This window comes from Actinokineospora alba, assembly GCF_004362515.1.
GTDB classification, from domain to species: domain Bacteria; phylum Actinomycetota; class Actinomycetes; order Mycobacteriales; family Pseudonocardiaceae; genus Actinokineospora; species Actinokineospora alba.
On the sequence record NZ_SNXU01000001.1, the window covers coordinates 5,192,032 to 5,307,374 of the forward strand.

Below are 115,343 nucleotides of genomic sequence, written 5' to 3' on the forward strand. Positions count from 1 at the left end.
GCGAGGGACACGTCGTGCGCCTCGGCCATCGCGGCGATGCGGCGGACCTCGGAGATGCCGCCCGCGTGCGACAGGTCCGGCTGGGCGACGGCGATGCCCTGGCTCAGCACCGACTTGAAGTCCCAGCGGGAGTAGAGCCGTTCCCCGGTGGCGATGGGGATGCTGGTGGAGCGCACGATCTCGCCGATGTGGTCGCTGAGTTCGGGAACGAGCGGTTCCTCGACGAACATCGGCAGCAGCGGTTCCAGCAGCGGCAACACCCGTCGGGCCATCGGGATGGTGAGCCTGCCGTGGAAGTCGACCGCGATGTCGAACTCGTCGCCCACCGCGTCGCGCACGGCGGCGAGGCGGTCGACGATGCCGTGCACCGCTTTCGGCGTGTCGAGCAGCCGCAGCTCGGGCGAGGCGTTCATCTTGATCGCGGTGAAGCCCTGTTCCTTGCGCTCCAGCGCGGCTTCGGCGACCTCGCCGGGCCGGTCGCCGCCGATCCAGCTGTACATCCGGATCCGGTCGCGGACCCGGCCGCCGAGGAGCTGCCACACCGGCACCCCGAGCGCCTTGCCCGTGATGTCCCACAGCGCCTGGTCGATGCCCGCGACCGCGCTGGAGAGGATCGGGCCGCCGCGGTAGAAGCCGCCCTTGGTGTGCACCTGCCAGTGGTCCTCGATCCGCAGCGGGTCCTGGCCGATGAGGTAGTCGGACAGCTCGTCGACGGCGGCGGCGACGGTGTGCGCCCGCCCCTCGATCACCGGTTCGCCCCAGCCGGTGATCCCCTCGTCGGTCTCGACCTTGAGGAAGCACCACCGGGGCGCCACCAGGTAGGTGGTCAGGGACGTGATCTTCACAGGGACTCCTTCTTGACGCTCCAGCCGCCGTCGACGACCAGGCTGGCTCCGGTGATGTAGGCGGCCTCGGGGGAGGCCAGGAACGCGGTCGCGGCGGCGACCTCCTCGGGCAGGCCGAGCCTGCCCAGCGCGGTCGCGCCCGCCGACAGCGCGCGCCCCGCCTCGTCGACGTCGCGCCACGATTCGGTGAGGATCGGCCCAGGCTGCACGGAGTTGACCCGCACGTGCGGCCCGTACTCGACCGCCAGCTGGCGCACCAGCGCGCTCAGTCCGCCTTTCGCCGCGGCGTACGCCGGGTAGCCGGGAAGGCCGAACGCCGCGTGCACACTGGAGGTGGCCACGACACAGCCGCGCCGAGCGCGCAGATCATCGATGAACGTCCGGACCGCGAGGTAGCCTGCCCGGAGGTTGACCGACAGCTCGTGGTCCCACGCGGCCACCGACAACTCGTGTGCGGGCCTGTTGACGTGGATGAACGCGTTGCTGTGCAAGATGTCCACCGGGCCGAACAGCTCATGGGTCCGGTCCCGCAGCGTCACCCAGTCGTCCTCAGTGGACACATCACAGTGGACGTATGCCGCCCGGTCGCCCTCGGCCCGGATCTTCTCGGCCACCTGCTCGCCTGCTTCGTCGGCGATGTCGGCGACGACCACGGCCGCGCCTTCGGCGGCGAACCGGATCGCGCTCGCCGCGCCGATGCCGGAGGCGGCGCCGGTGACCACCGCGACTTTCCCGTGGAATCGGTTCATGAGTGCGTATCCCTTCATCGGCTGACGTCCGCCGCGTCGAGCAGTCGCAGGTCGCCCCGGCGGGGCAGGCCCTCCCAGTCGCCCGCCGCGGACACCGCGAACGCCCCGCAGGCCGCCGCCAGCCGCAGGCACCGCGCCGCGTCGGACCCGTCGAGCGTGCCCGCGAGATAGCCCGCGACGAACGCGTCGCCTGCGCCGATCGGGTCGACGCAGGTGACCGGGAACGCGGACTGGACAAGGACTTCACCGCCCGCGTGGACGAGTGCGCCCTCGGCGCCGAGCTTCAGCACGGTCGTGGCCGGGCCCAGCGCGCCGAGGGCTCGCGCCATGCGTTCGGGCTCGTCCTCGGCGACGAGCAACGATGCCTCCTCGGGACCGGCGAAGACGATATCCGCCTGCGGCACCAGGGATCCGAGCACGGCCGATGCCGCCGTCCGCGCCCAGAGCAGCGCCCGGTAGTTGACGTCGATCGACACAGCAACCCCCGCGGCCTTCGCCACCCGGACCGTCTCGCGGACAGCGGCGAGCGCGGTGTCGCTGAGCGCCGGCGTGATCCCGGTCAGGTGCAGGACCCGCGCTTGCGCGATGACCTCGGCGTCGACATCAGCGGGGGACAAGCGGGAGCCCGCGAGGTCGCGGCGGTAGTAGGCGACCCGGGTGCGGTCGGCCGTGCGCCGCTCGCGCAGCATCAGCCCGGTCGGCACGTCGGGCTCGACCCGGGCGCCGGAGATGTCGACGCCCTCGCCGCGCAGTCCACTGAGGACCATCGCGCCGACCGCGTCATCGCCCACCCGGCCGACCCAGGCCGCGCGGTGCCCCAGCCTGCTGACCCCGATGGCCACCGTGGCTTCGGCGCCCGCGAAGGACAGCCGGGCCGCACCGCCGACGGCGAGCGGACCCGGTTCGGTGCTCGCCACGACTCCCATCGCCTCGCCGAACGTGACCAGCGCGGGCTCGCCTGCCCGACCACCCGTCTGCGGGTCGCCTGCCGCGGTCATCGCCGGATCCGATCGATCAGCGCGTCGGCGCGGGCGCGCAGCGCGTCGAGGTCGCCGGTCTCGCAGGCGTCGCCGATCAGTGGGGCGCCGATGCCGACCGCGCGGGCGCCCGCGTCGAGGTAGTCGGCGGCGTCGTCGAGGCCGATGCCGCCTGTCGGGACCAGTCCGATGGCGGGCAGCGGTGCCCGGATCGCCTTGAGGTGCGCGACACCGCCGGTCGCGGCTGGGAACAGCTTGACCAGGCCCGCCCCGGCCTGCCAGGCGGTGAGCACCTCGGTCGGGGTGTACGCGCCGGGCAGCACGGGCACGCCGAGCGTGCGGGCCTCGGCGATGACGTCGAGGCAGACGGCGGGGGAGATGAGGTAGCCCGCGCCCGCCTCGACCGCGCGCCGGGCTTCCTGGCGGGTGGTCACGGTGCCCGCGCCCAGCGCTATCCCGTCCGCCTTGAAGCCTGCCAGCGCCTCGTACACGCCTGGCGTGGTGAGGGTGAACTCCACCGCGCGGATTCCGGCCGCCCGCAGGGTTTCGGCGACGGCGATGAGGTGCTTCGCCGAACTCGCCCGGAGGATGGCGATCACCGGGGTGGCGTCGAGGGCGGTGTCCAGCCGCATCAGGTGCTCCTGTCGTCGAACGGTGTCGCGGGAAGGCCGGTGGCGCCGGGTTTGCAGGTGAAGAGCCGTCCGGCGTCCGGTTCGCCCGCCAGGTCGGCGGCGGAGCGGCCCTCCGTGGCGGTGGTGATCACCAGGACGTCGAGGTCGGGACCGGCGAACGTGCAGCTCGACACGTGTGCGGCCGGGACCGGCACGACCGCGTGCGCGGAGCCGTCCGGGTGGTAGGCGCGGACCTCGCCCGCGCCCCAGATGGCGACCCAGACCCGGCCCGCTGCGTCCACCGTCAGGCCGTCGGGCGCGCCGTCGGCGACCTCGGCGAACGTCCGCCTGCCGCCGAGGTCGCCGGTCTCCAGGTCGTAGTCGAAGACGTCGACCCGGTGCGTCGCGCTGTCGGCGTAATAGAGGAGCCGCCCGTCGGGGCTCCAGCCCAGGCCGTTGGAGATCGTCACCGGGTCGAGCAGGGTGCGGACCCGGCCCGCGCTGTCGAGGCTGACCAGCGCGCCCGCGTCCGGCCGGGCGTCGAAGGCCATGGTCCCGGCCAGCAGCCTGCCGCACGGGTCGCACTTGGCGTCGTTCATCCGCCGGGCGACGCCGTCGTCGGGGAGGTCGAGCCCGGCGAACTCCTGGTCGCCGGGCACGAATCGGAACCCGGTGCCCGCCGCGGCCAGCAGGCCACCGGACTCCCGGGGCACCGCGGCTCCGACGGCGCGGTCCAGGCTGACCGTGTGCAGCAGCCGCAGGTCCGGGACCTCCGGCCGGGGGACCAACTCGGCGGTGTGGATCAGCCCGGGCAGGATGTCCACCCAGGTCAGGACCTGTGCGCGGGCGTCCCAGACCGGGCCTTCGGAGAGCTTCCCGGGTGGTGGCGCACACGGCAGGACGTGCATCGCGGTTTCTCCCTCGTTCGGTTCGAGGTGAAACGCTAAGACTTCGTCTAACCGTTGTAAATAGTCGCGACCAATATTTACAACGGTTGGAAGAACCGGTAGAACTATCGGTATGATCAAGCGGTCCGCGCGCGACATCCGCAGGCGCAACCGGTTCGACGCGCTCCGCTGTGTCTACGCAGCGCCGGGTCCGGTCAGCAGGCAGGAGATCGCCACGGCGACCGGCCTGTCGTTCGCGACCGTGGCGAACCTGACCGCGGAACTGCTCGACGCGGGCGTGCTGCTGGAGGCGGGCCAGGAGAACAGCGGCGCGGGCAGGCCCCGGGCAACGCTCGCGGTCAATCCCCAGCGCGGCGCGCTGGTGGGCGTCGACATCTCGGAGACGTTCATCCACGTCGAACTCTTCGACCTGTCGATGACGACGCGGCACGAGTTGCGCCACCCGCTGCCCGAGCGGGACAGCAAGCCCGATGAGGTGATCGAGCACTTGGTGGGCTTGGTCTCCCGGCTCCTGGAGGCCGCGCGGGTGCCCGCCCACCAGGTGCTCGGGATCGGGGTCAGCGTGCCCGGGCAGGTCGAGCCCGAGGGTGGGGTGTCGGTGTTCTCCCCGTACTGGGCGTGGCACGACGTTCCCTTGCGCGCGATGCTGGCCGAGCGGCTCAACCTGCCGCTGTTCCTGGACAACCCGCTCAAGGCGGCCACGGTCGCCGAGATGTGGTTCGGCGCCGGTCGTGGGGTGGACGACCTGGCCGTGATCACCTTGCGCACCGGTGTCGGCGTGGGCATCGCGGTCGACGGTCACCTGTTGCGCGGCGCGACGAACAGCGCGGGGGAGTGGGGCCACACCTGCCTGGTGCTCGACGGCAGGCCCTGCCGGTGCGGCAGCGGCGGGTGCGTGGAGACCTATGTCGGGGCCCCGGGAATCATGCGCACCCTCGCCGAGACCGATCCGGGGAGCGCCCTGCTGCACCCCGATGACCAGGCGGCGACCATCGAGGCCATCGCCCGTGCCGCCGACGACGGCGACGAGGTGGCCCTCGCGGTGATCGCGAAGACCGGCCGCTACCTGGGCGCCGCGGTGGCCAACCTGATCAACCTGGTCAACCCGCAGGTCCTGGTGCTGAGCGACTGGGTGGCCGCCAAGCTCGGCGAGCGACTCCTGCACGTGACCCGCGAGGTGGCCGCCGACCACGCCCTGGCACAGGCCTTCCGCGCGGTCGACCTGCGCCTGTGCGCGCTGCCGCACAACCCGGTCAGCCTCGGCGCGGCCACGTTCGCCCTCGAGGGTTTCCTCAACGACCACGAGATCTTCGGCTCGGTGGCGTCCCGCAGGCCGACACCCGCCTGAACGATTTCGGCAAACGCGCTCCAGGGCGGGCCCGGCTCGGCCACACTGCGCTCGTCGAAGATCAGGGGGGTCTCATGGAAGACGACGCACGGGCCAAGTCTGCGCGAGTGCTGATGGCGATCGCGGGGGGCGTGCTCGCCGCTCTCCTCGCCGTGGCCGCGCTGAGTCCCGCCGAGAAGGTGGATACGTGGGGCCCGATCGTCGCGGTGACGGTCGGGTCGCTCGCCGCGGCCGGGTTGTTGTTCCTCGGCTCGCGCGTGTCCGGCGCGGCCGACATCGGCGGGGCGCACCGTCAGCTAGTCCGGTTCGTGCCGTTCGCCTGCGCGGGTGTGGTGCTCGCCGTGGGCGCGCTGGCCTGGCCCACGACCGCGGCGGCCCGGGTCACCGAACCCACGGAGTTCCACATCCACTTCGACGGCGACCAGCGGAGCCTGCGTCAGGCGGGGGTGCCGATCGACTGCGCGGGCGACGAGCTCACGGCGGTCGCGGTGGACGGGACCCTCTTAGAGCCGGTCGTGACCGGTGAGAAGGACGGCTGCCGGTTGCGGCTGCAGCTGATCCCAGCGGGGATCGCCATGATCAAACCTGTGGTCAAAGCCCCCTGACCTTCCTCATGCCTCAGCCTCCGGGTCGGGTCGGCCGATCCCGAGCAGGGCGGTGTGGACCTCGCGGAGCCTGCTGATGTCATGGCGCATCCCGGCGGGGGAGTCGTCGTAGATGAACGCCTCGCTGAGCCGGACGATCGCGTACGCCAGCGTCGCGATCTCGATCGGTGGCCGGAACCCGTCCTCTGCGGCGACGCGTTCGAGGTAGGCCTCGGCGACGCGAACGACGCCCGGGTGAACCAGGCCGGAACACGACACCAGGACCTGCAGGGCCGACGGTTCCATGGCCACGAAGGCGCGCAGCGGCGGATTGTCGATCAGCCGCTGGTTGACCGAGGTCAGCGCGTCCAGCACGCGGGCCGCGCCACGGCCGCGCGCCTGCTTGTCCGCCTGTTCGAACAGGTCCGCCATCTCGCCGAGGATGACCTCCGCGAGAAGGCCCTCCCGTGAGCCGAACCAGCGGTACATCGTCGCGCGCGAGGCGCCGAACTCGGCGGCGATCGCGCGCACCTCGATTCGACGCCCCTCGACGAACGCCCGACGCGCCGCCGCGAGCACTTCGTCGCGGGTCGCGGCGGCCGGTCTGCCCACTGGTCGGCGGGGCTCCCTGGCGATACTCACAGAGGAGGAATATAGTGCATCTTGACGAAGATGTCTGAAATTAGTTCCGGCGAGTCGGCGCAGGACCGCCCACCGGGGCCTGACCAGCGACAACGGGAGACTTCAGTGCCGACAGTGCCGACAGCGATGCCCAAGACCAACCGTCAGATCCGCCTCGCGGCGCGCCCGGTCGGACTGCCCGATGACAGCTCCTGGCAGCTCACCGAGGAGCCCGTGGGCACGCCCGGCGACGGCGAGGTGCTCGTGCGGACCCTGAGCCTGTCGCTGGACCCCGCGATGCGCGGGTGGATGAACGACGCCCGCTCCTACATCCCGCCGGTCGGCATCGGCGAGGTGATGCGCGCGGCGGGCGTCGGCCGCGTCGTCGCCTCCGGTGACGAGCGCTTCGCCGAGGGCGCCTATGTCTCCGGCGCCGTGGGCGTGCAGGAGTACGCCGTCCTGCGCGGCGACGACCTGCTGCCGGTCGACCTCGACGTGGCCCCGCCCGCCCGCTGGCTCGGCGCGCTGGGCATGTCCGGGATGACCGCCTACTTCGGACTCCTCGACGTCGGCGCGCCCAAGGAGGGCGACGTCGTCGTGGTCTCCGGTGCCGCGGGCGCGACCGGGTCGCTGGTCGGGCAGATCGCGAAACTCAAGGGCTGCAAGGTGATCAGCATCGCCGGCGGCGCGGAGAAGTGCCGCTGGCTGGTCGACGAACTCGGCTTCGACGCGGCCATCGACTACAAGTCCGACGATCTCAAGGCGGCACTGAAGGAGCACGCGCCCAAGGGGGTGGACGTGTACTTCGACAACGTCGGCGGCGAGATGCTCGACACCGTGCTGGCCCGCCTCGCCCGCGGCGCCCGCGTGGTCATCTGCGGCGCGATCTCCCAGTACAACGCGACCGAGGCGGTGCAGGGCCCGAAGAACTACCTGCAGCTGCTGGTCGCCCGCGCCCGGATGGAGGGGTTCGTGGTGTTCGACTACGCGAACCGCTTCCGTGAGGCCGCCAAGGAACTCGCGGGCTGGATCGCCGAGGGCAAGCTCGTCGCCCGGGAGGACATCGTCGACGGCGGTGTCGACGCGTTCCCCGCGACGCTGAACAAGCTGTTCGGCGGCGAGAACACGGGCAAACTGATCCTGCGCCTGGCCGACTGAACAACGTCCCGAGACTGTAAGGAAAACCCATGCGCCGCACCGTTTTCACCGAGGACCACGAGGCATTCCGGCAGACCGTCCGGGCCTTCATCGACGCCGAGGTCGTCCCCGGCTACGACGAGTGGCTCGCCGCGGGCCTCGTCCCGCGCGACCTGTACCGCAAGCTCGGCGCGCTGGGCGTCTTCGGCATCGAGGTGCCCGAGGAGTTCGGCGGGGCGGGGGAGGAGTCCTTCAAGTACGAGGCCGTCATCACCGAGGAACTCACCCGGGCCGGGGTGAGCTTCGGCGGCAGCAGCGTGCACGTCGCGCTGTGCCTGCCGTACCTGCTCGCCTACGGCACCGACGAGCAGAAGCGCCGCTGGCTGCCGGACTTCGTCTCCGGCGAGACGATGTTCGCCATCGCCATGACCGAGCCCGGCACCGGCTCGGACCTCGCGGGCATGCGCACCACGGCCAAGCTCTCCGCGGACGGCACGCACTACGTCCTCAACGGCGCCAAGACGTTCATCACCGGTGGCGTGCACGCCGACCGCGTCATCGTGTGCGCCCGCACCGCGCCGCCCGCGGAGCAGGACCGCCGCTTCGGCATCTCGCTGCTCGTGGTCGACACCAAGTCCGAGGGGTACGCGGTCGGCCGCAAGCTCGACAAGCTCGGCCTGCGGGTCTCCGACACCGCGGAACTGTCCTTCACCGACGTGCGCGTCCCGGTGGAAGACCTGCTGGGCGAGGAGAACCAGGGCTTCTCCTACCTGGGCCAGAACCTGCCCCGGGAGCGGCTCAGCATCGCCTTCGCCGCCTACGCCCAGGCCAAGGCCGCCGTGCGGTTCGCCCAGGACTACGTCACCCAGCGGGAGGTGTTCGGCAAGCCGGTCGCCGCCTTCCAGAACACCAAGTTCGAACTGGCCGCGTGCAAGTCCGAGGTCGACGCCCTCGAAGCGGTCGTCGACCGGGCCCTGGAAGCGCACGACGACGGCGACCTGACCGCCGCCGACGCCGCGTCGGTCAAGCTCTTCGCCACCGAGGCGGCGAGCCGGGTGATCGACCGGTGCCTGCAGCTGCACGGCGGGTACGGCTACATCAACGAGTACCCGATCACCAGGCTGTACGCCGACAACCGGGTCAACCGGATCTTCGGCGGCACCAGCGAGGTCATGAAGACGATCATCGCCAAGGACATGGGCCTTTGACGGCTGGAGGCGGTGGGGCCTGGCCTCACCGCCTCCATTTTCCGTGCGTCGCCTCAGGCGAAGGTGGCCGCGGTGATGCCGTCGGGAAGCGTCGGCGGCCATTGGACCAACTCGATCCGGTACCCGTCCGGGTCGGTGAGCCACGACGTCTTCGGCCCGTCGGGGCCGCCCGGGTGTTCGAGCGGCCCTGGCTCCAGTCCTGCCTTGGTCAGCCGCTCCAGGGTGTCCGCCAGGTTGTCCACCTGGAGGGCAAGGTGGTCGAAACCGCTGCCCACGTCGACGGGCCCGTCGTCTGGACGGTGGACCAGTTCGAATGTGGCCGCCGGTTCTTCGGGGAACTTGAGGAGCACCAGGCAGCTGTTGTCGCCCGGAACCCTCCCCAGCACGACGTAGCCCAGGGCGGTGTAGAACTCGAGCGAGCGGTCCAGGTCGGTGACGCGGAACGCTACGAGGATCGTCTTCACGCGGCATCCCCGGGACGGCGCACGCGGTAGCGCAGGTGCGTGACGTCTCGATCGTCGAGCCTGCGGACCAGTTCGAGTTCGGTGCGCTCGCCGCCGAGGTGGTCGAACAGCCTTCGGCCGTCCCCGAGAAGGACCTGGACCAGGTGGATCTCCAGCTCGTCCATCAGCCCCGCGCGGAGCAGCGCTTGCGCCGCGCCCGCACCGTGGACCATCACCGGACGGTCCCCGGCGTCCGCGCGGGCCCTGCGGGCGCACTCCTCGACGTCGGTGACGAAATGGGTGTTGTCCGACACCACGTCATCCTCGTCGAACTGGTGGGTGAGGACGTAGATCGGCACCCCGTCGTGGTGGTCGCCCTGCCAGCGCCCGGCCAGTTCGAAAGTGCGTCGGCCGGAGATCACCGCGCCGGTGGCCATCGCCTCGCGGTAGACCTGCCCGCTCGGGCCGTCGGACTCCCGGTCGTCGAGCCAGTTGAAGAGTCGCCCACCGCCGCGTCCGAGTTCCTGGCCCGGCCGGTCGTCCGGGCCGGTGATGTAGCCGTCGAGCGACATCGACATGTACAGCCGAATCGGGTTGTTCATCGTGCCCCCAGTGCTTCGCAATACCATTGGCCCGCGATTCTTCCCGATCCCGCGACACGCCGCCCATGCGAAACGCATGGATCGGACATGTATCGGTCACGGACCTTCGCCGCTTGATCGGCCGGCCGGTCTCACCCGCTGAGCTCACTGCCGGGCCGCTGTCGGACCATTCGGCCGCACTTGTCCCCGAAACGCAAACAGGGCACGCATTTCCGGCTTCCTGACGTAACAAGGGCTTCACCCACGGCGAAACCTCACCCGGTTGTGATCCATCCGAGAGGGGTCGTCTCGTGACCGCCAAGCGCCTGTCAGCAAGCCGCCGCAGCATGACGCTGTTGGTGATCTTCGCATTGCTCGTCCTGGGCATCGTGCCGGGCGGGCAGCGGCTGACCCCGCGACCCGCCACCGGCAGCACGGCGGTCGAGGCGCCGGAGCATCCGGAGGGGGCGAGCTTCAACCCCAACCAGATCAAGGACATCAAGGCCGGGGACCCGGGCGCGGGCATCAACCTCGTCAACGCGCCGAGCGCGTCGAACCTGGGTGACGCGCGGCTGGTCTACCCGCTGCAGGTGCCGCCCGGCCGCGCCGGTGTCGCGCCACAGCTGGGTCTGCAATACAGCTCCAGCGCGGGCAACGGCTGGCTCGGCACCGGCTGGGACGTCTCCGTCCCGAAGATCGCCATCGACACCCGGTGGGGCGTTCCGCGCTACCACGCGGGCCTGGAGACCGAGACCTACGTGTTCAACGGCGAACAGCTCACCCCGGTGGCGCACCGCTCCGAACTGGTCGCGCGCACGGCCGAGAAGGTGTTCCACACCAGGGTGGAGGGGCAGTTCAGCCGCATCGTCCGACACGGCGACAACCCCGCGAACTACTGGTGGGAGGTCACCGACAAGGCCGGAACCCGCATGGTCTTCGGCACCGCGGCCGACACCCGGCTGGCCGACGCGAACGGCAACATCGCCACCTGGGCGCTGCGCGAGGTGCGCGACGCGCACGACAACCTGATGCGCTACCACCACGTCACCGTCGAGGACGGCGGCGTGGCGGGCGCGTCGGTGCCCGGCCGTGACCTGTACCTGGAGAAGATCACCTACACCGGCCGCGGCGACACCGAGGGCCGCTACTCGGTCACCTTCGACCGCGACCGCGAACGCGGCGAGCCGCGCCGCGCCGACGTGGGCATCGACGCCCGCCTCGGGTTCAAGCGGGTGACCGCGGACCTGCTGCGCCGCGTCGAGGTGCGCCTCGACGACCAGCTGATCCGCGCCTACGAGCTGAACTACCGCACCGGCGCCTTCCACAAGTCGCTGCTGCAGTCGGTGTCCCAGTTCGGCGAGGACAACCGCCTCTTCCACACCCACACGTTCGACTACTTCGACGACATCCGCGACCAGGCGGGCGCCTACGACGCGTTCACCGGCGCCACCGGCTGGTCCATGCCCGACGACGGCCTCGGTGCGAACGTCCGCGATGGCGAGGCGGGTGCCCTGTCGTCGAACACGTCCAAGAGCGCGGGTGGGCACCTCTACGTCGGCTACAACCCCACCTCGCCCAGCAAGTCGAACTCGGCGGGCCTCAAAGTCGGCTACAACGCGGGCTCGTCGGAGGGCCTGCTCGCCTTGGCCGACGTCAACGGCGACAACCTGCCGGACAAGGTCTTCCGCAACGGCGGCGGCATCTTCTACCGCCCCAACCTTTCCGGCCCCACCGGGCAGGCCCGCTTCGGCGACACCCCGATCCGGCTGAGCAACCTGCCGGGCATCGGCAAGGAGAAGAACCGCTCGACCACGGTCGGCATCGAGTCCTACTTCGGGGTGGCCGCGCAGCTCGACTACGTCTCCACCACGACCACCGCCGACCGCTACTTCGCCGACGTCAACGGCGACGGCATCACCGACCTCGTCAACAACGGCGGTGTCCTCTTCGGACACCTCGACGCGAACGGCAACCCGGCCTACAGCGCGAACAGCCACGACACCCCGGTGCCGGTGGGCGCGGGCACCACGTCCGGCGCGATCGTCGGCGACCAGACCGCCGAGTTCGAGCGCCAGGTCGACGCCGCGCCGCTGCTCGACGGCGTCCGCCGCTGGATCGCGCCCTACGACGGCACGGTCCAGATCGACGGCCGAGTGCGGCTGGTCGAGGACACCAGCCCCGATCGGGCCGAATACCGCGCCGCCGACGGCGTCCGGGTGGCGATCCAGCACAAGGACACCGAGCTCTGGTCGCAGCGCATCGGTCCGCAGGACCACATCGAGTTCGAGCCGACCGGGGTCAACGCGATCCAGGTCCAGCGCGGCGACGCGATCTACTTCCGCGTGCAGTCCATTTTGGACGGCAACTACGACCAGGTCGCCTGGGACCCGGACATCTCCTACGTCGGCATGGTCGCCTCCACCGACGTCAACGGCCTGGACAACAACCGCTACCTGGCTTCGCGTGACTTCACCCTGGGCGGGCGGCCCTCGGTGGTCACCGCGCCGCTGACCGGCACCCTGCACCTGTCCGGCGACGCGGTGAAGTCCGGCCCGACGACCGACGACGTCGCCGTCGTGGTCAGCCGCAACGGCACCGATGTGCTCACCCGGACCCTGTCCGCCGCCGCGGGCGGCACCGCGGCGATCGACCTCGACATCCCGGTCACCGTCAACGACAAGCTGTCCTGGCGGCTCAAGGCCGACTCGCCGATCGACGCCGCAACCCTGACGTGGGTGCCGCGCGCGCACTACACCGGCGCGGACGGTGTCGACTCGGTCGTCGACGCCAACGGCGACCCGGCGATCGTCATCAGCGCCCCCTACGACCTCGACCTGTACCCCGCGACCACGCTGACCGCGCCGCAGGGCCACTTCACCGCCCCCGCGACCGGGCAGCTGACCGTCCAGCCCGCGCTGGGCTTCGACTTCGCGGGCCAGACGCCGGACACCAAGGTCGTCTTCACCGTCAAGAAGCGCGGTGCCCTGCTGGCCAAGCGGGTCATCGACATCGTCGACGGCCAGGTGCCCGCCCTGGCCGCGCTGTCGGTCCCGGTGACCGAGGGCGACGACCTGTTCTTCGACTACTCCAGCCTGGACACCTCATTGCTCGCGAAGCTGACCGGCCAGTCGGTCACGGTCAGCACCGACGGCACGACCTTCGCCGCCGCGCCGAGCGCGCTCCACACCTCCGCTGAGCAGGGCGCGTTCGCCCAGCCCTACCGCGGCTGGGCCGCCATCGGCTACCAGGGCAACCGAGCCCGGGCCACCAGCCCGATCGCGCAGAGCGAGCTGGTCATCGACGAGAACTACCGCGACCAGCTCCCGGACGGCCCGACCGAGGCCGACCTGCCCGGCTTCACCGCCGACCCCAAGGTGACCGCGCCGAAGATCGTCGTGTTCGCCCCGATGCCCGCGCTGGGCCGCTGGGCGGGCGCGGACGAGAACACCTGGGTCGCCGCGGCGGGCGCGTCCAGCTCCCGGCTGGGCCTCGACGTCATCGACGTCATGCGCGACGCGGACTTCGCGGGTGCCACCGCGGTTCCGCGCCGCGGCAAGACCAAGCAGATCTCGACCACCCTCGGTGTCGGCCCGCTCGGCGGCAGCCTCGCCAAGGGCCGCTCCACCGGCGAGGTCGACTTCCTCGACCTCAACGGCGACCGCTTCCCCGACGTGGTGGGGTCGGCGGGCGTGCAGTACTCCGACATGACCGGCGGCCTGGGCGGCACCCGCGGCAGCGTCGGCGGGAACGTCCGTGAGTCGGAATCCCTGGCCTACAGCGTGTCCGGCAACGCGGGCAGCCCCGCACGGACGTCGTCCTCCGGGCGCGGCCAGGACGTGCCGACCGGCGGCACCAACGCCAACACCGCCAAGTCCGGTGTGGAGATGCCCGCGCTGGGCATCGGCGGCAACCTCGGCGGCGGCGACTCCGACACCGCCTTCGACCTCATCGACATCAACGGTGACGCCCTGCCGGACCGGGTGTTCGAGAACGGCGACGCCGCGCTGAACCTCGGCTACTCCTTCGCCGGGCGCGAGCCGTGGCCGGGCGGTCCGGTGAACACGGGCGATACCCGCAACGCGGGCGTCAACCTCGGCTTCAACACCGACTACTACGGCTTCGCGGGCGGCGTCTCCGCCGCACTGGGGTCGGGCAAGACCGACGCGACCCTGATGGACATGAACGGCGACGGTCTGATGGACCGCGTGTTCGCCCACGACGGCCAGCCGGTCGGCGTGGCGATCAACACCGGCACCGGGTTCGCCGCGCCCACACCGTTCCGCGGCAGCCACGCGGGGGTGAACACCGACAAGAACGCCTCCCTGGGCGGCGGCGTGTACGTCACGTTCGGCTTCTGCTTCATCTTCGGCTGCATCGTGTTCAACCCCGGCGCCGACGTCTCCACCGGCATCGGCCGCACCGAGCTGGCGCTGCGCGACGTCAACGGCGACGGCTACGTCGACCACGTCCGGTCGACCAAGGACGACGAACTGATCGTTGCGGAGAACAAGACCGGCCGCACCAACCTGCTCAAGTCGGTGGGCCGTCCGATGGGCGCCCGCATCGACCTCGACTACGCCCGCAGCGGCAACACCTACGACTCCCCGGAGTCGCGCTGGGTGCTCACCCGCACGGCGGTCAACGACGGTCACCCCGGCGACGGCGATGACGTGCAGCTGTCGACCTTCCGCTACGAGAACGGCAAGCACGACCGGCTGGAGCGGGAGTTCCTCGGCTACGGCAAGGTGGTCACCGAGCAGCGCGACGCCGCCGCGGCCGTGTACCGCACGAAGACCGACGAGTACCGCGTCGACAGCTACTACACCCGCGGGCTCCTCGCGCGCACCGCGACCGCGGACGCCGCGGGCAAGCTGTTCGCCGAGTCGCTCAACACCTACCAGTTGCGTGACGTCTCAACCGGGGCCGCCGCCGCGCCGGACAGCACCACGGCGACAGTGTTCCCGCAGCTGGCCAAGACCGAGCGCAGGTTCTACGAAGGCCAGGCCACGCCGGGCAAGACCACGTCGACGGAGATGTCGTACGACGAGTACGGCAACCTCATCCGCTCGTTCGACGCCGCCGACGCGGGCGCGGCCGACGACCTGGAGACCAGGCTCGGGTACTCCGCCACGATCCCGGCCTGTCGCGACCGCAACATCGTCGGAGTAGCGAACTCGGTGACCGAGACAGGTGGGACGGTCCTGCGCAACCGTCAGTCCATAGTGGACTGCGCGACGGCGGACGTCCGGCAGGTCAAGGAGTTCCTCGCCGACGGCGCGGCGGCCGTGACCGATATGGAGTACTTCCCCGACGGCAACCTGAAATCGGTGACCGAGCCCGCCAATAAGAACGGTGAGCGCTACCGCACCGACTACGGCTACGACGCTGTCGTTGGTGTGCACATCGAGTCCATTGTGGACAGCTTCGGCTACCGGTCCACTTCGACGCACAACCTCAAGTACGGCTTGCCCGACAGCGTCACCGACAAGAACAACCAGCAGCTGCGCACCGCCTACGACAGTGTCGGCCGGACCGACTCGATCACCGGGCCGTACGAGCTGCCGGAGAACCGGTTCACGATCGACTTCGAGTACCACCCCGAGGCGGCCGTGCCGTACGCGGTGACCCGCCACGTCGACCGCACCGCCACCGGTGTCCGCGCCGACACCATCGACACGGTGCAGTTCGCCGACGGCCTCAAGCGACTGCTGCAGACCAAGAAGGACGCCACGGTCGCCCCGGCGCCGGGTGCCGACCCGCAGCCGGTGATGACGGTGTCCGGGCGGGCGAAGTACGACTTCGTCGGCCGCACGGTCGAGCAGTACTACCCGGTCACCGAACCCAAGGGTGACAACAACTCCACCTTCAACGGCACGTTCGACACGGTGCCACCGACCAAGACCGACTTCGACGTGCTCGACCGGGTCCGCAAGACGGTGATCCCGGACGGCACCACCTCCCTGCAGGCCTACGGATTCGGCGCCGACCGCTCCGGGGCGACCCGGTTCGAGACCATCGCCACCGACGGCAACGGCAAGCAGCGGCGGACCTACCAGGACGTGCGCACGCTGACCACGGCGGTCAAGGAGTTCAACCCGGCGGGCGGGCAGCCGGTGATCTGGACCAGCTACGGCTTCGACGCGCTCGGCCAGCTCACCGCGGTGGTCGACGACAAGAACAACACCACGTCGTCGGTCTACGACAACTTCGGCCGCCGCACCGTCATCGACAGCCCGGACTCCGGGCGCGCGGAGACGCGGTACGACCTCGCGGGCAACATGACCGCGAAGATCACCTCGAAGCTGCGCGCGGCGAACAAGGTGGTCGAGTACGACTACCGGTTCACCAGGCTCGCCGGGGTCCGCTACCCGACCTTCTCCGGCAACAACGTCACCTACACCTATGGCGCCCCCGGCGCGCCGAACAACGCCGCGGACCGGATCACCCACGTGCGTGACGGCGCCGGTGAGGTCGCCCGCGCGTACGGCCCGCTCGGCGAGCTGACCCGCGAGACCAGGACCGTGCCCGAGTCCATCCTCAACGGGCCCGCGCGCAGCTACAGCACGGGCTACACCTACGACTCGTTCAACCGGGTGCTCAAGCTGAACTACCCGGACGGCGAGCTGCTCACCTACGAGTACGACTCCGGCGGCCAAGTCAACCGCGCCACCGGCGTCAAGGGCGAGTTCGACTACACCTACCTCGCCCGGATGGACTACGACAAGTTCGCCCAGCGGGTGCTGATGGAGACCGGCACGGGCGTACGCACCACCTACGCCTACGACGCCGCCGACCGCCAGCTCGCCACGCTCAAGGCGCGGCTGCCCGACGGGCACGAGTTCCAGAACATCAGCTACACCTACGACAACATCGGCAACATCAAGCAACTGCACAACGCGGTCGCGCTGCCGCACGGCAAGCCGATCGGCGGACCGAGCACGCAGACCTACGGCTACGACGACCTCTACCGGGTGACGTCGGCGCACGGCGAGTACCGCAACAAGGACAACAAGCTCGACCGGTACGACCTGAGCCTGCGCTACGACTCCATCCACAACACCGTCAGCAAGACCCAGCGGCACGAGATCGTCGTGAACTCGATGGAGACCGAGTTCGCCACCGTGGCCTACCAGCCGACTCAGCCGACTCAGCAGTCCTCGGAACCGGTGGCCGACCCCGTCGCCCCGGTGACTGTCGAGGAGGAGACCGCGGCCAACCCGCCGCTCGGGGTGATCGAGGAGCCCGACGAGGACGCCCCGCTCACCGTCGAAGAGCAGCAGTCGCTCACGACCACCCAGCAGGGCGGCACGACGGCCCAGCCGCAGCGGCAGACCAGCTACGACTACAACTACGCCTACACCGGCGCCAAACCGCACGCGCCGAGCAAGATCGGCCCGGTCAACCAGACCTACGACGCCAACGGCAACCTCGTCGACACCGTCAACACCCTGCCGCCCGCACCGGGCAAGCGCAGGCAAATGGTGTGGGACGAGGAGAACCGGCTGGCCTGCAACCAGGACCACAACCGAAACTCCACGATCGCCCAGGACCCGAGCGTCTGCACCAGCCCGCAGCAGCCCTCAACCGTCCGCTACTACTACGACGACGACGGCACCCGGGTCGTGAAGATCGCCGGGCCGCAGCACCTCTACCCGAACCAGAACTTCAGCGAGCGCAACGGAACCGGCTTCAAGCACGTCTTCGTCGGCGACGTCCGCCTGGCGACCAAGACGGTCAAGCCGGACACCTCCTTCGAGAACCACATCTTCTACTTCCACGCCGACCACCTCGGCTCGTCGGGCTACGTCACCGACGAGTTCGCGAACCTGACCGAGCACAACGAGTACTTCGCCTTCGGCGAGACCTGGGTCAACGAGCACCCGGCCCAGCCCACCCCGGTGCCGTTCCAGTACGGCTCGAAGGAACTCGACGAGGAGACCGGGCTCTACTACTACGGCGCCAGGTACTACAACCCTCGTACCAACCTCTGGCAGAGCCCGGACCCGATCCTCGGCGACTATCTCGACGGTTCCCCCAACCGCGGCGTGTACCAGCCGTTCAACCTCGCCCTCTACACCTACGGCAACGCCAACCCGGTCCGGATGACCGACCCGGACGGGCGCAGCACCTGGAACCGGGTGATGGGCGCGGTGAAGCTTGTCGGCGGCACCCTCGAGGCGGCCGGGGGCGTCACGCTCGCCACGACCACCGGCGTGACCGGTGTCGGCGCGGTCGCCGGAGCGCTGGTCGCCGTGCACGGCGCGGACACGGCGGTCACCGGCTGGAAGCAGCTGTGGACCGGTGAGGACGAGAGTTCCGGCACCAGCAAGCTCATCCAGGCCGCCGGGGTCAGCAAGCAGACGGCCGACATGATCGACGGCGGCATCGGGTTGGTCGGCGGCGGCGGGGCGGCGATCGCGACGTCCCGGATGGCCACCGCGACCAGGACAGCGGCCACGGTGGGCAGCCACGCGATGCCCGCCTTGCCCAAGGCACTGCAAGGCGGCGCGAACTCCACCCACGTCTACTTCGGGACCGACGCCGGTAAGGTCGTCTACGCGGGAATCACCAACTCGATCGCGCGCAGGCAGGGTGAGCACGGCGCCCGGTTCGCGATCGAGGCGATCACGAAGAATCCGCTGACCCGCGGCCAGGCCAGGGCCGTGGAGGAAGCGCTGATCGTCCGCTACGGCGGGACGGTCCGTGAGGGAGGCGCGTTGCAGAACATCAAGCACAGCATCAGTCCGACGCACGCGTACTACAAGGACGCGGTCGCCTGGGGCAACGCATGGCTCAAGGCGAACGGGCTCTGATGGCCGAGACCAACCTGAGCGTGCTCAAGCCGTCGCGCAAGGCGGTCAAACCCGGCGACGTGTTCGCCTTCCGGCTGGACGGGCGGTACGGCTTCGGGCGGGTCATCCGGACCGACGCGGAGATCGGTCCGATGACCGGGTGCGTGCTGGTCTACGTCTACCGCGTGCGGTCGGACACCATGGACGTGCCCGACCGCGCGGAACTCTCGCCCGACCGGCTGCTGATCTCGCCGGTCATGACGAACAAGCTGCCGTGGTCACGTGGGTACTTCGAGGTCATCGCGAACCAGCCGACCGGGCCGGGGGAGGAGCTGGCTCAGCACTGCTTCCTCAGCGCCGCCCGCGGCACGTACTTCGACGAGTCCGGGCACCAGCTGCCCGGCCCGGTCGAGCCGGTCGGCGACTACGCCCTGCACAGCTTCCGCACCCTCGACGACCAGATCAGCGACGCGCTGGGGGTCGCCCGCGTGCCTTAGGCCATCTCGGGCACGCGCAGGTGGGCGAGGGCCAGCTCGAACTCGACGACCTCCAGGATGTCGACCCCGGCTTCCTCGGCGCTCGCCGTGCGGAGCGCGTCCGCCTGGGTGCGGGCGCGTTCCATGGCCTCGGGGCTGTCGTAGGTGACCGAGGAGACGGCGATGCCGGACTCGCGGTCCATGAGGAGGCTGGCGCTGCAGAAGCCGTCGAACTCCTCCATGGCGGGCAGTGCGGTCATCTTGTAGGTCTGGATCGCGCGGTCGGCCTGGTCGGCGTCGAACCGCATCCAGGTGGCGCGGACGCACGCGCCTGGCTGTGAAGTGTGGTCACGGTGCAGGACGGCGATTTCCCATTCGTCGACCTGCGGGCGGGCGCCGAGGACCTCAGCGGCCTGTTCCCGCAGCTGCCGGAGCTTCGGCTCGCTGGCGCGCATCGCCTCCTCGGTCTCCCAGGCGGTGGTCGCGATGCAGCGACCGGATTGTCGGTCGGCCAGCAGTGAGATGCCGACGAAGCCCTCCATGTCGCGCAGCGTGGGCATGACCTGGTCGCGGATGTTGTCGATGCCCGCGTCGATGTTCTCCGGGTGGCCCTGGACTGTGGTGGATCGTGCGAACACGGTCGTTCCTTCCGGCCGGGGCAGCGCCCCGATGGCGCCACCGGTCGGCTCCCACTGTCGTCCGCCATTCGCGATCCGGCAATTCGAAGCCCACCGCGCGGGCCTCTCCCCGATTATATCTATCCACTATCGACTATCAAGATATCCATTAGAGCTGGTAGTTGTTGGTGCTCGAGTCCGGTGGTCGCCGGCGGTCGGAGGAAAAGCGCAAGGACGGTGGGGGACCGGTCAGAGGATCGTGAACGACTCCGGTGGGACGCGGAGGCGGGTGCCGGTCACCTCGATGTCCGCGCTCGACAGCAGCACCGGGCCAGGGTGGCGGTCGAGGACGATCTCCGCCGCCGCTGTGCCCAGGTTGACCACCACCCGCCGGTCGCCGCGGTGCAGCGTCAGGCAGTCGCCGCTCGCCTCGACGTGGAAGCGGTCGAGCCGGGGGTCGGCGAGTTCCGGGTGGGCCCGGCGCAGCGCGATCAGGGCCCGGTAGGTGTCGTAGACGGACTTGTGGGCGGGGTCGTGCAGTTCGCCCCACGGCAGGGTCGAGCGGATCACGGTGCCCACGTCCATGGGGTCGGGGACGTCCTGTTCGCCCCAGCCGTGCTCGGCGAACTCCTTGCGGCGGCCGTCGCGGACGGCGGCGGCCAGGTCGGGGTCTTCGAAGGAGGCGAAGAACTGCCAGGGGGAGGTGGCGGCCCACTCCTCGCCCATGAAGATCATCGGGGTGTACGGGGAGCACAGCACGATGGCCGCGCCGCACAGCATGCGGTCGTGGGAGATGGTGGCGGTCATCCGGTCGCCCTGGGCGCGGTTGCCGATCTGGTCGTGGTTCTGCAGGTAGCAGAGGAACCGGTGGCCGGACGCGCGGCTCGGGTCGACCGGCCTGCCGTGGGTCCGGCCGCGGAACGACGACCACGTGCCCGCGTGGAAGAACGCCTCCCGCAGCGTCTTCGCGAGGGCGCCTGGTTGGCCGAAGTCGGTGTAGTAGCCGTCGGTCTCACCGGTGAGCGCGACGTGGAGGGCGTGGTGGAGGTCGTCGCACCACTGGGCTTCCAAGCCGTAGCCGCCCGCGTCGCGGGAGGTGACCAGTTTGGGGTCGTTGAGGTCGGACTCGGCGATCAGGTGCAGCGGCCTGTGCAGCCCGGCGGCGAGCGCGTCGACCTCTGCCGCGAGTTCCTCGAGGAGGTGGGTGGCGCCCTTGTCGACCAGCGCGTGCACCGCGTCCAGGCGCAGGCCGTCGAGGTGGAAGTCGCGGAGCCAGCCCATGGCGTTGTCCAGGACGTAGCGGCGCACCTCGTCGGAGTCGGGGCCGTCGAGGTTCAGCGCGGGCCCCCAGATGGTGCGCCCGGCGAAGTACGGCCCGAACCGGTCGAGGTAGGCGCCGGAGGGGCCGAGGTGGTTGTAGACGACGTCGAGCAGCACCCCGAGCCCGCGCGCGTGGCAGGCGTCGACGAACCGCTTGAACGCCGTCGGCCCGCCGTAGTGCTGGTGGACCGCGCCCCACAGGACGCCGTCGTAGCCCCAGCCCGCGGTCCCGTCGAACGCGTTGACCGGCAGCACCTCGACGAAGTCCACGCCGAGGTCGACGAGGTGGTCGAGGTGCTCCAGGGCCGCGTTGAAGGTGCCCTGCTCGGTGAAGGTGCCGATGTGCAGCTCGTAGACGACCCCACCCGCGAGCGGTCGGCCGGTCCACCGCTGGTCGGTCCAGGTGAACGCCTCATGCGAATACCGCCGCGACGGCCCGTGTACCCCCGCGGGCTGCCACAGCGACCGCGGATCGGGCAGAGGCGTGGCGTCGTCGTCGAGGAGGAAGGCGTAGTCGGTGCCGTCGCCCGTGCCGGGCACCTCGGCGTGCCACCAGCCACGGTCGTCGCGGACCATGTCGTAGGTGTTGGGGCCGAGGGCGAGCCGGACCTGGTCTCGGTGGGGTGCCCATACGGAGAAGTGTTCGTCGGAGCGGGTCACCGGAGGTCCTCTCGGTGCAGCAGGGCGACGGGGTAGGTGGACAGCAGATCTCCCAGCGGCGCAACGGAATCCGGTACTTCGCGGGCGGTCAGCAGGTCGGTCCACCGGCCGGTGCCCGCGGGCAGGGCGAGCACGGTGTCGCGCCAACCGCCTTCACGGGCCAGGGTCACGGGCAGTCGGGTGGCCACCGCGACGAGGTCGGGGCGGCGGGTGAACGCCAGTGCGTGGGTGGCGGCGGGGCCGTCGGCGTATAGCGGTCGGTAGCCGCTGAACAGCTCCGGCCTCGACCGCCGCAACCGCAGGACCGTGCGGACCACGTGCAGTTTCGCCGCCCCCGTGTCGTCGACCGGCGGCAGCCAGCCGGACTCCAGCCGGTCCAGCAGCCGGGTTCGCTCGGCGAAGTCGACCGGCCGCCGGTTGTCCGGGTCCACAAGGGACAGATCGAACAACTCGGTGCCCTGGTACACGTCCGGCACCCCCGGTCCGGCGAGTTGGACCAGCTTCTGCCCGAGCGCGTTGGACCACCCCGGCAGCCGGATCCGCTCGACGAACTCGGCCGCCTCGGAGCCCAGTTCCGCCGCCACCGCGGCGGGCCATGCCCGGACCGCCGCCTCGAACTCGTCGTCGTGCTCCACCCACGACGTGCGGACCTTCGCCTCCTTCGCCGCCTTGTCCAGGTACGCCGACAGCCGTTGCGGCGCGATCGGCCACGCGCCCACCAGCGACTGCCACGCCAACAGCTCCAGCGTCGGCTCGGGCAGCCCGCACCGCGCGGACCACCGGTGCACCACTTCGGCGAACTCGCCCGCGAGCTCCGCGAGCACGGCGAGGCGGGCGCGGACGTCCTCCGAGCGCTTGGTGTCGTGCGTGGACAGGGCCGTCATCCCGGCGGGCCACCCGGCCTCGCGGGCCGCAGCCCCCGCGTGGAACTCGGCCACCGACACACCGAAGCGGTCCGGGGCACCGCCGACCTCGTTGAGCCCGGTGAGCCTCGGGTAGCGGTAGAACGCGGTGTCCTCGTCGCCCTTGGCCACGACCATGCCGGACGTCTGCTGAATCCGCGTCGCCAGTTCCCCGTCGGGATCGGCCCGCACCGTCCGGTCCAGCACGTCGATCGCCGACGCCAGGTCCGGCCGGACCGCCCGCGCCCGCTCGACGGCCGCCGTCCAGTGGCCCGAGCCCTCCGGCAGGTAGGACCGGTACACCGGGAACGCCACCATCAGCTCCGCGACCGCCTCGGCGGGCACACCCGGGGCGAGCGCGGCGATGCGGCGCATCTCGGCCACCAGGGACCGGGAGGTGATCAGCCTGCGGCAACGCTCCTCCTCGGCGTGGAAGTCGATCCCGCCGAACTTCGCGGCGAGTTCGGTCAGCGGCTCCTCGCCCGCGGCGTCGACGAACACCCCGCACACCTCGCGCAGGGTGTCGTAGCCGGTGGTGCCGTGGACCGGCCACGACACGGGCAGCGACTCGCCCGCGGCGAGGATCTTCTCCACCACCAGCCAGCAGTCCGTCCGCTCCCGCAGCGTCCGCAGATATCCGCCTGGGTCGGCCAGGCCGTCGGGGTGGTCGATGCGCAGCCCGTCGACCTCGCCCGCGGCCACCCAGCGCAGCACCTCGGCGTGCGTCCCGTCGAACACCTCGGGCAGCTCGACCCGGACGGCGGCCAGCGACGTCACGTCGAAGAACCGCCGGTAGGTCAGTTCCGCGTTGCCGCGCCGCCAGTCCACCAGCCGGTAGTGCTGCCGCTCGTGCACCTCGGCCACGCTGCCCGCCGCCGTCCCGGGGGCGATCGGGAACTCGTGCTCGTGGTAGGCCAGCCGGCCGTCCCGAAGCTCCAACACCGGGTCGTCGCCGAGTACTGGCAGCAGGATCGGGCCCGCGGCGAAGTCGATGTCGAACCAGGTCGCGTACCGGGACTCAGGGCCGTTCTCCAGCACATCCCACCACCACGGATTCGCCGAGGGCACCTCGACGGACATGTGGTTGGGCACCAGGTCCAGCACGATGCCCAGCCCCGCGGCGCGGGCGGCGGCGACCAGCCGCAGGCGGGCGGCTTCCCCGCCCAGCTCGGGGTTGGCCATGGTCGGGTCGACCACGTCGTAGCCGTGCGTGGAGCCGGGCGCCGCGGCCAGCAGCGGCGACGTGTAGACGGCACCGACGCCGAGGCGCTCCAGGTAGGGCACCAGCTCGGCGGTGGCGTCGAGGTCGAACCCGGGCCGCACCTGCACCCGGTAGGTGGACGTGGGGATCACGACAGGACCTCCGTGCGCTGCAGCACAAGCAGCGACCGGGCTTTGACGTTGAGCCCCACCCCGGCGCTGAACGTCCGAGCGATGGCAGGCCGGTCGCCCGCGATCACGCCGAGGATGACTCCTTCGCCGGACTCCCTGAACACCTCGCCGCTCGCGGTGTCGAGCACGACGCTCCACTCGGTCCCGTAACTCGCGTCGGGCACGATCATCTCGATGTCGTCGTCGTGGGCGTTGAAGCACAGCAGGAACGAGTCGTCGTGGACCCGCTCGCCGCGCCGGTCGAGGTCGCCGATGGCGTCGCCGTTGAGGAACACCATGATCGAGCGGCCGAACCCGGACTCCCAGTCCTGTTCGGACATCTCCTCGGCCGACGGGGTGAACCACGCGATGTCGCGCAGCTCGTCGCCCTTGCGGATCGGCCTGCCCGCGAAGAACCGCCGCCGCCGGAACACCGGGTGGTTGCGCCGCAGCTCGATGACCGCCTTCGTGAAGTCGAGGAGGTCGGTGTTCTGGTCGAGCAGTGACCAGTCGACCCACGACAGCTCGTTGTCCTGGCAGTAGCCGTTGTTGTTGCCCCGCTGGGTGCGGCCGAACTCGTCGCCGTGCAGCAGCATCGGCGTGCCCTGCGACAACAGCAGTGTGGCCAACAGGTTGCGGCGCTGCCGGGCGCGCAGGTCGTTGACCTTCTCGTCCTCGGTCGGCCCCTCGGCGCCGCAGTTCCACGACCGGTTGTCGTCGGCGCCGTCGCGGTTGCCCTCGCCGTTGGCCTCGTTGTGCTTCTCGTTGTAGGACACCAGGTCGTTGAGGGTGAACCCGTCGTGCGCGGTGACGAAGTTGATCGAGGCGTAGGGCCTGCGGCCGTCGTCCTGGTACAGGTCCGACGAGCCGGTGATGCGGGAGGCGAACTCGCCGAGCGTCGCGGGCTCGCCGCGCCAGAAGTCGCGGACGGTGTCGCGGTACATGCCGTTCCACTCGGTCCACAGTGGAGGGAAGTTGCCGACCTGGTAGCCACCGGGGCCGACGTCCCACGGCTCGGCGATCAGCTTCACCTGGCTGATCACCGGGTCCTGCTGCACCAGGTCGAAGAAGGTGGCCAGCCGGTCGACGTCGTAGAACTCGCGGGCCAGGGTGGCGGCGAGGTCGAAGCGGAAGCCGTCGACGTGCATCTCGGTCACCCAGTAGCGCAGCGAGTCCATGATCAGCTGCAGGGTGTGCGACGGGCGCACGTTGAGCGAGTTGCCGGTTCCCGTGTAGTCCATGTAGTACCGGCGGTCGTCGTCGACGAGCCGGTAGTAGGTCTCGTTGTCGATGCCGCGCAGCGACAGGGTGGGCCCGAGGTGGTTGCCCTCGGCCGTGTGGTTGTAGACCACGTCGAGGATCACCTCGATCCCGGCTTCGTGCAGGGCGCGGACCATCGCCTTGAACTCCTGGACCTGGTTGCCCGCCCGGCCCATCGGTGAGGCGTACCCGTCGTGCGGGGCGAGGAAGGCGATCGTGTTGTAGCCCCAGTAGTTGCGCAGGCCCCGCTCGGTGAGCCCATGGTCGTGCAGGAACTCGTGCACCGGCATCAGTTCGACCGCGGTGACCCCGAGCCCGGTCAGGTAGTCGATCATCACCGGGTGGCCCAGGGCGGAGTAGGTGCCGCGCAGCTCCTCGGGGATCTCCGGGTGCAGCATGGTCAGTCCGCGAACGTGGGCCTCGTAGATGACCGACTCGTTGTACGGCGTGTTCGGCGCGCGGTCGTTGGCCCAGTCGAAGAACGGGTTGACCACGACACCGCGGAACGTGTGCGCCCCGGAGTCGGCGTCGTTGCGCCCCTCCGGGTCCCCGAAGGGGTAGCCGAACACCGACTCGTCCCAGTCGACGGCGCCCGCGACCGCCTTGGCGTACGGGTCGAGCAGCAGCTTGTTCGGGTTGCAGCGCAGCCCGTTGGGCGGGTCGTAGGGCCCGTGCACGCGGAAGCCGTACTCCTGGCCCGGGCCGACGCCGGGCAGGTAGCCGTGCCAGACGAAGCCGTCGACCTCCGGCAGCACGATCTTGGTCTCGGTGCCCGACCCGTCGAACAGGCAGAGCTCGACCCGGTCGGCGACCTCGGAGAACAGCGCGAAGTTGGTGCCCGCGCCGTCATACGTGGCGCCGAGCGGGTAACGGGAACCTGGCCAGACCTGCACGCGCACTCCTCGGTGGTGACAGTCGCTTCTAGCACAGTGCTACCGCCTATCGCGCGCCTCCGCAGGGCGGGCGACGCGCAGCGCGGACACCGCGCGCTTGAGCAGCGGATGTTCGAGCAGCTCATCGACCGTGACCGGGAGCGGAATCCGCCAGTTGGGATATTCGTCGACGGTGCCGGGCAGGTTGGGCTGGCGCGGCTCGCCGATCGCGTCCTGCGGCGAGATGAGCAGCAGCCTGCTGGCCGCCGTCGCCAGCAGGGCGTGCAGGGCGGCGACGAGATCTTCCTCGTCGGCGTTCGGTGGGAGCAGGCCGTGGCCGGCGAGTTCGGCGAGCAGTTCGTCCCGGTCTCCGGCGGCGCGGCGGGCCTCCGCGTCCGGGTCGTCGAGATGGCCCAGCCCGGCCCGCACCCGCACGTTCTCACCGCGCAGGAAGCCCGCCGCGGTCGGCAGATCGTGAGTGGAGATGCTGGCCATCGCCTCGGTCGACCAGCGGCTCGGCGCGAGCAGCGGCGCGCCGGGCGCATCCTCGTCACGTTGGAACCACAGCACCGCGGAACTCAAGACGCCCCGTTCGCGCAAGGTCTCGGTCACCTCGTCCGGCACGGTGCCGAGGTCTTCGCCGACCACGATGGCGTTCGCCCGGTGCGCTTCCAGCGCCAGCACGCCGAGCAGGGCGTCGGCGTCGTAGCGGACGTAGGTGCCCTCGCTCGCCGGGCGGCCCGGCGGGATCCACCACAGCCGCCACAGGCCGGCGACGTGGTCGACGCGGATGCCGTCGGCGTGGGCGAGGACGCTGCCGATGACGTCGCGGAACGGCTGGTACCCGGTGGCGGCGAGCCGGTCGGGGCGCCACGGGGGCAGGCTCCAGTCCTGGCCCTGCCTGCTGAACGCGTCCGGTGGGGCGCCGACGGTGACCTCGGAGGCCAGCACGTCCTGCAGCGCCCAGGCGTCGGCGCCCGCCGGGTCGACACCGACGGGCAGGTCGTGCACGATCCCGACGCCGAGGCCGGCGGCGCGGCCCGCCGCGCGGACGTCGGCGAGCTGGTGGCCGCACAGCCGCTGCACCCAGGCGTGGAAGCCGACCCGGTCGGCCAGGTCGCGGCGGGCGGCGGCGACGGCGGGGCCGGTCGGGTGGCGCAGGTCCGCGGGCCAGGTTCGCCAGTCGGCGCCGTGCCGTTCGGCCAGGGCGCAGAACGTGGCGAAGTCGTCGAGCGCGGGGTCGGTCGGCTGGGCCCGTCGGTCGGGTGCGTGCCGCCACAGCAGTTCCAGCGCCGCGAGCTTGGCCTTCCACACCGCGTCGTAGTCGATCAGTTCGGCGCCCGCGGGCGGGGCGAGCGCGCCGACCTCGGTGCGCACCTCGGGTGGGGCTTGGCGGAAGGCGTCGAGGTCGGTGATCGGCAGATACAGGGGATTGGCGAACCGGCGGCTCGACGGCGAGTACGGCGACCGCTGCAGCGGGGTGACCGGGGTGATCGCCTGCACCGGGTTGACCAGGACCACCCCCGCCCCCAGCCGGGCCGACCCGGTGAGCAGCGCGCGCAGGTCGGCCAGGTCGCCGATGCCCCACGAGCCCGCCGAGCGCAGCGCGTAGAGCTGCACCATCCAGCCCCACGCGGGTGGGACGGGCGGCAGCTTGGCGGGGGCGACGATCACGGTGACCTGGCGGTCTTCGATGGCCAGGGTGTGGACGCCGAGTGGCAGGTCGGGAGGGAGCCGGTCGCGGACCGGCCGCGTGGCACCGTCTTCGGTGGTGAGGACACCCGCGGCGCCGATGGTGGGGGACTCCCCGGCGCGCAGCACGAGCGTGTCCGGCACCGTGGCCCGGTCGCGCCGGGCCCGGGCGTCGGACAGCTCGGCGCGAACCGACGCGGGCGTGCCCGCGTCGACGCCCAGTTGGGCGAGCACGGCCACCACGACGTCGTCGGCGATGTCGATCCGACGCCGTTCGGTGTCCTCGTACCAGGTGGCGACACCATGGGCATCGGCCAGGTCACGCAGGTCGGCGTCGGCCAAGATGGCCCTCCTCGTCGCGGCGGGTGCTCGTGTTTCTCACCGTAAACCGCCGCGCGTCCGCGCGCCTTGCGAACGATCTTGGTCATAAATCGCCACACTTTCGCGCATCTTTTGGTTGACCGCCGCCAATAGTCTTCGTACTGTCGTTCTATGACCGTGACCCGGCACACATTCAAGGTGATCGCCACGGTGATGATCTCTATCGCCGCCCTGAACACCCCGGCGGCGGCGGTGGACGCTCCCTACGAGGTGCTGGTCTTCAGCAAGACGGCGGGCTTCCGGCACGACTCGATCGCCACAGGCGTCCAGGCCATCCGGGAGCTGGGCGCCTCGAACGGCTTCACCGTCACCGCTACGGAGGACGCCGGGGTGTTCACGGGCGCGACGATCGACCGATACGACGCGGTGGTCTTCCTCAACACCACCGGCGACATCCTCGACGACGCCCAGCAGACCGTGTTCGAGAACTACATCAGGGCGGGCGGTGGTTTCCTCGGCGTGCACGCGGCCGCGGACACCGAATACGACTGGCCCTTCTACGCGCAACTGGTCGGCGCTCAGTTCCACTCGCACCCGCAGATCCAGCAGGCGCCGAACCTCGTCGAGAACCGGGGCACGGCGGCGACCGCGCACCTGCCGAGGACCTGGACACGCACCGACGAGTGGTACAACTTCCGCACCAATCCCCGCGCCACGGCACGGGTCTTGGCGAGCCTCGACGAGACGGGCTACACCGGCGGCAACATGGGTGGGGACCACCCGATCGCCTGGTGCAAGACCTACCAGGGCGGGCGCGGCTTCTACCTCGGGGGCGGCCACACCATCGCCTCCTACGCGGAGAACCAGTTCCGCGGGCTGCTCCTCGGCGGCATCCGCTACGCCGCCTCGCGCGCGAAGATCGATTGCCGTCCGGAAACCGGTTACACCGCGCTCTACGACGGCGCCACGACGGGGTGGTCGCAAGCGGGACCCGGCGGTTTCACCAACAGCGACGCGACGCTGACCAGCTTCGGCGGCATGGGTCTGTACTGGCACAGCGCCAAACAGTTCACCTCATACTCGCTCAAGCTCGACTGGCGGATGGCGGGCGACGACAACTCCGGGGTCTTCATCGGCTTCCCACCGTCGAACGACCCGAATTCGGCGGTGCGCAACGGTTACGAGATCCAGCTCGACGCCACCGACAGCGCCGACCGCTCTACCGGCGCGATCTACGGGGTCAAGGCGCCCGACATCGCGGCCCGCGACGCGGCGCTCAACCCGGCAGGGGAGTGGAACGGCTTCGAGCTCCTGGTCGAGGGCGAGCGCGTGCGGGTGTACCTCAACGGCGTGCTGATCAACGATTTCACCAACACCGACCCCGCGCGTTCGCTGCCCGGGCACATCGGTCTGCAGAACCACGGCAGCGGCGACGACGTGTCCTTCCGCAACGTCCGGATCCGAGAACTGACCGGCGACCGGACTGTGCAGGCCGAGAAGTACACGACCGCGAGCGGCGTGCAGCCGTTCACCAAGACCGGTGCGCACGACGGCCGGACCCTGGGCTACGTCGACCCCGGCGACTGGGCGGCCTACGACAGCGTCGACCTGACCGGAGTCCACGCGTTCCGGGCACGCGTTGTCTCCGGCGGCCCGGGCGGGACGATCGAGGTCCGCACGGGTTCGCCGACCGGGCGCGTGCTGGGATCGGTCGCGGTGCCCAACACCGGCGGCTGGAACACCTTCGCGGAGGTGCGGACAGCGCTGAATGGGGTGCAGGCAGGCAACCAGGCTGTCTATCTGACGTTCACCGGGACCGGCGGCGGTCTGTTCGATGTGGACGACTTCACGCTGGTCACCGCGGCAGCCACAAGCTCCGGGGTTCCCGAGCGGGAGCGCGGTTGCCGTGGCCGACGGTGAGAGTGCACAGCGGTGGGGCTGGTCCGACACTGTGCTGACACAGTGCCGGCCGAACCCCACCGCTGCGCTTCGACTCAGCTCTGGAAGCAGGGCTTGTCGAACTTGTAGTCCTTCGCGGTGGGTCCGACGAAGAACGGTTTCACCGTGCTGACACCGGTCGGTGAGGCGTCATCCGGCTTGGCGATCATCGTCTCCCGGACCACACCCGCGTTGGCGTCGCCGGTGAAGTTGCCCGCGGACGCGGGCAGCATGCCCTCATAGTCGACCTTGTCCAGTTGCTTGACGGCCTTGAGCAGGCCCTCCCGGCTCAGGTCCTTGTTCGCGACGGCCTTCTTCAGCGCCGCCTGCAGCGGGTAGGACCAGACCCAGCCCGCGGTGTAGCCGTCGTTGCCGGTGACCCCGGTGCCGAGCGTGTCGCGCATGTTCTTGTGCCCGGGGGTGTCCGCGGTGAACGTCTCCCACGGGCCGGACTGCAGGTACAGCGCCTTGAACGCGGGGCCAGCCGGGCTCTTGAGCAAGCCTGGGTTCCACGTCGGGCTGGTGCCGATGTACTTGCCGGTGAAGCCGCGCGCCGCGGTCTGGCCGACGATCACCGCCGCGTCGGTCGGACCGGTGGTCAGGATGACCAGGTCGGGCTTCTTCGAGTTGACGGCGTTGATCGCGCCCGCCTGGTTGTCCTGGCCGGAGGCGGTCTCCACCGCCTCGAACGTGAGGCCGTTCTTCTCCGCCGCCACCTTGGCGCCCGCCGCCGCGTCCTCGCCGTAGTCGCCGGGGTAGTGCACGGCCATGACGGACTTGGGCTTGAACTGCTCGACCGCGTAGTCGATCGCGTTCATCGACTCCAGGCAGTAGTTGGTGCCCGATTCCAGGATCACGTCCTCGAACGCCCACGCGGACGTCCAGGACGCGGGCACGGACACGATGTTGTTGTCACCCAGGTCCCCGATGATCGCCGCGGTCGTCGGCGAACCGAGCGTCTGGGCCAGGCCGAGCACCTTGCTCTTGATCTCCTGGTAGACCTGGTTGTGAGTCTCGGGGTTGTACTTGTTGTCGCGGACGTACGTGGTGACGTCGACGCCGTAGCCGTCGATGCCGCCCGCCTTGTTCACCCGCTCCCAGAACTTCTTCTGCGCCTCGGTGATCGGCACGGCCAGGGCCTTGAACGGGCCGGAGGTCAGGTCGGAGATCGTGCCCAGGAAGATGCAGCCCTTGGTCAGGTTCGGCGTGTCCTTGCACGGCTCGGCGGTGACACCCACGTCGGTCTTGACGGCACCTTCGCCGCCGCCACCGCCCCCACCGGAGTCACCTCGGCCGCAGCCGGTCGCGATCAGCGCCAGGGCGGACAGGCCCGCCAGCAGCTGAGTTGTTCGACTGGTCATCGGTATTCCTTTCGTGGCAGGCGAATCGACTGTGAGTAGGAGTAGGGCTAGTAGGAGAAGGGCTCAGTAGGAGAAAGGCCACGCCTTGAAGTAGTTGCGTACGCGGATCCAGATTCCGAAGAGCCCCCTTGGCTCGAAGATCAGGAAAAGGATGATCATCAGCCCGTAGAAGATGATCGCCAGGTTGGCCGCGCCGAGCGGCGCGGTCACGTCCGAGCTGATGAACGGCAGCACTGTCGGCAGCTCCTGGGTGAGCCGCGGCAGCATCGTGATGAACAGCGCGCCCATGATCGAGCCGGAGATCGTCCCGGCCCCACCGATCAGCACCATCGCGACGAATTGGATGGACAGCAGCAGGTTGAACGAGTCGGGTTCGACCCGACCGAGGACCGCGTAGAGCAGCGCGCCCGCGCAGCCCGCGTAGAACGACGAGATGCCGAACGCGAGCACCTTGTAGCGGGTGACGCTGACCCCGATCACGTCGGCGGCGATGTCGCGGTCGCGCACCGCGGCGAACGCCCGGCCTACCTTCGACCGGACCAGGTTGCGGGCGAACACGGCGAAGATGATCAGCAGCACCAGGGTCAGCAGGTACATCTTCTGATCACCGGTGAGCAGGTCGCCACTGCGGTCGAGGCGTTGCCCGAACAGCTCCGGCACCGGACCCTGCCTGCCCACGCCCGGCCCGCCGGTGAGCGACTTCCACTCCTTGAAGATGTGCAGGCCGAGGAACACCAGGCCGAGGGTCACGATGGCCAGGTAGAGCCCGCGCAGCCGAGTGGCCAGCGGCGCGACGATCACGCCCGCGATCCCGGCCACCAGACCGGCGGCGAGCAGCCACACGGGCAGGAACGTGATGCCGAAGCCGATCGTGCGCCTGCCCGGCTCGCCGCTGAGCGCCGACGCGGTGTACGCGCCGATGGCGAGGAAGAACGCGTGGCCGAGGCTGACCTGGCCCGCGTACCCGGTCACGATGTTCAGGCCGATCGCGCCGATCGCCGCGGCCAGCCCGGTGGCGAACAGGTGCAGCCACTCGTCGGGCAGGCCGAACGGCACGTAGGTCGCCGCGAGCAGCACCATCGCCACGACGGCGAGCTGTTTGGGCCGGGTGTTGAGCATCCGCAGGTTCTGCCCGTACGAGGTGTACAGCTCGGGCCTGCCCCACAGCTGCCGGGAGGCCTTGGTGGACCGCTGGTCGGTCATACCCGTTCCACCTCCTTCGTGCCGAACAGCCCGTACGGTCTGACCAGCAGCACCAGCAGCATTACGACGTAGGCCGAGACGACGGAGAAGTTCTGGCCCAGCCACGGCGCGAAGTCGCCCTGGTAGGTGGCGACCAGCGACTCGACCAGTCCGACGGTGAACCCGCCGATCACCGCCCCGCCCAGGGAGTCCAGCCCGCCCAGGATGATCGCGGGCAGCGCCTTGAGCGCGATGATCCACAGGTTCTGGTCGATGCCCGCGCCGGTGGCCTGGAACGTCCCCGCGACCGCGGCGAGCGCGCCCGCCATCGCCCAGGACGTGGCGAACACCGTGCCGACCGAGATGCCTTGCGCCAGCGCGGTTTCCTGGTTGAACGAGGCCGCCCGCATGGCGAGGCCGAGCCGGGAGTACTTGAAGAAGGAGAACAGCACGACCACGAGGAGAACGGTGGTCACCAGCATGACGATGTGCCGCTCCTGCACCTGCACGCTGCCGATGGTGATCGAGCTCAGCCCCCACGGGTCGCCGACGGGCCGCACGTCGAGGCCGATGAAGATGTTGGCCACCAACCGGACCACGATGTCGATGCCGAGGGTGATGATCGCGATCACGAACACCGGCTTGCCGACCATCGGCCGGATCACCGTCCGCTCGATGCCGAGGCCGAGCAGGGCGACCCCGATCGCGCCGAGCACCAGGGCCAGGAAGAAGCCCCACGGACTCGGGATCCCGAGCAGCGGCTCGGCGAGGAAGCTGACCGCGAGGGCGCCCGCGAGCATGAACGCGGGCTGGGCGAAGCTGACCACCCGCATCGACTTGTAGATGATCACGAAGCCGAGCGCGAGCAGCGCGTAGACCGACCCCTGGCCGAGTCCGCCCGCCACCGCCTGCAGGAAGGTGGTCATGCGCCGCCTCCCTTGGCGTACATGGATTCGACGAGGTCGTCGAAGAGCTTGCCCAGTGCCGACCGCTTGACCTTCTGCGTGGCGGTCAGCTCGCCGTCCTCGTGGTCGAGTTCCTTCGGCAGCATGCGGAACTTCTTGATTTGCTCGACATTGGCGAACTTCGTGTTGACGTCGTCGACGATGCCCTGCACCAGCTTGATCACCTCGGGACGTTCGGACAGGTCCCGGTAGGTGGTGTACGGGATGCGCTTGCGCTGCGCCCATTCCCCGACTGTCTCCAGTTCCACACCGATCAGCGCGGTCAGGTACGGGCGCTTGTCGCCGATCACCACGGCTTCCTTGATGTACGGCGAGACTTTGAGCGCGTTCTCGATCTCCGAGGGCGCGACGTTCTTGCCGCCGGCGGTGATGATGATGTCCTTCATCCGGTCGGTGATCTTGACGTGCGTGCCGTCGACCCACACGCCCACATCGCCGGTGTGCAGCCACCCCTGCTCGTCGACCGCCTTGGCGGTGGCCTCCTCGTCGCGCCAGTAGCCGGCGAACACGCCCGCGTGCCGGGTCAGGATCTCGCCGGTCTCCTCGTCGACGCGCAGGTCGACACCGGGGTGCGGCTCGCCGACCGTGCCGAGCTTGACCCGCCCGGGCCGGTTGGCGGTGGCGATCGCACTGTTCTCGGTCATGCCGTACACCTCGTGCATCGGCACCCCGATGCCCATGAAGAACTTCAGCACGTCCGGCGCGATCGGCGCCGCGCCCGAGGCGGCGTAGCGGACCTTGCGCATGCCGATGCGGTCGCGCAGCGCGCGGTAGAGGAACAGGTAGCCCAGCGCGTAACGCAGCCGGGTGCCGGGTGTGTGCTTGCCGCCGGTGCGCACCAGGGTGTCGCCGATGCCGTCGGCCACCTTGAGCCAGAACCGCGCCAGCGCGCGCTTGGCCGGGGACGCCGAGGCGATCTTGATGTTGACCCCGGCCAGCACCTTCTCCCAGATTCGCGGCACGCCGAACAGGATCGTCGGCTGGATCTCGCGGAGGTTGGGCTGCACGGTCGCGATGGACTCGGCGAAGTTGACCTGCACGCCCGCCGAGGAGTTGAACCAGGTGGTGAAGATCCGCTCGGCCACGTGGCACAGCGGCAGGTAGGACAGCATGATGTCGTCGGTGCTCGGTGGGGGAGAGGTGAACCCGCCGCTCTCGATCAGGGTCTGGATGCTGAACTCGACATTCGCCACGGTCAGCATCGCGCCCTTGGGCGGACCTGTGGTGCCGGAGGTGTAGACCAAGGTCATGATGTCTTCGGACCGCGCCTGGCTCATGGTCTCCTCGACCGCGCCCGGGTGCGCCGCCCGGTGTTCGGCGCCCATGGCCAGGAGGTCTTCCCAGAACAGCAGCTTCGGGTTGTCGTAGCGGCGCCGGATGCCGCGGGGTTCCAAGTAGACGATCCGCTCGAGCTCGGGCAGCTCGTCGAGCACGGAGAGCACCTTGTCCGCCTGCTCCTGGTCCTCGGCGAGCAGGATCTTGCTGCCGGAGTGGGCGAGCAGGTAGGCGACCTCCGAGGCCGGGTTGGTCGGGTAGAGGCCCACCGTCATCGCCCGCACCGCCACCGCGGCGAGGTCGGTGTAGAGCCACTCCCGGCGGTTCTCCGACTGGATCGCCACCCGGTCGCCGGGCGCCACGCCGAGCGCGAGCAGGGCGTGGCCGACCAGTTCGATCTTGTCCCAGTAGTCCGACCAGGACACTTCCTGCCAGATCCCGAAGTCCTTCTCCCGCATGGCGACCGCGTCGGGCATGGCCCGCGCGCGATCACGCACCCTGGTCACGATGGTGGTCGTGGTCTTGGTGCCCGGTTCGGCGACCTGGGTCATGTCGTCACCTCCGTCGGGTGTTCCTGCCCCAGGTACGCCCGGATGACGCCGTCGTCGGCCTGGACCTGGCTGGGCGTGCCGGTGACGATCGGGGTGCCGAAGTCCATCGCCATCACCCGGTCCGCCAGGTCCATCACCAGGCCCATGTCGTGCTCGACCAGGATCATCGGGATGTCGAGCTCGTCGCGGATGTCGAGGACGAAGCGCGCCATGTCCTCGGTCTCCTCGAGGTTCATGCCCGCGACCGGCTCGTCGAGCAGCAGCAGCTTGGGCTCCATGGCCAGCGCCCGCCCCAACTCCACGCGCTTCTGCACCCCGTAGGGCAGCAGGCCCACCGGGAACGCACGCCACTGCTCCAGTTCGAGGAAGTCGACGATGTTCTCCACCACGGCGCGGTTGGCGATCTCCTCGCGGCGCGCCCGCCCGAACCAGGCGAACGCGGACGGCGCGCCGTAGCGGATGTGGTGGTGCCTGCCGAGCATCAGGTTGTCCAGCACTGTCAGGTTCGAGAACAGCTCGATGTTCTGGAACGTCCGGGCCATGCCGAGCGCGGCGATCCGGTGCGGCGGCTTGCCCACCAGGTCGACGCCGTCGAACACCACCCGGCCCCGCTGCGGCCGGTAGACCCCGGAGAGCACGTTGAAGATCGACGTCTTGCCAGCGCCGTTCGGGCCGATGATCGCGAACAGCTCGCGCGCGCCGACCTCGAAGGACACGCCGTTGACGGCCTTGACGCCGGCGAAGGACAGGTGCACGTCGTCGAAAACGAGAATGGGCTCGCGCAGTGACACTGATTCGCTCGCAGGCTCGCTCATGACAGCCACCGCTTCCGCCGCTTGTAGTGCTTGACGTCGCGGAAGGACTTGACCGCGCCCTCGGCGCCGAGTCCCAGGTAGAACTCCCGGATGTCCTCGTCGGCGAGGAGTTCCTTCGCGGGCTTGTCCATCACGATCTTGCCGTTCTCCATCACGTAGCCGTGTTCGGCGATGGACAGAGCCATGGTGGCGTTCTGCTCGACCAGCAGCACCGTCGTGCCCTGGACGTTGATCTGCACGATCAGGTCGCGGATCTGCTGGACCAGCAGGGGAGCGAGGCCGAGGCTGGGCTCGTCGAGCAGCAGGTAGCTGGGGTCCGACATGAGCGCCCGGCCCATGGCGAGCATCTGCTGCTCACCGCCGGAGAGGTAGCCCGCGGTCCGTTTGCGACGGTCGCGCAGCACGGGGAACAGCCCGTAGACCCGGGCGAGGTTCTCCTTGAGGTGCTTGATGTTCGTGTGGGCGCCGACCCGGAGGTTCTCCTCGACCGTCAGCTCGGCGAAGATCTGCCTGCCCTCCTGGACCTGCTTGATCCCCTTCCCCACGATCCGGGCCGCGTTGCTGCGGTGGATCGGCTCGTCGTCGAGGGTGATCGACCCCTTGGTCACCTCACCCTCATGCACCCCGAGCAGGCCGGAGATGGCCCGGAGCAGCGTCGTCTTGCCCGCCCCGTTAGCCCCCAGCAGGGCGACGATCTTGCCCTCCGGCACCTCGAGACTGACGCCGCGCAGCACCAGGATCACGTCGTCGTAGACGACCTCGAGGTTGCGGACCGCAAGCATCAAACCTCCCACCGGTGACCCGCGTCACACTCTGTCAGCAGAGCATTGATCACGCGACCGCTGAGACCAAGCAATGAGGTTTGATTCGTTATACGTTCACCGCGTCCGGCAGGAGGATGCTGCCGTTCACGTCACCACCCGCTACGCACCGTGTTCAAAGGCGAGCAGCGGTCAGTCGAGCAGCGTCGTCCCGTTGAACACGCCCAGCCGCTCCTGGTAGAGCTCAAGGCCGACCCCGTTCGGATCCCGGAAGTAGACGCTGTCCTCGACCCCGCGATCGGGCCCGAGGTACTCGATCCCCGCGTCGTCGAGCTTTTTCTTGGCCGCGTCGAACATCTCCGCCGACACCGAGATGGCCAGGTGCTGCACCCCGCCGATGGTCTCGGTGAACGGCGGGTGGTCGTGGCCGGGGAAGTCGAAGAAGCCGAGCAGGTTGTGGTTGCCGATGTCGAAGAAGAAGTGGCTGGACCCGGCGTAGTCACGGTTCTCCACCAGCTCGACCAACGGGAACCCGAGCAGCTCCTGGTAGAACGTGATCGTCTCCTCCACATCGCGGCAGATCAGCGCCAGGTGGTGGATACCGCGGACCGTCGTCGCCTGCCGGGGCCGCAGATACCGCTCCCGCAACGACTCCCGACGCGCTCGGATCTGTTGGAGTTCCTGACCTTCCGGCTGCGGCATTCCGCTCCCTTCGCCCGACTGGTGCGTGATCGTCAACTGTATTCCGATCGCGGTCGCGGCTCACGTCGAAGCGGTTGATCGTCTTCTCGCCGGGGTAACTTCCAGGGAGTCGCCGAGTGGCCGAGGAGCACCGAAATGAAGCTCTACGCCGACCATCCCGCCCGCCGCGCGCGCCAGGCCACCACCGACCTGGTCGCCCTGCTGATCGTCTTCGCCACCGTGTGGCTCGCCACCGAGGTCCGGGAGCGGGTGCTGGGACTGCGGGCCCCCGGCCAGGGCCTGGTCGACGCGGGCAGCCGGTTGAGCGGCACGTTCGACGCCGCCGCCGACAACGCCGACGACGTGCCCCTGGTCGGACGCCCGCTCGCGGACGCCCTGCACACCGGGTCGGCGGGCGGCGCCCGGCTCAGCGAGGCGGGCCGGTGGCAGATCGAGGCCGTGGAAAGCCTGGCGCTGTGGCTGACCGTGGCGTTGATCGTCGTCCCGGTCACCCTGCTGCTGATCGTCTGGCTGCCCCGTCGGGTGCGGTACGCCCGCGAGGCGGGCGCTGCGGTGCGGCTGCGCGATCAGGGCCCGGACGGACAAGACCTGCTCGCGCTGCGGGCCCTGGTGACCCAGCCGCTGTCCCGGCTGGCGTCGGCGGGCCCCGTCGGCGCGGGCTGGCGCACCGGCGACCCGGAGACGGTGGCGGGCCTGGCAGGCCGGGAACTGCGCAGGCTGGGCCTGCGCCCGCCCGCGAGCCGACCGGCGGCCGAGAAACGCTAGGCCAGGGCGGTCACCCAGGTCGCGGCGACGCCACTGAACAACACGAGTGCCACGGCGACGCCCGCCCCCGGCGCGCCCGCGACGAGGGCCGCCACCCCGAGAGCGGCCAGCGCCGTGGCGACGGCCGCGCCGATCAGCACGATCTTGCGCATTCCCGGGCTGACGGTGTGGGTGAGGCCGGTGGCCATCGCCCACAGGCCCAGGGCGAAGGTGAGACCGAGCAGCCCGGTCGGGCCGCTGGTCGTGCTGATCACCGCGCACGCGATCGCGGCGGCGGCGAAGGCGAGGAAACCGTAGGTGGCGACGCGGGCCGGGCGGTCGACCACGTGGCGGTCGCGGCTGAGCAGCAGGACGCAGTTCATGATCGGTTCGAGCGTCCAGCTCAGGACCACCAAGCCGATCGAGACGCCGAGCACGACGGTCGCCCAAGTCTGTCCGTTGTAGGGCCGAAGCACCCGGCTGAGGATGAAGGGCGCGATCAGGACGGCGATGCGCACGCCCTTGGGCAGCGTGCCGAGCCACAGTTGGAACCGCAGGAGTTGGCCGTAGAGCGGGTTGCGGGTCTTCAGCGCGAGGGACAGGCCTTCGCGGGCGCCCTTGTCGGTGGGGTCCAGCCGCAGTGCGGTGCGCTGGGATCGGACCGCGGACTTGCCACCGCCGCGGCGCAGGGCGAGCAGCCCCTGGATGCGGTGGGCGTCGGCGTTCTCCGGGTCCAGGCGCAGGGCGTCGGCGACCGCGAGTTCGGCCTCGGCGAACCGGCCCGCGTCATGGAGGGCGGCCGCCTGCAGGGCGGCGGCCCCGGAGTCCTCGGGGTCGAGGGCGCGCGCCTTCTTGATGCACGCCAACGCTTCTTCGGCGCGGTCGTCGGCGAGCAGGATGGAGGCCTCCTGCAGGTGCAGGCCCGCGACGTTCGGGGCCAGCGCGATGCCGCGGCGGATCGTGGTGAGCGCCTCGGGGTGTCGGCTCAACCCGGCGAGTGAGCCAGCGTGGACGGCGTGGGCGAACACATTCTCCGGCTCCGCGGCGAGAGCGCCTCGGCTGACGTCATGGGCCTCGCCGTACTTCTCCTGGCGCAGCAGGGCCTGCGCGAGCAAGACCTGGACCATGGTGTCGTCGGGTTGGCCCGCGAGCGCCGTCCGGAGCTGCTCCTCGGCCTCCCGCGCCCGGCCGAGTCCGAGCAGGGCTTGACCCCGCCGCAACGCGGCGTCGGTGACGTCGTTCATTCCACACCCCAGTGGCAGATCGCGGCTACTTCCCGGCACACGGTAGAGAAGTCGCTGGTCAACTGCGGAATCGGGTCGGGTAGCGTGCGCGGCGTGACGCATGATCCGGTGATCGAGGCCCTGCTCGGCGCGCTCGCCGGCGACGCGGGCAACCATCCCGTGCGGGTCCACCTCGCGAACCTCCTGCTCGAAGCGGGCCGAACCGCGGAGGCGCTTGAGCAGGCGACCACCGTGCTCGCCGCCCAACCGGACAACGTCGAGGCGCTGCGCGTCGCCGCCACGGCCGCCCGGGCGGTCGGCGACGAGGCCAAGGCCACCGCCTACGCCCGCCTCGCGACGGCGCTCGACCCGGCCGCGGCGGTCCCGGACACCGCGGACGAGATCCTCGACCGATGGGCCACAAGCGATCCCGTGGTCGAGCCGGACATCGGCACGATCCGGGCGGCGGGGATCACGCTCGCCGACGTCGGCGGTCTCGCCGAGGTCAAGAAGCGGCTGGAGCTGTCGTTCCTCAAGCCGCTGCGCAACCCGGAGCTGCGGCTGCGGTTCGGCAAATCGCTGCGCGGCGGGCTGCTGCTGTGGGGACCGCCCGGCTGCGGCAAGACACTCGTCGCCCGCGCGCTGGCGGGTGAGCTGGGGGCGAGCTTCTACGAGATCGGCCTCAGCGACGTGCTCGACATGTGGATCGGCAGCAGCGAACGCAACCTGCGCGCGATCTTCGACACCGCCCGCCGCAACCGGCCGTGCCTGCTGTTCTTCGACGAGATCGACGCACTCGGCCAGAAACGGTCCCAGCTGCGCGGCGGCGGGTCCGCCCTGCGCGGCGTGGTGAACCAGATCCTCGCCGAACTTGACGGCGCGAGCACCGACAACGACGGCGTGTTCGTCCTGGCCGCGAGCAACCACCCCTGGGACATCGACTCCGCGCTGCTGCGCCCCGGCCGCTTCGACCGGACCGTGCTGGTCCTCCCACCGGACACCGACGCGCGCGAGGCGATCCTGCGGTTCCACCTGCGCGGTCGCCCCACCGACCGGATCGACCTGGCGAAACTCGCCAAGCTCACCGACGGCAGGTCGGGCGCTGACCTGGCGTTGATCTGCGAACAGGCGACCGAGGTCGCCATGGACGGCTCGCTGACCGCGGGACGCCTGGAGCCGATCACCCAGCGCCACCTGGAGGACGCGGCCCGCGCCGTGCGCCCGAGCATCGGCGAGTGGATGGAGACCGCGCGCAACTACGCCCTCTACGGCAACGACACGGGCGCCTACGACGAACTCGCCGCCTACCTGAAGAAACGGCGTCGCTGACGCCCGCGTCGCTACCCCGACCCGCAGGTGTCGGTGCTCTTCAATGCCTCCGCGGCCAGCTCGGAGTGGCACCGAGCAGCGTAGCCACGGAAGTCCTTTCGGATATCGAGGACGGCACGCGGCGTCAGGCGGCTCACGCCGCAGTGCCTGAGCGAGCAGTTCCTTGGACCAGACCCGTCGATCAAGGACACGCCGCTGATCGATTCGTCGCCGTGTGCCTCCAGGCACAGCACTGGGTGATATTGGCAATCTTCATAGATGTCGCCAGGCCTGATATCAGGAACGTCCACTGCGGACACCGGTCCTCTGTCGTGCATCGCGGGAAAAGTCGAGCCGAGCCTAAGGCGTCACGGGAATGTTGGTCAGGCCGTTTCGGGCGTTGGTGACGGTGTTGGAGGCGTACACCTTGTTCGGCGCCGAGGTGCACTTCGACGTCGACGAGATGTAGACGGCGTAGTTGCCCACCCCGCCCAGGTCCGAGGTGTTGGACCGCCAGACGTTCCCGCAGCCGTACCCGGTGACCGGGTTGTGCGTCTCGTAGCCGTTGACGAACGTGCCGGGCGCGGCGAACGTGCCCCGGTTCTGCTCGATCAGGTAGTTGTTCCCCTTGGCGTCGATCCAGGAGTCGGCCGAGTTCTGGCCCGACAGGCCGCGGCCGTCGAAGGTGTTGCCCCGGATGACGCCGCCCTGGGTGCCTTCCTTGATGTCGATGTGCTCGGCCGCCACTCCCGGCCCGATCTGGTTGTCCAGCACCTGAACCCGGTCCGAGCGGTCCATGCCGCCGGAGTTGCCCAGGCAGCCCCAGTTCGAGTTGGCCGACCCGATGTAGACACCTTCGCCGTAGCCCGGCTTGACCAGGCCGATCTGCTCGATCCGCGACCGCTTCAGCACCCCATCCGCCGATGACCGGCGGAAGTGCACGCCCTCCTCCTCGGTGTGGTGCACGTACACACCGTCGATCGTGACGTGGTGCGAGTTGTCCAGCACGATGCCCTTCTTCGACTCGGCGACAGTGAAGCCGGTCAGGTTCCAGTGGGGAGCGTCGAACAGCCACAGGCCGTACCCGGAGTCCCAGCCCGCGGTCGGCACCGAGCAGGACGGCGCGGTGCCGCTGGGACCGTCGTTGATCAGGACGGCGTTCCGCGGGCCGGTCAGGGTGATCGGCGCGCTCGCCGTGCCCGCCTTCTGGGACAGGAACGTGCCTCGGTAGGTGCCCGCCGCCATCCGGATGGTGCGGCCGGGTCGGGCGTTGGTCAGCGCGGACCTGAGCTGGTCCGAAGTGGACACGTCGACGATGTCGGCCGGGCTCGCCGCGGCGGTGATCACGAGGTGGTCCAGGTTGGCCGTTCCGCCGGAGGTGCCCGCGGTGACCCGGATCTTGTTCGTCCCGGCGGACAGCGTCGCCGTGGTGGTCACGGTCCGCCATGTCGCCCAGGCGCCGGTGGAGGGGAAGGCGAGGTCGTCGGCCACCACTGCGCCGTTGACACTCACGTCGGCCGGTCGGCCCGTGCTTCCGTTGGCGTAGCGGAACGTCAGCGTGTGCGAACCCGCCGCCGCAGTGACGGTCCACTCGACAGACGCGCCGACGGCGTTGGTCGTGTTGCAGAACCCGGTTCCGGTGTAGCCGGCGTGATCGGAGTCGACAGTTCCTTGGCACACCGCGTTTTCCGCCTCATACCGGTCTGGAGCCGGCGGCGCGGTGGTGGTGGTGGTGGTCGGCGGCGTGCTCCCCACCGACTTCAGGAACAGGGACTGACCCGCGTCGGTCTTTGAAGCGTCGACGCCGTGGCCGCCGGTGTAGTCGCCGCGTTCGTTGTTCGCCCAGTCGGTGATCGGCGCGCCCGCCTTGTCCAGGTGGTGCCACCCGGTGCCGGACCAGCCGAACTGGTACACGCGGTGCCGGTCGGGGTAGTAGTCGACATACGGGTCGGTGTCGCTGGTGAGCTGCTTCTTCATGGTGTTGTTGAAGAAGACGTTGCGCGGACCGGTGGAGCCCGACCACTTCACCGCCTTCTGGCCGGCGCCCCACCAGATCGGGAACCAGTTCGAGTCGTCCGGCCCGCCGCCGCCCTCCTCGCCGCAGTTGCTCAGGCAGTTGGCCGAGCGGTGCGCGTACGGCACGGTCACCGTGTTCAGCTCGAACAGGTTGTGCCGCTCCCACCCGCCGTGCAGGTTCAGGTCGGAGTCGAAGTCGTTGCCGATCACCACGTTGCCCGACGCGGACCACTGGAAGGTGAAGTGCCGCAGGTTGCGCGAGGTGTTCCCGGCGTACAGCGAGTCCCACACCCGCGAGCCCCGGAAGTAGCCGTTGCCGCCCTTGCCCTTGTTCCACGCGCCGTCGAGGTGGTTGTCGACGATCTGGAGGTTCTTCGCCTCCTCGGTGACGATCGGGTGTGACCCGGTCATGTCCGCGCGCACGCCCCGCACCCAGGAGTTCGCCGCCCACTTGAAGACAATGCCGTGCATCTGGTCGGCGGGGGACATGTTGCCGTAGTTGTGCACCGCCTTCGCCGGGTCGAGCGTGGGCATGGCCTGGGTGAAGCTGAGGTTCTCGAAGCCGACGCCCACCACCGGGTCCACGATCGGCGACGCCTTGGAGGGGTAGACCGCGCCGTCGATCGGCGCCGAACCGTCCGAAGTGGACGAGACCGGGACGTCGTACTCCAGTGGCTTGTCCAGCGTGATCCTGCGGTTCGCGGTGTCCACCGCGGTGATGGTGAACAGCTGCTGGCGCATGTGCTGGTTCAGCATGGGATGCGTGGCCGACACCGCCTTCTGCTGCTCGTAGAACTTGACCGAGTTCGCCGCCCGGATGTTGACCAGGCCGCCCACGGTGAATCCCGTCAGCGATCCGCTGCTCGCGAGTTGGACCACCCGGTCGCCGGTGCGCGCCGAGAACGCGGTGTCGCCCGCCTTGCCGCCCAGCTGCACACCCGCCTTCCAGTGCACGTTGGCGGTGCCTTCGAAGATGTCCTTGCGGTTGGCGGGCGCGGAGGCGTAGTCACTGGCGTATGCGGTGTGGACCGCGCGCGACTGCACCCGGAACAGGCCGCGGCCCGGCCACAGCCACCCGCCTTTGCCCTGCCCGTGGGTCATCCCGTCCTCGTCCCAGTCCGAGCCGTCGGGGGTGAGGGTGTCGTAGCGGGTGTTCGCGTCGGGCCGGAACACGATCCGCGTTCCGGCCGCGGGGTCGCTGCCCGCGCCGCGGATCACCAGGTAGTCGGCGTCGACCGCGAGCTGGCGGGACACGTCGAGGACGCCCGCGGGCAAGGTGATCAGGCTCAGCTTGGCGTAACCCGCCGAGGGTGAGCAGCGGGTGCGGACGGCGTCGATCGCGGCCTGCAGCCCGGCGCTGTCGTCCACGCCGTCACCTGGTCGGACCCCGTGCTGCCCGGCGAGTTCCGCGGGGGTGAGTTGGCAGGCGGCGTCGGGGTTGATCTCGTTGGCTCCGGGCAGCGTCGCGCCACCGCGGAAGCCCGCTTTGCTCCAGTCGTACAGCCCCGGTATCGGGGCTCGGCGGTTGGCCGGCGACAGGTCGAGCCCGGCGGCGGCCTGGCCCGCGGCGGGAACCGTGGTCACCAGCACGACCGGCGTGGCGACCGCGAGGGCGGCGACGACGGCGAGGGCCAGCGGCCTTCGATGAGCAGGGGAAAGGTGCGGCACTGCGACCTCCCGGTCAAAGGGGGAGAGGAGGCCGCCGGCACAGGCGGCTGCCGAACACTTAACTGTTCGGCAGCCAGCCCGTCAATAGATGAACAGTATTTAGTTTCGCGTCCACATATGTGTCAGCTACCGGATGCCGTGGATCCGCAGGGTCGTGGCGAGCTGCTGGGTGTGCTTCATGATCGCGGTCGAGACGCGGTCGAGTTCGTCGTCGTCGACCTTGTCGGCGGGCATCGAGCAGCTGATCGCGTCCGTGGCCGGGATCCGGTAGTCCACCGCGACCGCCACGCAGGCGACACCTTCGGTGCCCTGCTCTCGCTCGTAGGCCCAGCCACGGGATCGCACCAGGTCGAGCTCGGCGAACAGTGCCTCGCGGTCGGGCAGCGAGTGCGGGGTGTGCTGCTCGAGTTCCTCCGGCACGATGGCCGCGACCTCGGCCGGGGTGAGCTGGGCGAGCAGGGCCTGCCCCAGGGCGGTGATGTACGCGGGCAGTCGTCGGCCGACTCGGGAGATGAGCCGCATCGAGTCCCGTGACTCGCGGCTGGCCAGGTAGAGCACGTGCGCCTCGTCGCGGCGGGCGTAGTGGATCGTGTAGCCGATCTCGGCGCGGAGGTCCTCCATCGCCTGATAGGCGTAGTGCAGCGCGGGATCGCGGTCCAGGTAGGCCGTTCCGGACAGCAGGGCGTGCGGCCCGACGCCGAACTTCGTGCCGGTGTCGTCGGCCTCGACCCACTTGAGCTCGCGGAGTGTGCGGATCAGCGCGTGCAGGCTCGACCGCGGATATCCCATGAGTTCCTGCAGGTCGGAGATGGTCAGCCAGGTGGGCGACGCGGCGAGCGTCTCCAGGATGCGGACGGTGCGTTCGGCCGATTTCACCGGCGAGACCTCGGAAGCCTCACGAGCCATGGCGTCCAACTTTCTGCGCAAAGTTTTCATGTCTGTTGACCGTCAGCATACCGCTCGCTATCTTTACCCGACATTAACAACACATATACAGACGCCGTACACATATGTGGACAGGAGTGTTGTGTTGAGTGACCTTCGACGAGCGACCAGGCCGGTGTCCTTGCTGGTCGCAGCCCTGATCGGGCTGGGCAGCGCCGGCTGCGGCGGCAGCGCACCGGCTGCCCCTGATCAGGACGCCAAGGCCCCGCTGCAGATCTGGATTCGCAAGCCGCCGGGTTCGCCCACCGAGAAGACCGCCAAGGCGCTCGCCGCCGACTTCACCAAGGCCACCGGCATCGAGGCCACGGTGACCGCGATCTTCGAGGACTTCGAGACGAAGCTGCAGCAGGCGGCGGCGGGCAAACAGCTCCCCGATATCGTCCTCAACGACACGGCCCAGCTGGGCTCCCTGGTCAAGCAGGGGCTGGTGCGCGAGGTGAACCGGGAGTCCGTCGCGGGCGGCGACCAGGTCGCCGACCTCGCCTGGCATGCGACCCGGGGCGCGGACGGAAAGTCCTACGCGGTGCCGTTCTCCGCGCAGTCGTTCGCGCTGTTCATCCGCAAGGACTGGCGGGAGAAGGTCGGCGCCGGGCAGCCGAGGACCTGGGCCGAACTCGACGCCCTCGCCACGGCGTTCACCACGAAGGACCCCGACGGCAACGGCCAGGCTGACACCCACGGCTACGTCATCCCCGGCTCCACCAAGCGCGGCTACATGGCCTGGTACGCCAGCGGTTTCCTCTGGGCCAACGGCGGCGACTTCTTCACCGAGAAGGACGGCAGGTTCGCCCCCGCGGTCGCCGACGCGAAGTCCGTCGCCACGGTCGACTGGCTCAAAGCCCAGTTCTGCACTGCGAAGACCGTCGCGCCGGGCGCGGTGACCATGGAGACCACGCAGGCCCACCCGGTGTTCGAAGGCGGCAAGGCGGGCATTTACCTCACCGGCCCGTACAACATGGCCCGCTTCGACAAGAACCTGGGCGCGGACAAGTACGAGGTGATCCCCGCGCCGAAGGGACCGGACGGCAAGCAGGCGTCGCTGGCCGAGGGGGAGAACGTCTACCTGATGGCGGGCTCGAAAAACCAGGCGGGGCAACAGAAGTTCGCCGAATTCGCGATCTCCGCGCCCGGGCAGACCATCGGCATGGCGGGCGACACCGACGGCAACATCGTGCGGCTGCCGGTCAACTCCGCGGTGAAGCTGTCGGAGGTGCGCAAGGACGCCCGCTGGCAGATCTTCGATGACGTCTACCGGACCGCGGGCCGCTACAGCCCGGCCGTGCCCGACTGGACGCCGTTCCGCCAGGCCGCCGCCGAGGCGATCAACGCGGTCGTCGCCGACTGCGGCTCCGACACGAAGTCCCACCTCGACAAGCTCGCCGAGACGTTCGCGGCGGAACTGCTCAGGCAGGGGGTGGCGGCGTGAGGACGGACGCAGGCTGTGCTTCCGGGACCTTCGCCGCCGAACAAGCCAGGCAGGGGGTGGCGGCGTGACGACCGCCGCCGCGCCCCCTGCCCACCAACCAAGCCAGGCGCCGCCGCGGATCGGCGCCTCGCGTCCCACCAGCCGATTCACCCGGAACCTTCGCGGCCACACGGTCGCGTGGCTGTTCCTGACTCCAGCCCTGGTGCTGTTCCTGGTCTTCAAGTTCATCCCGATGATCCGCGGCATCGAGATGAGCTTCCACGACGTGCGCCCCTACCTCGGCGACCGCTGGGTCGGCGTCGACAACTACGTGCGGGTGCTTACCGACGAGGCGTTCCTCTCCGCGATCAACCACACCGTGATCCTCGCGGTCGGGCAGACCGTCGGCTCGATCGCGCTCGGCTTTGTACTCGCCCTGCTGTTGGAGGGCACGGTCCGGCACCTGTGGTTCATCCGCACCGCCGTCTTCCTGCCCGCCATCGTCACCATGGCGGTGATCACCGAGGTCTGGCGGATCCTGTACTACCCCTCGGCGGACGGCGTGGTGAACGGGATCATCGGCTGGTTCGGCGCCGGCCCGTCGCAGTTTCTCAACTCGCCGGACACCTCCCTGATGTCGGTGATGGCCGTGGGCATCTGGCGCGGCGCGCCCTACGACATGATGATCATCATTGCCGGGCTGGCGGGTGTGGACCGCACGCTCTACGAGGCCGCCGACGTGGACGGCGCGACCACCCGGCAGCGGCTGTGGCACGTGACGCTTCCCGCGCTGCGCCCCGTGTTCGCCATCCTGCTCACCCTCGCCGCCATCCGCGGGCTGCGCGTGTTCACCGAGATCTTCCTGCTCACCAACGGCGGGCCCAACGGCTCGACCGAGGTGCTGATGACCCTGGTCTACAAACTCGGCCTGGAACGCAGCGAACTCGGTGTCGCCGCGGCGGGATCGGTCGTGCTGCTGGTGGCCACCGTGATCCTCACCGTCGCCGTGCAGGTCTGGCGCGCCCGGTCGGTCGCGAAGGGAGCGGGACGATGAACCGCGGCTACACCCGCGCCGACTCCGCGCTCGGCTTCAGCGCGCTGCCGGGGACAGCGGGCCGCGCGGTGCGGCTGGTGGTCTACACCCTGATCGTCTTCGTCTTCGCCGGACCGCTGGTCGCGGTGATGGTCGGGTCGGTCAGCCGGGTGCCCGACCCCAGCGGGCTGAGCCTGATCCCCACCGACTTCACCCTGGAGAACTTCAGCGCCGCGATCGAGCGCGACGTGCTGCTGTACCTGCTCAACTCGTTCGTCGTCGTCGGCGGCGGCCTGGCGCTGCAGATCCTGGTCAGCATCTCCGCGGCGTATGCCTTGGCGCGCAAGAAGTTCCCCGGCATGCGACTGGTGCTGCTGCTGATCCTGTCCACCATGATGCTGCCGGAGGAGATCCTCGCCATCCCGCTGTCGCTGGTGCTGTCGGACGTGCCCGTGGTGCACGTCAACCTCATCGGCAGCCTGGTCGGCATGATCGTCCCGGTCGGTGCCTGGGGCTTCTCGATCCTGGTGATGGCCGAGTTCATGAAGGAAATCCCGATGGAGCTGGAGGAGGCCGCGCGCATCGACGGCGCGGGCGACCTGCGGATCTTCTGGTCGATCGTGCTGCCGCTGTGCAAGCCCGCACTCGGCGTCATCGCGATCTTCGGCTTCACCATGATCTGGGACCAGTACATGCTGCCGCTGCTGGTGGCCCAGGACGCGAGCCAGTTCACCCTGCCGCTCGCGCTGCGCACCCTGCGCCACGACGAGCAGGTCGGCACCGGCGCGCTGCTCGCGGCCGCGCTGCTGGCGATGCTGCCGTCGGTGCTCATGTTCCTTGCCATGCAACGGCAATTCGTCAAAGGGCTCACCGCGGGCGGGGTCAAAGGCTGACCGCGCTACCTTCCAGCAGTTAGGTGAAGCAGATGCGCTTGCAGGGACTGCTCTCGTTCCCGCTGACCCCGTTCACCGAGTCCGACACCGTCGACCTCGCCGCGTTCGCCGACCACGTCGAGATCCAGATCGCGGCAGGCCCCGCGGCGCTGTTCGTCGCCTGCGGCACCGGCGAGTTCACCGCGCTGAGCCAGGACGAGCACCGCGAGGTCGTCCGCACCGCCGTGCGGGTCGCGAACGGGCGGCTGCCGGTGTACGCGGGCGCCGGGGGAGGACCGCGAGTCGCCGGTGCGTTCGCCGAGCAGGCAGCGGCCGCGGGTGCCGACGGGTTGCTGCTGCTTCCGCCGTATCTGGTGGGTTCGACCCCCGCGGGCGTCGTGCGCCATGTCGCCTACGTCGCTGCCGCGACCGACTTGCCGCTCATCGTCTACCAGCGGGCCAACGCCGTGCTCGACCCGGCGGCGGCGGTGTCCCTGCTCGACCTGCCGACCGTGGTCGGGATCAAGGACGGGCGCGGCGACGTCGACGAGATGCTGCGCCTGGTCACCGCGATCCGGACGAGCGGGCACCCGCGGGCGGAGGAGTTCGACTTCCTCAACGGCCTGCCCACCGCGGAGCTGTCGGCGGCGGCGTACCGGGCGATCGGCGTGGAGAGCTACTCCTCGGCGTCGCTCTGCTTCGTCCCGGACATCGCCAAAGCGTTCCACGCGGCCGTCTCCGCGAACGACACCGCCGCGACGCGGACCTTGCTCGCCGAGTTCTACCTCCCGTTCGTCGCGCTGCGCGACCAGGTGCCCGGCTACGCGGTGTCGCTGGTCAAGGCGGGCGCCGGACTCGGGGCGGTCCGCCCGCCCCTGGTCGACCCGTCGCCCGCGCACGCGGCGGCGTTGGCCGAGATCGTCACCCGCGGCCGGAAGGCGCTGACCGCGTTGGGTCGGGCGGCGGCGTGAGCGCCCGACGTTGGTTCTCCCTCGGTTCGTCAACGAAAAGAGGCACCAGTGAAATGGAAACGATCACATCCGGGGAAGGCGAAGAGTGCGGCGGCGTTCGGCGTCGTGCTGCTGGCGGCGTCCGGCGCCGTCGCGGCCGCTGACTCCGCCGCACCCGAGCCTGTCCCCACCACCCAAGCCACCATCACGATGGTCGCGGCGGGTGACATCTGCGGTTCCGCGTGCGACCAGACCGCCGCGCTCCTGTCCGCCATAGACCCCGACGCGATCATCACCGCGGGCGACAACACCTACGATTCCGGTTCCCTGTCGGAATACCGGTCCAAGTACGACCCGTACTGGGGCAAGTTCAAGAGCATCACCCACCCGACGCCAGGCAACCACGAGTACTACACCGACGCCGCCCGCGGCTACTTCGACTACTACAACGGCGTGGGGGCCGCCAACGGGCCCGCGGGCGAACGCGGCAAGGGCTACTACAGCCGCAATATCGGCTCCTGGCACTACGTCGCACTCAACTCCTCGGTCGCCATGGGGGCGGGCTCGGCGCAGGAGAAGTGGCTGCGCGCCGACCTCGCCGCGAACACCCAGCCGTGCACCATCGCGTCCTGGCACCACCCGCGGTTCAGCAACGGCGACCACGGCGACGACACGTCGGTGACCGCGCTGTACCAAGCGCTCTACGACCACAAGGCCGACCTGATCATCGGCGGCCACGACCACAACTACGAGCGCTTCGCCCCCGCCCGGCCCAACGGCACCCGCGACGACGTCAACGGGGTCCGGCAGATCGTCGTGGGCACCGGGGGCATCAGCCTGCGCGGGATGCCCGGCGGCTCGGACGGCCCGTCCGAGCGGCAGAACTCCAACACCCACGGCGTGCTCAAGCTCGACCTGAGCCCCACCGGGTACACCAGCACGTTCGTGCCGGTGGCGGGTCGGACGTTCACCGACACCGTGTCCGGCACCTGCAAGAAGGCCGACCAGCAGCCCGGGTTCGACGTGACCGTCAGCCCGACGTCGGTGTCGGTCGCGCCGGGCGGCACGGCGACCTCGACGGTGAAAGTGACCAGCCGCAACGGGTTCGCCGCCGCGACCACCCTGTCGGCGGCGAACCTGCCCGCGGGCGTGACCGGGACCTTCTCCCCGGCGACGGTGACCCCGGCGGCCAACGGCTCGGCCACCTCGACCCTCACCCTCGCCGCCGCGACCGGCGCGCCCCCAGGCAACGCGACGGCGAAGGTCACCGGCACCTCGGCGGGCCTGACCGACACCGCCGATCTCGGCGTCACGGTCCCCGATCCCAACACGCCGGGTGGGTTCACCGACGACTTCGAGTCCGACAAGGGCTGGACGGTCAACCCGTCGGGCGGTGACAGCGCGACCACCGGCAAGTGGGAGCGCGGTGACCCGGACCAGACGGCGAATTCGGCCGGTGTCAAGCAGTTGGGCACCGCGGCGGGCGGCGTGAGCGCGCTGAGCACCGGCCGGGCCGCCGGTTCCGGCTATGGGGCCAACGACGTGGACGGCGGGTCGACCTCGATCCGGTCGCCCGCGTTCACGGTGCCCACGGGGACCTCACGTCTCGGGTTCTCCTACAACGTCGCCCACGACGTGAACTCCGGGCCGGACGACTACCTGCGGGTGCGGGTGGTGGACGGGTCCGCGGTGACCACGGTGTTCGAGAAGCTCGGCACACCAAGCGATGTGCTCGGCGCGTGGCGCACGGCGAGCGTGGAGCTGAGCGCCTACGCGGGGCGGGCGGTCAGTCTCCAGATCGAGGCGAAGGATGGTGGCGCGCCGACGTTGTTCGAAGCCCAGGTCGACAGCGTCGCGGTCACCTCGACGGGCGGGTTCGCAGACGACTTCGAGTCGGACAAGGGCTGGACGGTCAACGCGGCGGCCACGGACACCGCCACCACCGGCAAGTGGGAGCGGGGCGACCCGGAGGCGACGGCGAAGCAGTTGGGCACCACGGTCGACGGCGCGAGCGCACTGAGCACCGGCAGGCTCGCCGGGGCGAGTCACGGCGCGAACGACGTGGACGGTGGGTCGACCTCGATCCGGTCGCCCGCGATCACTGTGCCCTCGGGCGCGCCGAGGCTGACCTTCTCCTACAACGTGGCCCACGACCTGAATTCCGGGCCGGACGACTACCTGCGGGTGCGGGTGGTGGACGGCTCCGCGGTGACCACCGTGTTCGAAAAGCTCGGCGCGCCAAGCGATGTGGCAGGTGCATGGCAGGCGGCCACCATCGACCTGAGCGCCTACGCGGGCCGCACGATCGCGCTGCTGATCGAGGCCAGGGACGGCGGCGTGGCCACGCTGTTCGAAGCCCAGGTCGACGCCTTGCGGATCGGCTGACCACCGGGTCGGCCGGGCGGGGTGCGCGCCCGCCCGGCCGACCCTCGGGAAGGAGCGAACGACGATGTACGTCTCCACCAGCAGACCCGAGGTCGTCGGCCGGGCGGGCGCCGTGCCCGCGACGGTGGTCGGGCTCGGCGTCGTCAGCCTGATCACCGACATCTCCGCCGAGATGGTGACCGCCGTGTTGCCGCTGTACCTCGTGTACGGCGTCGGTGTCGGGTTCCTCCACCTCGGTGTCGTCGAGGGGCTCTACGCCGGGTCCACCGCCCTGCTGCGGCTGCTCGGCGGCTACTGCGCGGACCGGCTCGGCCGCCCGAAAGCGGTCGCCGCGGTCGGCTACGGCCTCTCCGCCGTGACGAAACTCGGCCTGCCCGCGGCAGGCGGATCGATCGCGGGGATCGGGGCCGTGCTCGCGATCGACCGGGCGGGCAAAGGGATCCGCACCGGCCCGCGCGACGCGATGATCACCCTGGCGACACCCGCCGACCAACTGGGACGCGCGTTCGGCGTGCACCGGGCCATGGACACCGCGGGCGCGCTGCTCGGGCCGCTGGTCGCGGTCGCGCTGATTACCGCGTTCACCGGGTTCGACACGGTGTTCGTGACGAGTTTCTGCCTCGGCGTGGTGGGCCTGTTGGTCCTGGTGTTCTTCGTCGACGCGCCCGCGACCGCCGCGCCCGCGAAGGAGAGCGTGTCGCCGCGCAAAGCGCTGGCCGCGCTCGCGGGCGTGGGTCCACGCCGGGTGTGTCTGGCGGCGGGACTGCTCGGCCTGGTGACGGTCGGCGACATGGTGCTCTACGTCGTCATCCAGCAGCGGGGTGAACTGCCGACCGCGGTGCTGCCGCTGCTGCCGCTGGGCACGGCGGTCACGTTCCTGCTCGCCGCGGCCCCGGTGGGCAGGCTCGCCGACCGGGTGGGCCGGTGGCGGGTGTTCCTCGCCGGGCACGGCCTCCTGCTCGCCGCGTACCTCCTGGTCGGGTTCAGCTCGGTGGGCTGGGCCACGGCCGCGGCGGCGCTCGCGCTGCACGGGCTGTTCTACGCGGGCACCGACGGGGTCCTGATGGCGCACGTCGGGCCGCTGATCCCGGCCGAACTGCGCTCGACCGGGCTGGCCGCCGTGCAGACCGTGCAGGCACTGGCCCGCGCGGGCGGCGCGGTCGCGGTCGGCGCGGCACTGCACTTCGGCACACCGCAAGCCGCCTTCGGGGTCCTCGCCGCGCTGCTCGGCGTGGCGATCGCCGCGGGCGTCCGGCTGGGGAGGACTCGATGATCGACCGACCGAAACTGATCGGCGCCGCGCTGATCGTCGCGACGCTCGTCGGGGGAGCGGCGTACCTCGGCTGGCGCGCGAGCACCATGGACACCACCGACACCAGGGAGGGCGACCGGCTCGACCTCGCGCGGGCGGGTTCGCTCGTCTACATCGAGGACGGCACCGTTCGCCAGGTCGCCGGTGAGCGGCCCCTCGGCGTCGGGCCCGCCTGCCAGCGGGCACACACCGCGGGCGGCGTCCTGGCGTGCCTGCGTCCCGCGGCCATCCCCGGCGGGTTCGAGGTGGCGGTGTTCGACACCGACCTCGACGAGCAGAAGGTGATCCCGGTCTGGGGGACACCCAGCCGGACCCGGGTGTCGGCGTCGGGCCGGTGGGTGGCCTGGACGGTGTTCCGCTCCGGCGACTCCTACCTGGCCGACGGCGGCTTCTCCACCACCGCGGGCGCCTACGACCTGCGGACGGGGGAGCACCACGGGTCCTTGGAGGACTTCACCGCCATTGTGGACGGAAACGTGTACGAGGCCGCGGACCGCAATTTCTGGGGCATCACCTTCGCCGCGGACGACCGGACCTTCTACGCCACGATGGCGTCCGGCGGCACCACTCGGCTCATGCGCGGCGACCTGGAGACGCGGCGGATGGAAGCCGTGCGGGAGAACGTGGAGTGCCCGTCGCTGTCCGCGGACGGCCGCCGTATCGCCTACAAGTTCCGCACCGGGCAGACGTGGCGGCTGCACGTGCTCGACCTGGACACCGGAACCGACATCGCGCTCGCCGAGCCGGAACACGTCGACGACCAGCCCGCCTGGCTCGACGACACCACGATCGCCTACGTACGGCCCGCGGGCGGGCGTCCGACCCTGTTCGCGGTGCCCACCGACGGCACCGGCGGCCCACGCCCGCTGCGTCCGGGCAGCTCACCGGCGACCATCGGCGGACTGTGAGGAACCGCCACATCGCGGAACCTCCACGCGATATCTTCACGGCCGTCGATTCGAACTTTCCGGAGGACTGACCACACATGCTCAAGAACACCGCCCTCGCCGCAGTCTTCGCAGGCGTGGCCGCACTCGGCCTGACCGCGTGCGGCGACACCGCTCCGGCCGGTCCCGCGCCACAGGCTCAGGACACGCAGGGGCAGGAAAAGCCGAAGGACAAGGAGGCGAAGGACGCGGAGACCAAGGCCAAGGACGCGCCCGAGCTGAAGAAGGACGTCAAGATCGTCACCTGCGAGGCGGGCGCCCACGGCGGTGTGAAGGCGACCCTGGAGGTCACCAACTCCCTGGACAAGCCCATGGAGTACATCGGGACGATCATCTTCGTCGACGGCTCCGGCGCGGAGATCGCCGATGGCCTGTTCAACACCGGCACCCTGCAGCCGGGGGCGAAGGCGACCGAGGAGATCCCCGGGGCCAACGTGTACACAAAGGTCAGGGGGGTCACCTGCAAGGTCGCCCAGGTCAAGGTCGACGAACCGGCATAGCGCCGCGTCAGCCGGTCCGGCGTTCACCTGATCGGGGAATTTTTCGGTGCAGCACCCGGGTGATCCAGGCGGGAGCGGTGCGCTTGACCTCGTGCAGATGCAGCCTGCTGGTGCGGTCCCGCGTGCCGTTCACCCGGTAGTCGACCTCGGCGTTGAGTGCTTCGGTGGTCCACATTGCCTGTCTCCTCATCGCTGCGAACTCCAGTGAGGTGAACAGTGCCGCTGAGGCGGCCGACGCGGCATGGGGCGATCACGCAGTACTTGCCGTCGGGGCCCCTTACCCGGCGCGGCCCAGGGCCCCAGAGCGCCGGGTAAGGGCCTCGACACCGGGGCCCACGCACGATGGGTTCGGGATTTTCACCAGATCGGTCGACCTGGTTTCGGCGGGCCGGCGCAGGCGCCGTGCGGGCTGACCGTGTAGCGTTCAGGACAGCTGTCATGGTTCCGAAGTGCAGGTTGCCCGTGAGCGCGAGCCACGGGCGTTTTGTTTTTTCCGAGTCGCTGAGGGCCACGGCGATCACCTCCGGTCCCGCATCGTGCGGGTGCCGATTTTCAACTCCCATTTGGAGGAAACATGGCCACCGGAACCGTTAAGTGGTTCAACGCGGAAAAGGGCTTCGGCTTCATCGAGCAGGATGGCGGCGGACCCGACGTCTTCGCCCACTACTCGAACATCGCCGCCCAGGGCTTCCGCGAGTTGCAGGAAGGCCAGAAGGTCACGTTCGAGATCACGCAGGGCCAGAAGGGCCCGCAGGCGGAGAACATCGTCCCCTCCTAGTCCTCGCGGCTGCCGCCAGACCATCGGCGGCGCACCAGCGCAGGTGAGAGCCCGGTCGGGCGCTCACCTGCGCTGAGCTGTCCCCGCCATCGCTGTCTCTGCCGCCACTGTCCCTCCCACCACTGTCCCTTCCACCACGGACTCCAGGGCACGCAGGTATCCGAGTTGCCCGGCGCGGTTCGGGTGGTAGGAGTCGGTCAGCGGCGTGGTGACCGGATGCACCCAGGGGTCGTCCCCACAGATCCCGTGCCCGGCGAACACCTCCCGAACGTCCACGAACGTCACCGCGCCCCCGGTCGCGGCGGCGGCCGCCGCGGTCACCTCGGCGAGTGAATCGGCCCCGTTGTTCACCGCGGCCCGCTTGGCCGGTGACAACCCGCCCGGACAGCCCCTCGGCTCGAACAACCGCGGATACCCCAGGACGACGACCCTCGCCTTCGGCGCGGCGGCCGAGATCGCCTGGAACACCTGCGCGAACCTACCCGGCAACTCGGACCGGATCAGCCCCTCCGCCCGCGCGACGGACTTCTCGCAGGCGTGGTCGGAACCCAGCGTGCACGTCGTCATCACCTTGGTGAAATCGGCGTCCATCCCGCCGACGGTGAGCGTCACCAGCTCGGTCGCGCCCGACAGCGACTTCAACTGTCGATCCAGGACGTGCCGCGTGGTCGCCCCCGAACACGCGGGAAACGCGAACGCCGCAGGTGAATGCGCGTCCTTCCAGAGGTTCGGGTGCGCGAACTCGCTGCGCCCACACCCGCTCTGGGCGCCTCCGCTGCCCACCCCAGCGGCATACGAGTCCCCGAGGGCGACGTACTCCGACACCACGTACTCCGACACCACCGGTGCGGGAACCACAGCCAGACTCAAGACCAACGCGGCGACGATGCTCATGTCCGCAGTCGTAGCACTGTGGACGATCGTGCCGGGATTGGTTAACCCGTTTGTGCAGTGCACTCACCGAATCGAGGCAGGCAGCGCGATGCTCAGCCGGAGCAGCGCCCGCCCTTCGCGCGCCGCGAAGGTGTCTCCCCACGTGATGCCGCGACCGTAGGAGCGCACCGGCACGTCGGCGTCCCGGGCGATGCCGATCCTCAGTTTCCGGCCACCGCTGGTCAGGGCGTGACACGTCCACGCGGGGTCGGAGTCCGCGGTGGACGGACGCGCGTTCGGGTCGCGTTGGTAGCCGGCCCGCGCGGCCGCGGCGAGGACCGTCGCACCGAGGTCCGGTGCGTCGGCGACCACGAGATACCGGGTGAACCATGGGGTCCGGTTGTCGAACCCGATACCGGCGTCGCCGTGCCGGGCGAGGAACCTGGGCCGCAGCGGGCGCAGCTGCGCGACGACGGGCCGCATCGCGTGCCGTGCCGGGTTGCCGGGGATCGCCCGCAGCAGGCTGAGCGCGACCCAGAACAGGGCCAGCCCCGGCAGAAGCGCCAGCCTGACCCCGGTCTTCACCGCCTCGCGCACGGCACCACCGTGCGTCCGGCCAGGTCCGCTGTCAAGACCATCACCACGATGCGATGAGCGGTTCGTCGTGCTCGCTCCGCCGCCATTGCTCGGTGATCCGGCCGAGTTTGGCGGGGGCCGCCATGGCGCGCAGGGCCGCGATCTTGTCGCCGCGGATCTCCAGGATCATCACGCCCAGGACGCGGCCGTCGAGCGTGGCGATCACCGCGGGGGAGCCGTTGACCAGGTCGGCATGGAAAGCGGGGGAGCCGCCCGCCAGCTTCCGTTTCGCGGGCGTCGGCTTGAAGCCCGCGCGCACCACGGCGGCGATGCGCTCCGGAACCGAGAAGCGCAGGAGCTTCTCCGCCAGCCCGGCGCCGTCGGTGACCGCGGTCGCGTCGGCGGTCAGCAACGCCAGCAACCGTTCGGTGCGGCCGGAGGAGGCGGCGTCGAGGAACGCCTCGACGATTCGGCGCGCGGAGGCGCGGTCGACCTCGCCGACATTCCGCGCCGCGGCGACATGGCGGCGGGCGCGGTGGGCGTGCTGCTGGCTCGCGGACTCGGAGATGTCGAGGATCTCGGCCACCTCGGCGTGGCTGTGCGAGAAGGCCTCGCGCAGGACGTAGACGGCCCGCTCGATCGGCGAGAGGCGCTCCATCAGCGTCAGCACGGCCAAAGTCACCGATTCACGTTGCTCGACGGTCTCGGCGGGCCCCAGCATCGGGTCGCCGTCGAGGAGCGGTTCGGGCAGCCAGTCGCCGACCGCGCGTTCGTGGCGGGTCTTCGCCGAGCGGAGCCGGTCGAGGGACAGGTTGGTGACCACTTTGGTCAGCCACGCCTCGGGCACCTCGATGTGTGCCCGGTCAGCCGCCTGCCAGCGCAGGAACGCGTCCTGCACCGCGTCCTCGGCGTCGGCGGCCGAGCCGAGCAGGCGGTACGCGAGCGAGGCCAACCGGTCCCGGTTGGCCTCGAAACGCGCCACGGTGGCGGTGTCCATGGAGGCGACTCTAGGCGTCGACCGTCTCGGTCGACCGGTCGGACACGGTGGCCAGACGGCGTTTGCGAGCGGGCAGCCCGTACGTCGGGTGGTGCATGTTCCACGCGACGTTGGTGAGCACGAACGCCTTGACCCACGCCGCCGGTCGGCCGCGAAGTGACCCGGTCGACCGCGCGGTGCGGTCGACGACCTGGAAGATCGCGTCCTTGCCGCCGAGGCTGATGCAGTTGCCGAGGTAGGCCAGCGGGGTCTTCGAGACCTTGCGACCGGTCAGGTCCCCGATGATCGCGGCCGTCGCCTGCATCCTGGTGAATCCCGCTGTGGCGCAGGACATCGGCAGCGGTTCACCGTTGTCGCCGACGGCGTAGGCGCTGTCACCGGCGGCGTAGACCCGCGGATGCGACACCGACCGCATCATCCGGTCGACGGTGATCCGCCCGTCGCCTTCGACGGCGAGACCGCTCGCGGCGGCGATGGGGTGCACGGCGAAGCCCGCCGCCCACACGGTCGCGTCGGCGAGGAAGGTGGTGCCGTCGGCGGCGACCGCCCCAGTCGCGGTGACCTTCTCGATGGTGGCGTGCTCGTGGACCTCGATGCCGAACCGGTCGAAGGCACGCAGCAGGTGACGCCGCGCCTTCGGGCCCAGCCAGCCGCCGAGTTCGTCGGTGGTGGCCAGGGTGACTCGGAGCCCGGGCCAGGCCTCGGCGATCTCGGTGGCGACCTCGATCGCGGTCAGGTTCCCGCCGACGACCAGCACCGATCCGTTCTCGCCCAGGCCATCCAGCCGCCCGCGCAGGCGCAGCGCCGCCTGCCGCCCGGAGACGTGGAAGGCGTGCTCGTCGACCCCCGGAACGCCCTGGTCGGCGGAAGTGCTGCCGAGCGAGTACAGGAGGGTGTCGTACTCGAGTCGGTCGGTGCCTTCGCCGTCGGTCACGGTGACGGTCCGCTGCTCGGGGTCGACAGCGGTGACGTGTGCCAGCCGCAGCCCGATGCCCGTGCCCGCGAACATCTCCGCCAACCCGAAGCGGCGCAGCTGCGCGCCCGCGGCGAGCTGGTGCAGGCGCATTCGCTCGACGAAGTCGGCTTCGGCGTTGACGACGGTGATCTCGAAGTCGTCGGGGTGCAGGTGGCGGGCCAGGTATCCGGCGGCGGACGCTCCGGCGTAACCGGCTCCGAGGACGATGATTCGATGCCGCATGTTGCTGCTCCTGTCTGTTCGCACGCCCTCTGAACGAGACAGCCCGCGGATTCCTGACAGGTTCGCCTATGGCGTGGATCACCCCATCACGAACAAGGGCGCCTCGTGGCGCTCGAAACAGATGTCCGCCCACTGGCGATGCAGGCTGTGCGGACGGCTCCTGACGCGACCCCCAGGCGTTGGTCGAGCCGTTCGCCCTTACCTGGGCCCATCCGGGGCGAGGATTCGGTGGCGGCGGTTTCGGGTAGCCGTTGACGTGGGCCCGCGGCGCGGGCGCCTGCCCGGTGTGGGCGATCATGGCACCGTGGCCCGGTGCAGCCGAGGCGAGACGTGAGGGGATGCCCGTGATCGCGGATGGCCTGATCGCCGGGAGGTACCGGCTCCAAAGTCGGGTGGGCGTCGGCGGGATGGGTGAGGTGTGGCAGGCGTTCGATGAGCGCCTGAGTCGGGTCGTGGCGGTCAAACCACTGGTGTTGGCGCCGGGGCTGTCCGACGAGCAGGCAGACCAGGCTCGGCGGCGGGCGATCCGGGAAGGCCGGATCGCCGCCCGGTTGCAGCACCCGGGCGCGGTCACCGTCTACGACGTCGCCGAGGATGACGGCCGACCGGTTCTGGTCATGGAGTACGTGCCCGGGCGCAGTCTCGCCGAGATCATCGCCGAGCGCGGCACGGTGCCCGCGGCCGAGGTCGCGGCGATCGGCGCCCAGGTGGCCGCGGCGCTCGCCGCCGCGCACGCGGCGGGAATCGTGCACCGGGACGTCAAGCCCGCCAACATCTTGATCACCGATGACGGCGCCGCGAAGATCACCGACTTCGGCATCGCCCGCGCCCTGGGCGACGTGACGGTCACCGCGAACGGGATTCTGGTGGGCACACCGGCTTTCCTGGCGCCGGAGGTGGCCCGCGGCCGGGAACCGGACCCGACGGGCGACGTGTTCTCGTTGGGCGCCACCTTGTACACCGCCCTGGAAGGGCGGCCGCCCTTCGGCGACGGCGACAACGCCATCGCCGTGCTGCAAACGGTGGCCGCCGGACAGTTCGCCCCAAGTGTGAACGGAGGCGCGCTCGGCGAGGTCGTCGCGCAGCTGATGAGGGTGGACCCGGCCGAGCGGCCCACGATGGCCGACGCGGCCGAGCGGCTGCGGGCTGTCGCCGCGGGCCACAGCCCGCCCGCTCCCACCCGAGTGGACCTTCGACCGCTGCCCGACGCGCCGGTCGGGCCGCGAAGCCGCCGCGGCGGGCCCGCTGTCCTGATCGCGGTGATCGCGGTCGTCGGCCTGGCGCTGCTCACCCTGGTTGTGGCGAACCGCCCCGGTGAACCCGATCAGGCCACCACGGTCCCCTCCGCCTCCTCGCCCCCGACAACGGCCGCGGTGACCGCCGAGGACCTGCGGCGCGCCGTCGCCGAGTACTACGCGCTGCTGCCCGAGCACACCGACCAGGCCTGGACCCGGCTCGGTCCGACGCTGCGGGCCGCGGGCCAGGAGCAGTACGAGAAGGCATGGAAGGACGTCAAGGACCTCACCATCTTCTCCGCGCCGCGGGCGACCGGCGCCGACACCGTCACGGTCGGACTCGAGTACACACAGGAGAGTCGCGGCCGATTACGGGAAGTGCACCGACTCGTCCTGATCGTCCGTGACGGCGTGTTGCTGATCGACGCCGACCACGTGCAGTCCTCTGAGCGGGTCAAAGAGGGCGGTCCGAAGAGCGAGAAGAAGAAGGAAGACAAGGAAGACAAGGAAGACGACGACGACGGCGGCTGACGATGCCGACCGACGGGTGTCGGTTCAGGCGGTCTCGGCGACGATGACGCTCATCGGTCCGGCCAGCGGCCGGTGATCGAGGTAGCGCCAGCCGGTCTCGCGCAGCCAGGCGGTGCCCTCGTCGACGCTGTAGACGTCGCCGTCGTTGACGTGGATGGCGAACTCTCCGGCCATGAGCGCGGCGGGGAGCGGCCGGGTGTGGGTGGCGTCGGTCCAGAAGTCGGCGAGCAGCAGGCGCGCCCCGGGTTCGGCGACCGCCCGGATCCGCCGCAGGATCGACTGGTTCGTCTCCGGCGTGAAGTAGTGCACCAGGTTGGCGACCAGGAAGGCGTCGAACCCGCGCGGCAGGTCGTCGACCAGCACGTCACCGACGAGGACGTCGACGCGGTCGGAGTACTCGCTCGCGCGCAGCTCTTGCTGGGCGATGCGGGCCACCTCGGCGGTTTCGAACACCGTCGCGGTGAGCGCGGGGTCCGTCGCCGCCAGGGCGACCGACCAGGAACCTGTGCCGCCGCCGATGTCCAGCACCCGGCTCCCTGCGGGAAGCCCGGCGGCCTCGGGCAGGGCTCGTCCGGCGGCGGCGGTGGCGGCCGCGATGCCCGCGGACATGAGCGGCACCAACTCGTCATCGATCTCGGAGATGTCGCGGGCGGGCCTTCCGCGGCTGAGGGCTCCGGCGAGGTCCGCCCAGACGGGATAGCTCAGCCGGTCCCAGAATTTGAGCAGGGGACGGAAATCGGCCGGGGTCGCCCCGGCAAGGAAGGCGGCGGACACCTGGCTGTTGGCATAGCGGTCGCCGTGCCGCTCCAGCAGTCCGATCGCGACCATCGCGTCGGCGCTGATGCGTGCCGTGCGGCGGGGGAGTCCGGTGCGGGCGGCGAGCCCGTCGAGGTCCGCCGGGCCCTCGCCGAGGGCTTCGAACAGGCCGAGCTCGCTCGCGGCGAACAGGTGCTTGCTGGCCATGAAGCCCTGGGCGATCTCGAAGATCCGGTCGGGCGTCACGACGTCATGGGTGGCCCCAGTGGGGGCTTCGTGTGTGGTTGTCATGCGCTCAGCCTGCGGACCGGCCGACCGCGGCCGCCATCCCACGATTCTGGGGGTGCCCCCGCGCGCCGGACCCGCCGTACCCTCCAGAGGTGGCCGGAACACTGGTGCCCCGGGTCCGCGACGACATCGAACGACTGCGCGGGCACGGTCTGACGTGGGTGGACTACAGCGCCGCCGTCGCGGACGTGCTCGCGCCGCTGATCCCGTTCGACGGCTACTGCTGCCACACCGTCGACCCGGGGACGATCCTGTTCACCGGCAGCGTCAACCGCGGCGTCGGCTGCTCCGGGTCGTGGCTGGCCCACCACGAGTACGTCATCGAGGACGTCAACAAGTGGTCCTTCCTCGCCCGCAGCGGCCGGATCGCCGGGGCGACCAGCATCGACACCCACGGCGTGCTGTCCCGCTCGATCCGGCACCAATCCCAAGAGGCCTCCGGTTTCGGCGACGAGCTGCGCGTGTCCTTCGTCGTCGACGGCGTCTACTGGGGAGCGGCGGGCTTCCTGCGCGGCGCCGACGAACCGTGGTTCACCGAGGCCGACGTGCGGACTCTGGTCGCGTTGGCCCCCTCGATCGGCGCGGGCCTGCGCCGCGCGCTGCTGGCGCGACCGAGCATGCCGGGGGCCTCGGTCGACCACGGCCCGGGCGTGGTCGTCTTCGATGCGGACGGCAGGCCCGAGTCCATCTCCGGCGCCGCCGAACGCTGGATCGGCGAGTTGGTCGAGGAACCCCCGCCGAACCCGCCGAGCGAGTCGAAGACCGTGCAGGCCGTCGCGGCCCGCGCCCGCGCCATCGCACCCGGCACCGACCCGCTGGAGCTGGCGGCCCGCGCGCGGGTCCGCACCCGCTCCGGCACCTGGCTCCTGCTCTACGGCACCCGACTCAGCGGGGACGCGGGCGGCCGGACCGCGGTGATCATCCATCCCGCCACGCCCCAGGACGTCGCGCCGGTGATCGCCTTGGCCTACGGCCTGACCGAGCGGGAGTGCCACGTCGCCATGCAGTGCGTCCAAGGCCGGGTCACCAAGGAGATCGCCCGCGAACTGTCCTTGTCGCCGTACACCGTCCAGGACCACCTCAAGTCGATCTTCGACAAGACCGGGGTGCGCAGCCGGGGCGAGCTGGTCGGCCAGATCTTTCTGGACCACTACGCGACCCGATGGGAAGCTCCGGCGACCGCCGCCCCCGACCTGCTCGTCTTCGACATCTCGCCTGATCAGGCCTGAGGCGGGCGACCGGTTGGGTCAAGCCCGGCACCGGTCAGTCGGGAGCGGCCCGCCGCTCGGCCGGTGAGGACCAGCAGGATGGCGACGATGGGTCCGCGGAGCTCCGGGCCCTCGCCCGCGGACCACTCGATGTCGGTGGCGGTGAACCGGTGGCTGCGCTCGGGCAGGTCGCTGAAGACGCGTGCCTTCTGCCGGCCCATCCGAGTTGCCTGGTACGCCCAGACCCGGGTGGCCGCGGCCGCCGCCGTCTCGGGTTCGACCGCGAGGTCCCGCGACAGCGGCACGGCGATGTCCTGGCCGTGGACCACGATGTCCACCAACGTCTCCAGGTAGGTCACGCCGAAGTTGTGCCGCCGCGAGCCGACCATGCCGCGGATGTCGGCGACCAGCCGCTCGGTGGGCAGTCGGGCCTGGTATCGGCCACTTTCCCGGATCATGTGGTTGAGGCTGCCGGGGTGTCGCAGCGCGCCCCGAAGCGCTGTTCCCAAGCCTGCCTGCTGCAGGGTGAGGTGGCCCGCGACGTCGCGGACCGTCCAGCCCTCGCACAGCGACGGCTCGTCCCACTCCGCTGGGGTGAGGTTGTCGAGCAGGTCGGCGGTGCGCAGCCGCTGGGTGTCGATGGCCGCCCAGACCTGGTCCTCGTTCATGGTCGCTGCCCTTCCGTGCGGAGAACCGGCGGCGCGGTGCGGGTCCGCTTGAGTTCGAAGAAGTCGGGGCACTGTGCCAGCATGCGCGCGGCGTCGAACAGGCGCACCGCGTCGTCCCCGCGCGGGACGGCGTTGAGCACCGGCCCGAAGAACGCGACGCCGTCGAGGTGCACGATCGGGGTTCCCGCGTCGGCGCCGACCGGGGTCACGCCCTCGGTGTGGCTGCGGCGCAACGCCTCCTCGACCGCCGCGGAGTCGGCGGCGACCAGCTCGGTCGGCAGCCCGGCGACGGTGAGCGCGTGCTTCGACGCCGACACGTACTCCTGGGCGTCGGGGTAGCGCCAGTGGTCGAAGATGGCGGCGCCGAAGGCGGCGTGCCAGGCGCGCAGCGCTTCGGGTCCGTGCCGGACGAGCACGGCCGCGGCGACCCGCGACGGTCCGGAGGAGTTGTCGACGGCACGGCGGTACCGGCCGTCGACCACCCGGCTCTCGTTGAGCATCCGCAGGCTCATCACGTGGTACCGCAGGTCGAGGTCGCGCAGCCGCTCCACTTCCAGGAGCCACTGCGTGACCAACCAGGTGTAGGGGCAGACCGGGTCGATGTAGAGGTCGACCCTGGGCGTGGCCGAGGGCGGGTCCGCGAGGCGGCGCGCCTGCTCGGTGCGCTCGCCGATGCCGGGCTCCGCCGCAAGGCCCGCGGCGCGCAGGTAGGCGGTGGTCGCTCTGTCCCAGAGGGCGAGGTCGGGACCGTCCGAGGTAGGCATGCCGCCAGGATGGTGCACCTGGGCCCGGCGATCATCGTGCGAATTACTCATCCGGCTACTCATCCGGGCGCTTGGCGCTCCATGCGGCGATCTGCGCGCGGTTGGCGAAGCCCAGCTTGGTGAGGATGTGCTGGACGTGGTTCTGCGCGGTCCGCTCGGCGATGACCAGGTTCTCGGCGATCCGCCGGTTGCTGAGTCCCTGCGCGACGAGCGCCGCGATCTCGCGTTCGCGTGCGGTCAGCGGATCGGGCGTGGTTCGCAGCGCGTCGAGGCGGCGAATCCACGGGGTCATGCCGAGCGCGCTCGCCACGGGCCGCGTGCGCTCGGCCAGCGTGGCCGCGGCCTCGGGCATCGCGGCTCGCGCCAGTGCGGTCGCGAGTTCGCAGTCGGCTTCGACGCGGAAACCGGGCGCGCCGACGGTTCGGCACAGTTCGCTCGCGGTGCCGAGTTCGGTTCTGGCGGTGTCCCAGTCGCCGAGCGCGGCGGCGCATTTGCCGAGGGTCAGCTCGACGGGACCGAGGAAGTTGCCCGCCCCGGCGCCCGCCACGACGTACCGGCCGCGGTAGGGCGTCAGCCGGTCACGCAGCAGCCTGGTGTCGTCTTCGAGCCCGAGCGCGGCGGCCACCTGCGCGCCGACCCCCAGGCCCACCAGGCCCGCGCCGGGTGGGACAGACCACCCCCGCGGCGAGCCGCACCGCTGGTACAGCGTCGCCGCCTCGTCCAGCCGCCCGGCGCCGACCAGGGCGAACGCCCGGCCCAGGCGGGCGAACAGCTCCCAGCGGCTGTCCGACCCGAAGTCCCAGACGGTGGGGGAGAGGAGCTCCTCGGTGTGGCCCCGGTGGTGGCCAAGGAGCAGGCGGAAACTCACCGACGCGCCGTGGGCGGCGGGATGGTTGAGCCGCTCGAAGTGCTCGACCGCGTCGCCGATGAGCCGTTCGGCGTCGTCGAACTCGGCGCGGGCCAAGGCCAGCGCGGCCCGGGCCACCAGCAGATGCCACCGGGCGTAGGGCCCGCCCACCTCCTCGGTGGTGCGGCGCAGGCGCGGCAATTCGGCGGCGATGCCCGCCAGATCGCCCGCGTACCAACGGGTGTCGATCAGCCACAGGCGGCCCCACAACTCCGCCTCCGGGCGCCCGGTGGCGATCATCGCCGCGGCCAGGTCCACCACCTCGGCCGTGTGGTCGGGTCCGGCGCACACGAGCTGCCGTGCGGTGAGCACATCGATCGCCAGGTCGGTGCCCTCGGCCCCGCGCGCCAGCCGCAGGGCCTCGGCGCTCGCGGCGTCGGCCTCGTCGTGGTGGCCGCAGTACACCGCCGTCCGCGCGAGCCGGGCGAGCAGCCGGGCCCGGGTCGGGTCGTCCTGAGTGGACCGGGCGAGCGCCTCGGTGCACCACCGGTGCAGGTCACCGTCCCAAGTGGACTCGCCGCAGGGCTCCAGGGTCAGCGCCACCCGCGCCAGCAGCGGACCGGAGTCCAGTCGCCTGGCGATGGCCAGCGCCTCGCCGCAGGCCTGGCGGGCGTCGGCGAGCCTGCTTTGCCGGAAGGCGGCCGAAGCCAGCGCGAGCAGCAGGTCGGCGCGTTCCTCGGCGTCGAGCCCGTCCGCGTGGTCGAGGGCGAGTGCGTAGAGCCGCCGCGCCTCACCGAAGGCGAGCACGCGCATCGCCTCGTCGCCTGCCCGGCGGGCCCACGCGCGGGCTTCGGCGGACGCACCGGCCGACGCGGCCGCGGTCCAGTGGTGGGTGAGCTCGCCGAGGTGGTCGGTGAGGTTTCCCGCCGCCTCGATCGCCAGCGCGGCGCGCCGGTGCAGGCGCGCGCGCTCAGACGGTGGCAGGCAGGCCACGACCGCGGTTCGGACCACGCGGCTGTCGAACTCGACCAGGCCGTCGGGCTCAGACCCGACGAAGCCCGCCCGGACGGCGTCGTCCAGCGCCGCGAGAACGTCCCCTTGACCCAGGACTCGCGCGACGACCGACGGCCGCACCGTGTCGCCCAGGATCGCCGCGGCCTCGACGAAACCGCGCGTCGGCGGCGACAGTTCGCGCAGCCGCCAGGCCACCACGTCATCGAGGGTCCGGGGCAAGTCGTGTGGGTCGCCGCCCGCCTTCAGGTAGCGGCCCAGTTCGCGCAGGAACAACGGATTGCCGCCGGCCGTCTCGAAGATGTGGTCGGCTGTCTCGACAGTCGGGCCCAGCAGGAGCATTGACTCGTCCCGGGAAAGGCCGACAAGTCGCACCACATCGGCCTCCGGCAGCGGAAGCTGGGCACCCGCGTCGTGGGTGGCGCACAGCAGCACCCGGCTGCCGTGGAGCAACGGCAGCACGTCCATCAGGACGCCGAGGGACGAGCTGTCGGCCAGATGAAGGTCATCGACAATCAGCACCACACCCCGGCCCGCGCTGTCCCGCCGCACCCGCTCCGCGACCCGCTCGACGAGCGCCGCGGGGTCCGCCGCCGAGCCGAGGGCGTCAAGCGGGTTGGGATCGCCGAGGGCCTGCCGCCACAACCAGTACGGCGGCGCGGCCACCGACCCGGGGGAGCGGGCGGTGCGGACGCGGACTCCCCGGCTCGCGGCTTCGTCGGCGAACCGGCGGAGAAGGGTCGTCTTGCCGATCCCGGGTTCCCCAGTACAGAGCACCACCCGCAGCCGACCTGCGAGAGCGTCGTCCAGGGCCGCGTGCAGCCGCGCGAGCACGTTCCCGGTCATGCCCCTGTCATACGGCAGGCCGTCAGAGACCGCAATCGCCACGCGTCGACGCCTTCTCCCCTTGCGCTCGTTACGAGTTATTATCAACTAACGACTATCAAGATATCCAATAAAGGTCCGCCAAGCGGAGCCCTCGACTCGGAGGTGACGAAAGAAAAGACGCCAAGAGCGAGGAGAGTCGACATTTGGCACTGGGGTGCGGGTCCACGTTTAAATGATTGACCCGTCCGCTTTCGTGCGACATCATTGTTCTAACACCGACGGAGGAGACCGAGATGGCGAGCATGCGGAAGCGAGGAACGCGACGCTGTTATGGCGACGCGACCTTTGCCGTGTGCTTGTCGAGTCTTGGCGTCGTCGAGTGCATGCGGTCCGAAAGGTCGCGGCTGTGCAGGTCAGGCTCCCCGCCGCTGACGTAGACACGTCAGGTCAGGGAGCCGTCCATCGGGAAACCGATCGGGCGGCTTCTTTTATTTCCCATGCCTGAAATATAGGAACGCTTTCGTTGACGCTTCTCGCGCCATTGTGGCGTGCGTATTTTGACAACTCCACAGTGGAGCAGACATTTCGGCTTGGCCTACCTCACGTCGGGGTTGGGTCAGGTCATGGTGGAGACGGGCTGCGGAGCCCGACCCGGCTGTAACCCGGGCGCCGAGAGGCACAGGTGGTTCGACTCCACCCTCCACCACGCACACCCCTGTAGCTCAGCGGACAGAGCAGCGGCCTCCTACGCCGTCGTGCGCCGGTTCGACTCCGGCTGGGGGTACGGCGCCGCGGACAGGGGTGCCCGCGGCGTGTCGGCGGTCGTGGTGAACTCGGCGGACACGTCGGTCTTCCAAACCGAAGCAGCGGGTTCGATGCCCGCCGACCGCTCAACAGCACCCTGATGGCCGGCGGGGCTGTGGGCTAGGCCGCCGCACTTTCACTGCGGAGGACAGGGTTCGAGTCCCTGGCCGGCTACGCCATGCCCTGTAGCTCAGCTGGACAGAGCACCCCGCTACGACCGGGGAGGTCCCTGGTTCGACTCCAGGCAGGGCAACTGATGACGTGCCATCGGGCACGCATGGTCACTGCCTGTCGAGCTCGACTGGACGAGCACCCGCCTTGTAAGCGGGAGGAACCGGGTTCGAGTCCCGGGACAGGCTCCATCACCCGCCCGACGGGAGGCGCACGGGCATGCAGGTTCGACTCCTGCCGGGGGCACGCACGATCAAGGAGGGCTGGCCGAGCGGTAAGGCACCGGCTTGCTAAGCCGCGGTCCGGACATGATCCGGCGCGCGTTCGATCCGCGCGCCCTCCGCTCGCAACGAGAGAAACGTTGTCACATAAGGAGGATTGGCCGAGAGGTAAGGCAACCGTCTCGAAAACGGTAGTCGGCGCGGGAGCGCCGCGCAGGTTCGATCCCTGCATCCTCCGCGGGCGTACGCCGCGGGTCGTTAGCTCAATTGGTCAGAGCCGCCGACTCTTAATCGGCAGGTTCGGGGTTCGAGTCCCCGGCGACCCACCAGTCAGCCATGCCCCTGTGGTCCAACGGACAAGACACCGGCGTCCGAAGCCGGAGACGCAGGTTCGACTCCTGCTGGGGGCACCCATTCCCCTGAGGTGCAACAGGTAGCACGCCCGGCTGTTAACCGGGAGGACCAGGTTCGAGTCCTGGTGGGGGAGCGAGTTCGGCGAACGCGCGCGGCTCGGCAGCCGCCCGGGTCTCATAACCCCGGGCCACCTGGATCGACACCAGGGCGCGCGACCACACGTCCGGCCGTTGAGCCGGCGCTCGGCCTACGTCACGACGGTCGTGGGGCGGCCTGCAAAGCCGTCGACACCGGGTTCGACTCCCGGGTGGGCCTCAAGCCACTGTCTGCTCCGCTGTGGAGCGACGTCGGTGCGACCACGAGAACTGACCGCCCGATCACTCCAAGTGGGATTCCGCCGATTCGGTAACGGCTCTCCCGCACCAGGCGACCCACCTCGGAACCCGCTCAGCGGGCGGCGTCGCCGCACGTTGGGCCTTCCCGTCATCGGGGGTGTTCGAGGTGTCCGGTTCACTACGTCGGACCGCGCCGGAGCCCGGAAGCAGGGCCGGGCTCCGAGGCGCGCGGCTGGTCGGTGCCGTGCTCCTCGCCGCGTCCGTGGCGGTGCCCGGTGCTTCGCCCGCGGTGGCCCAGACTCCGGTGGGCGCGGGTGTCGAGGTCGATCCGGCGGTTGTCGAGCAGCTGCGGGCCGATGGGTCCGCCGACTTCTGGGTGGAGTTCGACGCGGCCGCCGATCTGGCCGGTGCGTATGGGATCGCGGACTGGGCCGAGCGTGGGCGGTACGTCGTCGAGCGGCTCAAGGCGACCGCGTCCACCAGCCAGAGCGCTGTCGTCGCCGATCTGCGGACCCGGGCCGTGAAGCACTCCGCGTACTGGGTGTCGAACCGGATCGTGGTGCGGGACGGTACCCAGGCGGTGCTCGACTCGGTTACCGCTCGGGCGGAGGTCCGCAAGGTCGCCGCCACCCGGACTGTGCGGATTCCGCAGCAGGAGCCCGCCGCGAAGGTCGAGCAGGTCGACGCCGTCGAGTGGAACATCGCGAGCGTCAACGCCGACGACGTGTGGGCCGAGTTCGGGGTGCGCGGCGCGGGTGTCGTCGTCGGCAGCATCGACACCGGCGTCCAGTTCGACCACCCGGCCCTCGTGGACAGCTATCGCGGCGCTCGCGGCGACGAGACGTTCGACCACAACTTCGCCTGGTTCGACCCGGACTCGACCTGCGTTCCGCGCGGGCAGCCGTGCGACGACGAGGGCCACGGCACGCACGTCATGGGCAGCGTGGTGGGCGATGGCGGGGCGGGCAACCAGGTCGGTGTCGCGCCTGCCGCGAAGTGGATCACCGCGAAGGCGTGCCGGGCCGACGGCTGCCCGGACCACGCCCTGATCGCCGCGGGCCAGTGGATGCTGGCTCCGACCGACCTGGCCGGACAGAACGCCGATCCGGCGCGGCGGCCGCAGGTGATCAACAACGCCTGGTCGAGTCCGGACGGGACGGACACCTGGTACCAGGAGACGGTCCGGGCGTGGCTGGCGTCCGGCCAGTTCGCGGTCTTCGCCAACGGTGGCAACGGGTTCAACCGGTGCGCCACCGTGGGCGCGCCCGCGAGTTACCCCGAGAGCTACGGTGTCGGCGCGCACAACGTCGACAACGAGTTGGCGTGGGCGTCCGGTTTGGGGCCGTCTCCGATCGATGGGGGCATCAAGCCCAACGTCACCGCCCCCGGTATCGACGTGCGCAGCGCGACGGTCGGTGGCGGCTACGGCTACTCCTCCGGGACGTCGATGGCCGCGGCGCACGTGTCCGGCGCGGTCGCGCTGGTGTTGTCCGCGGCGCCGACGCTCGTCGGCGACGTGCCCGCGACGCGGGCCGCTCTCGACGCGTCCGCTGCCGACGTGGGTGCGCCCGACTTCTTGGGCTGTGGGTCCGCGCCCGGTGCCGACAACTCCTTCGGCGCGGGTCTGCTCGACGCGTTCGCCGCCGTCACCCGGGTCGCGGGCGCCGGTGTCGCCACCGTGAGCGGCAAGCTCACCGACGCGGCCACCGGTGCGCCGATCGGGGGTGCCCGGGTCCTGGCCCGGGGCGGCGAGACCGACGAGGCGCGCACCGCCGCCGACGGCACGTATCACCTGTTCCTGGTCCCCGGCGGCTACGACCTGACCGCTGAGGCCTTCGGCTACGCCGCGGAGACCGCGGCCGTGACCGCTGTCGCCGGGCAGGTCACCCGGCACGACGCGGCGCTCGACCCGGTGCCGCGGGTGCGGCTGTCCGGTGTCGTGACCGATGGCTCCGGGCACGGCTGGCCGCTGCGCGCGAGTGTCGACATCAGCGGGTATCCGGGTGGCCCGGTGTCGACCGACGCGGTCACCGGCGCCTACTCGGTGGAACTCGTCCCTGGCGGCACGCACACCGTCACGGTCGCGGCCGACGGCTACCAGCCGAGCACCCGCGAGGTCACCGTGCCCGCGGGCGACTCCACCCAGGACTTCACCCTGCTCGCCGACGCCACCTGCACCGCGCCCGGCTACCGGCTCCAGCACGGGTTGTTCGAGGCCTTCGACAGCGGCTCCCGGCCCGACGGCTGGACCGTGGTGATCAACGAGGAGGACTTCTTCGACCCCACCGCCCGCGCCTGGCGGTTCAACAACCCCTTTGGGCGCGGCAATCTGACCGGCGGCACGGGGTTGTTCGCCACCGCGGACAGCGACTTCGAGGGCTTCGTCGCGATGGACACCGAGCTGGTCAGCCCACCGGTCGACCTGAGTGCGGTCGACGCCCCGGTGATCCGCTTCCGGCAGGACTTCAGCGCGAACAGCCACGAGATCGCCGAGGTCGACCTGAGCATCGACGGCGGCTCCACCTGGGAGACCGTGTTCAGCCAACCCGGCGACTTCGGCCTGGGCGACCGGCGTGGACCGCGCGTGGAGGAAATCCCCGTCCCCGGCGCGGCGGGTCTGACCGATGTGCGGGTGCGCTTCCACTACTACAACGCGATGTTCGACTGGTGGTGGCAGGTCGACGACGTGCTGGTCGGTGGCGGGCCGTGTGCGCGGGTCGACGGCGGCCTGGTCGTCGGCAAGGTCACGGACGCGGCCACCGGGGTGGCGCTCCCGGCGACGGTCACCAGCGTCGACGACCCGCCGGAGACGACCACCGCGGGCCGCGACGGCCGCTACGCGCTGTTCACCGCCCGCACCGGCGAACGTACCTTTACCGCGTCCCACAACGGTTTCGAGTCGCACACGCGGGCCGTCGACGTGGTCGCGGGGGCGGTCACGCGGGCGGACTTCGCCCTCGGGTCCGGTCACCTGGTGGTGAGCCCGCCGAAGGTCGAGTCGACCGTGGAGGCGAACGGGTCGTCCCGGACGACGCTGACCCTGACCAACGACGGCACCGTCGACGCCCGGTTCACGCTGAGCGAGCGCGACCGCGGGTTCGCTTCGGCCACGACCCCCAACGCCGGTTCCACGCCCGTGCAGCGGGTGCGGGTGCCCGGGCACAACGGCTGGGCAGGCCCGGCCCCGGGCTCGGGTGACGGCAGCGACCCGGCGGCCACTGAGCCGCCGTGGGAGGCCATCGCGGGGTACCCGGGCCGGGTGTACGACACGGCGTCGGCGACCCACGACGGGAAGGTGTACGTCGTCGGCGGCATCCACGGCGCCGATGGCGACAGCATCTTCTCCAACGACCTCTACGTCTACGACCCGGCGGACAACCGCTGGAACGCGAAGGCCGACTTCACCATCGGCCGTGAGGCGCCTGCCGCGGCGTTCATCGGCGACAAGCTCTACGTCGCGGGTGGCTGGGACGATGTGGGGAAGTCCGTGCGGCGACTGGAGATCTACGACCCCACCACCGACACCTGGACGCTCGGCGCCGACGCCCCGGAAGGGCGGACCGCCCCCGGGCTCGCCGCGCTCGACGGCAAGCTGTACCTCATCGCAGGCTGTGTCGACGCCACGTGCTCGTCGCGATCGGAGGTGTTCCGCTACGACCCCGCCGCCAACTCCTGGCAGACCCTCGGCGACTATCCGGAGGCCGTCTCCTTCCTGTCCTGCGGCACGATCGACGGCAGGCTGCACTGCGCGGGCGGCAGCGGTGACACCCCGGTGCCGACGACCGGCACGTACTCCTACGACCCGACGACGGACACCTGGACGCCGGTCGCGCCGATGACCGTGCCCCGGTGGGGCGGGGCGCACGCGGTCGCAAACGGTCAGCTGATCGTGGCGGGCGGGGTGGCGGGCGCTGAACCGTTCGGCGGCGGCTGGTTCTACGAGATCACCAACGAGGTCACCGCCTACGACCCGGTCACCGACACGTGGACCGCGCTGCCCGCCATGGGCAACGCCGTCTACCGGACTTCCGGTGCGTGCGGTTTCTACAAGATCGGTGGCATCGTCGACGTGTTCCCGTCCCCGAAGACGCGGTTGGCCGAGCGGCTGCCCGGCTACGACCAGTGCGGCTCGTCGGACGTGCCCTGGATGGAACTGAGCACCACCACGGGAACGGTCCCGGCCGGTGGGAGCGTGACCGTCGACGTGACGCTGACCGGCAGTGAGCAGCCGGGAACGCTCACGGGCGTCGTCACCGTCACCGAGGACACCCCGCACCAGGTGCCGGCGGTCCCGGTGTCGGTGAGCGTGACCCCGCCCGCGTCGTGGGGCAAGGTCCAGGGCACGGTCACCGGTCTCGGCCACTGCGACACGGCGGGCGCGCCCGCGGTCGGGGCGACGGTCGACGTCGACGGCGCTCAGCGGGACTTCCGGCTGACCACCGGTGCGGACGGGACGTTCGCCGTGTGGATGGACAGCGCCAATGGCCCGGTGTCCGTCACCGCCACCCGCGACGGATTCGTCGCCGCCGCCGCGCCGGGAGTCGCCGTGACCGCGGGGAAGACGACCAAGGCGGACCTCGCGCTGCGGCCCGACCAGGGGTGCGCGGTCGCGGAGCCCGCGCGGCTGGACCTGACCGTCGGCGAAGGCCGTACGGTCGCGGCCGACCTTGTCCTGCGCAACCGCGGCGCCGGTGGCTACGACGCCGCGGTCGCCGAGACACCGTTCCTGCTCGATCCCACTGTGTCGCGCCCGATCCAGGTGCGCGCGTCCGATTCGGCCGGCCTGCCCGGGACCCCGCCGGAGCCGGTGGCGCCGATCCCGTCGTGGTTCGACGGCGCGCGGGTGCCCGGCGGTATCAGCTCCTACGCGCACGCCCAGTGCGACGGCGACCCGGACCGCCTCTACCTGTTCAGCGGGATCAACGCGGGCGGTGTGAGTGCGGACGCCACCTGGCGGTACGACGCCGCGGCGAACAGTTGGGCCGAGTTGGCTCCGCTGCCGCAGGACCTGTGGCCGGAGTCGCGGGAGCGATTCGGGCTGACCAACGCGGCGGCGGTCTGTGAGGCGGGGCAGATCCACCTCATCGGCGGGACCCACAACTTCGTCTACCGCGATGTGCACTTCGTCTACGACATCGCCCGCGACACGTGGACGACCGCGGCGCCCGCGCCGCGTGTGGTGGCCGAAGCGGCCGCGGCCGCGTGGAACGGGCGCGTCTACCTGGTCGGTGGCGCCGATGACCAGGTCCACGGCACGACCGACGAGGTCGACGTCTACGACATCGCGACCGACACGTGGACGACGTCACCCACGCCGATGCCCGTCGCCGCCGAGGGCATGGCGTACGCGCGCGCAGGCAAGTACCTCTACCTCGCGGGCGGCACCGCCGAGGTGGGCTCGCCCGCACCGACCACCACCCAGCGCCTGGACTTGGTGACGGGGGAGTGGACCACGGGTCCGGCGCTGCCCGCGGGCAGGTTCGCCACCGGGCTCGCCGCGACCGACACCGCGCTCTATCTGCTCGGTGGGTTCCAGCTCGGCCGCGGCGCGACCGACAACGTCGAACGGCTGGCCCTCGCCGACTGGCCCGGTGGGTCGTGGACGTCCTTCGACCCGCTGCCGGAGAACAAGCTCGCCCACGCGGGCTTCTGCAGCCAGGCGATCACCGGTGCCGAGATCGTGACCGCGGGCGGGTTCGACACCGGCTCCGTCTCCGAACGGACCCTGGTGCACGGCATCTCGCCGGAACGCTGCCCGACGATCCGCGCGGACGTCCCGTGGTTGTCGGTGTCCCCGGCGGCGGCGGCCGTGCCCGCCGACGACTCGGCCACGCTGCGGGTCACCGTGGACGCCGCGAACCTGGCCGTCGGCGAGCACCAGGCGACTCTGCTGGTGCGCACGACCGACCCTGGGGCGCCTGAACTGCGGGTGCCGATCCGGGTCGCGGTCCAGGCCCTGGCGCCACCTTCGCTGTACCTGTCCGTGGAATCCGGCGGGGCGATCGGGGCGGCCGATGAGGACATCGTCGGTGTCAACCCGGATGGGGTGGTCACTCCTTACTTCGATGGCAGCGACGTGGGTCTCGCGGGTCTCGCCGTGGATGCCTTCGCCCGGTTGCCCGATGGCGCGTTGGCGCTGTCGTTCACCGAACCGGGAACGGTCCCGGGTGTCGGCGCGGTGGACGATTCGGACCTGGTCCGGTTCGTCCCGACCGCGCTGGGCAAGGACACCGAGGGCACGTTCGGGCTGTGGTTCGACGGCAGCGACGTGGCGATGACCACCGACGACGAGGACATCGACGCCGTGGACGTCCTCGCTGACGGTCGCATCGCGCTGTCGACGGTCGGCGATCTGAAGGTCACCGGTATGACCGCGGCCGACGAGGACCTCACCGCGTTCACCCCGACCACGCTCGGGCCGACGACCGCCGGTTCCTACGCGGTGTTGTTCGACGGCAGCGATGTCGGGCTCAGCACCGCTGACGAGGACGTCGACGCGGCCGCGTTCCGCACTGACGGCGTCCTGGTGCTCAGCACCATCGGCGCGCTCGCCGCACCGGGGGTGACCGCGTCCGACGACGACCTGGTGGCGTTCACCCCGACCCTGCTGGGCCGCGACACCACCGGGAGGTTCGCCGCCCTGTTCGACGGCGCCGCCCTGGGGCTCGAACCCGACGACGTCACGGGAGTCGAGGTCCCATGAGACTGGCCCGCCCGCTGGCCCTGCTGACCGCCGCCCTGCTCGGGGTGGTCCCGATGGCCGCGTCGCAACCGCAGTCGCGCACCGACTCGGCGGGGGCGGCGGGCAAGTCCGAGAACGCCGTCACCCCAAGCAAAGGTGAACAGGCCAAAGTGGACCGTTCGGTCTCCGATCGGATCCGGGGCGGCGGCGCCGCGGACTTCTGGGTGCACTTCCGCGGCCAGGCGGACCTGTCGGCGGCGTCGGGCATCAGCGACTGGGCCGAGCGCGGCCGCTACGTCGTCGAGCAGCTCCGGGCGACGGCGAAGTCGAACCAGGCGAGCGCGATCGGGCAGCTCAAGAGCGAGAACGTGCGGCACCGGGAGTTCTGGGCGGTCAACGCCGTCCTCGTGCGCGGCGGCACGGCGCAGACCGTCGAGGCGATGAAGCGGCGGCCCGAGGTGCGGGAGATCCGGGCGCACGCCGTGCACGAGGTGCCCGATCCGGCGCCGGGGACCGCACAGCTGACCGGCCCGGTCGAGTGGGGTATCGCCAACATCAACGCCGACCAGGCGTGGGAGACCTTCGGCACGCGCGGTGAGGGGATCGTGGTCGCCAACATCGACAGCGGGGTCCAGTTCGACCACCCCGCGCTGGTCGGGCAGTACCGCGGTACCAACGGCGACGGCACGTTCAGCCACGACCACAACTGGCATGACCCGTCCGAGGTGTGCGGCGGCGTCGGCTCGTCCCCGTGCGACAACAACGGGCACGGCACCCACACCATGGGCACGATGGTCGGCGACGACGGCGTCGCCAATCATGTCGGCGTCGCGCCGAACGCGCGGTGGATCGCGGCGAAGGGCTGTGAGGAGGCGTCCTGCAGCGAGTTCGCCCTGGTGTCCTCCGGGCAGTGGATGCTCGCGCCGACCGCGGCCGACGGGACGAACCCCGACCCGTCGCGCAGGCCGCACGTGGTGAACAACTCCTGGGGCGGCGGCAGTGGGAACACCTGGTACCAGGAGATCGTCCGGGCGTGGGTCGCCGCGGGGATCTTCCCCGCTTTCGCCAACGGCAACAGTGGATACGGGGTGTGCGGCACCGTCGGCGACCCGGGCAGCTACCCGGAGAGCTACGGCGTCGGCGCCTACGACATCGCCAACGAGATCGCGGAGTTCTCCAGCCTCGGACCGTCCGCTGTGGACGGAAGCGTGAAGCCGGACGCGTCCGCTCCCGGTGTGGACGTGCGCAGCACCGTGCCCGGCGACGGGTACGACACGTTCAGCGGCACGTCCATGGCCACTCCGCACCTGTCGGGCGCGGTGGCGCTGATGCTCTCGGCCGCGCCCGCTCTCGTCGGCGACGTGGAGGCCACGAAGGCGCTGCTCGACAGCAGTGCCCGCGACACCGCCGACTCGGCGGGCTGCGGCGGAACTTTGGGGAACAACAACACTTTCGGCGAAGGCCGGATCGACGTCCTCGCGGCGGTCGACGCCTCGCCTCGGGGCGAGGTCGCGACCCTCACCGGCACCGTCACCGACGCGGTCGGCGCCCCGATCGTGGGTGCCGAGGTGCTCGTCAGCGGTGGCGTCGTACCCCGCCGAACCCGGACCGACACCGCGGGCGGCTACGTGCTGACCCTGTCGGCGGGCACCTACGACGTGACCGCCGGCGCCTATGGGTACGCGGCGGCGTCGAGGGTGATCACCATCGGGCCTGGTGAGACCGGGCGCGCCGACTTCGTTTTGGCGGCGGTGCCGCGCTCGACCCTGCACGGAACCGTTCGGGACGGGTCGGGGCACGGTTGGCCGCTCTACGCGCGGCTCGACATCACGGGCTACCCGGGCGGGCCGGTGTTCACCGACCCGGTCACCGGCGCCTACGCCGTCGAACTCGCCCACGGCGTGGACTACGGGATCACCGTCACCTCGCTGATCGACGGCTACCTCACCGCGTCCCGGCCGCTGGCCCTGCCCGCCGACGAGGCCGTGCAGGACTTCGCGCTGAGCGCGGTGGCGTCCTGCGCGACCCCGGGATACTCCTTCGGCGTCCAAGGCCTCTACGAGTCGTTCGACTCGACGACCGCGCCCGCCGGCTGGCAGGTGGTCGACAACCTCGGCAGTGGGCAGGAGTGGGAGTTCGAGGACTTCGCGTTCCGGCAGAACCGGACCGGCGGCGACGGCGGTTTCGCCATCGTCGACAGCGACCTCGGCGGCGGGCAGCAGGACACCGAACTGATCACCCCCACCGTCGACCTCACCGCCGTGGGCACTCCGTTCATCCAGTTCGACCAGGACCTGCGCGCGTTCGCCGACGAGATCTTCGACGTGGACCTGAGCACCGACGACGGCGTCACCTGGACGACTGTGTGGCGCACCCTGGGGCAGTCCGGCGACGGGTCGCTGCGCGGGCCGAGGCAGGACGTCATCCCGATCCCGGCGGCCGCGGGCCAGGCCGCGGTCAAGGTGCGCTTCCACTACTACGAAGCCGATTTCGCCTGGTGGTGGCAGGTCGACAACGTCCTGGTCGGCCAGTCCGGGTGCGTGCCGATCCCCGGCGGCATGGTCGTCGGCAACGCCACCGACGGCCGCACCGGCGCGCCGGTGAACGACGCCGTGATCACCGGGCCGACGGAGCTGCGGGCGACCACGGTGCCCACCCCGGGCGACGACGCCGTGCCCGACGGCTTCTACGCGCTGTTCGCGCCCGGCTCTGGCACCCAGTCGTTCACCGCGACGAAGAAGCTCTACGGCGCGACCACGCTCGCCGCCGAGGTCGCACCCGATGACGTTGTGCGGCTGGACTTCCCGCTGCGCGCCGGGCACCTGAGCGTCGGGCCGCCCGTGGAGCGCACGGTCGCGATGGGGGAGCGGGTCGAGACCACCCTCACCGTCGCCAACGACGGCACCGCCGACGCCCGCGTCGAACTGACCCCGCGCGCCGGTGGCGTGCGGATCGCCGCCACCGGGGCGGCACCCCGGCGCGTGCCCGCGGCGGTGACGCCCGGCAGGCTCGTCGACACTGCCGCGCCCGCCGCCGCGGCGGCACCCGAGGACGCGCCGTGGGAGGACATCGCCGACCACCCGGTCCGGGTCGCCGACAACGCCGCGGCCACCTTCGACGGCGAGGTCTACTCCGTCGGCGGCTTCAGCCCCGGCATCGGCGGCCTCGACCACCTCTACATCCACGACCCGGTGGCGAACACGTGGCGCCGGGGCGCGGACACCGACGAGATCCGGGACAAGCCCGCGGCCGCGTTCCTCGGCGGGAAGCTGCACGTCGTCGGCGGGTTCGACGACTTCGGTGTCGGCCGCGGGGCCAAGCGGACCATGGAGGTCTACGACCCGGCGACGGACCGCTGGACGGCGGGACCGGACGCGCCGTACGGGTCGGCGGGCGCGGGGTCGGCGGTGCTCGATGGGAAGCTCTACCTCGTCGGCGGCTGCAGCGGCGACTCCTGCCACAGCCAGACGGAGACCGCCCGGTTCGACCCCGTGGCGGGGGCGTGGGAGTCGCTGAGCCCCTACCCGCTGGAAATCGCGTGGACCTCGTGCGCGGGTGACGACCGGCGGAACCGGGTGTACTGCGCGGGCGGGATCGACTTCGACGGCACCACCTCGGCCTACGCCTACGATCCGGAGTCCGACCAGTGGACGCCGATCGCGTCGCTGCCGATCCCGCTGTGGGGCTCGGCGTACGCGGCGGCGAACGGGCAGCTGGCCATCTCCGGCGGCGTCACCGGGAACGACCTCACCAACGAGGGATTCGTCTACGACCCGTTCGCCGACGCCTGGGACCCGTTGCCGCCGTCGAACAACACCACCTACCGAGGTGCGGGGGCCTGCGGGCTCTACCGGATCGGTGGCATCCCCGCCGGGGCGCCCACGGCGGCCAGTGAGGTGCTCCGTGGGTACGGGCACTGCGAGTCCGGCGCGGTGCCGTGGTTGTCGATGGCGCCGAGCACCATGACCGTGCCCGCGGGCGCGAGTGTGGAGGTCACCGTCACGCTGGACGCGGCCCAGGTCGACCAGCCCGGCACGCACACCGCGGCGATCGTGGTCAGCGACGACACCCCGTACACGGTGAGCCCGGTTCCGGTCGCGCTGACCGTCACCCCGCCCGCGTCGTGGGGCAAGCTCACCGGCACCGTGACCGGCCTTGGTCGCTGCGACACCGGTGTGACCGCCCTACGAGAGTCCACAGTGGACATAGACGGGGTGGTGACGGACTTCTCCCTGGAGGCGAACGGTTCCTACGCCGTCTGGATGGACCAGGCCAACGGCCCGGTCACCGTGACGGTGTCGGCGAACGGGCACGTCCGCCAGGTGCGCGCGGGGGTGCCGATCAGCGCCGGTGGTGTGACCGTCGAGGACTTCGCGCTGCGGCTCGACCAAGGCTGCGCGTCGGTCGCCCCCGGCCAGGTGGCCATCGAGGTCGACCAGGACGCGACCGCCACCGCCGACGTGGCGCTGCGCAACGCCGGCGGCGGGGCCTACGGCTTCACCATCGCCGAGACGCCGTTCGTGTTCGAGCCGGTCAGCGGCCCCGGCCCGAACACCATCACGGGCTCCGGCTGGTTCGGCGGCGCGAGCCTGCCCGGCGGCGGACTGCACTACGGGCACGCGCAATGCGACGGCGACGTCGGCCGGTTCTACGTCTTCGGCGGCGTCGACATCCGCAAGGCCGCACGGGACACCGCGTGGCGCTACAACGTCGCCACCAACACCTGGACCGAACTCGCCGCGATCCCGCAGGCCCTGGAAAGCCCGACCGCGGTGTGCGAACTCGGGCAGATCCACCTGCTCGGCGGCAGCGGCACCACCGCGCACTACGTCTACGACATCGCCGCCGACGTGTGGTCGCCCGCCGCGCCGCTGCCCCGCCCGGTCCGCGGCGCGGCGAGCGCGGTGTGGAACGGCAAGATCCACCTCGTCGGCGGCGACGCCGACCTCGCCGCGGGCGGCACGACCGGCCAGGTCGACGTCTACGACCTCACCACCGACACCTGGACCGGCGTCGGCGCGCCCATGCCGGTCCCCGCGGTCGCGGCGGGCGCGCGGCAGGCGGGCCGGTTCCTCTATGTGGTCGGCGGTTGGGACGACGCGTCCCCGGCCACGAACGTCACCGCCGCCCAGCGGCTCGACCTGGCGACCGGCGCGTGGACGACCGGGCCCGCGCTCGCCGCCGCCCCAGCGGACTTCGCGCTCGCCGCCACCGACAAGGCGATCTACGCCATCGGCGGCGACCAGCCCGGCGGCGGGTTCAGCGACGGCAGCGACACCATGTTCCGCCTCGACACCACCGCCTGGCCCGCGGGTGGGTGGACGCCGGACGACCGGCTGCCGCTGCGCATGTCCGGCAACAGCGCCGGATTCTGCACCCTCGGGTTCCTCGGCGGGGAGATCTGGAGCGTCAGCGGCGTCGACCAGTTCCGCACCACCGGGGGCGAGGCGTACCTGCACGACGTCGGCACCGAGCGCTGCGCCACCATGCGCGCCGACGTCCCGTGGCTGTCGGTCGCGCCCGCCACCGGGACCGTCGCCCCCGACGCCACGGTGCCGGTCCGGGTGACGGTGAACGCGACCGGCCTGCTGCCCGGCGAGCACGGCGCGACCCTGCTGATCAGCACCACCGACTCGGGAGCGCCGGAACTGCGGCTGCCGATCCGGGTCACCGTGCGCGCGGCGGCACCCGTGCACCTGTTGTCCCTGGCGGGATCCGGCGTCGCGCGCGGTGTCGGGTACGCCGACGAGGACGTCCTCGGCATCACCGCGGCAGGCAAGGTCGTCCCGTACTTCGACGGCAGCGACGTCGGACTGGGCCCGCTCACAGTGGACGCGTTCGCCAAGCTGCCCGACGGCTCCCTGGTGCTGTCGTTCGCCAAACCCGGCTCCGTGCAAGGCATCGCGGGCAAGGTCGACGACTCCGACCTGGTGCGGTTCGTCCCGACCAGCCTCGGCGCCACGACGGCGGGCACGTTCGAGCTGTGGCTCGACGGCAGCGACGTCGGCCTGAGCACCGACGGCGAGGACCTCGACGCGGTCGACGTCCTCCCGGACGGGCGGGTGGTGCTCTCCACCGAGGGAATCGCCAACGTCACGGGCGTGACCAGCGGCGACCACGACCTCACCGTGTTCACCCCCACCACCCTGGGCGCCACCACCGCGGGCACCTTCGCCCTGCACCTCGACGGCCGCGACATCGGCCTCACCACCACCGACGAAGGCATCGACGCCGCCGCTGTGCGCGCCGACGGGCTGATCGCCCTGAGCACTCTCGGCCCGCTCGCCGTGCCCGGCCTGTCCGCGGCCGACGACGACGTCGTCGGCTTCGTCCCCACCCGACTCGGCCCGGACACCCGGGGAACCTTCGACCCGACACCACTGCTCGACGGCACCGCCTTCGGGCTCGACGCGACCGACGTCACCGCCTTCGACTTCGCCTGACCCGGACCGCCGGGGAATCGGGGCGGTTTCCGGATCGCGTTTGTCGGGCACCCGTGGGGTGGAACGGAGGCCCCCATGTCTGAGCTGCGAGAGCCCACACCACCGCTACCCGACCCGATCGCACCCGACCCCGAGCCAAGCCCACTGCCACCGGAGCCCGACCCCGTGCCGCCGATCCCGGGGCCCGGCCCGACAGTTCCCCCCGTGCCCGGCCCACTATGACCTGCTCCCCGCGGGTGGTTGGGGGGTAGGTGGGGCGGCCAACTCGGCGGCGGGTTCGATCTGGCCGGGACGCTGACCGGCGAGGAACGTCGCGGGGTAGGAGAGTGGAGGAGTGCGGAAGGAACTCTCCTTGACCACCGTCGAAGCGCCGCCTGCCCGGGACCGGCGCTCCGGTCTGCTGATGCTCGCCGTGTTCGCCGCCGCGCAAGTGGTGTGGGTGGTGTCGGCGGTGTTGGTGTTGGTGCCGTTCTCGGTCGGCGACGGGCCGCTGCCGCTGCCCGCCCTGGTGGCCCTGCTGGTCGTGCCCACGGCGTTGGCCGCGGTGGCGGCGGTAGTAGGCACCGCGCTCCTCGGCAGTGGGCCGCGACCGGGGCGTGTCCCACGCGAACTGGCCTTTCGGTGGAGTCCGCGCGACGTCGGGCTGGGAGTCGCGATCGGGGCCGGTGGGCTGGTCGTCACCATTCCCGCGGCGGCGGCGTGGTCGGCATGGGTCGGCGCGGACGAGGCGAACTCCGCGGTAGGTGAGGCTTTCGACGGCCGGACGCTGGCCCCGGCGACCGCGGTGGCGGTGTTCCTGGTCGTCTGGCTGCTCGCCCCGCTCGGCGAGGAGATACTTTTCCGCGGCGTGCTCTGGCGCGCGTTGGAGCACTGGCGGTGGAACCGGTGGGTGATCTTCGCGGTCACCAGCGCGGTGTTCTCCATCGCCCACATGGAATTGCTGCGCACACCGCTGCTGCTGGTCATCTCCATCCCGGTGGGCCTGGCCCGGATGTTCACCGGCAACCTGCTCACCAGCGTCATCGCGCACCAGACGAACAACTTCCTGCCCGCGCTCGCCCTGCTCCTGATCACGACCGGCGCCCTGCCGGTGAACCCCGGTGGATGACTCGCGTGGAGGTATGAGGATGAGGTCGAAACCCTGGTGGCCCGTGGTGGCCGCGTCGGTGACGCTGGTCGTGGCCTGCGGCGCAACCCCGCGAAACGAGCCACCCATCTCAGCCCCGTCAGCCAGCTCAGCCACGACCTCGACAACCACGGCGACCCCGGAGCCCTCGGAGCCCTCGGAGCCCTTGATGACACTGCGGGGCGTCGTGCAGGAGGGGGTGGAAGCGGGGTGCCGGGTGTTGGCTACCGACAGCGGGCAGTACCTGCTGCTCGCCGGTGAGGGCGTGACCGTGCCGATGGGCGTCGAGGTGATCGTCGAGGGCAGGCTCGCCAAGGACCTGGTGAGCTACTGCCAGCAGGGCATTCCCTTCGCGGTGAGCAAGGTCGAACCCGCGTGAGAACGCCCGGAAGGCAGGTGGCCGTCAGCCCTGGGGGTCGTCGGCGCCCCCGAGTGCGTCGTCGACGCTGATCTCGCCGTCCGTGCGGACGTGGTCGTGGTGGGCTCCCGGCTCGTCTTCTCCCGGCTCCTGCGGGACTGTGCTCAGCTCGCTCATGTCACCCAGTGTGCGCCGGTCTTGGCGTTGTCGCGTGCTGGTCCGTAGGTAGGATTCGGCGTCACCAGGGGGTGGGTATGGCTGACGTCGCGGCGAGCGGGTGGGTCCCGGAACTCGTCGCGCTGCGCGAGGCCCCGCACAACCTCGCGGCCGAGCTGAGCAGCTTCGTCGGCCGGGAGCGGGAGCTGGCTGAGCTCACCGACGCGATCGCGGGCACCCGGATGCTGACCCTCACCGGGGCGGGCGGGTGCGGCAAGAGCCGGGTCGCCCACCGCGTCGGCCGCGCGCTGCTGCCCAGGTTTCCCGACGGGGTGTGGTGGGTCGGCCTGGCCACCCTGTCCGGCCGTGACGAGCTGGAGCAGGCCCTCGCCCACGTGATCGGGGTTCGCCCGGCGCCGGGGCGGCGGGCGCTCGACTCGGTGGCCGCGCACCTGGCCTCCCGCCGGGTGCTGCTGATCATGGACAACTGCGAGCATGTGCTGGACGAGGCGGCCCGGGTCGCCGAGACCCTGGTCGGCGACTGTCCCGGGGTCACGGTGCTGGCGACCAGCCGGGAACCCCTGCGCACCGACGGGGAGACCGATTGGCGGGTGCCCTCGCTGTCGCTGCCCACGGCGGCGCCCGCCGAGTCCGACGCGGTGCGGCTGTTCGTCGAGCGCGCCCGCCAGGTCCGACCGGGATTCCAACTGGACGACGCCAACGCCGACGCCGTCGCGCGGATCTGCCGTGAACTCGACGGCATCCCGCTGGCGATCGAGTTGGCGGCGACCCGGCTGCGGATGCTGTCGGTCGATCAGCTGGCCGACGCGCTCGGCGAGCGGTTCCGGGTGCTCACCGACGGGACGCGGACCTCCCTGACCCAGCACCGCACCCTGCGCGCCTCGGTCGACTGGAGCCATGACCTGCTCAGCGACGCCGAGCGGACACTGCTGCGCAGGCTCGGCGTCTTCCGCGGCGGGTTCACCCTCGACGCCGCCACCCGGGTCTGCGCAGGAGACCGGATCCAGGCAGGTGCGGTCTTCGAACTGCTCGCCGCGCTGGTCGACAAGTCCCTGGTGCAGGCCGAGGACCACGGCCCCGTCGTGCGGTACCGGCTGCTGGAGACCATCCGGCAGTACGCGCTCGAGCGGTTGGCCGCCGCGGGGGAGACCGACCGCGTGCTCGACCGGCACCGCGACGCGTACCTGGCGCTCGCCGAGGACCTGGCGCCGAAGGTGAACAGCCCGCGTCAGCTGGAAGTGCTCGGCCTGCTCGACCCCGAGGCGGCCAACTTCGTCCAGGCGATCGACCGGGCCGCGGCGGGCGAATCGGAGACGGCGCTGTGGCTGTGCGTGGCCTTGACCGGGTGGTGGCAGGGGCGGGGAAGGTTCGGTCAGGGTTTGGCGTGCCTGCGCACCGCACTGGCCGCGAGCGACCAGCCGTCGGTGCCCAGGGTGCGGGCGCTGTGGGGCCGCGCGTTCCTGCTCGCCCTGACCGGTGAGTTCGCCGACGCGCTCCCGGTCGCCCAGCAGGTCCTGACCGAAGCCGAACAACTCAGCGACCTGGAGACCGTGGGCCGGACCCGATGGCTGCTCGGGATGCTGGTGTTCTTCCCCGCCCCGGCGGACTGCCGCGAGCAGCTGGAGCGCTCACTGGAACTGGCCACCGCGCACGGGGACACCTACGGCGCGGCGGTGTGCGCCATGAGCATCGCCTACAGCTACCTGCACCAGAACGACCTGCGGCAGGCGGAACCGTGGTCGCGGCGGGCGATGCGGCAGGCCCAGGCGGTGGGGCAACTGGACCTCATCGCCTGGTGCCACGGCGCGACGGCGTGGGCGCACCACGTCCGCGCCGAGTTCGACCTGTGCCGCCGCGAGGCCCTCGCGGCGATCCGCTGCGCGCGGTCCATCGGCGACATCATGTCGGAGATCAGCGCGACCTGCGCGATCTCCCAGGCCGATGTCGGCGGGGGACACCCGGAGCGCGCGCTGGAACGGCTGACGGCGGCCCGGCAGCGGGCACTGTCGCTCGGCGCGGGGTTCATCCTCCCCGCCGCGGTCGCCTGCACCGGCTGGGCCCACGCCGCCCAAGGTCGGCTCGACGAGGCCGCGGCGTGCCTTGAGGACCTGATCAGGGAGGGTGCGGGCGGGTACAGCTACGCGCTGGGCTTCGCCTGCGCCGGGTTGGCCGAGGTGTACCGGCTGCGCGGCGAGCGGGCCGACGAAGTCGGCGGGCGGGCACTGGAACTGGCCGTGTACAACGGTGACCGCCTCAGCATGGCCGCCACCCAGCTCACCCTGGGGCGGGTGGCGGGCGCTCGCGGCGAGTGGGCCCAGGCGCAGCGGACCCACCACGAGGCGCTGTCGGTGGTCGTGGCCGACGGCTACGCCGTGCTGCTGCCCTCCGCGCTGGAGGCGCTCGCCGAGGACGCCGCGGGCCTCGGCCGCCCACTCGACGCCACCCGAATCCTCGCCGCGGCGGCGAGTGCGCGGACCGCGCTCGGCGTTGTCGACTGGCTGCCCCGCCGCGAGCAGACGGCGGCGCTGTCCGATCGGCTGCGAACCGAACTCGGCGACGAACCCCACGCGGCCGCCACCACCGAAGGCGCCCGGCTGAGCGCGGACGAGGCCGTCGCCTTCGTCAGCCGGGCCCGCGGCGCCCGGAAACGGCCCGCCGACGGCTGGGAGAGCCTGACCCCGACGGAGCTGGACGTCGCCCGCCACGCCGCCGACGGGCTCACCAACCCGCAGATCGCCGAGCGGATGTTCATCACGCGGGGAACGGTGAAGAGCCACCTCGCCCACATCTACGCCAAGCTCGGCCTACGCAACCGCGCCGAACTCGCCGCCGAGTTGGCCCGCCGAACCTAGGGGGCCGGCGTTCAACTCTCTGCCATGTGGCAGATGTTTCCGGGGCCGAGGGCGGGCACTGTTGATCTCCTGGAGGTGGGGACATGCGGACAATCGGAGATCACGCGGTCGTTCTCGGCGCGAGCATGGGTGGGTTGCTCGCCGCGAGGGTGCTCGCGGACAGCTACCGGCGGGTGACCGTCGTGGAGCGCGACTCGCTGCCGGACAGCCCCGACAACCGGCGCGGCGTGCCGCAGGGCAGGCACGTGCACGCGTTGCAACCCAAGGGCGCGCAGATCATCGACGGCCTGTTCCCCGGCATCCTGGCCGACCTCATCGCGGCGGGCGCCCCGGTGATCGGCGACGACCAGTCCCAGATGCACTTCTCGGCGGGCGGCCATCTCCTGCGCGGTGACGGTGTGCTTGAGCGGCCGCTCTCGATGTACCTGCCGAGTCGGCCGCTGCTCGAGTGGCACACCCGCGAACGACTGCGCGCTCTGTCCACTGTGGACATCATCGACCGCTGTACCGTCGTCGGTCCGAGGGGGACCGACGACGGCAGTCGGGTCACCGGAATCGAGGTCCAAGAGCACGGTTCGCCGTCGCGGGTCATCGACGCCGACCTGGTGGTGGACGCGATGGGCCGCGGCGCCCGCACCCCGGCGTGGCTCGAACAGCTCGGCTACCCGCGACCCGCGGAGGACAAGGCGCAGGTGGACGTCACCTACGTCAGCGTCCTGCTGCGGATACCGCAGGACGCGCTGTGGGAGAAGCTCGTGCTCATCGGCCCGCGGCCGGGCACGCCGAAAGGGTTCGCGCTGTTCAGCTGCGAGAACGACACCAGGGTGTTCAGCATCGCCGGAATGGCGGGCGTGCGACCACCGGCCGACCGCGCCGAGATGATCGACTTCGTCTCGGACATCGCCCCGGCGAGGATGCTTTCCGTTGTGCGGGAAGCCGACCAGCTCGGCGAGGTGGTCACGCACCGGTTCCCGGCGGGCCAGTGGCGCCGCTACGACAAGCTGCGGCGGTTCCCGGCCGGGCTGATCGTCGTCGGTGACGCCATCTGCAGCTTCAATCCCTTGTACGGCCAGGGAATGACCGTCGCCGCGCTGCAAGCGCGTACCCTGGCCGACTGCCTGCGCGGCGGCGACCGCGACCTGGCGCGCAGGTTCTTCCGGGCCACGGCCAAGCCGGTCGGGATCGCCTGGGACTTCGCCACCCGCGCCGACCTCGCGCTGCCGGAGATCGCGGGCCCGAGGACGACAGCCGTGCGGATCAGCGTCGCCCTGTCCGAGTACTACCTGCGGGCGGCCGAGACCGACCGGCGGGTCTCCGAGCAGCTGTTCCGCATCTCGGGGTTCATGGACCCGCCGAGCAAGCTGTTCGGGCCGCGGATGCTGCTCCGGGCGATCGCGGCCAACCGGCGTCGTGGCGACACCACCGGCCACGCCGAACACCCGATGCCCGTGCAGGCGCGCCCATGAACCCGGTGACCGAACTGCGAGTCGGCAGCCTGCGCACCGTCGTCCGGCCGGCTGGTCCGCAGGACGAACGCGAGGCCGTCGTGTTCGTCCACGGCAACCCGGGGCCCAGCCAGGACTGGACGGGCCTGCTCACCGCGGTCGGCGAGTTCGGCCGAGCCGTCGCCTGGAACCAGCCCGGGTTCGGCCGCGCCGACAAGCCCGCGGGCTTCGAGCACACGGTGACCGGGCACGCCGCGTTCATCGAGGCCGCGCTCGACGCGCTCGGCATCGACCGGGTCCACCTCGTCCTGCACGACTTCGGCGGACCGTGGGGCCTGGAATGGGCCGCGACCCACCCCGACCGGGTGGCGAGCCTGGTGCTGATCAACACCGGCGTCCTGCGCGACTACCGCTGGCACCTCATGGCGCGGATCTGGCAGACCCCGCTGCTCGGCGAGCTGTTCAACGCCCTGTCGACCCGCTCGGCGTTCCAGGCGACACTGCGCCGCACGGACCCGCGGCTCCCGGCCGACTTCGTCGACCGCCTCCACGCGGTCAGCGGCGACCCGGCCACCAAACGCGCCGTGCTCCGGCTCTACCGCGCGTCGAGGCAACGCCTCATCGACGACTGGGCCGCCCGGACAGCCGACCTCCTGCGCCCCCTGGACCTGCCCGCATTGGTGGTCTGGGGCGCCAAGGACGCGTTCATCCCGGTCGAACAGGCCCACCGGCAGCGCGACGTGTTCCCGCGCGCCGAAGTCGAGATCCTGCCCGACAGCGGCCACTGGCCCTTCGCCGACGACCCCGCCGCCGTGGAGCGCGTCGTGGCCGCCTTCCTCCGCCGGGAGACGCGGATCGGCGATCTCAGTCCTTGAGGTCCGGTGGTCCGCTGACCCACTCAAGGAGGAGCATCATCGCGCCGAAGGTCAGGTGCAGCACGTCGTCGGCGGTGTTGGTGGGGATGAAGTTGGCCGCGCTGCCGTCGGCGACGACCAGGCCGTACGCGCCGAACAACATCAGGAGCCCGCCACCGCCGACCAGGAACAGCCTGGCCGCCGTCGCGGTGGCGCGCGACATCACCACCCCGATCAGGCCGAATCCGAGGTGCATCAGGTTGTGCAGCACGGACACGGCGAACAGCCCGAACAGCAGCCCCGGACGCTCGGGGCCGGCGAAACCCATCGTCTCGTGGTCGGTGACCGTCGCGGGCACGAAGCCCAGCAGCCCCAGCGCGATGAAGACCAGACCGAGGAAGAACGCGGCTTCCCGGGCGAACCCCCGGGCGGCCGCCTCATCGGCGGCTGGGATGTGGTGTGCGTGCGCGTGTGCCATCACCATCGCCTCCCTGACCTCGTGTGTCCCTGTGTGTCCCTCCATCGTGCGCCCGCCGGAGCCCCGGCGAAAGCCGCGGGATTGTCGGTGGCGTGTGCGATGGTGCGACCGTGGTGGTGGACTTCGATGCCGAGCTGTGGGAGTGGGACGCCCGGCGGGTGGACAGCTGGACTTTCGTGAGCCTGCCGGAAAGCGCGTCCGAGGAGATCCGTGACCTCACCGGCCCGCGACGCGGGTTCGGCTCGGTGCGGGTCCGGGTCACCGTGGGCGCCACCACCTGGACGACGTCGGTCTTCCCCGACAGCGGTCGCGGCGTCTACGTACTGCCGGTCAAACGCGCCGTGCGCCGCGCCGAGGGTCTCGACGCGGGCGACGTCGCGGCGGTCTCCCTGGAAGTGCTTGACCTCGCGGCCTCGTGACGTGCCTTCACCGGCGCGTCTTGCCCGAAGGAGCTACCGTCGGCGGGTGAGCAGTGCCGACCTTGTGGTGGACGCGTTCGGGCGGATCGCCGAAGAAGTGCGCGCCGCCGTCGACGGGCTCAGCGCCGACCAGCTGGCGCACCGCGTCGACGGGGACGCGAACTCGATCGCGTGGCTGGTGTGGCACCTGTCCCGGATCCAGGACGATCACCTCGCGGGGGTCTCCGGGCTCGACCAGGTGTGGCTCGCCGACGGCTGGGCCGACCGGTTCGGTCTGCCGTTTCCCGACACCGACCACGGCTACGGCCACACCAGCGACCAGGTCGCCGCGGTCCGGGTCGACGCCGACCTCCTCACCGGCTACCACGACGCCGTACACCGCCAGAGCGTCGAGTGGGCGGCGGGCATCACCGACGCCGACCTGGAGCGGATCGTGGACCGGGCGTGGACGCCGCCGGTCACCCTCGGGGTGCGGGTGGTCAGCGTGATCTCCGACTGCCTGCAGCACGTGGGCCAGGCCGCGTTCGTCCGCGGGCTCTTGCTTCGCGGCTGAGAGCGGGTCCGGCCAGTCCGGGCGGCGTCGCCACACGGCCAGGTTGAGGATCAAGCCGCTTCACGACGATGTGGCCCACGTGGTCCAGCACCCCTGGACGAGCAAACCCTCAGGGACCGCTCTACATCCCTGCACTTCCCCCTGCACCCTCGTCCTGGCCGCCTTTAACTCTCGAGGCCGAGGGGGACTGACTTCCCTTTGATACCACCAAGAGAACGTGAGCCCGGGATGAGCGAAGCGGTCACCGCCCCGCTCATCCCGTGACCACCTACCCCAACCGAGCCTCAATCGCCTCGATCACCCGCGGCCGCAGCTCAGCCGCACGAATCACCGCGTCGACCGAACCGACCTCAACCGCACGCCCGATGTTGTGAACCCGGTCGAACTCACCCGCCACCTCACTGAGCTTTTCCGCCCGAACCGTCGCACGCAGCTCGTCGAGCTCCGCGGTCAGCGAAGCCCGATCCGCGCCAACGGCGGCAGCGCTGCGGGTCTCCAGGTCCCGCACCCGCGGGTCGGCCGCGATGCGGGCCGCGACGTCGCGGGTGAACACCACCGCCGCGGCCGGTGCGCCGCCGAGCACGGACGCGAACGAGCCCTCCAACGCGAGGACCGTCATGTTCGGGTTCAGCGCCTTGGAGAACACCACGAACGCGCCGCCGTGGTACCGGGAGATCACGCAGAACACGATCGGACCGCGGAAGTTCACGATCGCCCGCCCGATCTCCGCGCCGTACTCCAGCTGGAGCTTGCGCATCGACTCCGGTGACCCGTCGAACCCGGACAGGTTCGCCAGCACCACCAGCGGCCGGTTGCCGCTGGCCGCGTTGATCGCCCGGGCCACCTTCTTCGACGACTTCGGGAACAACGTGCCCGAGGTGTAGGTGTCCGGGCCGTCGGTGGGCGGGAAGCCGCGGCGCTGCACCGACCGCGACTCGATCCCCACCATGCAGACCGGGATACCGCCCAGGTGCGCGTCCTGCACCACGGCGGTCTCGGCGTCGGCCATGCCCGCCCAGCGTTCCAGCACCGGCCGGTCCTGGTCGGACAGCGCCCGCATCACGACCCGGATGTCGAAGGCCTTCTTGCGGTCCGGGTTGGTCTCGGCGGAGAAGATCTCCCCGACGCTGGTGAAGTCGCTGCCCGGCGCCCGGTGCGGGTAGCCGGTGACATCACGGTCACGCGGGTCGGTGGTCTCCACCCGCCGCGGCCCGTCCTCACCGGGGGCGACATAGGTGTGGTCGTAGTACGACATCAGCAGGTCCCGGGCCGCGCCCAGGTCCGGCGCCCAGTACTGCGCCTGCCCGTTGGGGCCCATCACCCGGTCGTAGCCGCCGATGCCGAAGTTGTCCTCGGCCGAGACCCCGCCGGAGAAGTCCAGCGACTGCTTGCCGGTGAGCACCATAGCCGAATCCGGCGTCATCACCAGGATTCCCTTGGTGTGCATGAGCATCGTGGCCTCGGCGTTCCAGTACGGCTGGGCGCCGACGTTGATGCCCGCGACCACGATGTTGATCTCGCCGCCGTCCTGGGTGAATGTGACGATCCGCTTGAGCGCGGCCGCCACCCAGTCCATGTTCTCGGTGCCCGACTCCATGGAGATCCGGGCGCCGGAGGACACCGTGTACCACTCCACCGGCACCTGGAGCCGCTCGGCGAGGTCCAGCGCGGCGATCACCCGGCGGCACTCCGGTTCGGCCAGCGCGCCGAGCGAGGTGGTCGGGTCGCCGAGCAGCACGACCCGGGTGACACCCTGCGGGTGCCGCGCGGTCGGCGTGCGCACGACGCCGGCGACGATGGCGGCGGAGTTCTTCCCCCGGGGCCGGTCGACCGGCACCAGCGCGTGGTCGTCGTCCAGGTCGTACTCGGTGAACTCGCCGATCATGCTGGTGATCTCGTAGGGGTACACCGTGTTGCGGCTGCTGGCCCGCACCACCTTCTGCCGGTAGCTGTCCAGCGGCAGCACCGGCTCATCGGACGGTTCACCGAAGGTGAGCGCCGGGCGGCCGGTGGCGTCGAAGGAGATGCGCAGCGCGACCCGCACCAGCTCACCGGTCTTCGGGTGGCGCTGCCGGAGGATGAACTCGATCTCCTCCAGGCACGCCCCCGCGGTGGTGGGCAGGATCCGGTTGGCCAGCTGCTCCAGCTCGGCCGGGGTGATGTCGCTGGCCTGCCAGACGTAGACCACGATCCGGTTGGTGTTGAACCGGGCCGCCGCCGGCCGCCTGCCCTGGGCCCGGCGGATCGAGTCCAGGCAGGTCGCCAGGGTGTTCTCCGCGGTCGGCAGCGCCACCAGCCTGCCGTCGTGGTCGCGCAGCCCCACCAGGTCCCGGACCTGCGTGAACGCCACCAGCCGCTCGTCGCCGCGGTTCTCCCGGGCCACGCAGTGGAACAGGTACACGTCCTCGTCGGCCGAGGGCAGCCGGGTGAGGTCGAACTCGCGCAGCCGCTCCAGCTGCATCCGCTGGGCGATGTAGGGGTGCAGGCCGCGGATCAGCCGGTCCTCGGCCAGTCCGCTCTCGGACGGGCGGAAGGTGATGTGCTGGTGCATGACGTCACCGCCGCGGCCGGCGACGGTCAGGGTGAGCCTGCGGACCTGCGGGGGCAGCGGGTGCGCGCTGACCACCTCGGCCAACTCCGCGGCCAGGTCGGCGGCGTCCTCGGGCTGGCTGCGCCACGCCAGGTAGATGTCGGCCTCCAGCGGGCCCGCGCCCGCGGCCAGCGTGCCCAGGCCCCGCAACGCCTCGGGCAGATCGTCGTGCCGCGCCGCGGTGGACACCACGGTGAAGTCGGTGCGCTCGGCGGTCACGTAGGTGCGGTCGGAGACCACGCTGGTCTGGATACCGACGAGCCGCTTGTTGCCGTAGTACCGCCGCGTCAGCACGTCCAGCATGATCGCGTTGTCGCGCGCGTTGCGCTCCAAGTACTGGCTGAGCACCCGCACCAAGGGTTCGGTGGTCCGCACCATCTGGGCGATCCGCTCATCGCGGTCCGCGGCGTCCGGGTTGGCCGCCAGGTACCGCACGTGCTTGCGGACGTCGGCGTAGACCCGGGCCCGGTTGCGGCGCAGCATCGGCTGGCCGAGCCAGGCGAACACGACACCGCGCGCCAGGTCGGAGACCACCGGGAACCGCACCTGGGTGGCGGCGATCAGGTGCTCCATCGCGAGCCCGACCGGTTCGCGCAGCGCCTCGTCCGGCGGCGGCTCCCGCAGCCAGGCGCGCAGCAGGGTGGCGACGACACCGGCGTCGGTGGTCGCCCGCTGCTGGGCGAGGAAGATCCGGAACACCGCGGCTTCCAGCTCCGGGGTGCGTTCCAGGTCGGTGACCCCGTAGTGGGCCAGTGCCTTGGCGAGTTTGGCCTGGAACCGCTCCGGCAGCCCGGCCCGGTCGACATCGAGGCTCTGCAGGTAGGTGTGGAAGTACTCGCGGGCGCTGTGCAGGTGGCTCTCACCGCTGATGTCCTCGCCCGCGGGCCGGTTGCGGCTCAGGTCGGCGAGATCGGCGAAGATCGTCACCAGCCGCACTTCCTCGGCCAGCGGCCGCCCGCCCGCCTCCCGCGCGGCGAGGTAGTCCCGCAGGACCCCGCCGTCGTCCTGGGGGTCGACGTCGTAGCCGAGCAGCTGACCGCACAGCTCCTGCAGGCGGTCGGCGGCCGAGACCTCCGGGCCCGCCTCCGCCAGGTCCCAGTCCACCTGGACGTCGGCGGCGGTGTCGGCGGCGTCGCCGTTCTCGGCGAGCGGTTCCAGCCGCAGCAGCGGGGCGCCGGTCTCCACCAGGCTGCCCACCGCGACGGTGCATTCCTTGATCCGGGCGGCGAACGGCGCGCGGAGCACCGTCTCCATCTTCATGCTCTCCAGCACCAGGACCGGTGCCCCGGCCTCCACCTCGGACCCGGCCGCTACCGGGGTGGCCACGACCAGCGCCGGGGCGGGGGAGCGCAGCACGCCGCCCTCGTCGCGGCTGACCCGGTGCGCGACACCGTCGACCTCGACCAGGACCACCGGGCCCGCGGTGCCCAGGAGCAGGCGGTGGCCGACGCCGTTGACGCGGATCCGGCCCGCGTGCTGGTCGAAGCGGTCGAGTTCGACATCGGCGGTGCGGGCGTCGCGCCCGGCCTCGATGCCGACCCGGAACCGGTGCGCCCCGATCCGGGTGACCCGGACGCGGTACGTGGCGCCCCGCAGCTTCAGGTCGAGCCTGCGGCCGCTCTCGTGCCGCACCTGGGGGCGGCCGCCGAACGCGGTGGACAGCAGGCGCTGCTGCTCGACGCCTTCCTCTTCCTCGTAGGCCTGGATGGCGGCCGCGGCGATGGCGACCGCGGAGTGGCGCTGGGCGACGAGCCTGCCCTCCGCGCGGACCCGGTCGATCCAGCCGGTGTCGGCGCTGGCGTCGATGACCTCGGGCTGGTCGAGCAGGTCGAGCACGAAGCTCTTGTTGGTCGCGCCGCCGTCGATGATGACGGTGGTGGCGGCCATGGCGTGGCGCAGCCTGCCCAGCGCCTCGGTCCGGTCGCGGCCGTGGGCGATGATCTTCGCGATCATCGAGTCGAAGTCGGCGGGGATGGTGTCGCCCTCGCGCACCCCGGTGTCGACCCGGATGCCGGGGCCCGAGGGCAGCTCCATGCGGACGATGCGGCCGGGGGAGGGGGCGAAGTCGCGGTCGGGGTCCTCGGCGTTGAGCCGGGCCTCGACAGCGTGGCCGCGCTCGACCGGGGGCGCACCCTCGAGCCGATTCCCCGACGCCACCCACAGTTGGGCCTTGACCAGGTCGAAGCCGGTGGTGGCCTCGGTGATCGGGTGCTCCACCTGCAGGCGGGTGTTGACCTCCAGGAACGCGAACACCTTGTCCCCGGGGTGGTACAGGAACTCCACGGTGGCCGCGCCGCGGTAGCCGACCGCGATCGCCAGCCGCTCGGCGGAGGACTTGAGCTCGGCGGTCTGCTCCGCGCTGAGCACGGGCGACGCCGACTCCTCGATGATCTTCTGGTTGCGCCGCTGGATCGAGCAGTCACGCACCCCCAGCGCCCACGCGGTGCCCTGGCCGTCCGCGATCACCTGGACCTCGACGTGCCGGGCGCCGGTGACCAGGCGCTCCAGGAACACGACCCCACTGCCGAACGCCCGCGCGGCCTCCTGGCTGGTGCGCTCGTAGGCGTCGGCCAGGTCAGCGTCGTTGGTGACCACGCGGATGCCGCGCCCGCCACCACCGGCGGTGGCCTTGAGCATCAGCGGGTAGCCGATCCCGGCCGCGGCCGCCAGCGCGGCGTCGAGCGACTCCACCGGGCCGCGGCTCCACGGCGCGACGGGCACACCGACCTCCTCGGCGATCAGCTTCGCGCCGATCTTGTCGCCGAGCTTGCGCATCGCGTCGGGGCTGGGGCCGACGAAGGTGACACCGACTTCCTCGCACAGCGAGGCGAACGCCGGGTCCTCGGCGACGAACCCCCATCCGACCCAGGCGGCGTCGGGCTTGGTCTCGACCAGTGCCTTCTTGAGCACCTTCAGGTCGAGGTAGGGGCGGGCCGACGCGGGCCCCAGGTTGTAGGCGACGTCGGCCGCGCGGACGAACGTGGCGTTGCGGTCGACATCGGTGTGCAGAGCGACCGTTTCGATCGGCGTCCCGGTCTGCGCGGCCAACTCCCGCGCGGCATGGATGAGCCGCATCGCGGCCTCTCCACGGTTGACGATCGCGATACGGCGGAACATCCGACCGACCTTCCCTCTCCTCGACGTGGCCCCCGAGCATGTGGCGCTCGGCCGGGCGCGGTTCCCATCTTCAGGTCGCGCCCACACTCTGCCTGGCACCCCGACCCGGGCTGTCCCCGGCCGCGCCCGCGGCGGGCGCCGCGGACAAGCCGGTTCACGTGCCGGGGCGGCGTGACGCAGGTGTCTGCTTTTCTTGTCGACGAGTGAGCACAAAGGCGTTCGCCCGTCGTCGACAGCTGACTGTATCGAGCCCCACCCGGGTGAGGGTCCGCGATATGCCGTCGATCGCAGCGGCGTCGTCGGGGTCGAAACTATGAACCCGCGTTCGCCGGACAGCGGGCCACCCGGCGGGGCAGACTCCTGGCGTGGATCAGCGGGGGGAGGCGCCCGTGGTGGGGGCGCCGTGGCGAAGTGTCGTGGGCCAGCTCGTCGGCGTCTGGGTGGCGGCGACGGTCGGGTTGTTCCTGGCCGGGCACGTGGCGCTGTTCGCGTGGCTGTTCCAGGTCCGGTCCGGGGTGGTTCCCGCGCTGATCGCCTTGGGGATGCTCGCGGTGGCTTTGTTGTGCGCGGGGTCGCTGTGCTGGCGCGGGTCCACCCTCACCACGACAACGCGCGGCAAGCTCGCCTGGACCGCCGCCGTCACGCTCCTCGGCATCCCCGTCGCGGTGTTCGTCGGGGCCGTGACCGAAGCGCTCGAACCCGGGGTGGACCTGGACTTCACCGGCTTCATGGCGGTTTCAGCGGCGTTCGCGCTGGTCGCCGGGCTGATGGTGAACCGGGTCGCGGCCAGGTGGGCCTGCGGCTGCGTGCTGGGCGCCGCCGTGGTGGTCGGCCTGTGGCTGCCGACCGCCGCGCAGACCTGCGCCGAGGACGTCGCCGACGAGCCGACGTCCTGGCTGTCGCCGAACCCGCCTGCGTGCGACCGCGACGTGTGGCGGCACTTCCGCGAATTCTGGTCCGACCTCGTCGACTGACCCCCACGACCGACTCGGAGACCTGCCGGATGACTCCACCCTCACTGGACGCGGCCGACCGTCCGATGACCTACCGGCAGGTCCTCGCCACCCGCAACGTCGCCCAGTTGCTGCTCTCGGCGTCACTGTCGCGGTTGGCCTCGGAGATGCTGCTGTTCGCGGTCGTGCTCTACGTGCTCGCCGAGTTCCGCTCCCCGGTGCTGGCGGGTCTCAGCGGGTTCTTCCTGACCCTGCCCGGCTTCCTCGTGAGCCCCGTGGCGGGCGCGGTCCTCGACCGGGTCGGCGCGGTGCGCGCGGTCATCCTCGACACCGTCATCAGCGCGCTGCTGATCGGCCTGGTGGTGTTCGCGTCCGTGGGCGGCGGGCTCACTCCGGTGCTGCTGCTGACCGTGCTGGGGCTGTACTCGCTGACCAGCCCGTTGAGCGCGGGCGGCATCCGCACCCTGTTCCCGCGATTCGTCCCGCGGGCCGCCTACGACAAGGCCAACGCGCTCGACCTGAGCACGTACTCGGTGATCGACGTGGTCGGTCCCCTGGTCGCGGGCACCCTGTTCGCCCTGGTCGGGCCGGACGCGACACTGGGCATCGTGGCGGGGATGTTCGCCATGGCCGCGCTGAGCCTGCTCCTCCTGCGCGGCTCGGGCGCCGAACCGGAACGCGGCGAACGCAAGCATCTGCTGCGCGAGGCCTGGGAGGGCATCACCTACCTGTTCGGCAACCGCACGCTGCGCGGTCTCGCGGTCTCGTACTCCTGCTACCAGGTGGCGTTCGGCATCCTCGTCGTGGCCGTGCCGGTGACGGTGGCCGAGCGCATCGGCGGCACCGGGCCGACCGAGCAGGTCGCCGGCCTGCTGTGGAGCGTCGTCGGGGTGTGCGGCGCGGTGGGCGCGCTCGTGGCGGGCAAGGTCCTGCGCGCGGGCGGCGAACGGGCGCTGCTCATCGGCGCGACAGTGCTGTCGGCGGTGGCTATCTTCCCGGTGAGCGCGGTCGCGTCGCTGGTGATGCTGGCGGTGGGTCTGGCGTTCGTCGGCCTGCTGGAGGGCGCGCTGAACGTGAGCGTGCTGTCGCTGCGCCAGCGCCGAACCGAGCCGCGGTGGCTCGGCCGGGTGATGACGGTGTCGATCAGCGTCAACCTGATCGGCTTCCCCATCGGCACCGCCCTCGGCGGCTTGGTCGTCGCCCAGTCCACCACCGCAGCGTTCGTCGCGGCAGCGGGGTTCGCGGTCCTCGCCGCCGCCGGCGGCGCCCTCGTCATCCCCGCATAACCAGAGCGATATTCCTTGTCAGGAAAGGAAAAGAGCGGGTCGCTCGCATCATTTCTTCTTGCGGGCCGAAGTTGAAGAACTATAGCGTTCGCCAAGTACGGACGAATACTTCAACCATCCGAGAATGCACCCTGATTTGGCGTCCCGACGTTTCTCATCGGAGAGCGGTGGGTGCGCGCATCGCCGCTTCTGGCTGAGAAAGTAGGAATCATCGTGAGTCGTCGGAAGATCACCGGCCTGCTTACCGCGGGTATCGCCGCGGTCGGGCTCGTCGCGGGCGGTCTGCATATCGGGTCGGCCACCGCGGCGCCGTACTACCCCTCGTACGTGGCCCTGGGTGACTCGTTCAGTTCGGCGAGCGGCGTGCCGAACCAGGTCGATCTGCTGTGCACCAGGTCCGACCACAACTACCCCTCGCTGGTCTCGAAAGCCGTCAAGCCCGCGACGTTCACCGACGTGACCTGCGGGGCCGCCGTGACCGCCGACATGACGGGCAACCAGTTCGCCGTGGTGGCCCCGCAGTTCAACGCCCTGAAGCCGGACACCGCGCTGGTCACCGTCGGCATCGGCGGCAACGACATCCCGTTCGCCGAGATCCTGGCGACCTGCGGCCTGCCGGGTGCGCTCGTCCCGATCGGCTCACCGTGCAAGACGCTGTACACCGCGGGCGGCGGCGACCGGCGCGCCGACAAAGTCAAGGCGGTCGGCCCGAAGGTGGACGGCGTGCTCAAGGGGATCAAGCAGCGTTCCCCCAAAGCCAGGGTCCTGCTGGTCGGCTACCCGGTGATCATGCCGGAGAACGGGAGCAACTGCTGGCCGCTGGTGCCGATCGCCTCCGGCGACGCGCCGTACCTGCGCGATATCACCAAGCTCCTGAACTCCGTGCTGTCCGGCGTGGCCGCCAACAACGGTGCGACCTTCGTGGACACCTACACCAGCAGCATCGGCCATGACGTCTGCCAGTTCCCCGGCGTCAAGTGGATGGAGGGCGTCTTCGCCTCGGGGGCCCTGCCGGTGCACCCCAACGCGTTGGGCACGCAGAACCAGGCCCGCCAGGTGCTCGCCGCACTGGGCGGCTGACCGACCACAGTAGACCGGTCGCGGGACGAGCGACCCGCGACCGGTCCACTGTGGACGCAGTGCTCTCAGGGTTTGTCGGCGGGGGCGGGTTTCTCGCCGAAGAGGGCCATGATGGTCGCGACGAAGTCCGGGATCAGGTCCGGGATCGCTTCGGCGCCCTTGGTGTAGAGGCAGTAGCGGATGCGGTCCGACAGCCCGCCGACGAGGACGTCGAACGCCTCATCCGGCAGCGGCGGCCTGCTCGGGTCCTCCCGGCGCACCACCTGGTTGTAGGTGATGCGGTACAACTCGGCGATCTGGCCGATGGCCTTGTGGTACAGCGCGGCCACCTCGGGGCCCGCGGCGAGGCACTCGATCTGCATGGTCCAGGTGACCTTCGGCGCCGCGGCCATCGCCCGCAGGTACGTGTCCATCGTGGCCGTGACGCCCGCGCGCCAATCGGTGTACGGCAGTTCGCTCAGCGGCTGACTGATCGAGCCGAGGGTCAGTTTCGCGGCCGTGCGGAAGGCGGCGATGAAACAGTCCTGTTTGCTGGGAAACTGCTGGTAGAACGCCTGCCGAGACACACCCGCGCGTTCCACGATGTCGCCGATGGTGACGGCGGCGTACCCCTTCTCCGCGGTGACCTGCAGGAACGCCACGACGATCCGGTGGCGCTGGGACTCCGCGACCTCTTCGGGCGTGAGCCGGTGCCTGCTGGGCAGGCCTTGCCCGACGGAGGCGAAGGCCTCCACGCCGGAGAGGACCGGATGTTTGCTCACCAAGGCATTCTATCGACCGGCCACCGCCACGAATCGCATGCGGCGCAGTGGCGCCGACCCTCTTCCGGAGAACAGCGGCGACGCGATCAGGGATCGAGTCGGTAGAAGCGCCAGAAGTCGTGCTCGATCGGGAGGACCGTCACCGCGCTGAACCCGGCCTCGCGCGCGTAACGGCGCACCGTGTCGGCGCGGATGGCCGTGCCGGTACCCACGGCATCCGACTCGACCATGGCGACGGCGAGGCAGTGCACGGCGCTCCAGCCGTAGTGGAACCGTTCGAGGTCCCCGCCGGGTGCGGTGAACTCGTCGGCGACCCGCTCGTCGCCGACCAGGACCGCGCCGCCGGGTGCGAGCATGCCCTTCGCGGCGCTCAGCACCTCGACGGGATGCGCCATGTCGTGCAAGGTCTCGAACAGCGTCACCAGGTCGTAGCGCCCGGCCAACGCGGGGTCAGCGGCGTCGCGTTGGAAGAAAGTGACCCGATCGGCGACCCCCGCGTCGGCGGCGACGCGGCGCGCCGAGTCGATCGACGCCTCATCGATGTCGATCCCGTCCACCCAGGCCCGCGGATATCCGTCCGCGATGGCGACCGTCGACCAGCCGCTGCCGCAGCCGAGGTCGGCCACCCTGGCGGGTGGGTCGGCGTCGGTGAGCCGCGCATGGATGTCGGGAAGGGCCGGGATCCACTCCCGCGCCAGCTGGTTGCGGAACATCGGCCGGTTGACCCGCTCGATGCCTTCGCGGGCGTCGGCGCCGTAGGCCTTGAACTCGACCCCGCCCCCATTGAGGAAGGCGGCCATGACCTTGGGCAGGGTCTGGGCGATGCTCACCGACAGCTGCGCGAGCGGCGCCATGAAGTACAGGCTGTCGGGGTCGCACAGCACTTCGGCCGCCTCGGCCGGGAGCCGAAAGCGGCGTCGCTCCGGATCGGCGTTGTCCGCGGCGAGGTCCACGACTCCCGCGACCGCCTGCTGCTCCAGCCACTCGCGGGCATACCGCGGCGCGATATCGGCCGCCGCCGCCAGCTCCGCCGGGGTCGCCGAGTCGAGTTCGGCGAGTGCCGCGTAGAGCCCGAGCCGGTCACCGAGGTAGATGTGCTGCAGCTCCTGTGCGCTCACCGTGGCCTGGAAGATCATTTCGGCGAGCGCGTCGCGGCGCTCGGTGCCCGAGCCCGTGGGAACAGTCGCGGTCATGGTCACCGCCTCCTTGAGTCCATCGGGGGCGGCACGCCGGGGGTGACCAGCGGTCGGGAGGTCCGGCGAGCCACGGTTTCGACAACCGTAGGCGCGCCCGGGCCCGTGTGCCATGCGTGCGCCCGCGGATCAAGTTGAGCGCGCCGCCGGCGCGGTGATACTGGACGGTGCAACCCGCTGCGAAAGGTGGATCGGTAATGGCGCTTCCCGATCGTGACAGCTCCGTCGGCCATTCGTTCGGGTTGGAGGTCGACGGCGTGCGGATCAAGGGGATCACCGAGATCAGCGGTCTGGCGGCGGCACGGGACGCCATCGAGGTCAAGCAGACCACTGCCGATGGCAAGTACGTCGTCAGCAAGCTGCCGGGCAGGCCCAAGGCAGGCGAGGTCACCCTCACCCGCGAACTCACCGCGGACGACAGTTTCGAGAAATGGGTGAAGGCCACGCATTTCGGCAAGGCGGCCCAGGGCGGCGCGATCATCGTCTACGACGCCGAGGGAACCCCGATCAAGCGCTACCAGCTGGCCAACGCCCGGCCGAAGAGCCTGCAGACCGGGTCGCGGGCGGCGGGCGACACCAGCGTGCTCGTCGAGAAGCTCGTCATCGCCTACGAGCGGCTGGACGTCGAGTAGGCCACCTTCGAGTGATGGCTGGCAGGCCGTCTTCATTCGGTAAGGAAATCCGCCGTCCCCTGGGCGTAATCTCAGCCGCGGGGCTGTGGACAAGGGAGCGGGCCGATGGGCACCGACGAGACGACCGGATTCGACTACCACCCCGGCCAACGTGCCCTGCAGGACCGGTTCGACACCCGCCGCATCGCCGACCGGATCAACGAGCACCTCGTCCACCAGGCGATCACCGAGGACGACCAGGCGTTCATCGAAGCACGCGACATGGTCTTCCTGGCGACCGTCGGGCCCGACGGGCAGCCGACGTGCTCCTACAAGGGCGGCGACCCCGGCTTCATCCGGGTCGTCGACGAGCACACCCTGGCCATGCCGTGTTACGACGGCAACGGCATGTTCCTCTCACTGGGCAACGTCGCCGCCGGTTCGCCGGTCGGTTTGCTGTTCATCGATTTGGAGAACGGTGGCCGCACGCGGGTCGAGGGCACGGCCACCGTCGACGCCGACGACCCGCTGCTCGGGACATGGCCCGGCGCGCTGATGGTCATGCGGGTCCAGGTCACCCGCGTGTTCCCCAACTGCGGCCGCTACGTCCACCACTACGCCCTCGTCGAGCGGTCCACGTTCGTGCCCCGACCCAAGCGGGTGACCCCGGTGCCGTCGTGGAAACGCGCCGACTGGGCGGTCGACGCGCTGCCCGCGCACGACCCGGCCAACGATCCCGGCGACCGGCCCGTGCGCTGGCGCTGAAGGGGAGGACCACCATGAACCTCGCTGAGCTGCACCGCCGTTCCTGCGAACACTTCGGCGCACATCTGCGCGCGGTACGCCAAGACCAGTGGACCGCGCCGACACCGTGCGCGGACTGGGACGTGCGCACCCTGGTCAACCACGTCGTCGGCGAGGACCTCTGGACCGCGCCGCTGATGGCGGGCGCCACGATCGAGGAGGTCGGCGACCGCTTCGACGGTGACGTCCTCGGCTCCGACCCGGTCGCCGCGTACACCGGCGCGGCCGACGCGGCGGTCGACGCCGTCAGCGCGGACGGCGCGCTGGGCCGCACCGTGCACCTGTCGTTCGGGGATGTTCCGGGTGAGGAGTACGCCTGGCAGCTCTTCGCCGACCACCTCATCCACGGCTGGGACCTCGCCCAGGCCATCGGCGCCGACGACCGCCTCGACCCCGAGCTGGTGGCGGCGTGCGCGCGGTGGTTCGCCGAGAACGAGGACAACTACCGTGGGGCGGGTGCCGTGGCGGCTCGGCCGGAGGTGCCCGCGGGCGCCGATGAGCAGACCGTCCTGCTGGCCGCGTTCGGCAGGCGGGCCTCGAACGACGTGCGGTGACCCGGCAGCCGTGAAGCCCGGTCCCTGGGGAGGGCCGGGCTTGACGGGATGGATCAGGTGGTCAGCGGGCGGATTCGCGGTTGAACAGCTTCTTCGACCACAGGTAGCCACCGAGCGCGATCACGACACACCAGCCGACCGCCATGGCGCCGTTGTTCCCGATCGGCGTGCCCATCAGCAGGCCGCGCAGGGTCTCGATGAGCGGGGTGAACGGCTGGTACTCGGCGAACCAGCGCAGCACCGTGGGCATCGAGTCGGTCGGGACGAAACCGCTGCCGAGGAACGGAAGCAGCACCAGCGGCATGCCGACGTTGCTGGCCGCCTCGACGGTCTTGCTGGCCAGGCCGAGCGCGACCGACAGCCAGATGAAGGCGAAAGCCATCATCACCAGGACACCGACGACGGCGAACCAGTCGCCGACACCGGCCGAGGGCCGGAAGCCGATGGCCAGGGCGACACCGAGGACCGCCGTGATGGCGAGCATGGTCTGGATGAGACTGCCGACGACGTGTCCGGTGAGGACGGACACGCGGGCGATGGCCATGGTGCGGAACCGGTCGACGATGCCCTCGGTCATGTCCATGGCGACCGAGATGGAGGTGCCCTGGACCGCTGAGGAGATCGTCATCAGGATGATCGCCGGGGTGACGTAGTTGAGGTACTCGGCCCGTCCGCCTGCCGCGCCGCCGATCCCGGCGCCGAGAGCGCCGCCGAAGACGTAGACGAACAGCAGCAGGAAGACGATCGGCATCCCGATCAGCAACACCGTCATCGACGGGTAGCGCAGCATTCGCTTGAGGTTGCGGCGAAGCATGGTCGCCGAGTCGGTCAGGGCGTAGACCATCGGCTTCTTGGCCGTGTTGATCGCGGTGCTCATCGGGAGGCCACCTTCTCGTTCTTGGGGTTGCCGGTGAGGGCGAGGAAGACGTCGTCGAGGTCGGGGGTGTGCACGCTCAGTGAGTCGACCTCGACGGCCGCGCCGTCGAGCCGGTCGATCAGGGCCTTGAGCGAGCGCAGGCTGCCGTCGTGCGGCACCCGCAAGTCGAGCGCGTCGCCGTCGCGGGACACCTGGCCCAGGGCGCGCGCGGCGGATTCGAGGTCACGGACCTCGGCGAACCGCAGCAGGACGTGGCCGCCGGGGATGCGCCGCTTGAGCTCGTCCGCGGTGCCCTCGGCGACGATCTTGCCGTGTTCGAGGACCGCGATCCGGTCGGCGAGTTCGTCGGCCTCCTCCAGGTACTGCGTGGTGAGGAAGATGGTGACGCCGCCCGCCACGAGGTCGCGGACGATCTGCCACATACCGCGGCGGCTGCGCGGGTCCAGGCCCGTGGTCGGCTCGTCGAGGAAGATCACCTGCGGCGACCCGACCAGGGTCATCGCGAGGTCGAGCCGTCGCCGCATCCCGCCGGAGTAGGTCGACGCCGGCTTCTTCGCCGCTTCGACCAGGTCGAACTGGTCGAGCAGTTCGGCGACGCGGCGCCTGCCCGCCGCCCGGCCGAGGTGGTGCAGGTCCGCCATCAGGATCAGGTTCTCCTGACCGGTCAACAGGTTGTCGACCGCGGAGAACTGGCCGGTGACACCGATCGCCGCGCGGACCGCGTCGGGGTCGGCGGCCACATCGTGGCCCGCGACCGTGGCGGTGCCGCCGGTGGCGCCGATCAGGGTGGACAGGATCTTGACCGTGGTGGTCTTGCCCGCGCCGTTGGCGCCGAGCAAGGAGAAAACGGTTCCCCGCCGGACATGCAGGTCGATTCCGTCGAGCACGACGTGGTCGCCGAACGATTTGCGCAGTCCGGTGGCCGTGATTGCGGATTGGGTGCTGGACATGGGTGGATCCCCCTCTTCGATAGATCAGGAACGGCGGACGGTGATGTCGCCGTAGGAGGTGTGGGCGCGGACCTCGACGGTCTCCTCGGACTTCTCGGGCCCCTGGCTGACGTCGTCGAGCGACTTGTGGACGCGCCCGTGCCCGGTGTTCAGGTCGAGCCAGGCGGCGGTGCCATCGGCGACGCCGATCTCGAGGTCGCCCGTCGAGGTGGTCAGCACGACCACGCCGCGGGCGACCTCGCCGACGCGGATGCTTCCGTTGGCGGTCTTGGCTTCCACCCTGGCGTCGGCCCGGTCGACGGAGATGTCGCCGTTGGCCGAGCGCACCTTCAGCTCACCGGTGACCGTGCCGATCTCGGTGTTGCCGTTGGAGTTCTTGATGACCGCGGCGCCGCCGATCTCACCGACGCGGATGCGCCCGGTGCCGGTGGCGATCTCGGCGTTGCCCGCGACCGTGTCGACGGTGACGTGGCCACCGGAGGTGTCCAGGCGCAGCGCGCCGGTCCGGTCGAGCCGGAAGTGCCCGACCGAGGTCTTGAACCGGCAGTCGCCCAACACACCGGTGCTGTGGACATCGGCGACCGACAGGTCACTGTGGACCTGCGAGCCGGTGGGAAGTTCGATCAGCACGTCGACCGACCGGGTCTTCTTGGAGAAGTCGAGTGCGCGGGACTTCGGCCCGCGGACAACCAGGGTGCCGTCGGCGTACTCGACGCGGGTCTTCTCCGCGGCCTCCACATCGGAGGCGTCGGACCCGTCGGTCGGCCGCACCTCGACGACAGTGTCTCTCCGGTCGGTCGCGACGATCCGCACGTCCCCGACGGAGAGTTCGATGGTGACGGAAATGGGTTCCGCGGTGGCGAAAGTAGGCATGGCTGTCCCCTCATAAGGTGTCGGAAGAACATCCCCGCTGGTCGGGGCGTTGGAGAGAGTTGGAAGAAAGCGAGTGTGGGTGTCGGCTAGCGCGCCCAGCCGGTGTAGCGCTGCGCACCGCGCTTGCCGCGCCGGTCGGGGCCGGGCTCGCGGTCGGCGCCCTGCAGCGCGGTCGAGGCGGCCCGGACCAGCCACGCGTTGACCGAGCGGCCCTCCTTGCCCGCCGCCTCCTCGATCGCGGCCTTGAGCTGTTCCGGAAGGCGCACGTTGATCCGCGTCACCGGGCCGTCGTCGAAGCCCGCCCCGGCGTCGTCGACCGGCAGCGCGCCGCGGTCCGCGGTGTCCTCGACCGGGTGCTCCACCTGCGCGGGCGTCACCACGAAGTTCGGGTCGCGTCCACGCAGCCGCACCTGGACCGACCCGGGAGCCAGGTCGCGGGTGATCTCGTCGGCGGCGGCCGACAACGCCTCAAGCAAGGTGAGCCGAATCGCCGACTCCATCGACACGGTCAACCGCTCGATCAGAGCGCCGGCGTCCCCACCACCGGTCTCGGCGACCGTCAGCAGCTCACGACCGAGCGAATCCACATACGGTGTCAGGTCCATGGCACCACTATGGCACCTCGTGGCACCACATGCAAGTCAGGTTGGCTCAGGACGGCGTCAATGTGGCTCAGGGCTGGTCGGAGTGGCACCTCAGTCCTGGTCGCGGCCCCGCCACGCGGCGAGGTTGAGGACCACACCGCCCAGGGTGGCCAGACTCGCGAGGACGATCACCACCACGTGGGCCTGGCGGGCGTCGTCGAGCGCGACATCGCTGACGCGGCCGTCGGTGACCTCGTAGCGCACCTTGACCCGCTCGCCGACGTGGTGGGCGGAGCCGGTCTCGGCGATCTTCGCCACCTCGGTGCCGTTTGGGCCCGGGTAGGACACGACCACCGAGATGCTGCGCCCGCTGGCGGTGCGCTCGGTCACGGTGCCCTCGGCGCTCGGCCAAGTCTCCCGGTCGGTGGCCGTCCGGATCGTGAACACGAGCGCGTACGTCGCGACGAACAGCAGCAGGACGGCCATCGATCGGCCCACACTGGATCTCAGCTTCATCGTGATGACCCCTTCGCCCCACCGTCACGAACGGCCGCAGCGTAGGCGGATGGTCGACAGCGCCACAACGGTCCCGGAAGCGTCACCGCCGTGCGCCCTGGCCGTCAGTCCTTTTCGGACAGCAGGGGTTCGAAGCGGCGGTAGGCGTCGAAGTTGGTGAAGTGCCGCGAGTAGAGGTCGCCGCCGCGGGTCAGATCCTCGTCGAGGGCGGGCGCCACATCGAGCACCTCCTTCACCGACAAGGTGATCACCTCGCCGAGTTCGTTGCGGTGGCTGCCCGCCTCGCCGGCGGCCCGCACCCGGACGGCCTCACGCGCCTCGTCCTCGGTGCGCGCGTAGACGAGGACGACGTCCTCCCGGTAGAGCGTTTGGTAGTCGGGCGAATCGCAAGTCGATTCGTAGAGGACGACGGCGACGAACGGTTTCTCGGTGACCATGGTTACGTCCCTACCACAAAATTCGGCACCCCATCGATCGCGGGATTCAAAGTCACCGTAACGGTGATATCGACGGTGTCCCGGTGGATCAATCCGACTGCCCGCGCACCGGGCGGTCGACGGTCCATAGCCAGGCCTTATGGCACCAATCCTCTAGGTGTGTCCCCCCTGAGAAGGGAAGACTCCGTGGGTCGATTCCTCGGCCCATCAGGTCGAGGTGGTGCCAAGGAGGCGGAATGTTCGGACGAGGCATGGCGGTCGGCGCGACTTGCGCGGCCCTGATGTTGACGCTGGCGGGAACGGCCGCGGCGCACGAGTGCTATATCGCCAACCGGTCGGAGAAGGGCAACGCTGGAGCTACGCATTCCGCGAACTGGACCACCCAGACCGTCGCGGGTTTCGTCCAGAGCCCGGGATTCCCGCCCGGTGTGGATCCCGACTGTTTCCTGGCGTACTGGCTGGGCCACGGGGGACCGGCGAGCTTCACCGTCCGCACCAACAAGACCATCGGCTCGGGCAGCAGCAACCCCAACCTGGGCAACGGGTCCGGCCTCGAGCACATCGAGACGGCGTGGGGCGCGTTGTTCGGCGAGGCACTGGGCGCCTGCGCGCTCTGAGCCAAGCCTGACGAAGATGGGATCGCGCCCAATACCCCGGGCGCCTGAATCTCAAACATAGTGAATGGCTATAGCTTCATTGTCGCGTTGTTCACGGGCCGTCGAATAGCCATCGGGCTGACTGGCAAATGGCAAAGCGTTTCGTCGGGTATTTCCTCTCCCGATTCGCTGCGAGGGTCCTTTCCACCCCGGGACGACGGTTCTCGGGGAGGAAGGACAACGAATCGATGAAGGTAAAAGCCCTGCTCGTAGGTGTTCTGGCAGTGACCGCGGCGACCGTGACCGCCTTCAGCGTTTCCGGCGCCGCGAATGCCGCGCCGACCGGAGATGTTCAGCCGTTCATCGTCGGCGGGGGAAACGCGACGGAGACCTACAGTTTCATGGTGTCCCTGCAGAATGACGCGGGCAGGCACTTCTGTGGTGGCTCGCTGATCAAAGCCGACTGGGTGGTGACCGCGGCTCACTGCGTCGAGGGCAGTGAGGCGAGTGAGATCCAGGTCAGGGTCGGCACGATCGACCACACCACCGGCGGTCAGACCGCCAAGGTCGACAAGGTGATCGCGCACCCGAAGTACCAGGGTGACCACGACATCGCGCTGCTCAAGCTGAGCAGCTCGGTGACGGAGGCGCCGATCGCCCTCGCCGCGTCGGCGGGGGAGACGGGGACCAAGACACGCATCATCGGCTGGGGCCAGACCTGCCCGGTCAAGGGTGGCTGTGGCGCGCCGGAAACCCTGCAGGAGCTCGACACGTCCATCGTCGCGGACACCGAGTGCGAGCAGGGGTTCAACGAGGCGAACGAGCTCTGCACGGACAACCCCGGCGACAAGGCGGGCGCGTGCTACGGCGACTCCGGCGGTCCGCAGATCAAGAAGGTGGACGGCAAGTGGGAGCTGGTCGGCGCGACCAGCCGCGCGGGCGGTCAGACATCCGACTGCGCGGTCGACCCGTCGATCTACACCGACGTCACCGCGTTCAAGGCGTGGATCGACGAAACCATCGCGGGCGGGTCCAGCTGACCTAGGCCTGAACCGTGACGGTCCCTTTGCGACGGGAGGCGTCACAAGGGGACTCCGATCTGACGATCGGGGTCCCCCTTGGCCGTTCCCGCCCCGTCCACTACTGACAAAAGGGGCGACCGCGTCGACTGCTGGATATGGTGGCTTGACGCTCATACTTCCAAGGGAGACGTCGGTGGAGTTCGGTGGGCAGATTCGCGATCCACACGAGTGGCTGCGGGAGCAGGAGCAGCGCACCGCCGCGATGTTGACGAAGGCGCAGGACGCGCAGGTCAGACTGGCTGAGAACTCGGTCACCCTGGCGAGCCCGGACCAGGCGGTCACCATCACTGTCAACCCGGGTGGCGGGATGACCGCCCTGTCGTTGTCGCCGGACGCCGAGCGGATGGGCCACCGGCAGTTGGCGGGCCTGATCTTCACCACCTACAACCAGGCCGCCCGTCAGGCGGCCACGCGGACCATGGAGATCATGTCCGACCTGGTCGGCGGCGACTCCGAGGCGCTGGACCTCGTCCGTCAGGCCATGCCCGCGGCGCCGGAATCCGACGAGCGACCCAGCGGGCGACCGGACACCGGACTCGACGATGACGAGGGCTTCCAAGGCTTCCATGGCGACGGCGACCGGCGATGAGCGCGCCGGGCTACGAGATCAAGGACTCGGTGTCGCTGTCCGCGCACGCGGGCAAGGTCGCGGGCGTCGCCGACGGAATCCGCGAGGCCAACACCGCGGGCGGCCAGGTCGGGCTCGGCGGTGTCGAGGCGTACGGCCTGCTGTGCTCGCCGCTGATGATTCCCGCGTTGCAGGTATTCCAGGGCGACATGGACGAACTGCTGCGGAGCGCGTCCGATCTGGCCGGTGGGCTGTCCGACGGGATCAAGCAGACGATCACCGACTACGACGAACTCGAGCGACGACTGAAGGCACATTACGACTCATTCGGGGAGCCCAGTTGAGCGCGGACGACCTGATCGCGAAAGCTGACGGACCAAGCCGTTTCGCTGGCTCCGGCGGCGTCGAGTCGGTCGCCAACCTGGTCCACGACCTTGGTGACGACTCGAACTGGCAGGAACTCGCGATCGACGGGGCGATGATCGGACTCGACGCCCTGTCCATGGTGATGAACCCGCTCGGCGAACTGGTGAAAGTCGGGGTCGGCTGGCTGATCGAGCACATCGACTTCATCCGCGAACCGCTCGAGGTGCTCACCGGAGATCCCGGCCAGGTCAAGGCGATCGCCGAGACCTGGGAGAACATCGCGAAGCGGTTGGACGAGATGACCACGGAGTACCAGACCGCGATGTCGCTCACCGAGGGCTGGAGTGGAGACGCGGCGACCGGGTACCGCGGTGTGGCGCACGGGTACATCTCCGCGCTCGGGCAGATCGCGGGCCAAGCCAGGGACGCCGCAAACGGGGTGAAGACGGCGGGCGTCGTGGTCGGGACCACCCGGGCGATCATCTTCGACCTGATCGCGACGTTCATCAGCAACGTGATCACCCGCGCGCTGCTGGCGCTGGCCTCGGCGTGGTTCACCTTCGGCGCTTCGGTCGGCGTATTCATCGCCAGCGTCGTCGCCGACGCGGTCCAACTGGCCGCCAAGCTCCAGAAGCGGCTCGGCAAGCTGCTGCAGGCGATCCAGCAGTTCGTATCCAAGTATCGCGTCCTCGGCGACAAGTCCGCCGACGCGGCCAAAGCGCTCGGCCGCAAGTCGACCGAACTCGGCCGGGAAGCGAACAAGGCGATCAAGGACTCCGCCAAGACCCTCGACTCGCTGGCACCGCAATCGGGCAAACTCAAGTCGTACACGGACTACGTCGAGCGCAGGGCCGACTCAGGGCTCGGCCGCACCCTCGACCACACGGGCACGAAGGTGGTCAAAGAGGGCACGAAGTCCATCAACGACACGTTGAACCCGGACGAGGGCAGCTAGCTTGCGGTCCGAACGCCCAGCACGCATCGGACCCTCCATCGCCATGGGCGTCGTCTGCATGTTCGCCGGTATCTGGGTGTTCATCGCGGTGCAACACCGGATGGGGCTGACCACACAGGCAGCGCACAACATCGACCGCACCGGCACAGCCGAGGTGCAGTCATGTTCGGGGAGCCCGGCGTACCTCTGGCTGACAGTGATCTGCGACGCGCGGGTGCGATGGGACGGCGAACAGGAGACCGCCACCAAGCGGGTGCACTCGGTGCGCGAGCTGAGCGGCACGGTGACAGTCCAACTGCGGAACGAGGGGCGCGGCCGCGGCGGCGGCACTGTCAGGGAAGTCGTGACAGCGGACTTTCCGTTCAGGCCGGACGGCGGGTTGTTCTTCGTGTTGCTGGTGGGCATCCCCGGCCTGGGCTTGGTCCTCGGCTTCCTGGCGGGCAACCGCCTGTCCAGACTGCTGCCCGAGCCCGCACCGGAGAAGCTCGTCCTGCGTCCCATGGCCCGCACGCGGCGCCCAGGTGACAAGCGGTCGAAACGCTCCCGCAAACGCCGCGGCTGACCGCGCTCCGGTCAGAACGGCGTCAACACGTAGCGCGACTAGGGATGCGATTAGGGATCTTCCCTAGGGACCCAGGGTGCGGCGAGGCGTTTACTCGTTGAAGTCGCCGGTGGGGAGCGGATTGATTATGGACTATTCTGGATTCCACGGGCCCGCATCGACCTCTGAAGTATTCGTGGGCCGGGAGAGCGAGCTTCGCGCGCTCCGCGAATGTGCTGAACGCGCGGTGGCGGGCCAATTGTGGTTCGTGTTGGTGGAGGGTCCAGCAGGATCCGGCAAGTCCTGGCTGGCAAGCAGGTTCACCGCCGGGCTGCCCGAATGGACAGTGTGGTCGACAAGGGCTGATCCAAGCGAAGGTGACCTCCGATTCGGAGTCGTCTCACAACTCGTCGCGCACGCTGACCGCGCTTGGCTCGGTGGCCTTCGCGCGATGGAGTCGGAGCCGAATCCGCAAACCCCGACCTTCACAGTCGGGGCACAGTTGCTTCAGTTGATCAGCGAGGCCCAAGAGGCAGGCCCGCTGTGCCTGGTCCTGGAGGATTTGTCGTGGGCGGATTCGGCTTCCGTGGAGGCGCTCGGCTTCCTACTGCGCCGTCTCGACGCGGATCGCGTTCTCGTGGTGGTCACCGCACGTGACGAGGAGGACGAGGGCATCGGCTCGGGCGCCTGGCGCCGCTGGCTGACAGCGCTGAACCGTACGACTCGGCTCAGACTTGCGGGCTTCTCGGTGGAGGACGTGATTGCCCTGGGCCGACAAAGCGAGAAGACACTGAGCCCGGCCGCGGCTTCGCGCATAGTCGACCATACGGATGGCAACCCGCTCTACGTCCACGAGATCCTGACCGAGGTCCCGGCGTCGGGCTTGCCGCATACGGCCGCCGTGCCGTTGCCGCGCACGGTGGCAGAGGCCGTACAGGGAAAGTTGACCAAACTCCAGTCGAGCAGCCGCGGCCTGGTCGACGCGTTGGCGGTGTTGGACGCCCGGGTTTCGTTGGTCACCGCGGCCCGGGTGGCCGGGGTGACTGACGCGGCGAGCGCTCTTGAACCGCTCCTCGCCGCCGGCCTGGTCCGGTGGTGGCCTGCCGAACCGACCAGCCCCATCGAGATCCGACACCGATTGCAGCGCGAGGCGATATACGAATCGATGAGCCCGGTCGCCCGGCGAAAGCTCCACGCCGCCGCTGTGTCGGTGGTCGACGCGAATTCCGTATGGCTCCACCGAGTCGCCGCCGCCGACAGTGTCGACGCGGGCCTGGCCGACGAACTCGAGGTCGTCGCCACCGGTTTGCTCGACGACGGTCAACCGGGCCGTGCCGCCACGATCCTGCTCTGGGCCGCTGACCTGTCGGCGACGCGCACAGAGCACGAGCGCAGGCTGCTCGACGCCGCCCAGGTCCTCTCGCAGAACCTCACCCTGGTCGGCCGTGCCCTGACGCTGGAGGGTGCGATCGAGCAATGCACCCCGTCCGCGCAGCGCACCTACCTTCTCGGCAGGCTGGCGATGGTCAAAGGCGATCTCGCGACCGCCGAGGCACTCCTCGCGGAGGCGTACGCGGCATCGTGCGATCGACCGGAACTGACGCGTGTCGCGGGCGCGGCCGCCGGTGAGCTCATCGGCCTGTTCACCTGGCAGGGCCGAAGTCGGGATGCGATCGATCTCGGGTCGACGACCTTGCGGTTCATCCCGCCCGCGGTGCGACCGATCGCCATCGGGAATGTGGCGCATTGTGTTCTCTTCGAGGAGGGACCGGCGGCGGCACTTCGCCGATTCGCCGAGATCACCTCGCTCGGTGAAACCGGCCGCGACGTCGACCGAAGCGAGGTCGACTTGCTGGTTCACCGGGCGACGATACATCTCCTGGGCGGCAGTATCACCGAAGCGATAAATGATCTCGCGTCGACGTTGCGGTTGTCGCGCGACGGCGCGCTCGTCAACCAGGAAACCTTTGCCTACCACCTGCTCGCTTGCGCGCACTATGTGCGCGGCAGCTGGGACGACTCAGCCGTTTTCGCCGACCGCGCCGTCGTCCTGGCCGAGACGACGGGAGCGCCGTGGGAATACGTGCCTGCCTATTCCGCGGCGGCGATGATCGCGGCAGGCCGCGGGAACTGGAGCGGCGCGGAGCAGCACGCTCACGCGGCTGAACAGTACTTCCAGAACATCGGCCCACCGCAGTTCCTCGTCTTCCCCGTCCTCGCCTCGACCATGCTGGCGCAGGCACGGGGCGACCATGCGGGCATGTGGCGGGCCCTTCAGCCACTCACCGTGCCGGTGAACGTGAGCGGATGGACCGCGGCGTTCGAGCCGTGGTGGCGGCCACTCATGGCCGAGGCGTTGATCGGCACTGATCGGCTCGACGACGCGACGGTGACACTGGGCAGGATGGACGAACTCGCGACAAGCGTGCCCTACCTGCGGACCGGGGTGGCCTGGCTGTCGGGCTGGTTGGCGGAGAAGAGCGGCGATCACGCGACCGCCCTGTCGCGCTATCAAGCGGGCACGGCAATGCCTGTGCCCGAGGACAGTTCACTGTTGTACCGCGCTCGGCTTGAGCAGGCTTATGGCCGATTCCTCGTTCGCCGTCATGGGATGCGGCGCGCGGGAATCGAGTGGCTTCGGACCGCCCAGGAGCGTTACGCGGCTATGGGGGCGCGCCCGTTTCTCGACACTTGCTCCAGAGAGCTGAGTGCTCGTGGCATGCAGGTCGACTCGCAACCCACGGATCCATTGTCCGGACTGACGGATCGGGAACGCGAGGTGGCCACTCTCATCTCGCGTGGATTCCTCTACCGGGCAGCCGCAAAGGAACTGTGTGTCAGTGTCAAGACCATCGAGTACCACATCGGCAACGCGTACGCCAAGCTCGGCATCGCCAACCGTGCGGACCTGGTCAAGAGGCTTGCTGCTGCCCGAGGGGAATAGCCCAGAAACAGTGACGGTGGATCTCATGCCCGTTTGGGCTTCGCCGGTGGTGCCATGGCTTGGCCGGTGACCGGTTCCGTGGCCGTGGCTTGATCCTCAGGCTCTATCTGATGCGGGCGAGA

General features: G+C 70.5%; 85 protein-coding genes and 11 tRNA genes (1 of these 96 running past the window's edge). 53 read left to right on the forward strand and 43 right to left on the reverse strand.

Features of this window, described 5'->3' with window-relative positions:
* The 5 genes in view from dgoD to C8E96_RS23955 are tightly spaced (at most 14 nt apart) and all read right to left on the reverse strand, a layout consistent with a single transcriptional unit that may run on beyond the window.
* Positions 1-845, reverse strand: the 5' portion of a protein-coding gene (gene dgoD, locus C8E96_RS23935) for a galactonate dehydratase (RefSeq protein WP_091368284.1). The gene continues 301 nt to the left of window position 1, outside the view; only the first 845 of its 1,146 coding nucleotides appear in the window; it begins with the start codon at positions 843-845; the stop codon falls past the left edge of the window.
* Positions 842-1,594: an SDR family NAD(P)-dependent oxidoreductase gene (locus C8E96_RS23940; RefSeq protein ID WP_091368286.1), complete on the reverse strand. Its 753-nt coding sequence runs from the start codon at positions 1,592-1,594 to the stop codon at positions 842-844. The genes dgoD and C8E96_RS23940 overlap by 4 nt, the downstream gene beginning before the upstream one ends.
* A 14-nt stretch (positions 1,595-1,608) precedes the next feature.
* Positions 1,609-2,592, reverse strand: a complete 984-nt coding sequence (locus C8E96_RS23945; RefSeq protein ID WP_091368290.1) for a sugar kinase — start codon at positions 2,590-2,592, stop codon at positions 1,609-1,611.
* Positions 2,589-3,203 (reverse strand): bifunctional 4-hydroxy-2-oxoglutarate aldolase/2-dehydro-3-deoxy-phosphogluconate aldolase, encoded by a 615-nt coding sequence (locus C8E96_RS23950; protein ID WP_091368293.1) that lies wholly within the window; start codon positions 3,201-3,203, stop codon positions 2,589-2,591. The genes C8E96_RS23945 and C8E96_RS23950 overlap by 4 nt, the downstream gene beginning before the upstream one ends.
* Complete coding sequence (locus C8E96_RS23955) at positions 3,203-4,090, reverse strand: SMP-30/gluconolactonase/LRE family protein (protein ID WP_091368295.1); 888 nt, start codon at positions 4,088-4,090, stop codon at positions 3,203-3,205. Before C8E96_RS23955 ends, C8E96_RS23950 begins: the two co-directional genes overlap by 1 nt.
* A gap of 112 nt (positions 4,091-4,202) precedes the next feature.
* Between C8E96_RS23955 and C8E96_RS23960 the strand changes: the two genes are divergently transcribed.
* Together C8E96_RS23960 and C8E96_RS23965 are read left to right on the forward strand one after the other, a co-directional pair.
* Positions 4,203-5,438, forward strand: a complete 1,236-nt coding sequence (locus tag C8E96_RS23960; RefSeq protein WP_091368298.1) for an ROK family protein — start codon at positions 4,203-4,205, stop codon at positions 5,436-5,438.
* 74 nt (positions 5,439-5,512) lie between these two features.
* Positions 5,513-6,043: a hypothetical protein gene (locus tag C8E96_RS23965; protein WP_133794719.1), complete on the forward strand. Its 531-nt coding sequence runs from the start codon at positions 5,513-5,515 to the stop codon at positions 6,041-6,043.
* A gap of 6 nt (positions 6,044-6,049) precedes the next feature.
* Here C8E96_RS23965 and C8E96_RS23970 read toward each other — a convergent pair whose 3' ends face one another.
* Positions 6,050-6,664 (reverse strand): QsdR family transcriptional regulator, encoded by a 615-nt coding sequence (locus C8E96_RS23970; protein ID WP_091368304.1) that lies wholly within the window; start codon positions 6,662-6,664, stop codon positions 6,050-6,052.
* Between the two features lie 126 nt (positions 6,665-6,790).
* On the opposite strand from C8E96_RS23970, the gene C8E96_RS23975 reads away from it, so the two are divergent.
* Positions 6,791-7,801 carry an NADP-dependent oxidoreductase gene (locus C8E96_RS23975; protein ID WP_176926716.1) on the forward strand — a complete coding sequence of 337 codons (1,011 nt, stop codon included), beginning with the start codon at positions 6,791-6,793 and terminating at the stop codon, positions 7,799-7,801.
* A gap of 29 nt (positions 7,802-7,830) precedes the next feature.
* Positions 7,831-8,988, forward strand: a complete 1,158-nt coding sequence (locus tag C8E96_RS23980) for an acyl-CoA dehydrogenase family protein (RefSeq protein ID WP_091368307.1) — start codon at positions 7,831-7,833, stop codon at positions 8,986-8,988.
* Positions 8,989-9,041: 53 nt separating this feature from the next.
* On the opposite strand, the gene C8E96_RS23985 is transcribed toward C8E96_RS23980, so the two are convergent.
* Positions 9,042-9,452 carry a VOC family protein gene (locus C8E96_RS23985; RefSeq protein WP_091368311.1) on the reverse strand — a complete coding sequence of 137 codons (411 nt, stop codon included), beginning with the start codon at positions 9,450-9,452 and terminating at the stop codon, positions 9,042-9,044.
* On the reverse strand, positions 9,449-10,033 hold the full coding sequence (locus C8E96_RS23990) for a dihydrofolate reductase family protein (protein WP_091368315.1): 585 nt from the start codon (positions 10,031-10,033) through the stop codon (positions 9,449-9,451). Before C8E96_RS23990 ends, C8E96_RS23985 begins: the two co-directional genes overlap by 4 nt.
* Before the next feature lie 290 nt (positions 10,034-10,323).
* Here C8E96_RS23990 and C8E96_RS23995 point away from each other — a divergent pair, with 290 nt between their 5' ends.
* Both C8E96_RS23995 and C8E96_RS24000 read left to right on the forward strand, forming a co-directional pair.
* A complete protein-coding gene (locus tag C8E96_RS23995) occupies positions 10,324-18,825 on the forward strand; it encodes a SpvB/TcaC N-terminal domain-containing protein (RefSeq protein ID WP_228769578.1) in 8,502 nt (2,833 codons plus the stop codon).
* A complete protein-coding gene (locus C8E96_RS24000) occupies positions 18,825-19,301 on the forward strand; it encodes an immunity 26/phosphotriesterase HocA family protein (RefSeq protein ID WP_091368318.1) in 477 nt (158 codons plus the stop codon). The genes C8E96_RS23995 and C8E96_RS24000 overlap by 1 nt, the downstream gene beginning before the upstream one ends.
* Here C8E96_RS24000 and C8E96_RS24005 read toward each other — a convergent pair.
* The 5 genes from C8E96_RS24005 to malQ all read right to left on the reverse strand — a co-directional run bounded on the left by C8E96_RS24005 (position 19,298) and on the right by malQ (position 28,319).
* Positions 19,298-19,918, reverse strand: coding sequence for an antibiotic biosynthesis monooxygenase (locus C8E96_RS24005; RefSeq protein ID WP_091368320.1), 621 nt, complete (start codon positions 19,916-19,918; stop codon positions 19,298-19,300). The genes C8E96_RS24000 and C8E96_RS24005 overlap by 4 nt on opposite strands.
* A gap of 228 nt (positions 19,919-20,146) precedes the next feature.
* On the reverse strand, positions 20,147-21,877 hold the full coding sequence (gene treZ / locus C8E96_RS24010; protein ID WP_091368325.1) for a malto-oligosyltrehalose trehalohydrolase: 1,731 nt from the start codon (positions 21,875-21,877) through the stop codon (positions 20,147-20,149).
* A complete protein-coding gene (gene treY / locus C8E96_RS24015) occupies positions 21,874-24,132 on the reverse strand; it encodes a malto-oligosyltrehalose synthase (protein WP_091368328.1) in 2,259 nt (752 codons plus the stop codon). Before treY ends, treZ begins: the two co-directional genes overlap by 4 nt.
* Positions 24,129-26,303, reverse strand: coding sequence for a glycogen debranching protein GlgX (glgX, locus tag C8E96_RS24020; protein ID WP_091368331.1), 2,175 nt, complete (start codon positions 26,301-26,303; stop codon positions 24,129-24,131). The genes treY and glgX overlap by 4 nt, the downstream gene beginning before the upstream one ends.
* Positions 26,304-26,342: 39 nt before the next feature.
* On the reverse strand, positions 26,343-28,319 hold the full coding sequence (gene malQ / locus C8E96_RS24025; protein ID WP_091368334.1) for a 4-alpha-glucanotransferase: 1,977 nt from the start codon (positions 28,317-28,319) through the stop codon (positions 26,343-26,345).
* A 147-nt stretch (positions 28,320-28,466) separates the two neighbouring features.
* On the opposite strand from malQ, the gene C8E96_RS34500 reads away from it, so the two are divergent.
* Complete coding sequence (locus C8E96_RS34500) at positions 28,467-30,215, forward strand: ThuA domain-containing protein (protein ID WP_091368337.1); 1,749 nt, start codon at positions 28,467-28,469, stop codon at positions 30,213-30,215.
* Between the two features lie 74 nt (positions 30,216-30,289).
* Here C8E96_RS34500 and C8E96_RS24035 read toward each other — a convergent pair whose 3' ends face one another.
* The 7 genes from C8E96_RS24035 to C8E96_RS24065 form a co-directional block, all read right to left on the reverse strand.
* Complete coding sequence (locus tag C8E96_RS24035; RefSeq protein ID WP_091368340.1) at positions 30,290-31,594, reverse strand: ABC transporter substrate-binding protein; 1,305 nt, start codon at positions 31,592-31,594, stop codon at positions 30,290-30,292.
* 63 nt (positions 31,595-31,657) lie between these two features.
* Positions 31,658-32,797 carry a branched-chain amino acid ABC transporter permease gene (locus C8E96_RS24040; protein WP_228769580.1) on the reverse strand — a complete coding sequence of 380 codons (1,140 nt, stop codon included), beginning with the start codon at positions 32,795-32,797 and terminating at the stop codon, positions 31,658-31,660.
* Positions 32,794-33,702, reverse strand: a complete 909-nt coding sequence (locus C8E96_RS24045; protein ID WP_091368343.1) for a branched-chain amino acid ABC transporter permease — start codon at positions 33,700-33,702, stop codon at positions 32,794-32,796. The genes C8E96_RS24040 and C8E96_RS24045 overlap by 4 nt, the downstream gene beginning before the upstream one ends.
* Positions 33,699-35,567 (reverse strand): AMP-dependent synthetase/ligase, encoded by a 1,869-nt coding sequence (locus C8E96_RS24050; RefSeq protein WP_091368347.1) that lies wholly within the window; start codon positions 35,565-35,567, stop codon positions 33,699-33,701. The genes C8E96_RS24045 and C8E96_RS24050 overlap by 4 nt, the downstream gene beginning before the upstream one ends.
* Entirely contained in the window at positions 35,564-36,382 is an 819-nt protein-coding gene (locus C8E96_RS24055) for an ABC transporter ATP-binding protein (RefSeq protein ID WP_091368350.1), read from the reverse strand. Before C8E96_RS24055 ends, C8E96_RS24050 begins: the two co-directional genes overlap by 4 nt.
* Positions 36,379-37,164, reverse strand: a complete 786-nt coding sequence (locus C8E96_RS24060) for an ABC transporter ATP-binding protein (RefSeq protein WP_091368352.1) — start codon at positions 37,162-37,164, stop codon at positions 36,379-36,381. Before C8E96_RS24060 ends, C8E96_RS24055 begins: the two co-directional genes overlap by 4 nt.
* Before the next feature lie 171 nt (positions 37,165-37,335).
* Positions 37,336-37,845 carry a VOC family protein gene (locus C8E96_RS24065; protein ID WP_091368355.1) on the reverse strand — a complete coding sequence of 170 codons (510 nt, stop codon included), beginning with the start codon at positions 37,843-37,845 and terminating at the stop codon, positions 37,336-37,338.
* 135 nt (positions 37,846-37,980) lie between these two features.
* On the opposite strand from C8E96_RS24065, the gene C8E96_RS24070 reads away from it, so the two are divergent.
* Entirely contained in the window at positions 37,981-38,610 is a 630-nt protein-coding gene (locus tag C8E96_RS24070) for a hypothetical protein (RefSeq protein ID WP_091368359.1), read from the forward strand.
* Here C8E96_RS24070 and C8E96_RS24075 read toward each other — a convergent pair.
* Positions 38,607-39,833 carry a tetratricopeptide repeat protein gene (locus C8E96_RS24075; RefSeq protein ID WP_091368363.1) on the reverse strand — a complete coding sequence of 409 codons (1,227 nt, stop codon included), beginning with the start codon at positions 39,831-39,833 and terminating at the stop codon, positions 38,607-38,609. The two genes, C8E96_RS24070 and C8E96_RS24075, sit on opposite strands and share 4 nt — an antisense overlap.
* Positions 39,834-39,926: 93 nt before the next feature.
* On the opposite strand from C8E96_RS24075, the gene C8E96_RS24080 reads away from it, so the two are divergent.
* Complete coding sequence (locus C8E96_RS24080) at positions 39,927-41,141, forward strand: ATP-binding protein (RefSeq protein ID WP_091368366.1); 1,215 nt, start codon at positions 39,927-39,929, stop codon at positions 41,139-41,141.
* A gap of 339 nt (positions 41,142-41,480) precedes the next feature.
* On the opposite strand, the gene C8E96_RS34215 is transcribed toward C8E96_RS24080, so the two are convergent.
* Together C8E96_RS34215 and C8E96_RS24090 are read right to left on the reverse strand one after the other, a co-directional pair.
* Positions 41,481-44,804, reverse strand: coding sequence for a carbohydrate-binding protein (locus C8E96_RS34215; protein ID WP_228769581.1), 3,324 nt, complete (start codon positions 44,802-44,804; stop codon positions 41,481-41,483).
* Between the two features lie 126 nt (positions 44,805-44,930).
* On the reverse strand, positions 44,931-45,710 hold the full coding sequence (locus C8E96_RS24090) for an IclR family transcriptional regulator (RefSeq protein WP_091368374.1): 780 nt from the start codon (positions 45,708-45,710) through the stop codon (positions 44,931-44,933).
* 124 nt (positions 45,711-45,834) lie between these two features.
* Between C8E96_RS24090 and C8E96_RS24095 the strand changes: the two genes are divergently transcribed.
* From C8E96_RS24095 to C8E96_RS24130, 8 genes are all read left to right on the forward strand, one after another.
* The gene (locus C8E96_RS24095) at positions 45,835-47,175 is read left to right on the forward strand and encodes a sugar ABC transporter substrate-binding protein (protein WP_228769582.1); all 1,341 of its coding nucleotides are present in this window, start codon (positions 45,835-45,837) and stop codon (positions 47,173-47,175) included.
* Positions 47,176-47,239: 64 nt separating this feature from the next.
* Positions 47,240-48,208 (forward strand): carbohydrate ABC transporter permease, encoded by a 969-nt coding sequence (locus C8E96_RS24100; RefSeq protein ID WP_228769583.1) that lies wholly within the window; start codon positions 47,240-47,242, stop codon positions 48,206-48,208.
* Complete coding sequence (locus C8E96_RS24105; protein ID WP_091368378.1) at positions 48,205-49,080, forward strand: carbohydrate ABC transporter permease; 876 nt, start codon at positions 48,205-48,207, stop codon at positions 49,078-49,080. The genes C8E96_RS24100 and C8E96_RS24105 overlap by 4 nt, the downstream gene beginning before the upstream one ends.
* Positions 49,081-49,112: 32 nt before the next feature.
* Positions 49,113-50,030, forward strand: a complete 918-nt coding sequence (locus C8E96_RS24110; RefSeq protein WP_091370082.1) for a 5-dehydro-4-deoxyglucarate dehydratase — start codon at positions 49,113-49,115, stop codon at positions 50,028-50,030.
* A gap of 48 nt (positions 50,031-50,078) precedes the next feature.
* Positions 50,079-52,394, forward strand: a complete 2,316-nt coding sequence (locus C8E96_RS24115) for a choice-of-anchor J domain-containing protein (protein ID WP_228769584.1) — start codon at positions 50,079-50,081, stop codon at positions 52,392-52,394.
* A gap of 64 nt (positions 52,395-52,458) precedes the next feature.
* Positions 52,459-53,667, forward strand: coding sequence for an MFS transporter (locus tag C8E96_RS24120; RefSeq protein ID WP_091368381.1), 1,209 nt, complete (start codon positions 52,459-52,461; stop codon positions 53,665-53,667).
* Positions 53,664-54,614, forward strand: a complete 951-nt coding sequence (locus tag C8E96_RS24125) for a TolB-like translocation protein (protein WP_091368387.1) — start codon at positions 53,664-53,666, stop codon at positions 54,612-54,614. Before C8E96_RS24120 ends, C8E96_RS24125 begins: the two co-directional genes overlap by 4 nt.
* 77 nt (positions 54,615-54,691) lie before the next feature.
* Positions 54,692-55,153, forward strand: a complete 462-nt coding sequence (locus C8E96_RS24130; RefSeq protein ID WP_091368391.1) for a hypothetical protein — start codon at positions 54,692-54,694, stop codon at positions 55,151-55,153.
* 7 nt (positions 55,154-55,160) lie between these two features.
* Here the strand turns inward: C8E96_RS24130 and C8E96_RS33495 are convergent, their stop codons facing one another.
* Positions 55,161-55,328, reverse strand: a complete 168-nt coding sequence (locus C8E96_RS33495) for a hypothetical protein (protein ID WP_166658092.1) — start codon at positions 55,326-55,328, stop codon at positions 55,161-55,163.
* A gap of 399 nt (positions 55,329-55,727) precedes the next feature.
* On the opposite strand from C8E96_RS33495, the gene C8E96_RS24135 reads away from it, so the two are divergent.
* Positions 55,728-55,931 carry a cold-shock protein gene (locus tag C8E96_RS24135; protein WP_091368394.1) on the forward strand — a complete coding sequence of 68 codons (204 nt, stop codon included), beginning with the start codon at positions 55,728-55,730 and terminating at the stop codon, positions 55,929-55,931.
* Positions 55,932-55,994: 63 nt separating this feature from the next.
* Here the strand turns inward: C8E96_RS24135 and C8E96_RS24140 are convergent, their stop codons facing one another.
* From C8E96_RS24140 to C8E96_RS24155, 4 genes are all read right to left on the reverse strand, one after another.
* Positions 55,995-56,825 carry an SGNH/GDSL hydrolase family protein gene (locus C8E96_RS24140; RefSeq protein ID WP_091368399.1) on the reverse strand — a complete coding sequence of 277 codons (831 nt, stop codon included), beginning with the start codon at positions 56,823-56,825 and terminating at the stop codon, positions 55,995-55,997.
* A 63-nt stretch (positions 56,826-56,888) separates the two neighbouring features.
* Positions 56,889-57,401, reverse strand: coding sequence for a hypothetical protein (locus C8E96_RS24145; RefSeq protein ID WP_091368403.1), 513 nt, complete (start codon positions 57,399-57,401; stop codon positions 56,889-56,891).
* A gap of 40 nt (positions 57,402-57,441) precedes the next feature.
* Entirely contained in the window at positions 57,442-58,377 is a 936-nt protein-coding gene (locus tag C8E96_RS24150) for a sigma-70 family RNA polymerase sigma factor (protein ID WP_091368407.1), read from the reverse strand.
* Between the two features lie 10 nt (positions 58,378-58,387).
* Complete coding sequence (locus tag C8E96_RS24155) at positions 58,388-59,575, reverse strand: NAD(P)/FAD-dependent oxidoreductase (RefSeq protein ID WP_091368413.1); 1,188 nt, start codon at positions 59,573-59,575, stop codon at positions 58,388-58,390.
* A 344-nt stretch (positions 59,576-59,919) separates the two neighbouring features.
* On the opposite strand from C8E96_RS24155, the gene C8E96_RS24160 reads away from it, so the two are divergent.
* Positions 59,920-61,341, forward strand: a complete 1,422-nt coding sequence (locus C8E96_RS24160; protein WP_407642656.1) for a serine/threonine-protein kinase — start codon at positions 59,920-59,922, stop codon at positions 61,339-61,341.
* A 24-nt stretch (positions 61,342-61,365) separates the two neighbouring features.
* On the opposite strand, the gene C8E96_RS24165 is transcribed toward C8E96_RS24160, so the two are convergent.
* On the reverse strand, positions 61,366-62,388 hold the full coding sequence (locus C8E96_RS24165) for a class I SAM-dependent methyltransferase (protein ID WP_091368419.1): 1,023 nt from the start codon (positions 62,386-62,388) through the stop codon (positions 61,366-61,368).
* Positions 62,389-62,477: 89 nt separating this feature from the next.
* On the opposite strand from C8E96_RS24165, the gene C8E96_RS24170 reads away from it, so the two are divergent.
* Entirely contained in the window at positions 62,478-63,614 is a 1,137-nt protein-coding gene (locus C8E96_RS24170; RefSeq protein WP_091368423.1) for a helix-turn-helix transcriptional regulator, read from the forward strand.
* Here the strand turns inward: C8E96_RS24170 and C8E96_RS24175 are convergent.
* The 3 genes from C8E96_RS24175 to C8E96_RS24185 are packed head-to-tail and all read right to left on the reverse strand — an operon-like array spanning position 63,605 to position 67,729.
* Entirely contained in the window at positions 63,605-64,261 is a 657-nt protein-coding gene (locus C8E96_RS24175) for a maleylpyruvate isomerase family mycothiol-dependent enzyme (RefSeq protein WP_091368427.1), read from the reverse strand. The genes C8E96_RS24170 and C8E96_RS24175 overlap by 10 nt on opposite strands.
* A complete protein-coding gene (locus tag C8E96_RS33500; protein ID WP_228769585.1) occupies positions 64,258-65,025 on the reverse strand; it encodes a mycothiol-dependent nitroreductase Rv2466c family protein in 768 nt (255 codons plus the stop codon). The genes C8E96_RS24175 and C8E96_RS33500 overlap by 4 nt, the downstream gene beginning before the upstream one ends.
* Positions 65,026-65,080: 55 nt before the next feature.
* Positions 65,081-67,729: an ATP-binding protein gene (locus tag C8E96_RS24185; protein WP_091368430.1), complete on the reverse strand. Its 2,649-nt coding sequence runs from the start codon at positions 67,727-67,729 to the stop codon at positions 65,081-65,083.
* 693 nt (positions 67,730-68,422) lie between these two features.
* On the opposite strand from C8E96_RS24185, the gene C8E96_RS24190 reads away from it, so the two are divergent.
* The 15 genes from C8E96_RS24190 to C8E96_RS24255 all read left to right on the forward strand — a co-directional run bounded on the left by C8E96_RS24190 (position 68,423) and on the right by C8E96_RS24255 (position 84,226).
* A tRNA-Arg gene (locus C8E96_RS24190) sits at positions 68,423-68,495 on the forward strand.
* A gap of 34 nt (positions 68,496-68,529) precedes the next feature.
* Positions 68,530-68,602, forward strand: a tRNA-Gly gene (locus C8E96_RS24195).
* 15 nt (positions 68,603-68,617) lie between these two features.
* Positions 68,618-68,689: transfer RNA gene (locus C8E96_RS24200), tRNA-Glu, on the forward strand.
* 5 nt (positions 68,690-68,694) lie between these two features.
* A tRNA-Arg gene (locus C8E96_RS24205) sits at positions 68,695-68,768 on the forward strand.
* Between the two features lie 33 nt (positions 68,769-68,801).
* Positions 68,802-68,877: transfer RNA gene (locus C8E96_RS24210), tRNA-Thr, on the forward strand.
* Positions 68,878-68,943: 66 nt separating this feature from the next.
* Positions 68,944-69,029, forward strand: a tRNA-Ser gene (locus tag C8E96_RS24215).
* A gap of 29 nt (positions 69,030-69,058) precedes the next feature.
* Positions 69,059-69,145 (forward strand) — tRNA-Ser (locus C8E96_RS24220).
* 14 nt (positions 69,146-69,159) lie between these two features.
* Positions 69,160-69,236 (forward strand) — tRNA-Lys (locus C8E96_RS24225).
* Positions 69,237-69,245: 9 nt separating this feature from the next.
* Positions 69,246-69,317, forward strand: a tRNA-Arg gene (locus C8E96_RS24230).
* A 5-nt stretch (positions 69,318-69,322) separates the two neighbouring features.
* Positions 69,323-69,394: transfer RNA gene (locus C8E96_RS24235), tRNA-Asn, on the forward strand.
* Positions 69,395-69,505: 111 nt separating this feature from the next.
* Positions 69,506-69,576, forward strand: a tRNA-Cys gene (locus C8E96_RS33505).
* Positions 69,577-69,762: 186 nt separating this feature from the next.
* Entirely contained in the window at positions 69,763-76,299 is a 6,537-nt protein-coding gene (locus tag C8E96_RS24240) for a Kelch repeat-containing protein (protein WP_166658093.1), read from the forward strand.
* Positions 76,296-82,721, forward strand: coding sequence for a S8 family serine peptidase (locus C8E96_RS24245; RefSeq protein ID WP_091368439.1), 6,426 nt, complete (start codon positions 76,296-76,298; stop codon positions 82,719-82,721). Before C8E96_RS24240 ends, C8E96_RS24245 begins: the two co-directional genes overlap by 4 nt.
* 352 nt (positions 82,722-83,073) lie before the next feature.
* Positions 83,074-83,829, forward strand: coding sequence for a CPBP family intramembrane glutamic endopeptidase (locus tag C8E96_RS24250; RefSeq protein WP_228769586.1), 756 nt, complete (start codon positions 83,074-83,076; stop codon positions 83,827-83,829).
* Positions 83,830-84,016: 187 nt separating this feature from the next.
* Positions 84,017-84,226: a hypothetical protein gene (locus tag C8E96_RS24255; protein WP_091574800.1), complete on the forward strand. Its 210-nt coding sequence runs from the start codon at positions 84,017-84,019 to the stop codon at positions 84,224-84,226.
* Positions 84,227-84,250: 24 nt separating this feature from the next.
* Here C8E96_RS24255 and C8E96_RS34425 read toward each other — a convergent pair whose 3' ends face one another.
* Positions 84,251-84,382: a hypothetical protein gene (locus C8E96_RS34425; protein ID WP_267463819.1), complete on the reverse strand. Its 132-nt coding sequence runs from the start codon at positions 84,380-84,382 to the stop codon at positions 84,251-84,253.
* A gap of 77 nt (positions 84,383-84,459) precedes the next feature.
* On the opposite strand from C8E96_RS34425, the gene C8E96_RS24260 reads away from it, so the two are divergent.
* The 3 genes from C8E96_RS24260 to C8E96_RS24270 all read left to right on the forward strand — a co-directional run bounded on the left by C8E96_RS24260 (position 84,460) and on the right by C8E96_RS24270 (position 89,554).
* Entirely contained in the window at positions 84,460-87,234 is a 2,775-nt protein-coding gene (locus tag C8E96_RS24260) for a LuxR C-terminal-related transcriptional regulator (RefSeq protein WP_091368445.1), read from the forward strand.
* 83 nt (positions 87,235-87,317) lie between these two features.
* Positions 87,318-88,700 carry an FAD-dependent oxidoreductase gene (locus C8E96_RS24265; protein WP_091368448.1) on the forward strand — a complete coding sequence of 461 codons (1,383 nt, stop codon included), beginning with the start codon at positions 87,318-87,320 and terminating at the stop codon, positions 88,698-88,700.
* On the forward strand, positions 88,697-89,554 hold the full coding sequence (locus C8E96_RS24270) for an alpha/beta fold hydrolase (protein ID WP_091368451.1): 858 nt from the start codon (positions 88,697-88,699) through the stop codon (positions 89,552-89,554). The genes C8E96_RS24265 and C8E96_RS24270 overlap by 4 nt, the downstream gene beginning before the upstream one ends.
* Here C8E96_RS24270 and C8E96_RS24275 read toward each other — a convergent pair.
* Positions 89,544-90,011 carry a DUF4383 domain-containing protein gene (locus tag C8E96_RS24275; protein ID WP_091370086.1) on the reverse strand — a complete coding sequence of 156 codons (468 nt, stop codon included), beginning with the start codon at positions 90,009-90,011 and terminating at the stop codon, positions 89,544-89,546. The two genes, C8E96_RS24270 and C8E96_RS24275, sit on opposite strands and share 11 nt — an antisense overlap.
* A gap of 110 nt (positions 90,012-90,121) precedes the next feature.
* Between C8E96_RS24275 and C8E96_RS24280 the strand changes: the two genes are divergently transcribed.
* Together C8E96_RS24280 and C8E96_RS24285 are read left to right on the forward strand one after the other, a co-directional pair.
* Positions 90,122-90,430, forward strand: coding sequence for a DUF1905 domain-containing protein (locus C8E96_RS24280; RefSeq protein ID WP_091368455.1), 309 nt, complete (start codon positions 90,122-90,124; stop codon positions 90,428-90,430).
* Positions 90,431-90,476: 46 nt separating this feature from the next.
* Positions 90,477-90,983: a mycothiol transferase gene (locus tag C8E96_RS24285; RefSeq protein WP_091368459.1), complete on the forward strand. Its 507-nt coding sequence runs from the start codon at positions 90,477-90,479 to the stop codon at positions 90,981-90,983.
* Between the two features lie 268 nt (positions 90,984-91,251).
* On the opposite strand, the gene C8E96_RS24290 is transcribed toward C8E96_RS24285, so the two are convergent.
* Positions 91,252-96,690, reverse strand: a complete 5,439-nt coding sequence (locus tag C8E96_RS24290; RefSeq protein ID WP_091368462.1) for an ATP-binding protein — start codon at positions 96,688-96,690, stop codon at positions 91,252-91,254.
* Between the two features lie 365 nt (positions 96,691-97,055).
* Here C8E96_RS24290 and C8E96_RS33510 point away from each other — a divergent pair, with 365 nt between their 5' ends.
* The 3 genes from C8E96_RS33510 (at position 97,056) to C8E96_RS24300 (ending at position 100,009) form a co-directional block, all read left to right on the forward strand.
* Positions 97,056-97,664 (forward strand): hypothetical protein, encoded by a 609-nt coding sequence (locus C8E96_RS33510; RefSeq protein ID WP_166658094.1) that lies wholly within the window; start codon positions 97,056-97,058, stop codon positions 97,662-97,664.
* Between the two features lie 29 nt (positions 97,665-97,693).
* Complete coding sequence (locus tag C8E96_RS33515; protein ID WP_166658095.1) at positions 97,694-98,929, forward strand: MFS transporter; 1,236 nt, start codon at positions 97,694-97,696, stop codon at positions 98,927-98,929.
* A 213-nt stretch (positions 98,930-99,142) separates the two neighbouring features.
* Positions 99,143-100,009 (forward strand): SGNH/GDSL hydrolase family protein, encoded by an 867-nt coding sequence (locus C8E96_RS24300; protein WP_228769587.1) that lies wholly within the window; start codon positions 99,143-99,145, stop codon positions 100,007-100,009.
* Between the two features lie 65 nt (positions 100,010-100,074).
* Here C8E96_RS24300 and C8E96_RS24305 read toward each other — a convergent pair whose 3' ends face one another.
* The gene (locus tag C8E96_RS24305; RefSeq protein WP_166658096.1) at positions 100,075-100,770 is read right to left on the reverse strand and encodes a TetR/AcrR family transcriptional regulator; all 696 of its coding nucleotides are present in this window, start codon (positions 100,768-100,770) and stop codon (positions 100,075-100,077) included.
* A gap of 86 nt (positions 100,771-100,856) precedes the next feature.
* Positions 100,857-101,963 carry a class I SAM-dependent methyltransferase gene (locus tag C8E96_RS24310; RefSeq protein WP_091370090.1) on the reverse strand — a complete coding sequence of 369 codons (1,107 nt, stop codon included), beginning with the start codon at positions 101,961-101,963 and terminating at the stop codon, positions 100,857-100,859.
* Between the two features lie 197 nt (positions 101,964-102,160).
* On the opposite strand from C8E96_RS24310, the gene C8E96_RS24315 reads away from it, so the two are divergent.
* The 3 genes from C8E96_RS24315 to C8E96_RS24325 all read left to right on the forward strand — a co-directional run bounded on the left by C8E96_RS24315 (position 102,161) and on the right by C8E96_RS24325 (position 103,932).
* A complete protein-coding gene (locus C8E96_RS24315) occupies positions 102,161-102,595 on the forward strand; it encodes a phage tail protein (protein ID WP_091368472.1) in 435 nt (144 codons plus the stop codon).
* A 105-nt stretch (positions 102,596-102,700) separates the two neighbouring features.
* Positions 102,701-103,339 carry a pyridoxamine 5'-phosphate oxidase family protein gene (locus C8E96_RS24320; RefSeq protein WP_091368474.1) on the forward strand — a complete coding sequence of 213 codons (639 nt, stop codon included), beginning with the start codon at positions 102,701-102,703 and terminating at the stop codon, positions 103,337-103,339.
* 14 nt (positions 103,340-103,353) lie between these two features.
* Positions 103,354-103,932 carry a TIGR03086 family metal-binding protein gene (locus C8E96_RS24325; protein ID WP_091368477.1) on the forward strand — a complete coding sequence of 193 codons (579 nt, stop codon included), beginning with the start codon at positions 103,354-103,356 and terminating at the stop codon, positions 103,930-103,932.
* Between the two features lie 61 nt (positions 103,933-103,993).
* On the opposite strand, the gene C8E96_RS24330 is transcribed toward C8E96_RS24325, so the two are convergent.
* From C8E96_RS24330 to C8E96_RS24355, 6 genes are all read right to left on the reverse strand, one after another.
* Positions 103,994-104,809 (reverse strand): ABC transporter permease, encoded by an 816-nt coding sequence (locus C8E96_RS24330; protein ID WP_091368479.1) that lies wholly within the window; start codon positions 104,807-104,809, stop codon positions 103,994-103,996.
* The gene (locus C8E96_RS24335; protein ID WP_091368482.1) at positions 104,806-105,759 is read right to left on the reverse strand and encodes an ATP-binding cassette domain-containing protein; all 954 of its coding nucleotides are present in this window, start codon (positions 105,757-105,759) and stop codon (positions 104,806-104,808) included. Before C8E96_RS24335 ends, C8E96_RS24330 begins: the two co-directional genes overlap by 4 nt.
* Before the next feature lie 24 nt (positions 105,760-105,783).
* A complete protein-coding gene (locus C8E96_RS24340) occupies positions 105,784-106,632 on the reverse strand; it encodes a DUF4097 family beta strand repeat-containing protein (protein WP_091368485.1) in 849 nt (282 codons plus the stop codon).
* An 86-nt stretch (positions 106,633-106,718) separates the two neighbouring features.
* Positions 106,719-107,237 (reverse strand): ribbon-helix-helix protein, CopG family, encoded by a 519-nt coding sequence (locus C8E96_RS24345; protein ID WP_091368489.1) that lies wholly within the window; start codon positions 107,235-107,237, stop codon positions 106,719-106,721.
* A 90-nt stretch (positions 107,238-107,327) separates the two neighbouring features.
* Entirely contained in the window at positions 107,328-107,732 is a 405-nt protein-coding gene (locus C8E96_RS24350; RefSeq protein ID WP_133794724.1) for a DUF3592 domain-containing protein, read from the reverse strand.
* Positions 107,733-107,836: 104 nt separating this feature from the next.
* Positions 107,837-108,169 (reverse strand): DUF4288 domain-containing protein, encoded by a 333-nt coding sequence (locus C8E96_RS24355; RefSeq protein WP_091368496.1) that lies wholly within the window; start codon positions 108,167-108,169, stop codon positions 107,837-107,839.
* A 236-nt stretch (positions 108,170-108,405) separates the two neighbouring features.
* Here C8E96_RS24355 and C8E96_RS24360 point away from each other — a divergent pair, with 236 nt between their 5' ends.
* From C8E96_RS24360 to C8E96_RS24390, 7 genes are all read left to right on the forward strand, one after another.
* Positions 108,406-108,786: a hypothetical protein gene (locus tag C8E96_RS24360; protein WP_133794726.1), complete on the forward strand. Its 381-nt coding sequence runs from the start codon at positions 108,406-108,408 to the stop codon at positions 108,784-108,786.
* Between the two features lie 227 nt (positions 108,787-109,013).
* Positions 109,014-109,805, forward strand: coding sequence for a S1 family peptidase (locus C8E96_RS24365; protein WP_091368500.1), 792 nt, complete (start codon positions 109,014-109,016; stop codon positions 109,803-109,805).
* A 145-nt stretch (positions 109,806-109,950) separates the two neighbouring features.
* Positions 109,951-110,436 (forward strand): YbaB/EbfC family nucleoid-associated protein, encoded by a 486-nt coding sequence (locus C8E96_RS24370; protein WP_133794728.1) that lies wholly within the window; start codon positions 109,951-109,953, stop codon positions 110,434-110,436.
* Positions 110,433-110,759 (forward strand): hypothetical protein, encoded by a 327-nt coding sequence (locus tag C8E96_RS24375; RefSeq protein WP_091368505.1) that lies wholly within the window; start codon positions 110,433-110,435, stop codon positions 110,757-110,759. Before C8E96_RS24370 ends, C8E96_RS24375 begins: the two co-directional genes overlap by 4 nt.
* On the forward strand, positions 110,756-111,736 hold the full coding sequence (locus C8E96_RS24380; protein WP_091368509.1) for a WXG100 family type VII secretion target: 981 nt from the start codon (positions 110,756-110,758) through the stop codon (positions 111,734-111,736). Before C8E96_RS24375 ends, C8E96_RS24380 begins: the two co-directional genes overlap by 4 nt.
* 43 nt (positions 111,737-111,779) lie before the next feature.
* A complete protein-coding gene (locus C8E96_RS24385) occupies positions 111,780-112,298 on the forward strand; it encodes a hypothetical protein (protein WP_091368513.1) in 519 nt (172 codons plus the stop codon).
* Positions 112,299-112,425: 127 nt separating this feature from the next.
* Positions 112,426-115,221 (forward strand): helix-turn-helix transcriptional regulator, encoded by a 2,796-nt coding sequence (locus C8E96_RS24390; RefSeq protein WP_228769659.1) that lies wholly within the window; start codon positions 112,426-112,428, stop codon positions 115,219-115,221.
* The last annotated feature ends 122 nt before the right edge of the window (positions 115,222-115,343 follow it).

Bases quoted from the DNA above. Each gene is read 5' to 3' on its own strand.
- C8E96_RS23990 (WP_091368315.1), bottom strand. From the start codon at position 10,033: ATGAACAACCCGATTCGGCTGTACATGTCGATGTCGCTCGACGGCTAC.
- C8E96_RS23950 (WP_091368293.1), bottom strand. From the start codon at position 3,203: ATGCGGCTGGACACCGCCCTCGACGCCACCCCGGTGATCGCCATCCTC.
- C8E96_RS24055 (WP_091368350.1), bottom strand. From the start codon at position 36,382: ATGAGCGAGCCTGCGAGCGAATCAGTGTCACTGCGCGAGCCCATTCTC.
- C8E96_RS24110 (WP_091370082.1), top strand. From the start codon at position 49,113: ATGCGCTTGCAGGGACTGCTCTCGTTCCCGCTGACCCCGTTCACCGAG.
- C8E96_RS23955 (WP_091368295.1), bottom strand. From the start codon at position 4,090: ATGCACGTCCTGCCGTGTGCGCCACCACCCGGGAAGCTCTCCGAAGGC.
- C8E96_RS23945 (WP_091368290.1), bottom strand. From the start codon at position 2,592: ATGACCGCGGCAGGCGACCCGCAGACGGGTGGTCGGGCAGGCGAGCCC.
- C8E96_RS24255 (WP_091574800.1), top strand. From the start codon at position 84,017: ATGACACTGCGGGGCGTCGTGCAGGAGGGGGTGGAAGCGGGGTGCCGG.
- C8E96_RS23940 (WP_091368286.1), bottom strand. From the start codon at position 1,594: ATGAACCGATTCCACGGGAAAGTCGCGGTGGTCACCGGCGCCGCCTCC.
- C8E96_RS24350 (WP_133794724.1), bottom strand. From the start codon at position 107,732: ATGAAGCTGAGATCCAGTGTGGGCCGATCGATGGCCGTCCTGCTGCTG.
- C8E96_RS24335 (WP_091368482.1), bottom strand. From the start codon at position 105,759: ATGTCCAGCACCCAATCCGCAATCACGGCCACCGGACTGCGCAAATCG.
- C8E96_RS24360 (WP_133794726.1), top strand. From the start codon at position 108,406: ATGTTCGGACGAGGCATGGCGGTCGGCGCGACTTGCGCGGCCCTGATG.
- C8E96_RS24045 (WP_091368343.1), bottom strand. From the start codon at position 33,702: ATGACCACCTTCCTGCAGGCGGTGGCGGGCGGACTCGGCCAGGGGTCG.
- C8E96_RS24275 (WP_091370086.1), bottom strand. From the start codon at position 90,011: ATGGCACACGCGCACGCACACCACATCCCAGCCGCCGATGAGGCGGCC.
- C8E96_RS24390 (WP_228769659.1), top strand. From the start codon at position 112,426: ATGGACTATTCTGGATTCCACGGGCCCGCATCGACCTCTGAAGTATTC.
- C8E96_RS24320 (WP_091368474.1), top strand. From the start codon at position 102,701: ATGGGCACCGACGAGACGACCGGATTCGACTACCACCCCGGCCAACGT.
- C8E96_RS24050 (WP_091368347.1), bottom strand. From the start codon at position 35,567: ATGACCCAGGTCGCCGAACCGGGCACCAAGACCACGACCACCATCGTG.
- C8E96_RS24310 (WP_091370090.1), bottom strand. From the start codon at position 101,963: ATGACCGCGACTGTTCCCACGGGCTCGGGCACCGAGCGCCGCGACGCG.
- C8E96_RS24245 (WP_091368439.1), top strand. From the start codon at position 76,296: ATGAGACTGGCCCGCCCGCTGGCCCTGCTGACCGCCGCCCTGCTCGGG.
- C8E96_RS24265 (WP_091368448.1), top strand. From the start codon at position 87,318: ATGCGGACAATCGGAGATCACGCGGTCGTTCTCGGCGCGAGCATGGGT.
- C8E96_RS24060 (WP_091368352.1), bottom strand. From the start codon at position 37,164: ATGCTTGCGGTCCGCAACCTCGAGGTCGTCTACGACGACGTGATCCTG.
- C8E96_RS24315 (WP_091368472.1), top strand. From the start codon at position 102,161: ATGGCGCTTCCCGATCGTGACAGCTCCGTCGGCCATTCGTTCGGGTTG.
- C8E96_RS24075 (WP_091368363.1), bottom strand. From the start codon at position 39,833: ATGAACGACGTCACCGACGCCGCGTTGCGGCGGGGTCAAGCCCTGCTC.
- C8E96_RS23980 (WP_091368307.1), top strand. From the start codon at position 7,831: ATGCGCCGCACCGTTTTCACCGAGGACCACGAGGCATTCCGGCAGACC.
- C8E96_RS34500 (WP_091368337.1), top strand. From the start codon at position 28,467: ATGACCGTGACCCGGCACACATTCAAGGTGATCGCCACGGTGATGATC.
- C8E96_RS24090 (WP_091368374.1), bottom strand. From the start codon at position 45,710: ATGGCTCGTGAGGCTTCCGAGGTCTCGCCGGTGAAATCGGCCGAACGC.
- C8E96_RS24175 (WP_091368427.1), bottom strand. From the start codon at position 64,261: ATGAACGAGGACCAGGTCTGGGCGGCCATCGACACCCAGCGGCTGCGC.
- C8E96_RS24120 (WP_091368381.1), top strand. From the start codon at position 52,459: ATGTACGTCTCCACCAGCAGACCCGAGGTCGTCGGCCGGGCGGGCGCC.
- C8E96_RS24140 (WP_091368399.1), bottom strand. From the start codon at position 56,825: ATGAGCATCGTCGCCGCGTTGGTCTTGAGTCTGGCTGTGGTTCCCGCA.
- C8E96_RS24130 (WP_091368391.1), top strand. From the start codon at position 54,692: ATGCTCAAGAACACCGCCCTCGCCGCAGTCTTCGCAGGCGTGGCCGCA.
- C8E96_RS24345 (WP_091368489.1), bottom strand. From the start codon at position 107,237: ATGGACCTGACACCGTATGTGGATTCGCTCGGTCGTGAGCTGCTGACG.
- C8E96_RS33500 (WP_228769585.1), bottom strand. From the start codon at position 65,025: ATGCCTACCTCGGACGGTCCCGACCTCGCCCTCTGGGACAGAGCGACC.
- C8E96_RS23960 (WP_091368298.1), top strand. From the start codon at position 4,203: ATGATCAAGCGGTCCGCGCGCGACATCCGCAGGCGCAACCGGTTCGAC.
- C8E96_RS24000 (WP_091368318.1), top strand. From the start codon at position 18,825: ATGGCCGAGACCAACCTGAGCGTGCTCAAGCCGTCGCGCAAGGCGGTC.
- C8E96_RS34425 (WP_267463819.1), bottom strand. From the start codon at position 84,382: ATGAGCGAGCTGAGCACAGTCCCGCAGGAGCCGGGAGAAGACGAGCCG.
- C8E96_RS24135 (WP_091368394.1), top strand. From the start codon at position 55,728: ATGGCCACCGGAACCGTTAAGTGGTTCAACGCGGAAAAGGGCTTCGGC.
- C8E96_RS23975 (WP_176926716.1), top strand. From the start codon at position 6,791: ATGCCCAAGACCAACCGTCAGATCCGCCTCGCGGCGCGCCCGGTCGGA.
- C8E96_RS24270 (WP_091368451.1), top strand. From the start codon at position 88,697: ATGAACCCGGTGACCGAACTGCGAGTCGGCAGCCTGCGCACCGTCGTC.
- C8E96_RS24385 (WP_091368513.1), top strand. From the start codon at position 111,780: ATGGGCGTCGTCTGCATGTTCGCCGGTATCTGGGTGTTCATCGCGGTG.
- C8E96_RS24330 (WP_091368479.1), bottom strand. From the start codon at position 104,809: ATGAGCACCGCGATCAACACGGCCAAGAAGCCGATGGTCTACGCCCTG.
- C8E96_RS24290 (WP_091368462.1), bottom strand. From the start codon at position 96,690: ATGTTCCGCCGTATCGCGATCGTCAACCGTGGAGAGGCCGCGATGCGG.
- C8E96_RS24125 (WP_091368387.1), top strand. From the start codon at position 53,664: ATGATCGACCGACCGAAACTGATCGGCGCCGCGCTGATCGTCGCGACG.
- C8E96_RS33515 (WP_166658095.1), top strand. From the start codon at position 97,694: ATGACTCCACCCTCACTGGACGCGGCCGACCGTCCGATGACCTACCGG.
- C8E96_RS33495 (WP_166658092.1), bottom strand. From the start codon at position 55,328: ATGTGGACCACCGAAGCACTCAACGCCGAGGTCGACTACCGGGTGAAC.
- C8E96_RS24155 (WP_091368413.1), bottom strand. From the start codon at position 59,575: ATGCGGCATCGAATCATCGTCCTCGGAGCCGGTTACGCCGGAGCGTCC.
- C8E96_RS24260 (WP_091368445.1), top strand. From the start codon at position 84,460: ATGGCTGACGTCGCGGCGAGCGGGTGGGTCCCGGAACTCGTCGCGCTG.
- C8E96_RS24065 (WP_091368355.1), bottom strand. From the start codon at position 37,845: ATGCCGCAGCCGGAAGGTCAGGAACTCCAACAGATCCGAGCGCGTCGG.
- C8E96_RS24375 (WP_091368505.1), top strand. From the start codon at position 110,433: ATGAGCGCGCCGGGCTACGAGATCAAGGACTCGGTGTCGCTGTCCGCG.
- C8E96_RS24325 (WP_091368477.1), top strand. From the start codon at position 103,354: ATGAACCTCGCTGAGCTGCACCGCCGTTCCTGCGAACACTTCGGCGCA.
- C8E96_RS24355 (WP_091368496.1), bottom strand. From the start codon at position 108,169: ATGGTCACCGAGAAACCGTTCGTCGCCGTCGTCCTCTACGAATCGACT.
- C8E96_RS24040 (WP_228769580.1), bottom strand. From the start codon at position 32,797: ATGACCGACCAGCGGTCCACCAAGGCCTCCCGGCAGCTGTGGGGCAGG.
- C8E96_RS24185 (WP_091368430.1), bottom strand. From the start codon at position 67,729: ATGACCGGGAACGTGCTCGCGCGGCTGCACGCGGCCCTGGACGACGCT.
- C8E96_RS24150 (WP_091368407.1), bottom strand. From the start codon at position 58,377: ATGGACACCGCCACCGTGGCGCGTTTCGAGGCCAACCGGGACCGGTTG.
- C8E96_RS23965 (WP_133794719.1), top strand. From the start codon at position 5,513: ATGGAAGACGACGCACGGGCCAAGTCTGCGCGAGTGCTGATGGCGATC.
- C8E96_RS24105 (WP_091368378.1), top strand. From the start codon at position 48,205: ATGAACCGCGGCTACACCCGCGCCGACTCCGCGCTCGGCTTCAGCGCG.
- C8E96_RS24365 (WP_091368500.1), top strand. From the start codon at position 109,014: ATGAAGGTAAAAGCCCTGCTCGTAGGTGTTCTGGCAGTGACCGCGGCG.
- C8E96_RS24035 (WP_091368340.1), bottom strand. From the start codon at position 31,594: ATGACCAGTCGAACAACTCAGCTGCTGGCGGGCCTGTCCGCCCTGGCG.
- C8E96_RS24070 (WP_091368359.1), top strand. From the start codon at position 37,981: ATGAAGCTCTACGCCGACCATCCCGCCCGCCGCGCGCGCCAGGCCACC.
- C8E96_RS24165 (WP_091368419.1), bottom strand. From the start codon at position 62,388: ATGACAACCACACACGAAGCCCCCACTGGGGCCACCCATGACGTCGTG.
- C8E96_RS24340 (WP_091368485.1), bottom strand. From the start codon at position 106,632: ATGCCTACTTTCGCCACCGCGGAACCCATTTCCGTCACCATCGAACTC.